At 71.6% G+C, this 115,343-nt stretch carries 94 protein-coding genes, 2 tRNA genes and 3 pseudogenes (1 of these 99 running past the window's edge); 42 read left to right on the top strand and 57 right to left on the bottom strand.

Going from position 1 to position 115,343, the window contains the following annotated elements; translation table 11 throughout:
* Positions 1–53 precede the first annotated feature (53 nt).
* Positions 54–962 carry a sulfurtransferase gene (locus R6Y94_RS32130; protein ID WP_318399751.1) on the bottom strand — a complete coding sequence of 303 codons (909 nt, stop codon included), beginning with the start codon at positions 960–962 and terminating at the stop codon, positions 54–56.
* Between the two features lie 63 nt (positions 963–1,025).
* Between R6Y94_RS32130 and R6Y94_RS32135 the strand changes: the two genes are divergently transcribed.
* Positions 1,026–1,637 (top strand): pentapeptide repeat-containing protein, encoded by a 612-nt coding sequence (locus R6Y94_RS32135; RefSeq protein WP_318399752.1) that lies wholly within the window; start codon positions 1,026–1,028, stop codon positions 1,635–1,637.
* A 118-nt stretch (positions 1,638–1,755) separates the two neighbouring features.
* Here R6Y94_RS32135 and R6Y94_RS32140 read toward each other — a convergent pair whose 3' ends face one another.
* The gene (locus R6Y94_RS32140; protein WP_318399754.1) at positions 1,756–3,039 is read right to left on the bottom strand and encodes a hypothetical protein; all 1,284 of its coding nucleotides are present in this window, start codon (positions 3,037–3,039) and stop codon (positions 1,756–1,758) included.
* Positions 3,040–3,267: 228 nt separating this feature from the next.
* Positions 3,268–4,053 carry an SGNH/GDSL hydrolase family protein gene (locus tag R6Y94_RS32145; protein WP_318399756.1) on the bottom strand — a complete coding sequence of 262 codons (786 nt, stop codon included), beginning with the start codon at positions 4,051–4,053 and terminating at the stop codon, positions 3,268–3,270.
* A 225-nt stretch (positions 4,054–4,278) separates the two neighbouring features.
* Between R6Y94_RS32145 and R6Y94_RS32150 the strand changes: the two genes are divergently transcribed.
* Positions 4,279–6,054 (top strand): proline--tRNA ligase, encoded by a 1,776-nt coding sequence (locus R6Y94_RS32150; protein ID WP_318399758.1) that lies wholly within the window; start codon positions 4,279–4,281, stop codon positions 6,052–6,054.
* Here R6Y94_RS32150 and R6Y94_RS32155 read toward each other — a convergent pair.
* Entirely contained in the window at positions 6,051–6,719 is a 669-nt protein-coding gene (locus R6Y94_RS32155; protein ID WP_318399760.1) for a LysR substrate-binding domain-containing protein, read from the bottom strand. The genes R6Y94_RS32150 and R6Y94_RS32155 overlap by 4 nt on opposite strands.
* A 212-nt stretch (positions 6,720–6,931) precedes the next feature.
* Here R6Y94_RS32155 and R6Y94_RS32160 point away from each other — a divergent pair, with 212 nt between their 5' ends.
* Positions 6,932–7,813, top strand: coding sequence for an MFS transporter (locus R6Y94_RS32160; RefSeq protein ID WP_318400013.1), 882 nt, complete (start codon positions 6,932–6,934; stop codon positions 7,811–7,813).
* 99 nt (positions 7,814–7,912) lie between these two features.
* Here R6Y94_RS32160 and R6Y94_RS32165 read toward each other — a convergent pair whose 3' ends face one another.
* Positions 7,913–8,542 carry a dTDP-4-dehydrorhamnose 3,5-epimerase gene (locus tag R6Y94_RS32165; protein WP_318399762.1) on the bottom strand — a complete coding sequence of 210 codons (630 nt, stop codon included), beginning with the start codon at positions 8,540–8,542 and terminating at the stop codon, positions 7,913–7,915.
* Positions 8,543–8,703: 161 nt separating this feature from the next.
* Between R6Y94_RS32165 and R6Y94_RS32170 the strand changes: the two genes are divergently transcribed.
* Together R6Y94_RS32170 and R6Y94_RS32175 are read left to right on the top strand one after the other, a co-directional pair.
* Complete coding sequence (locus R6Y94_RS32170; protein WP_318399764.1) at positions 8,704–9,129, top strand: CBS domain-containing protein; 426 nt, start codon at positions 8,704–8,706, stop codon at positions 9,127–9,129.
* 22 nt (positions 9,130–9,151) lie between these two features.
* Positions 9,152–9,583, top strand: a complete 432-nt coding sequence (locus R6Y94_RS32175) for a SufE family protein (protein ID WP_318399766.1) — start codon at positions 9,152–9,154, stop codon at positions 9,581–9,583.
* 90 nt (positions 9,584–9,673) lie between these two features.
* On the opposite strand, the gene R6Y94_RS32180 is transcribed toward R6Y94_RS32175, so the two are convergent.
* Positions 9,674–10,756: a helix-turn-helix transcriptional regulator gene (locus R6Y94_RS32180; RefSeq protein ID WP_318399767.1), complete on the bottom strand. Its 1,083-nt coding sequence runs from the start codon at positions 10,754–10,756 to the stop codon at positions 9,674–9,676.
* Between the two features lie 577 nt (positions 10,757–11,333).
* Between R6Y94_RS32180 and R6Y94_RS32185 the strand changes: the two genes are divergently transcribed.
* The gene (locus R6Y94_RS32185; protein ID WP_318399769.1) at positions 11,334–12,080 is read left to right on the top strand and encodes a DUF6882 domain-containing protein; all 747 of its coding nucleotides are present in this window, start codon (positions 11,334–11,336) and stop codon (positions 12,078–12,080) included.
* A 357-nt stretch (positions 12,081–12,437) separates the two neighbouring features.
* A complete protein-coding gene (locus R6Y94_RS32190) occupies positions 12,438–12,761 on the top strand; it encodes a hypothetical protein (protein ID WP_318399771.1) in 324 nt (107 codons plus the stop codon).
* Here R6Y94_RS32190 and R6Y94_RS32195 read toward each other — a convergent pair.
* The 3 genes from R6Y94_RS32195 to R6Y94_RS32205 all read right to left on the bottom strand — a co-directional run bounded on the left by R6Y94_RS32195 (position 12,690) and on the right by R6Y94_RS32205 (position 14,126).
* Positions 12,690–13,241, bottom strand: coding sequence for a YbaK/EbsC family protein (locus R6Y94_RS32195; RefSeq protein WP_318400015.1), 552 nt, complete (start codon positions 13,239–13,241; stop codon positions 12,690–12,692). The genes R6Y94_RS32190 and R6Y94_RS32195 overlap by 72 nt on opposite strands.
* Before the next feature lie 84 nt (positions 13,242–13,325).
* Positions 13,326–13,520 (bottom strand): hypothetical protein, encoded by a 195-nt coding sequence (locus R6Y94_RS32200; protein ID WP_318399774.1) that lies wholly within the window; start codon positions 13,518–13,520, stop codon positions 13,326–13,328.
* 30 nt (positions 13,521–13,550) lie between these two features.
* Positions 13,551–14,126 carry an exonuclease gene (locus R6Y94_RS32205; RefSeq protein ID WP_318399776.1) on the bottom strand — a complete coding sequence of 192 codons (576 nt, stop codon included), beginning with the start codon at positions 14,124–14,126 and terminating at the stop codon, positions 13,551–13,553.
* Between the two features lie 126 nt (positions 14,127–14,252).
* Between R6Y94_RS32205 and soxR the strand changes: the two are divergent.
* A pseudogene (gene soxR / locus R6Y94_RS32210) lies at positions 14,253–14,690 on the top strand (redox-sensitive transcriptional activator SoxR); the annotation flags it as partial.
* Between the two features lie 285 nt (positions 14,691–14,975).
* On the top strand, positions 14,976–19,448 hold the full coding sequence (locus R6Y94_RS32215; RefSeq protein WP_318399778.1) for an HAD-IC family P-type ATPase: 4,473 nt from the start codon (positions 14,976–14,978) through the stop codon (positions 19,446–19,448).
* A gap of 111 nt (positions 19,449–19,559) precedes the next feature.
* Here the strand turns inward: R6Y94_RS32215 and R6Y94_RS32220 are convergent, their stop codons facing one another.
* Both R6Y94_RS32220 and R6Y94_RS32225 read right to left on the bottom strand, forming a co-directional pair.
* Entirely contained in the window at positions 19,560–20,777 is a 1,218-nt protein-coding gene (locus tag R6Y94_RS32220) for a hypothetical protein (protein WP_318399780.1), read from the bottom strand.
* Positions 20,749–21,297, bottom strand: coding sequence for a SigE family RNA polymerase sigma factor (locus R6Y94_RS32225; RefSeq protein ID WP_318399781.1), 549 nt, complete (start codon positions 21,295–21,297; stop codon positions 20,749–20,751). The genes R6Y94_RS32220 and R6Y94_RS32225 overlap by 29 nt, the downstream gene beginning before the upstream one ends.
* Positions 21,298–21,496: 199 nt before the next feature.
* On the opposite strand from R6Y94_RS32225, the gene R6Y94_RS32230 reads away from it, so the two are divergent.
* Complete coding sequence (locus R6Y94_RS32230) at positions 21,497–23,410, top strand: PPC domain-containing protein (protein WP_318399783.1); 1,914 nt, start codon at positions 21,497–21,499, stop codon at positions 23,408–23,410.
* A 286-nt stretch (positions 23,411–23,696) separates the two neighbouring features.
* The gene (locus R6Y94_RS32235) at positions 23,697–24,674 is read left to right on the top strand and encodes an aldo/keto reductase (protein WP_318399784.1); all 978 of its coding nucleotides are present in this window, start codon (positions 23,697–23,699) and stop codon (positions 24,672–24,674) included.
* Between the two features lie 247 nt (positions 24,675–24,921).
* Here the strand turns inward: R6Y94_RS32235 and R6Y94_RS32240 are convergent, their stop codons facing one another.
* The 8 genes from R6Y94_RS32240 to gyrB form a co-directional block, all read right to left on the bottom strand.
* Positions 24,922–25,173, bottom strand: coding sequence for a hypothetical protein (locus R6Y94_RS32240; RefSeq protein WP_318399786.1), 252 nt, complete (start codon positions 25,171–25,173; stop codon positions 24,922–24,924).
* A 159-nt stretch (positions 25,174–25,332) separates the two neighbouring features.
* Positions 25,333–25,653: a hypothetical protein gene (locus tag R6Y94_RS32245; protein WP_318399788.1), complete on the bottom strand. Its 321-nt coding sequence runs from the start codon at positions 25,651–25,653 to the stop codon at positions 25,333–25,335.
* Positions 25,654–25,779: 126 nt separating this feature from the next.
* A tRNA-Ala gene (locus R6Y94_RS32250) sits at positions 25,780–25,855 on the bottom strand.
* 44 nt (positions 25,856–25,899) lie between these two features.
* The gene (locus tag R6Y94_RS32255) at positions 25,900–26,028 is read right to left on the bottom strand and encodes a DLW-39 family protein (protein ID WP_225945452.1); all 129 of its coding nucleotides are present in this window, start codon (positions 26,026–26,028) and stop codon (positions 25,900–25,902) included.
* A 42-nt stretch (positions 26,029–26,070) separates the two neighbouring features.
* A tRNA-Ile gene (locus tag R6Y94_RS32260) sits at positions 26,071–26,144 on the bottom strand.
* A 169-nt stretch (positions 26,145–26,313) separates the two neighbouring features.
* Positions 26,314–27,396 carry a DUF3566 domain-containing protein gene (locus tag R6Y94_RS32265; RefSeq protein ID WP_318399790.1) on the bottom strand — a complete coding sequence of 361 codons (1,083 nt, stop codon included), beginning with the start codon at positions 27,394–27,396 and terminating at the stop codon, positions 26,314–26,316.
* A 3-nt stretch (positions 27,397–27,399) separates the two neighbouring features.
* Positions 27,400–29,928, bottom strand: a complete 2,529-nt coding sequence (gyrA, locus tag R6Y94_RS32270; RefSeq protein ID WP_318399792.1) for a DNA gyrase subunit A — start codon at positions 29,926–29,928, stop codon at positions 27,400–27,402.
* Between the two features lie 168 nt (positions 29,929–30,096).
* Positions 30,097–32,040, bottom strand: a complete 1,944-nt coding sequence (gyrB, locus tag R6Y94_RS32275) for a DNA topoisomerase (ATP-hydrolyzing) subunit B (RefSeq protein ID WP_318399794.1) — start codon at positions 32,038–32,040, stop codon at positions 30,097–30,099.
* 590 nt (positions 32,041–32,630) lie between these two features.
* Between gyrB and R6Y94_RS32280 the strand changes: the two genes are divergently transcribed.
* Both R6Y94_RS32280 and R6Y94_RS32285 read left to right on the top strand, forming a co-directional pair.
* Positions 32,631–33,185 (top strand): hypothetical protein, encoded by a 555-nt coding sequence (locus R6Y94_RS32280; protein ID WP_318399796.1) that lies wholly within the window; start codon positions 32,631–32,633, stop codon positions 33,183–33,185.
* A 365-nt stretch (positions 33,186–33,550) separates the two neighbouring features.
* Positions 33,551–34,786, top strand: a pseudogene (locus tag R6Y94_RS32285) (MFS transporter); the annotation flags it as partial.
* 82 nt (positions 34,787–34,868) lie between these two features.
* Here R6Y94_RS32285 and R6Y94_RS32290 read toward each other — a convergent pair.
* The 5 genes from R6Y94_RS32290 to dnaA form a co-directional block, all read right to left on the bottom strand.
* Positions 34,869–35,540, bottom strand: coding sequence for a DUF721 domain-containing protein (locus R6Y94_RS32290; RefSeq protein WP_412102931.1), 672 nt, complete (start codon positions 35,538–35,540; stop codon positions 34,869–34,871).
* A 76-nt stretch (positions 35,541–35,616) separates the two neighbouring features.
* Positions 35,617–36,792, bottom strand: a complete 1,176-nt coding sequence (gene recF / locus R6Y94_RS32295; protein WP_318399798.1) for a DNA replication/repair protein RecF — start codon at positions 36,790–36,792, stop codon at positions 35,617–35,619.
* A gap of 3 nt (positions 36,793–36,795) precedes the next feature.
* The gene (gene gnd / locus R6Y94_RS32300; RefSeq protein WP_318399799.1) at positions 36,796–37,668 is read right to left on the bottom strand and encodes a phosphogluconate dehydrogenase (NAD(+)-dependent, decarboxylating); all 873 of its coding nucleotides are present in this window, start codon (positions 37,666–37,668) and stop codon (positions 36,796–36,798) included.
* 26 nt (positions 37,669–37,694) lie between these two features.
* Positions 37,695–38,828: a DNA polymerase III subunit beta gene (gene dnaN / locus R6Y94_RS32305; RefSeq protein ID WP_318399801.1), complete on the bottom strand. Its 1,134-nt coding sequence runs from the start codon at positions 38,826–38,828 to the stop codon at positions 37,695–37,697.
* Positions 38,829–39,588: 760 nt separating this feature from the next.
* Positions 39,589–41,640 (bottom strand): chromosomal replication initiator protein DnaA, encoded by a 2,052-nt coding sequence (gene dnaA, locus R6Y94_RS32310; protein WP_318399803.1) that lies wholly within the window; start codon positions 41,638–41,640, stop codon positions 39,589–39,591.
* A gap of 738 nt (positions 41,641–42,378) precedes the next feature.
* On the opposite strand from dnaA, the gene rpmH reads away from it, so the two are divergent.
* The 10 genes and pseudogenes from rpmH to R6Y94_RS32360 all read left to right on the top strand — a co-directional run.
* Positions 42,379–42,516, top strand: a complete 138-nt coding sequence (gene rpmH / locus R6Y94_RS32315) for a 50S ribosomal protein L34 (RefSeq protein ID WP_318399805.1) — start codon at positions 42,379–42,381, stop codon at positions 42,514–42,516.
* 35 nt (positions 42,517–42,551) lie between these two features.
* On the top strand, positions 42,552–42,986 hold the full coding sequence (gene rnpA / locus R6Y94_RS32320; protein ID WP_318399807.1) for a ribonuclease P protein component: 435 nt from the start codon (positions 42,552–42,554) through the stop codon (positions 42,984–42,986).
* A 26-nt stretch (positions 42,987–43,012) separates the two neighbouring features.
* Positions 43,013–43,276: a membrane protein insertion efficiency factor YidD gene (gene yidD / locus R6Y94_RS32325; protein ID WP_318400019.1), complete on the top strand. Its 264-nt coding sequence runs from the start codon at positions 43,013–43,015 to the stop codon at positions 43,274–43,276.
* Complete coding sequence (gene yidC / locus R6Y94_RS32330; protein ID WP_318399809.1) at positions 43,273–44,328, top strand: membrane protein insertase YidC; 1,056 nt, start codon at positions 43,273–43,275, stop codon at positions 44,326–44,328. Before yidD ends, yidC begins: the two co-directional genes overlap by 4 nt.
* Positions 44,329–44,546: 218 nt before the next feature.
* Positions 44,547–45,251 (top strand): protein jag, encoded by a 705-nt coding sequence (locus tag R6Y94_RS32335; protein WP_318399811.1) that lies wholly within the window; start codon positions 44,547–44,549, stop codon positions 45,249–45,251.
* A 7-nt stretch (positions 45,252–45,258) separates the two neighbouring features.
* Complete coding sequence (locus tag R6Y94_RS32340) at positions 45,259–46,176, top strand: 16S rRNA (guanine(527)-N(7))-methyltransferase RsmG (protein ID WP_318399813.1); 918 nt, start codon at positions 45,259–45,261, stop codon at positions 46,174–46,176.
* Between the two features lie 117 nt (positions 46,177–46,293).
* Positions 46,294–46,932, top strand: a complete 639-nt coding sequence (locus tag R6Y94_RS32345) for an HAD-IA family hydrolase (RefSeq protein ID WP_318400020.1) — start codon at positions 46,294–46,296, stop codon at positions 46,930–46,932.
* Positions 46,933–47,935: 1,003 nt separating this feature from the next.
* Entirely contained in the window at positions 47,936–49,021 is a 1,086-nt protein-coding gene (locus R6Y94_RS32350; protein WP_412102932.1) for an AAA family ATPase, read from the top strand.
* Positions 49,022–49,048: 27 nt separating this feature from the next.
* Positions 49,049–50,080, top strand: a complete 1,032-nt coding sequence (locus R6Y94_RS32355; RefSeq protein WP_318399817.1) for a ParB/RepB/Spo0J family partition protein — start codon at positions 49,049–49,051, stop codon at positions 50,078–50,080.
* A gap of 1,109 nt (positions 50,081–51,189) precedes the next feature.
* Positions 51,190–51,781, top strand: a pseudogene (locus tag R6Y94_RS32360) (hypothetical protein); the annotation flags it as partial.
* 335 nt (positions 51,782–52,116) lie between these two features.
* Here the strand turns inward: R6Y94_RS32360 and R6Y94_RS32365 are convergent.
* Positions 52,117–53,148, bottom strand: coding sequence for a D-alanine--D-alanine ligase (locus R6Y94_RS32365; protein ID WP_318399819.1), 1,032 nt, complete (start codon positions 53,146–53,148; stop codon positions 52,117–52,119).
* Between the two features lie 8 nt (positions 53,149–53,156).
* On the bottom strand, positions 53,157–54,470 hold the full coding sequence (locus R6Y94_RS32370; RefSeq protein ID WP_318399821.1) for a PLP-dependent aminotransferase family protein: 1,314 nt from the start codon (positions 54,468–54,470) through the stop codon (positions 53,157–53,159).
* A gap of 512 nt (positions 54,471–54,982) precedes the next feature.
* Here R6Y94_RS32370 and R6Y94_RS32375 point away from each other — a divergent pair.
* A complete protein-coding gene (locus R6Y94_RS32375) occupies positions 54,983–55,642 on the top strand; it encodes a GNAT family N-acetyltransferase (RefSeq protein WP_318399823.1) in 660 nt (219 codons plus the stop codon).
* 35 nt (positions 55,643–55,677) lie between these two features.
* On the opposite strand, the gene R6Y94_RS32380 is transcribed toward R6Y94_RS32375, so the two are convergent.
* The 7 genes from R6Y94_RS32380 to murJ form a co-directional block, all read right to left on the bottom strand.
* On the bottom strand, positions 55,678–56,847 hold the full coding sequence (locus R6Y94_RS32380; RefSeq protein WP_318399825.1) for an N-acetylmuramoyl-L-alanine amidase: 1,170 nt from the start codon (positions 56,845–56,847) through the stop codon (positions 55,678–55,680).
* Positions 56,848–57,251: 404 nt separating this feature from the next.
* Positions 57,252–57,575 (bottom strand): thioredoxin, encoded by a 324-nt coding sequence (gene trxA / locus R6Y94_RS32385; RefSeq protein ID WP_130461256.1) that lies wholly within the window; start codon positions 57,573–57,575, stop codon positions 57,252–57,254.
* A 35-nt stretch (positions 57,576–57,610) separates the two neighbouring features.
* A complete protein-coding gene (gene trxB, locus R6Y94_RS32390) occupies positions 57,611–58,567 on the bottom strand; it encodes a thioredoxin-disulfide reductase (RefSeq protein ID WP_318399826.1) in 957 nt (318 codons plus the stop codon).
* Positions 58,568–58,750: 183 nt separating this feature from the next.
* A complete protein-coding gene (locus R6Y94_RS32395; protein WP_318399827.1) occupies positions 58,751–59,977 on the bottom strand; it encodes a hypothetical protein in 1,227 nt (408 codons plus the stop codon).
* Positions 59,974–60,738, bottom strand: coding sequence for an RNA polymerase sigma factor SigM (gene sigM, locus R6Y94_RS32400; RefSeq protein WP_318400022.1), 765 nt, complete (start codon positions 60,736–60,738; stop codon positions 59,974–59,976). Before sigM ends, R6Y94_RS32395 begins: the two co-directional genes overlap by 4 nt.
* 376 nt (positions 60,739–61,114) lie before the next feature.
* A complete protein-coding gene (locus tag R6Y94_RS32405) occupies positions 61,115–62,740 on the bottom strand; it encodes a protein kinase family protein (protein ID WP_318399829.1) in 1,626 nt (541 codons plus the stop codon).
* A 582-nt stretch (positions 62,741–63,322) separates the two neighbouring features.
* The gene (gene murJ, locus R6Y94_RS32410) at positions 63,323–65,041 is read right to left on the bottom strand and encodes a murein biosynthesis integral membrane protein MurJ (RefSeq protein ID WP_318399831.1); all 1,719 of its coding nucleotides are present in this window, start codon (positions 65,039–65,041) and stop codon (positions 63,323–63,325) included.
* Positions 65,042–65,293: 252 nt separating this feature from the next.
* Between murJ and R6Y94_RS32415 the strand changes: the two genes are divergently transcribed.
* Entirely contained in the window at positions 65,294–66,772 is a 1,479-nt protein-coding gene (locus R6Y94_RS32415; RefSeq protein ID WP_318399833.1) for a CCA tRNA nucleotidyltransferase, read from the top strand.
* A gap of 62 nt (positions 66,773–66,834) precedes the next feature.
* On the opposite strand, the gene R6Y94_RS32420 is transcribed toward R6Y94_RS32415, so the two are convergent.
* Entirely contained in the window at positions 66,835–67,569 is a 735-nt protein-coding gene (locus R6Y94_RS32420; RefSeq protein ID WP_318399834.1) for an NIPSNAP family protein, read from the bottom strand.
* Positions 67,569–68,003 (bottom strand): Rrf2 family transcriptional regulator, encoded by a 435-nt coding sequence (locus R6Y94_RS32425; protein ID WP_318399836.1) that lies wholly within the window; start codon positions 68,001–68,003, stop codon positions 67,569–67,571. The genes R6Y94_RS32420 and R6Y94_RS32425 overlap by 1 nt, the downstream gene beginning before the upstream one ends.
* A gap of 138 nt (positions 68,004–68,141) precedes the next feature.
* Here R6Y94_RS32425 and R6Y94_RS32430 point away from each other — a divergent pair, with 138 nt between their 5' ends.
* The gene (locus tag R6Y94_RS32430; protein WP_318399838.1) at positions 68,142–68,774 is read left to right on the top strand and encodes a hypothetical protein; all 633 of its coding nucleotides are present in this window, start codon (positions 68,142–68,144) and stop codon (positions 68,772–68,774) included.
* Positions 68,775–68,960: 186 nt separating this feature from the next.
* Here the strand turns inward: R6Y94_RS32430 and R6Y94_RS32435 are convergent, their stop codons facing one another.
* The 14 genes from R6Y94_RS32435 to R6Y94_RS32500 all read right to left on the bottom strand — a co-directional run bounded on the left by R6Y94_RS32435 (position 68,961) and on the right by R6Y94_RS32500 (position 84,626).
* Positions 68,961–70,490: a flotillin family protein gene (locus tag R6Y94_RS32435; protein WP_318399840.1), complete on the bottom strand. Its 1,530-nt coding sequence runs from the start codon at positions 70,488–70,490 to the stop codon at positions 68,961–68,963.
* A 132-nt stretch (positions 70,491–70,622) separates the two neighbouring features.
* Complete coding sequence (locus R6Y94_RS32440; RefSeq protein WP_318399841.1) at positions 70,623–71,135, bottom strand: hypothetical protein; 513 nt, start codon at positions 71,133–71,135, stop codon at positions 70,623–70,625.
* A gap of 309 nt (positions 71,136–71,444) precedes the next feature.
* Positions 71,445–72,632 (bottom strand): hypothetical protein, encoded by a 1,188-nt coding sequence (locus R6Y94_RS32445; protein WP_318399843.1) that lies wholly within the window; start codon positions 72,630–72,632, stop codon positions 71,445–71,447.
* Positions 72,629–73,153: a SigE family RNA polymerase sigma factor gene (locus R6Y94_RS32450; RefSeq protein ID WP_318399845.1), complete on the bottom strand. Its 525-nt coding sequence runs from the start codon at positions 73,151–73,153 to the stop codon at positions 72,629–72,631. Before R6Y94_RS32450 ends, R6Y94_RS32445 begins: the two co-directional genes overlap by 4 nt.
* 180 nt (positions 73,154–73,333) lie before the next feature.
* A complete protein-coding gene (locus R6Y94_RS32455) occupies positions 73,334–75,526 on the bottom strand; it encodes an MMPL family transporter (RefSeq protein WP_318399847.1) in 2,193 nt (730 codons plus the stop codon).
* Positions 75,527–75,578: 52 nt separating this feature from the next.
* Positions 75,579–76,166, bottom strand: a complete 588-nt coding sequence (locus R6Y94_RS32460) for a helix-turn-helix domain-containing protein (protein ID WP_318399849.1) — start codon at positions 76,164–76,166, stop codon at positions 75,579–75,581.
* Positions 76,167–76,253: 87 nt separating this feature from the next.
* Complete coding sequence (locus tag R6Y94_RS32465; protein ID WP_318399850.1) at positions 76,254–77,255, bottom strand: NADPH:quinone reductase; 1,002 nt, start codon at positions 77,253–77,255, stop codon at positions 76,254–76,256.
* Entirely contained in the window at positions 77,252–78,481 is a 1,230-nt protein-coding gene (locus tag R6Y94_RS32470; protein ID WP_318399851.1) for an MFS transporter, read from the bottom strand. The genes R6Y94_RS32465 and R6Y94_RS32470 overlap by 4 nt, the downstream gene beginning before the upstream one ends.
* 31 nt (positions 78,482–78,512) lie before the next feature.
* Positions 78,513–78,992, bottom strand: coding sequence for an Rrf2 family transcriptional regulator (locus R6Y94_RS32475; protein ID WP_318399852.1), 480 nt, complete (start codon positions 78,990–78,992; stop codon positions 78,513–78,515).
* 50 nt (positions 78,993–79,042) lie between these two features.
* Positions 79,043–80,989, bottom strand: a complete 1,947-nt coding sequence (locus tag R6Y94_RS32480; RefSeq protein ID WP_318399853.1) for an anthranilate synthase family protein — start codon at positions 80,987–80,989, stop codon at positions 79,043–79,045.
* A 26-nt stretch (positions 80,990–81,015) separates the two neighbouring features.
* Complete coding sequence (locus tag R6Y94_RS32485; protein WP_318399855.1) at positions 81,016–81,669, bottom strand: isochorismatase family protein; 654 nt, start codon at positions 81,667–81,669, stop codon at positions 81,016–81,018.
* Between the two features lie 15 nt (positions 81,670–81,684).
* Positions 81,685–82,467: a 2,3-dihydro-2,3-dihydroxybenzoate dehydrogenase gene (locus tag R6Y94_RS32490; RefSeq protein ID WP_318399857.1), complete on the bottom strand. Its 783-nt coding sequence runs from the start codon at positions 82,465–82,467 to the stop codon at positions 81,685–81,687.
* A 7-nt stretch (positions 82,468–82,474) separates the two neighbouring features.
* Positions 82,475–84,043 (bottom strand): class I adenylate-forming enzyme family protein, encoded by a 1,569-nt coding sequence (locus R6Y94_RS32495; RefSeq protein WP_318399859.1) that lies wholly within the window; start codon positions 84,041–84,043, stop codon positions 82,475–82,477.
* A 16-nt stretch (positions 84,044–84,059) separates the two neighbouring features.
* Positions 84,060–84,626, bottom strand: coding sequence for an SRPBCC family protein (locus R6Y94_RS32500; RefSeq protein ID WP_318399861.1), 567 nt, complete (start codon positions 84,624–84,626; stop codon positions 84,060–84,062).
* A gap of 1,049 nt (positions 84,627–85,675) precedes the next feature.
* Here R6Y94_RS32500 and R6Y94_RS32505 point away from each other — a divergent pair.
* The 7 genes from R6Y94_RS32505 (at position 85,676) to R6Y94_RS32535 (ending at position 93,175) form a co-directional block, all read left to right on the top strand.
* Positions 85,676–86,650: a hypothetical protein gene (locus R6Y94_RS32505; RefSeq protein WP_318399863.1), complete on the top strand. Its 975-nt coding sequence runs from the start codon at positions 85,676–85,678 to the stop codon at positions 86,648–86,650.
* A complete protein-coding gene (locus tag R6Y94_RS32510; RefSeq protein ID WP_318399865.1) occupies positions 86,647–87,723 on the top strand; it encodes a cysteine synthase family protein in 1,077 nt (358 codons plus the stop codon). The genes R6Y94_RS32505 and R6Y94_RS32510 overlap by 4 nt, the downstream gene beginning before the upstream one ends.
* On the top strand, positions 87,716–89,278 hold the full coding sequence (locus R6Y94_RS32515; RefSeq protein WP_318399866.1) for a lyase family protein: 1,563 nt from the start codon (positions 87,716–87,718) through the stop codon (positions 89,276–89,278). Before R6Y94_RS32510 ends, R6Y94_RS32515 begins: the two co-directional genes overlap by 8 nt.
* Positions 89,271–90,497 (top strand): ATP-grasp domain-containing protein, encoded by a 1,227-nt coding sequence (locus tag R6Y94_RS32520; RefSeq protein ID WP_318399868.1) that lies wholly within the window; start codon positions 89,271–89,273, stop codon positions 90,495–90,497. Before R6Y94_RS32515 ends, R6Y94_RS32520 begins: the two co-directional genes overlap by 8 nt.
* Positions 90,494–91,489: an EamA family transporter gene (locus tag R6Y94_RS32525; RefSeq protein ID WP_318399870.1), complete on the top strand. Its 996-nt coding sequence runs from the start codon at positions 90,494–90,496 to the stop codon at positions 91,487–91,489. Before R6Y94_RS32520 ends, R6Y94_RS32525 begins: the two co-directional genes overlap by 4 nt.
* Positions 91,486–92,550, top strand: a complete 1,065-nt coding sequence (gene ltaE, locus R6Y94_RS32530; protein WP_318399871.1) for a low-specificity L-threonine aldolase — start codon at positions 91,486–91,488, stop codon at positions 92,548–92,550. Before R6Y94_RS32525 ends, ltaE begins: the two co-directional genes overlap by 4 nt.
* Positions 92,551–92,671: 121 nt before the next feature.
* The gene (locus tag R6Y94_RS32535; RefSeq protein ID WP_318399872.1) at positions 92,672–93,175 is read left to right on the top strand and encodes a methylated-DNA--[protein]-cysteine S-methyltransferase; all 504 of its coding nucleotides are present in this window, start codon (positions 92,672–92,674) and stop codon (positions 93,173–93,175) included.
* 108 nt (positions 93,176–93,283) lie between these two features.
* Here the strand turns inward: R6Y94_RS32535 and R6Y94_RS32540 are convergent, their stop codons facing one another.
* Both R6Y94_RS32540 and R6Y94_RS32545 read right to left on the bottom strand, forming a co-directional pair.
* Positions 93,284–93,694 (bottom strand): DUF2690 domain-containing protein, encoded by a 411-nt coding sequence (locus R6Y94_RS32540; protein ID WP_318399874.1) that lies wholly within the window; start codon positions 93,692–93,694, stop codon positions 93,284–93,286.
* 309 nt (positions 93,695–94,003) lie between these two features.
* Positions 94,004–96,208 carry an HAD-IC family P-type ATPase gene (locus R6Y94_RS32545; protein ID WP_318399876.1) on the bottom strand — a complete coding sequence of 735 codons (2,205 nt, stop codon included), beginning with the start codon at positions 96,206–96,208 and terminating at the stop codon, positions 94,004–94,006.
* Positions 96,209–96,474: 266 nt separating this feature from the next.
* On the opposite strand from R6Y94_RS32545, the gene R6Y94_RS32550 reads away from it, so the two are divergent.
* A complete protein-coding gene (locus R6Y94_RS32550; protein ID WP_318399877.1) occupies positions 96,475–97,047 on the top strand; it encodes a hypothetical protein in 573 nt (190 codons plus the stop codon).
* Positions 97,048–97,058: 11 nt separating this feature from the next.
* The gene (locus R6Y94_RS32555; protein ID WP_318399879.1) at positions 97,059–99,995 is read left to right on the top strand and encodes a hypothetical protein; all 2,937 of its coding nucleotides are present in this window, start codon (positions 97,059–97,061) and stop codon (positions 99,993–99,995) included.
* 141 nt (positions 99,996–100,136) lie between these two features.
* Here the strand turns inward: R6Y94_RS32555 and R6Y94_RS32560 are convergent, their stop codons facing one another.
* The gene (locus tag R6Y94_RS32560) at positions 100,137–101,216 is read right to left on the bottom strand and encodes an inositol-3-phosphate synthase (protein WP_318399881.1); all 1,080 of its coding nucleotides are present in this window, start codon (positions 101,214–101,216) and stop codon (positions 100,137–100,139) included.
* Between the two features lie 50 nt (positions 101,217–101,266).
* Complete coding sequence (locus R6Y94_RS32565; protein WP_318400024.1) at positions 101,267–101,884, bottom strand: PadR family transcriptional regulator; 618 nt, start codon at positions 101,882–101,884, stop codon at positions 101,267–101,269.
* Between the two features lie 199 nt (positions 101,885–102,083).
* On the opposite strand from R6Y94_RS32565, the gene R6Y94_RS32570 reads away from it, so the two are divergent.
* Together R6Y94_RS32570 and R6Y94_RS32575 are read left to right on the top strand one after the other, a co-directional pair.
* Positions 102,084–102,548, top strand: coding sequence for a DUF5318 domain-containing protein (locus R6Y94_RS32570; RefSeq protein ID WP_318399883.1), 465 nt, complete (start codon positions 102,084–102,086; stop codon positions 102,546–102,548).
* A gap of 200 nt (positions 102,549–102,748) precedes the next feature.
* Entirely contained in the window at positions 102,749–105,631 is a 2,883-nt protein-coding gene (locus R6Y94_RS32575) for a transglycosylase domain-containing protein (protein WP_318399885.1), read from the top strand.
* An 868-nt stretch (positions 105,632–106,499) separates the two neighbouring features.
* On the opposite strand, the gene R6Y94_RS32580 is transcribed toward R6Y94_RS32575, so the two are convergent.
* Positions 106,500–107,453 carry an AfsR/SARP family transcriptional regulator gene (locus tag R6Y94_RS32580; RefSeq protein WP_318399886.1) on the bottom strand — a complete coding sequence of 318 codons (954 nt, stop codon included), beginning with the start codon at positions 107,451–107,453 and terminating at the stop codon, positions 106,500–106,502.
* A 285-nt stretch (positions 107,454–107,738) separates the two neighbouring features.
* On the opposite strand from R6Y94_RS32580, the gene R6Y94_RS32585 reads away from it, so the two are divergent.
* On the top strand, positions 107,739–109,241 hold the full coding sequence (locus R6Y94_RS32585; protein WP_318399888.1) for a glycosyltransferase family 87 protein: 1,503 nt from the start codon (positions 107,739–107,741) through the stop codon (positions 109,239–109,241).
* Between the two features lie 183 nt (positions 109,242–109,424).
* Here the strand turns inward: R6Y94_RS32585 and R6Y94_RS32590 are convergent, their stop codons facing one another.
* Positions 109,425–111,551, bottom strand: a complete 2,127-nt coding sequence (locus tag R6Y94_RS32590) for a hypothetical protein (RefSeq protein ID WP_412102933.1) — start codon at positions 111,549–111,551, stop codon at positions 109,425–109,427.
* Between the two features lie 271 nt (positions 111,552–111,822).
* Entirely contained in the window at positions 111,823–112,602 is a 780-nt protein-coding gene (locus R6Y94_RS32595) for a deoxyribonuclease IV (protein WP_318399891.1), read from the bottom strand.
* 960 nt (positions 112,603–113,562) lie between these two features.
* On the opposite strand from R6Y94_RS32595, the gene rpsF reads away from it, so the two are divergent.
* From rpsF to rplI, 4 genes are all read left to right on the top strand, one after another.
* Complete coding sequence (rpsF, locus tag R6Y94_RS32600; protein WP_318399893.1) at positions 113,563–113,853, top strand: 30S ribosomal protein S6; 291 nt, start codon at positions 113,563–113,565, stop codon at positions 113,851–113,853.
* 74 nt (positions 113,854–113,927) lie between these two features.
* Complete coding sequence (locus tag R6Y94_RS32605; RefSeq protein ID WP_318399894.1) at positions 113,928–114,482, top strand: single-stranded DNA-binding protein; 555 nt, start codon at positions 113,928–113,930, stop codon at positions 114,480–114,482.
* Positions 114,483–114,526: 44 nt separating this feature from the next.
* Positions 114,527–114,766: a 30S ribosomal protein S18 gene (gene rpsR, locus R6Y94_RS32610; protein WP_007073789.1), complete on the top strand. Its 240-nt coding sequence runs from the start codon at positions 114,527–114,529 to the stop codon at positions 114,764–114,766.
* A gap of 14 nt (positions 114,767–114,780) precedes the next feature.
* The gene (rplI, locus tag R6Y94_RS32615) at positions 114,781–115,230 is read left to right on the top strand and encodes a 50S ribosomal protein L9 (protein WP_130461286.1); all 450 of its coding nucleotides are present in this window, start codon (positions 114,781–114,783) and stop codon (positions 115,228–115,230) included.
* A 104-nt stretch (positions 115,231–115,334) separates the two neighbouring features.
* Here rplI and R6Y94_RS32620 read toward each other — a convergent pair whose 3' ends face one another.
* Positions 115,335–115,343: the end of a hypothetical protein gene (locus R6Y94_RS32620; RefSeq protein WP_318399896.1), read on the bottom strand. Its footprint extends 2,400 nt past the window's final position; only the last 9 of its 2,409 coding nucleotides appear in the window; its start codon lies beyond the right edge, outside the window — the gene reads right to left on this strand; its stop codon occupies positions 115,335–115,337.

Genomic DNA, 115,343 nt, shown 5'->3' on the forward strand with positions numbered 1-115,343 from the left:
CTCGCCCTGACCGGACACCGGAACAGGGCGAGCACCGAAGGGGTTGGCGCGGTCTAGGGCTGCGGGGTCAGGCCGCCCGGCTGGTCGCCCTTGACCACGGGTGCCCGGACCAGGTTGCCCCACTCGGTCCACGAGCCGTCGTAGTTGCGCACCCGCGGGTAGCCGAGCAGGTGCCGCAGCACGAACCAGGTGTGGCTGGACCGCTCGCCGATCCGGCAGTACGCGATCACGTCGTCGTCCGGCGACAGCCCGAGCTGGTCGGCGTAGATCGCCCGCAGCTCGTCGGGCCCCTTGAAGGTGCCGTCGTCGTTCGCCGCCGACTTCCACGGCTTGCTCAGCGCGCCCGGGATGTGGCCGCCGCGCAGCGCGCCCTCCTGCGGGTACTCCGGCATGTGGGTCAGCTCCCCGGTGTACTCCTTCGGGGAGCGGACGTCGACCAGCGGCCGGGCCGCCGCGATGTGCGCCAGCACCTGGTCCCGGTACGCCCGGATCGGCGCGTCGTCCCGCTGCGGCGTCGGATAGTCGGCCGGAGGCCGCGCGGTCTTCTCCCGGGTCAGCTCCCGCCCCTCGGCGACCCACTTCTGCCGGCCGCCGTCGAGCAGCCGTACGTCGGGGTGCCCGAAGAGCGTGAAGACCCAGAGCGCGTACGCCGCCCACCAGTTGAAGTTGTCGCCGTAGAAGACGATCGTGTCGTCCCGGCCGATCCCCTTGGCCGCGCAGAGCCGGGCGAACGCCTCGGCGTCCAGGTAGTCCCGGGTCACCTGGTCGTTGAGTTCCAGGTGCCAGTCGACCTTGACCGCGCCGGGGATGTGCCCGGTCTCGTAGAGCAGCACGTCCTCGTCCGACTCGATCACCACCAGGCCCTGCTGGCCCAGGTGTTCGGCCAGCCACTCGGTGGTGACCAGGCGCTGCGGGTCGGCGTAGCCCTGAAGGCTCGGGGCGGGATCGCTCGGGATCGGCATGATCTCCACGGTACGCCGGGCGCCTGCTGGAGGAGGCCGGCTCTCCTCGGTTAGCGTCGTCACATGACGGAGCCGGCCCGGACAGGCGTACGACACGAGGGTCGGACCTTCCGACGCGACGACTGGTACGGCGACGAGTTCGTCGAACACGAGTATGTCGACTGCGAGTTCTTCGACGTCGACCTGACCGAGGCGACCCTGGATCGAATCAGCTTCACCAACTGCGTCTTCGGCAACGTACGGTTCAACGCCTCCCGGCACACCGACTCGGCGTACCTGCGCTGCACCTTCACCCGGTGCAACTTCTTCGAGGCCGAGTTCGCCGGCTGCAAGCTGGTCGGCAGCACCTTCGCCGACTCGGCGGTCCGGCCGCTCACGGTGCTCGGCGGAGACTGGTCGTTCGTCAGCCTCTCCGGTGCCGACCTGCGCGGCGTCACGATCCAGGGGGTACGGATGCGCGAGGCCGACCTGACCGGTGCGAACTGCACCGACGCGATCCTGACCAACGTCGACCTCTCCGGTACGCAACTGCGCGGCGCCCGGTTCGTCCGGGCCGACCTACGCGGCAGCGATCTCAGCACGCTCGACCCGACCACCGTCGAACGCTCCGGTGCCATCGTCGACCCCGGTCAGACGATCGTGCTCGCCCAGGCGCTCGGCTTCCAGGTCGGCTGAGGGCCGGGCCCAGCCCACGCCGGTACGGCAGACACCGGCCCGGCGCCGAAGGGTCGGTGGCGGGAACGGGACCGGCCCGCCGTCGCGGAAGTGCTACGGCGGGCCGGTGCAAGCTCGCTCAGCTCGGCGTCACGGCCACCTGGAACTGGTACGAGGTGCCCGCCGTCGAGCTGCCGTCAGGGTAGATCCCCCGCACGCTGAGCAGGGTCTGGCCCGCCTTGGTCGGCGTCCAGGTCACCGACGCCCCGCCCGTGCTGTCGGCGTCCACCACCCGCTGCGGCTGGCCGAGGAACGTGTAGCGGTACCGCACCACGCCGGGCAGCCGGGGAGTGAACGTGAAGACTCCGGGGACGCCGACCCCACCGGACGCCGCGCCGGCGGGGTAGTCCGGCGAGGAGACGAAAGGCTCGGTCCGGACCAGGAAACTCCGGGTCGCGGTGGCCTCCAGTCCGGCGGCTGTCCGGCTGGTGACCGTCAGGGTGCGCTGACCGCCCCGGTTGTCGGTGAGGCTGACGGTGGCAGTCCCGTCCGGTCCGGCGGCAACCGTCTGCTCGGGCTCCCCGTCGAGGTGGTAGCGGTACTCGACCACGTCCGGCATGCCGGGGCGGAAGGTGATCGGGGTGGCCACACCCGGCTCGGTCAGCCGGCCTTCGATGACCGGAGCGGTGTTGTTGACCCGGAAGTAGTAGCTCGTCGCCGGGGACCGGTTTCCGGCCTCGTCCATGCCGTACACCGTGATCCAGTTCGGGCCGTCGTCCACCGGGGTGATGGTGACGGTGGCCCGCCCGCCCGGCCCGTCGGCCGGTACGTACTGCGGGAGGGCGCTCTTCAGCCCGTAGCCGAACCCGACGACATCCGCGTCACCGTTGGCGTCGAAGGTGAACTCACCGGGGATGCCGATCCCGCCGTACCAGCCGTCGTCGTCCGGGTAGTCGGCCGAGGAGACCGTCGGCGGCTGGGCCGGGGCCTCGCTGTCCCGGGCGAAGTAGCAGGCCTGGCTCCACGCGCTGGTCACGCCCGCCTCGTCCCGGGCCCGGGCCGCCCAGGCGTACGTCCGGCCGTGTTGGAGCGCCGTCGCGGGCATCGTCGTCCAGGTCTGGGTTCCGCTGTAGTACCCGCCGAGTTCCGTCTCGGTGCGGCTCGCCGGGTCGTCGACCGGCCACAACGCGAACGTCGTCCAGACCACCGCCAGGTCGCCGGTGGAGTGGTCCGGGTCGGTGGAGGTCGCGAACAGGTACAGGTCGCCGGTTCCGAGCACCGGGTACGGCTCGGCCGTGGCACAGGGCAGGTCGGGATAGAGGTACAGGTTGGTCGGCACGTCCGGCGGGGTGTTGTCCTCGGCGGCGGCCAGGGCGGGTTGCCCGGTGGCCGCGAGCACACCGGCGGAGATCGCCGCGGTCACGACGGCAAGCCGCCGGACACCACGGTGTCGGTAATGGACCGTACTGGGCGCGAGACGCATGCGCCGTCCACCTCCACGAAATCGTCCCCCGTGGGTTTGGGGAGGGAGCATGATCATATCGACGGATGGCAGCCGGACGGTAACCCTTTGTCAAAGGTGGACACAGCCGGATCGGCCCTTCGGTAGCGGACAGAGCGGCCCGAGAGGGTCTTGAAGGGACGCCGGAGGTCAGTCCACGGAGGGCTGGCGCTGAGCGTACGGCTCCAGCGCCGGGCGCTTGGCGGTGATCGTGTCGCCGGACGACCGGCCGGTGAGCCGGCGCCTGATCCAGGGTGCGAAGTGCTGCCCCACCCAGCGCAGGTCCGCACCCCGGGCCGCCAGCCACGGCGTCGGGGCGGGTCGGGGCGGCACCACCAGCCAACCCTCGTCCGGTACTACGTCGAGCGCGGCCAGCACCCGGGCGGCGACCCGGCGATGGCCGGCGGCCGACAGGTGCAGCCGGTCAGGGCTCCAGAGCACCGGGTTGAGGAAGACGTCGTCGGCGAAGAGGTCCACCAGCTTCGCCCCGTACCGCTGCGCCGTCTCGCCGACGGCCCGGTTGAGCAGCGCCACCCGGGGGGCGACCAGCCGCTGGCCGGGCAGCCGGGCCATCACGTCGGCGAACCGGAACAGCAGCACGTCAGCCCCGGTCGCCCGGAACTCGGCGACCACCTGGTCGAAGCGCTCCACCAGGGCATCCGGCTCGAAGTTGCGGCGCAGTACGTCGTTACCGCCGGCCGCGAAGCTGACCAGGTCGGGACGCATCGCCAGGGCGGCCGGCACCTGCTCGGCCACGACGTTGCCGAAGAGCCGCCCCCGGATGGCCAGGTTGGCGTACCCGAAATCCGGCCCCGCCTCGGCGGCCAGCGTTGCGGCCACCAGGTCGGCCCAGCCCCGGAAACTCCCGTCCGGGTACGCGTCGTCCAGTCCCTCGGTGAAGCTGTCACCCACCGCCACGAAGTTGCGCCAGCGCACGTCGCGCCTCCCCTGCACTACTCCCCAGTCCCACCACCCGCCGGGGGCGGACTCCCACCGGCCGGGGGCCAGTCTGTCAGCCGGACCCCCGGCCGGGACACGCCCGGCGACCGAAGGTGATCGGGACCGCAGGCCCGGACCGCGTGCCACTCGTCGATGCGACACCCGGCCGACCGACCCGACAATTCGGCTGCTCCGCTCCGGTGCCGGGTCTACGCTGCCCGGATGCTGCTACGGATGTCCACGCTGTTTCTGCGTACGCTGCGCGAGGACCCGGCCGACGCGGAGGTGCCGAGCCATCGGCTGCTGGTCCGGGCCGGTTACGTCCGTCGCGCCGCCCCGGGCGGCTACACCTGGCTGCCGCTCGGCCGGCTGGTGCTGGACCGGGTCACCCAGGTGGTCCGGGAGGAGATGGTCGCGATCGGCGGCCAGGAGGTGCTCTTTCCGGCCCTGCTGCCCCGGGAGCCGTACGAGACGACCGGCCGGTGGACCGGGTACGGCGACGACATCTTCACCCTGAAGGACCGCCGGGGCGCGGAGTACCTGCTCGGCCCCACCCATGAGGAGATGGCCACCCTGCTGGTCCGGGACACTTTCACGTCCTACCGGGACTTCCCGGTGTCGATCTTTCAGGTGCAGACCAAGTACCGCGACGAGGCGCGGCCCCGGGCCGGGTTGCTGCGCGGGCGGGAGTTCCTGATGAAGGACTCGTACTCGTTCGACCTGGACCGGGCGGGGCTGGCGGCGGCGTACGACCGGCACCGGGCGGCGTACCAGCGGATCTTCGACCGGCTCGGGTTGGCGTACACGATCGTGGCGGCGACCTCCGGCGCGATGGGTGGCTCCGCCTCCGAGGAGTTCCTCGCCGCCACCCCGGTCGGCGAGGACACCTTCGTCGGCTGTACCGCCTGCGACTACGCGGCCAACACCGAGGCGGTGACCACCCCGCCGGCACCGGCCGGCGACGTGCACGCCCACCCTCCGGCGCAGGTGTACGACACCCCGGAGACGCCGACCATCGAGTCCCTGGTCGCGCTCGCCAACGCCCGGCAACTCGGCGCCCGGACCGACTGGACGGCCGCCGACACCCTGAAGAACGTCGTCGTCGAGCTGCGCCGGCCCGGCTCGGACGACCCGGAACTGCTGGTCATCGGCGTGCCGGGGGACCGCGAGGTCGATCTCAAGCGGCTCGCCGCGGTGCTGAGCCCGGCCACCGTGTCGATGTTCGACGGCTTCGCCGACCGGCCGGAGCTGGTCCGGGGCTACCTCGGCCCGCAACTGCTGGCCAAGCTCGGCATCCGCTATCTGGTCGATCCCCGGGTGGCGCCCGGCACCGCCTGGCTGACCGGCGCCAACGAGCCGGGGCGGCACGCCACCGACGTGGTCTGCGGACGGGACTTCACCCCGGACGGGACGATCGAGGCGGCCGAGGTCCGGGCCGGCGACCGGTGTCCGGCCTGCCGCCCGGGGGTGCTGACGATCCGCCGGGGTGTCGAGATCGGGCACGTCTTCCAGCTCGGCCGGTGCTACACCGACGCCTTCCGGGTCGACGTGCTGGGCCAGGACGGCAAGCCGGTCCGGTTGACCATGGGCTGCTACGGCATCGGGGTGTCCCGGGCGGTGGCGGCGATCGCCGAACAGCACCACGACGACCGGGGACTGGTCTGGCCGGCGGCGGTGGCGCCGTGCGACGTACACCTGGTGGCGGCCGGTAAGGGGCCGCAGGTGGAGGCGGCGCTGGAGTTGGCCGGGCAACTCGCCGGGCGCGGCCTGCGGGTGCTGGTCGACGACCGGACGCACGTCTCGGCCGGGGTCAAGTTCGCCGACGCCGAGCTGATCGGAATCCCGCGCGCCGTCGTGGTCGGCCGGCGCTGGGCCGACGGGTACGTCGAACTGCGCGACCGCGCCACCGGAGACCGCACCGAACTGTCGGCGGCGGAGCTGCTGGCGCGGCTGACCGAGCCGGCCCGTCCCGGATCGGACGGCCCCCCGGCGAGCTAGTGGCTGCCTCGCGCTGTCGTTGCCCAGGACGGGAGCCAGGCCGCCTCGGGGAGCGGTGCCAGGCTTGCGAAGTGGTTGATGATCGCCCGAAGTCCGGGGTGCGGACTCGTTCTGGGAAACATGAGGAAGAGCGGGTAGGCGAGCGTCGGGTTGACGATCGGGACGCGGCGTAGGTCGTGGTTCGCCGGCCAGATGTACCGGTCGCGTGCGCCGACGAGGGTGGCCAGGTCGGCGGAGTCCGCGAGGGCGTCGAGGAGTACCTCGTTGCCGAAGTTCGGACCTGCCGCGTCGATGCGGAGGGCGAAGGCCGCGCCGAGCTGATCGTAGAACTCTGCCCATTCGCTCCGGGGCACGATGCCCGGCACCCAGATCCGATGCTCGCGCAGTTGGGGTGGTGTCACTGTCCGTGCGGAGGCGAGCGGATGCCTGGGGCCGACGAGGAGTTCCAGTGGGGAGTCGAAGACGTGGGTCATTTGCACGTCGCGCGGCAGCGTGGCCGGATCGGTGACGGTGCGGAACGAGGCGTCGATCTCGCCTGCCTGGACGGCGGCGGCCGCCACGTGCGGGTCGTCGACCCTGAGGGTCACCACGTCGAGGTCGGTTTCGGGATGCGACCGCCAATAGTCGTGCAGGACGACCGCCTGCGCGCTTCGCAGCCCTAGCACGTCGATCCGTTGGGCCCGCGAGCCCGGCCTTACCGCGGTGACGGCGCGATCGGCACCCGCGACGATATTCCGGGCGTGTGGCAGGAATGCCTGGCCGTCGAGCGTCAGTTCGACCCCTCGGGCGGTACGGGTGAACAGGCGGACCTCCAGCTCGCGCTCCAGGGTGGCGACCCCAACTGCTGGTCGTCTCGGTCATCTCCGGAGCCGCGAGCATCGCCTTCACCGCCGCCTCCGGCGCGTACCTGAAATTGCTCGTCCGCAGTGATCACCTGCTGACCGCGAACGGAAGATTCGAGGGCACGAACTGGGTGGCGACCGCAGCCGGACCGCCGCTCGGTGGCGCGCTCATCGGGCTGCTCGGCCCGGTCATCACCGTCACGGCCGACGCCGTCAGCTACCTGCTGGCCGCGCTCGGGATCCTCCGCATCCGCGGCGGCGACGTCGCGGCACCCCGCAACGGGGCCACCCGGCAGCGCGGGGCCGACCTCCATGGTGGCTGGCGGTTCATCCTGCACGACCGCGCACTACGGTGCCTGTTCCTCAACTCGATCCTGGTCAGCGGCCTGATCATGGCCACCGTCCCGCTCCTGGCCGTCCTCCTGCTGGGCGAATACCACTTCCCGGCCTGGCAGTACGGCCTTGCCTTCGGCATCCCGGCACTCGGCGGCTTCGTCGGCGCCCGCCTCTCCGCGCGCCTCGTGCAGCGTTACGGCCGGTACCTGGTCATGACCGTCTCCGGCTGGCTGCGATCGCTATTCCCGTTCGGTCTCGCGTTCCTCCAGCCCGGCATCGCCGGACTCCTCACCGTGATCATCGTCGAGGGCCTGCTGATCACCTGCATGGGCATCTTCAACCCGATCTACGCCACAGAACGCCTGCAACGGACTCCCGCGGATCATGTCGCCCGGGTACTCAGCGCATGGAGTGTCAGCAGCAAACTCGGGCAGGCCACCCTCACGGTGATCTGGGGCATCCTCGCCACCCTCACCAGCCCGCTCGCCGCGATCACCATCTCCGGCGTTCTCCTGCTCGCCACCCCGCTCCTACTGCCGAAACGGAGACACCTCTCCGACCCTGAACCCGCGACGCGCTGAACATGTCGAATCTGCACACCACCACCGGCCTGATGGCGCCCATGACGGCGAACCGCCCGCTGCAGGACGTGCCGGCGGTGGAGGCAACGTCCCGGCCTTCTACACCTGGTCCGTCGGCCGGCTGGCCCGGCGGGACCGCTGTGCCTGGTAGAGCCGCTGGCACTCGGCGTACCGGGGCAGCAGGTCGGCGGCGCGCAGCTCGGCGAGGCCGGGTGCGTCGGCGTCGCGTTCGGAGAGGATCGCGTCGAGGTCGGCCGGCCAGGGCAGCGCCAATTCCGGGTCCCGGACGTGCACGATCCGCTCCCGCGCCGGGGCGTACCGGGCGGAGCAGAGGTAGCTGACGATGCTCTCCTCCTCCAGCGCCACGAAGGCGTGACCGACCCCCTCGGGCAGATAGACGGCACGGTTGTCGATGGTGTCCAGCCGGGTCACCTCGTGCCGGCCGAAGGTCGGCGAACCGACCCGCAGGTCGACCACCATGTCGAGTACCGCGCCGCGCGGGCAGTAGACGTACTTCGCCTGGCCGACCGGCACGTCGGCCCAGTGCACACCCCGGATCACGCCCCGCCGGGAGACACTCTGGTTGGCCTGCGCCACGGCCAGCTCGAAGCCGAGCGCGTCGGCGAAGACCGCCGCGTCGTACCAGACGACGAGCCGGCCCCGGTCGTCGGAGAACTGCTGCGGGAGGAACTCCCAGGCGCCGGGGATGGAGAGCTCGGTGGCCTTCACTCGCACCTCACAGAGTCGCTCGGTTCTCTCCGGCTTATCGGGACCAACCGCACCATACCGTCCGACGGCCGGAGTGGCCGATCGGAAACCCGACACGGTGTTAGCGTGCCGGGCAGGGGGTAGCAGGTGGTATCGGGAAACCGGGGGTTCGGAGGCACACCGTGACTGAGGTCAGAGTCCGCGACGTCATGACCAGGGGGATCGTCTATCTGCCCGCGGCCACCACTCTGGACGAGGCCGCCCGGGCAATGCGGGACGCCGACATCGGCGACGTGGTGGTGACGGACGGGCCGAGCCTGTTCGGCATGGTGACCGACCGCGACATCGTGGTCCGGGCCGTCGCCGAGGGCAGGGACGCCCGGCAGACCACGATCGGCTCGGTGGCCTCCCGGGACGTCGTGATGATCGAACAGAACTCCACCGCCGCCGAGGCCGCTGCCCTGATGCGGGATCGAGCGGTACGCCGGATCCTGGTCTGTGACAACGACCGGCAACTGGTCGGCATCGTCTCCCTGGGCGACCTGGCGGTCCGCCTGGCCCCGTCGCTGGCGCTGAGCGAGATCAGCGAGGCCGGTCCGCGCCCCTGAGGCACCTCGGTAGCCTGGGTCCATGCCGCAGTCGATGCCACCGAAGCTCGCCGAGATCGTGGCGGAGTTCGCCGCCGCTCCCCGGGACGTGGTCCTCGAGATGCTGCTGGAGTACTCCGACGCGGTGCCACCACTGCCGACGGAGCTGACCGGCCACGCCGGGATGGAGCAGGTCCCGGAGTGCCAGACCGCGTTCTTCCTGCGGGCCGAGGTGGCCGCCGACCGGACGGTGACAACCTGGTTCGACTGCCCGCCCGAGGCGCCCACCACCCGGGCCTTCGCGGGGATCCTCGCGGAGGGGCTGGCCGGGGCGAGCGCCGACGAGGTGCTGGCCGTGCCGGACGATCTCTACCAGCGGATGGGGCTGGCCCAGGCGATCAGCCCGCTGCGGGTACGCGGCGGCAACGCCATCCTGGCCCGGCTCAAGCGGCAGGTCCGGGAACAGCTCGACTGACCCGCGCCGGACCGAACTCCGAGGTGTGGCAACGTTTCACGTGCAACAGCATCGACAGACGTCGCTCCATAGCTGCCGAAGGGCCGTCCGTCAGAGCGCCGCTCCGGCCGCCCGTTCCACCTCGGCCAGCATCAGCCGCAACGACAGGCTGTGCCGCTCCGGCGGCAACCGGTCGAGCGCCCGCCGGGCGTGGCCGAGACCGCCGGCCGCGTCTCCGGCGGAGGCCATCATCAGCCCCCGGTGCAGCTCGATGTGGGTGGCGAACCGGGGCAGGCTGTCCGGGCGGGTGCGGTCCGCCGCGTCCTGCGCAGCCACCGCTGCGGGGTGGCCGAGCCGGGACAACAGCATCGACTCGAAGGTGTGGAACCTCCACCGCGGCACCGCGAAGTCGGAGATCTGCTCCGAGCTGCCGGCCGTGTCGAAGACCCGGCGGGCGTCGTCCAGCCTGGCCAGGCCGGTGGCGGCGTCGCCCCGACAGGCCGCGACGTGCGCCTGTGCGGTCAGCGCGTTCAACCGGCCCAGGGTCGGCCGGTCGGAGAGCGCGACGGCCTGCTCGGCGAGGCGGGCGGCGACCGGCAGGTGCGCTCCCTCGTACGCCAGCGCCAGGGCGGCCCGGCCGCGTACCCAGACCCGGGTCTCCAGGTCGCCGGAGCGGTCCGCCGCGACGGCGGCCATCTCGTACGACCGGATCGCGCCCCGGCCACCGTCGTTGCCGGGCAGGGTCTTGCCGTGCACCGTCATCAACCGGGCGGCCACTCCCCACAGGTGTGGACTGTCCAGTTCCTGTTGCAGCACCACCAGGTCGGCGGCGAGCCGGGCCTGCAACTCGGCGGCGCCGAGCGACATGTAGTCCTGCCCGTACCCCTCGGCCCGGGCGACCCACTCGTCGACGTCCCGACGTGGCCCGATGGCGGCGGCGAACCCGTGCTGGACCAGCTCGGCCACGGCGGAGGAGACGACGACGGTCGCGGCGAGCGCGAGGGCACCTCTGCGGTTCACACTGTCTCCCAACACCCGCTCGTAGGCGAGGACCAGGTCCGGGGTGGCCGGTCGCTTGCCGAGCTCGACGTTGCACAGATGACTCTTGCTGTAGTTGGTACGGGCCGCCATCTGGGTCAACGTGACCTGGGCGTCCGTACGCGCCACCCTCAGCCTTGCGCCGACGTGATCCATCCGTCTACCGCCTGTGCGCTCCGGAAAACACCTGAAAACCGCGCCTACTATCGGTAGTTCTCTGATTACGGGAATGTGGGGATGTGGATCGCTCCAGTTCGATGTGGCACCGGTCAATGTTCTACCGCTTCCGGGCTCAGAACGTAAGCCTGGGATGACCTCGGGATCGGTGCCGGGACGGGAGTTCCACGACCCGCGGGTATGACACGGCTCGACCTCATCGGCCTCCAGGTCGGCTCGTGATCGGTCCGCGCGGGACCGGGGCGCGTACCCGCTCTCTTCCCCCTGGGAAGCGGGCAGGCGCCCCACCGGGTGCGGCGGTCGTGCCGGCGACCGCCGCACCTTCCCGGCCAGCTCAGGAGGCGACTCGGCGTGCGGGTGAGCGGGCGGCGCCTGCCGCCGAATCCCTTTCAACCTCCCTGTGCGGCCCGTCGTGGCCGCAGGTGAAGCCGGGCGAACCGCCGCATCGTCCGGGTTGAAAGCTTCACTCGCCTTGATCGAACACCGGCCGCGACCGCAGCTGTCGTCTATCCGCGAACCGCCGGGTTGCATCTCGACTAATCTGCGGCGACCACGGGTGGCGCGGCGCATCTGTCCCGGGATCCGCGCCGCATGCACAAACACGCCTCACCTTGCGGTCTGGCACACTGCAGCGATGCTGACGTTTGATCGACTCTTCGCCGAGCATGTCGCAACCGGGCTCGCCCGCCAAATGGCGCTGAGCGACCTGGTCGGCGAGCGTGACTGGCACCTCGACCTGCCGAGTGGCACCGTGACCTTCGGAAACGACCTGCGATACCACATCCAGCTACTCGGCACTGAGAGCCACGAGGACGGCAGCTGGCTGTGGGCATGGGCCAACGAGGCGAGCGACCTCCCGCCGGCGCTGCTGCATTTGTGCGGCTGGCTGCGCGAGTACGGCCACCGCCAGGGAGTTGCCGAGCTCACCGAGCCCACGTTCGCGCTTCGGCGCGCAGACGGTCACCGCCTCGCCCTGCTGGCCTCCGGCCTGACCGGCCGGTGTTACTTCCGCGGCCCTTACTCCGGCGGCGCGGTCTTCTTTCACCTCGACGACGCCCCGCCGCAGATCACCGCGTCTGTCCGGCCGGAGCGCGCGCTGACCGTCCTGGGCCAGGTCATTCAGAGCTTCCCGGTGGACCACCGCATTGCCGTGGAGTCGTTCCTGCACCAGCAGTCGTGGCGCCTGGACCAGGCGTCCACGTCGGTGACCGCGCACCACTCCGACGGATCCACCCTGCGCGTCGACTTCGACGCCGTGGGTCGTGTCAGCAACATGTCCGGCACGGTCAAGGCTGTTGCGTAGTCGATTGAGGGGCGTGCGCAGTCGATTGGGAGGCGGTTGAGCTGGGAGTTTGCGTGCGGACGGCCATCAAGCCCGGACCGGCAACGGACCCGCTGTCTTCGCCACACTCCGTAACACCTCAATCGGCTACCACCGCAGCAACGGCGAAACCGACATCGCCCGAGCCACCCGACGCGCAGCCCATCGCCCACGCGACCTCATCGACGCCGTGACCAGAAGCAACCCAACAGCGCAATAGCCCTGATTCGTACCCGCACATCCAATTGTCGATGTGGTAGACATCGACAACCTGTGCTACCCCTCGGCGGGGGTGACCGGCGGCGAGCCGGTCGACGGGGGCGAAGGGAAGTGTCCCGGATGAGCGAGACGACACTGTGCCTGCCCTGCGCGCTCGCCCTGCGCCCGCCGGTGACCGCACCGCCCCACCACTGCCCGGGGCAGGTACGCCTGGTCTCCGGCACCGGCCAGGTCCGGATCGTCCTCTGCGGATGCCGCATCTGCTGGCCGGGCCGCTCGGCCGACCCGTCCGGCCCAGAGCCGACCAATCCGTCCACCCCGAAGCCGACCGAGCCGTCCGGGCCGAAGCCGACCGACGGGTCGGGACGGCCGTCAGCCGACCTCCCGGGCGAGCCCCTCGACGACCTCGGCGTTCGGCAGGAGCCCGAGGGCGGCGCCGGGTAGCGCGATCTTGCTGTGCCGGACGCCGGACCCGACGATCACGTACGGCGTACCGACCACTCGCGAGTCGACCAGGATCGGCCACTGGCCGGGCAGCCCGATCGGGGTGATGCCGCCGTACTCCATCCCGGTCAGCTCGACAGCCTCGGCCATCGGGGCGAAGCTCGCCTTGCGTACGTCGAGGTGGCGACGCACCACCCCGTTCACGTCGGCCCGGGTGGTGGCCAGTACGACGCAGGCGGCGTACCGGACCGCCCCCTCCCGCTTGCCGGCCACCACCACGCAGTTCGCCGACACGTCCAGCCCGACGCCGTACGCGGTGCAGAACGCGGCGGTGTCGGCCAGGGTGGCGTCGATCGGTGCGACCAGGATGTCGTCCACGCCGACCGGCGAGTCGGCGGGCCAGCGGTGCAGGGCCTCGGTGACCGGCGGTGCGAGCAGATCCTGGCGGGTCCGGGCCGGCTCCGTCTTCAGGGTTCCCATCACGCCCGTGATCCTCGCACCGACCGCCCCGACCAGGCACACCGCCCGCGTTCCGGTGCGTTGACCGGCGGCGGTGACGGCCGGTCAGCTACCGGCGAGGAAGGCGTTGTCCGGCACCAGGGTGCGCTCCCGGAGCCGGTCCCGTTCGGGTGCCTGGGCGGCTCGCTCCCGCTGCAGCTCGACGTCCTCGATGGCGTGTCGGACGGCGAACCGGACCACGCCGTAGAGGAAGACGAAGCCGCAGACGTACATCATCGCGGCCAGAGCCATGTAGATCATGCGTTCGAGCCTAGGCGCCGAAGCTGGAAATTATTCGCATACCCGACGGGGTCGCCCGGTCGGGTGGCGCAGTACGGCGTCGAAGACCTGGGCCAGTTCCGCCGCATCCTCGCCCGCGTGGTGGGTGTGCGGAATCCCGGTCAGCCCGAGGGCGTGCTTGATCTTTCCCTTGTGCGTACCGGCCCACTCGCCGCCGGTCCGTCCCATCCAGTAGCTGCGCAGGTCCACTCCGGAACCGGTCGCCCCGAACGGACTCCGGCCGGTGAACCGGACGAAGTACCAGTGCACGAACATCCCGTCCCAGACGGCGGGAGCGGCCAGAAAGACCGGCCGGCCCTGCTTGCGCAGCCCGTTCACCCACCTCGCCGCCGAGGCCATCGCCACCTCGGCCGGCGGCGCCTCCCGGAGCAGGCGCTCCCGGTCCAGTCCGGAGACGGCGAGCGCCTGCGGCACGAACTCGTCGGAGATCGGGCGCAGTTCGGTGTAGAAGGCCAGCTCAGGGTGCCCGGCCACCGCCATGCCCAGCGAGATCATGCTGTACGGCCCGGGGATCGGCCCGTCCGCCTCGACGTCGACCGCGACGTACAGCTCCGGAAGATCAGCCACGGGACCAGCTTGCGGTGCCGCGCCGGAGGGGTCCACCGAATTCCGCCCGGACGCCGCAGGGCGATCCGACTGCGGGACACGCCACACCTGAATATTAGTTGAGGTATTCGGGGCTACCCTCGACCCGTGACCGAACCCGCACACACCCTCACCGTCGGACAGCTCGCCGAGCGCAGCGGTGTCGCCGTCTCGGCCCTGCACTTCTACGAGGCCAAGGGACTGATCACCAGTACCCGGACCAGCGGTAACCAGCGCCGCTACGGCCGCGACATCCTGCGCCGGGTCGCCTTCATCCGGTTCGCCCAGCGGGTCGGTGTGCCGCTGGCCCAGATCCGGGAGGCCCTGGCCAGCCTGCCGCAGGAGCGCACACCCACCCGGGCGGACTGGGCCCGGCTCTCGGCGAACTGGCGCGGCCAGCTCGACGAGCGGATCGTCGCCCTGCAACGGCTCCGCGACGACCTCTCCGACTGCATCGGCTGCGGCTGCCTGTCCCTGGACCGGTGTGCCCTCTCCAACCCCGAGGACGTGATGGCCAGCACCGGCCCGGGGCCGCGCCACCTGCTCGCCGGCCTCACCGGGCCGGCACCCGCACCCGAGGGTCCGGTCGCCGCCCTGGGCGGAACCTGCGACGGACCGGACGTCTGCACCCCGGACGACTCCACCGACCCCGTGATGGCCCAGGTCTGACGGCAGGGAGATTTCATGCCGGAATAGGGTATAAGGCCGCGCCGACCGGGAACGCAGGGCCGATCTACGGCTCTGGGAGGGTGAGATGCGGTACCCGAGTGCGGCCAGCGACAGCCGCCCCGCCGCCGGGCGGAGCGGCCGGCCAGCCGGCGGCTCCGGTCGATGACGCCACTCGGGTTGAGGATTCCCGGCGTGGACCTGCGCCGCGTCCACCTGCCCACCCTGCCCGAAGCCCTCTCGCCGCGCAGCGTGCCGCAACTCGTCGCCGGAGTCGCGCACAACGCCGAGTCGATGGTGACCCGGGCGGCCCGGGCCGCCGGACTCGATCGCCGTGCGGTCTGGACCCGGCCCGGCCGGCACCACATCGAGGTGCACGGGATCGCCCAGCCCGGTGGTGAACGGCTGGGCGCGCAGATCGAACAGGCGCTGGAGGAGGTGCCCGGGGTCGAGTGGGCCCGGATCAACGCCCCCTCCGGGCGGGTGGTGGTGGCGGTCGGCACGCCCGCGCCGCGACTGCGGGAGCTGATCGCGGTGATCGCCACGGTGGAGCGTACCGACGGCCGGGAGCCCGACCCGGACTGCGCGGAACCGCATCCCCCGGAGGAGGGCCCGCGGACCCGGCGGGCGATGACCAGGATCGCCACGGACGCGTTCGGGCTCGGCCTGTCGGCAGCGGTCCGGATCATGCCGTTCACCCGGGCACCGGGTGAACTCGCCGGCCTGCTCCGCGCGGTCGACCTGCACCCGAGGCTGCACGCGCTGGCCGGCCGAGGGCTGCGCGGCGACCACCGGGCCGACTCCTGGCTGCCGCTGGCCACCGTGCTGGCCCAGGGCCTGACCGGCGGCTGGGCCGGAATCCTGCTCGACGGCGCCCAGCGAGTCCTGCAGTGGGGCGAGGCCCGGGCCCAGTTGGCCGCCTGGGAGAAGACCGAGCCGCTACTCGCCGGCACCCCGGAACGGGCCCGGGCGGCACCCCCGCCGGACGAGCGGCCACGCCCGAAGCCGGACGGCCCGGTCGAGCGGTATCTGGCCCGGGTACTCGAATCCGGCACCGTCGCCGGCGCCGCCGCGCTCTCGCTGGCCGGCCGCAAGCGGGCGGCCGCGCTGGCCCTGTCCAGCATCCCGAGCGCGGCCGTCGCCGGCCGGGAGGCGTACGCGGCCCGGCTCGGCTGGCTGCTCGCCCGCCGGGGCGTGATCGCCATGGACCGTACGGTGCTGCGCGAACTGGAACGCCTGGACGTGTTGGTGCTGGACGCCGCCGCGCTGCGTTCCGCCCGGGGTGTCCTCACCGACCTGCTACCGCTGCCCGACGTCGACGCCGAGGAGGCGGCGGGACGGGCCTTCGACCTCTTCGACCCGGAGGCCCCCGGCCGGGTACGCGACGCCGACGGCTGGAGCCTCGGCCCGCTCGACGCGCTGCGGCTGCCTGCCGGGGTCGGCGCCGAGCAGATCGCACGGCTCCGCCCGGACGGTGGCACCCTGCTCGGCCTGACCGCCGACGGCCGGCTCGCGGCAGTGGTCCGGGTGGCCGCCGAACCCGCCCCCGGAATCGACGCGCTGCCAGCCGCGGCCCGGGGGGCCGGCCTGCGCCTGCTGGTCGCCGACGACGGCGACGGCGGTGAGCACGACTTCGCGGACGGGCACCTGCCCGGCGGGCCACGACTCGCCGGGTCGATCCGGTCGTTGCAGTCCGAGGGGGCGATGGTCGCCCTGGTCTCCGGCGATCCGCGTGCGCTGGCCGCCGCCGACTGCGGACTCGGGATGTGGCACGCCGACGAGCCGCCGCCGTGGGGCGCCCACCTGCTGGTCGGCTCCGACCTCGGGGTGGCGGCGCTGGTGGTCGAGGCCGCCGGACTGGCCCGTACGGTGGCCCGGCAGAGCATCGCGCTGGCCGCCGGAGGCAGCGGGCTCGGCGCGGTGGCGGCGTTCACCGCGGCACCGGCGCAGCTACCGGCCCGGACCATGACGGCGGTCAACGCCGCCGCCGGGCTGGCGATCGGGCAGGGCGTCTGGCGGGCGGGCCGGCTGCCGCAGCGGCGTACCTCGCCCGCGGCCCCGGCGACGCCCTGGCACCTGATGCCGGTACGCAACGTGCTGGAGAGGCTCGGCACCGACCAGGCGGGCCTCTCCACCGAGGAGGTCGGGCGGCGCGGCCGGACGGCGTCGACCGGCGCGGCCGACACCCTCGACCTGCCCCGGGCGTTCGTCGAGGAGCTGGCGAACCCGCTCACCCCGGTGCTGGCCGGCGGCGCCGGGCTCTCCGCCGCGGTCGGCTCGATCGCGGACGCCGCGCTGGTCGGCGGGGTGATCGGGCTGACCGCGCTGATCGGCGCCGCACACCGGGTCTCCACCGAACGGTCGCTGGCCGAACTGCTGTCCCGGTCGGCGGTGACCGCCCGGGTCCGGCGGGACGGCACCGAGCGGGTCGTCGCCGCCGGCGAACTGGTCCCCGGCGACATCGTGGCGCTCGACCCGGGTGACGCCGTGCCGGCGGACTGCCGGGTGGTCGAGGCGGTCGGCCTGGAGACCGACGAGTCGTCGGTGACCGGGGAGTCGCTGCCGGTGGCGAAGACCAGCCAGCCGGTGGTGGCCGCCGCGGTCGCGGACCGCCGCTCGATGCTCTACGAGGGGACCACCGTCGCCGCCGGCCGGGGCCTCGCCGTGGTGGTGGCGACCGGGGCGGACACCGAGGTCGGCCGGGGGATGGCGCTGGCCGGCGAGGCCGCTCCGACCAGCGGGGTCGAGGTCCGGCTCGGCCGGCTGACCAAGATGTCGATTCCGCTCGCCGCCAGTTCGGCGGTGGCGGTCGCCGGGGCCGGGCTGCTCCGGGGTGTACCACTGGTGGAGTCGGCCGGCACCGCCGCCAACCTCGCGGTCGCCTCCGTACCGGAGGGATTGCCGTTCCTGGTGAGCGCCGCGCAGTTGGCGGCCGCACGCCGGCTGGCCGAACACGGCGCGCTGGTCCGCAACCCGCGCACCATCGAGGCGCTGGGCCGGGTCGACGTGCTCTGCTTCGACAAGACCGGCACCCTGACCGAGGGCCAGCTGATGCTGGCCGGAGTCGGCGACGGCGAGCGGTACGCCGACCTCGACGCGCTGGACAAGCCGCTGCGTGGCGTACTCGCGGCGGCGCTGCGGGCCACCCCGGCAGCAGACCGTCCGGAGGAGGTCAGCCAGCAGACCGACCGGGCGGTGCTGACCGGCGCTCGCCGGGCCGGCGTCGGCACCGGCACCCGGACGCACCCCTGGCAGCAGGAGCACGCGCTGCCGTTCGAGCCGTCCCGGGGCTACCACGCCACGGTCGGCCGGCATCGGGGGCACCACCTGCTCAGCGTCAAGGGCGCCCCGGAGACGATCCTGCCCCGGTGCACCCGGCACGACGACCGGAGCCTGGACGAGGCCGGTCGGCGGGCCCTCCAGGAGACGTTGGACCGGCACGCCGGGGCCGGGCAGCGGGTACTCGCGGTGGCCGAGCGGGAACTGCCCGGCGACACGGTCGCCGAGACCGACGTCGAGGAGCTGACCTTCGTCGGCTTCCTGGCCCTCTCCGACGGGGTACGCCAGAGCGCCGCCCCGGCGGTGCGCCGGATCCGGCAGGCCGGGGTGCACACCATCATGATCACCGGTGACCACCCGGCCACCGCCGAGGCGATCGCCGCGATCATCAGCACCGACGGCACCGACCAGCGGGTGGTCACCGCCACCGAGCTCGACCGGCTCGACGACGACGCTCTCGCCGAGCGGCTGGCCCGGACCGACGTGGTCGCCCGGTGCACGCCGACGCACAAGGTACGGATCATCCGGGCGTTGCAGAAGTGCGGCCGTACGGTGGCGATGACCGGGGACGGCGCCAACGACGCGCCCGCGATCCGGCTCGCCGACGTCGGCATCGCGCTCGGCCAGCGGGGCACCCCGGCCGCCCGGGCCGCCGCCGACCTGGTGGTCACCGACGACCGGCTCGAAACGATCATTGCCACCCTGGTCGAGGGGCGCGCGATGTGGTCCTCGGTACGGCACGCGCTGAGCATCCTGGTCGGCGGCAACCTCGGCGAGATCGCGTTCAGCGTACTCACCGCCGCGCTGACCGGCCGGTCCGCGCTGAACGGCCGGCAGATGCTGCTGGTCAACCTGCTCACCGACCTGGCACCGGCGATGGCGATCGCGGTCCGGGCACCCCGGGAGGAGAGCATGGAGGGCCTGCTCACCGAGGGGCCGGAGACCTCCCTCGGCGCCACCCTCACCCGGGAGATCGCGCTCCGGGCCGGTACCACGACCCTCGGTGCGACCACCGGCTGGACCCTGGCCCGCTATACCGGGACCCGCCGCCGGGCCGGCACGGTCGCGCTCGCCTCGCTGGTCGGTACCCAGCTCGGCCAGACCCTGCTGGACGGTGGAGCGAGCCCGAGCGTGCTGGCCTCGACCGCGGTCTCGGTGGCCGTCCTCGCCGGGGTGATCCAGACCCCGGGGCTGAGCCAGTTCTTCGGCTGCACCCCGCTCGGGCCGGTCGGCTGGGGGATCGCCGCCGGCAGCGCACTGAGCGCCACCCTCACCAACGCCGCCGTCGACCGGCTGATCACCCCACCGGCCGCCGACGGTGACCCCGGCGGTACCGGCCACCCCCGACAGAACCGGTGACACCGACGGGACCGGCAGTACGTCACCGGCCGGTGGCGCCGCCTTGATTCGCGGCGGCACCACCGGCTCCGACCGGCCCGGCTGAGCCCCGCCTTCCCCCCGAGGCCCGGGTCAGGAGCCCCGCGGCCAGACGAACTCCACCGCCGGCCCCCGCGCCGGCAGTTCGGTGACCCTGCCGACCGCGCCGGTCGCCGGATCGAGCACCTGGAGCGCGTCACCCTGTCCGTCGGCGGTACGCAGTCGCAACAGCACCCCCTCCGGCAGGTACCCGAGCGGCTCGTTCCACCAGGCACGGGCGGCCGCCGGGCTCGGACTCGGCGCGGGCGGGCCGGGGCGGTCGGCGTACGGCAGGGGGATCCGACGTACCGCCTTGCTGGTCAGGTCGACCCGGATCAGCTCGCCACCGTGGTCCAGACCCGGCATGCCCTGCTCCGGATCCGCCAGCTCGACCACGCTGAACAGCAGCGCCCGCCCGTCCGGGGAGAGCCTCGGCGTCTCCCAGCCCACACTCTCCGCCGGCCGCAGATACAGCCGCAGCTCGAACTGGAACCGAGTTGGCTCGGCAGCGCCCGCCGCGTCGACGAGCCGGAGTTCGAGGCTCGTCCGCCGGGTCGATCCCTTCGGGACTCCAAGGAGCACCGCCTCGCCGCTGGGCAGCACCGCGACCGGCTGCCACCGCTCACTGTCCACACCGGGGACCTGTCGCCGCTCCCCGGAGGTGAGGTCGAGCCGGACCGGCGCGGCATCCTCGTCGAGGTTATCGGTGAGCAGCAGCCAGCGGCTCTCCGGCGACCAGGCGACCGGGGAGGACCCTTCGGTGAGCTGATGCCGGGCGGTACCGGTCAGGTCGCGTAGGACGTACCGGCCGTCGCGCTGCTCACCGAGCCAGCGGCCGTCCGGGGAGAGGGTCGGCCGGGTGTGCGACGCCCCCTGTGCCGAGGTGACCGGCTGGGCCAGCCGGTGCTGCCGGCCGTCCTCGGTGAGCAGCACCGGTGCGGGCGCGTCCCGTCTCAGGTCGGCGTAGACGAGCACCCCGCGGCCGACCGGGCCGGTGGCCGGCAGCGGATCCGGCCCCGATGCCGGCAGGTCGAGCCGCTCCGGCAGCCAGTCGACGGTCGGCACCGCGACGACCGTCTGCCCGACGGGCGGATCCGGGCGCAACCCGACGACTGCGACCGCGCCGAAGGCGACCACGGCCGCCGCCGCGGCCACCGGAGCGAGCCGGGCGGCATGCCGGCGCCGCCGGGCGACCCGGACGGCGCGTCCGGTCACGTCGTACACCTTCGCGTGCTCGGCGACCTCACCGAGCATGTCCCTCAACCCGTTCATCTGCCACCTCCATCGGTTCACTCATCAGGTCGGCGAGTTCGGGGGCGAGCGTCCGCAGCCGGCCGAGGGCATGGCTGGTCTGGCTCTTCACGGTGCCGATCGAGCAGCCCAACACCGCCGCGGTCTCAGCGACCGAGAGGTCCTCGAAGAACCGCAGCACCAGCACCGCCCGCTGCCGCCAGGTGAGCCGGGCGAGGGCGCGTTCCAGGACGAGCCGGGAGACCACGCCGTCGGCCGCGTCCCCAGTTGGCCCGACCTCGGGTACGCCTTCGGCGGGTTGCACCACCTGCCGTCGCCACCTGCGCCAGGACAGGATCCGCTCGTTGTACATCACCCGCCGGACGTACGCCTCGGGATCGCCGGTCGCGGCGACGCGCCGCCACCGTGCGGCGACCTTGACCAGCGCGGCCTGCAACAGGTCCTCGGCGTCGTGGTGCCGCCCGGTCAGCAGGTAGGCCACTCGGGACAGTCGGACCAGTCGTGCCTCGACGAACTCCCGGAAGCCAACGTCGTCCTCCACGATCCACGATCCCTCCCGTGACAACTCGCTCTGCCGGATACATGCCGACGAACCGCGACAGGTTGGAACCAGCACCGGAGATACACGACGACGCAGTCAGATATGTCGCTGCTTCTATTAATTTCCCTTCGAGATCAGTAGCGTCACGGTAGCCATCGGTGGCGGGGGCCACCGAGAGATGGCAGACGGAGGGGGACATATGCGTCGAACGATCGCCATCCTGGCCGCCGGAACGTTGGTGGCCGCAGGGTTGACACCCACCGGTGCCCAGGCCCGGCCGGGTAGCGACGAGCACACCACAGGCGCTGCCACCAGCGCACCGACCATCGGCCTCGCCAAGGTGAAGCCGAGCGCCGCGAAGCAGCCGGCCGGGCCGAACCCGTTCCTCGCGCTGCTGCCGGATCCCGCCAAGGCGGACTACGTCGGGTGGAAGAACTGGCTGGCGAAGCAGGGCGACCAGCGGGCCGGGCTGCGGGCGCAGCAGCGGGCGGTGGCCGCCGCACCGGTGCTGGCCGACGAGGAGGAACCGGCCGGCATCCGGGGCGGCAACGACACCCCGGCCACCGCGCAGCGGATCACCGGATTCGGTACCGCCGGCAAGGACAATCCCCGGCTGCGGATCCTCGGCACCCTCTCTCCGGAGCAGGTGGACGCGACGGAGATCGCGCCGAACCCGGAGGACGACGGCGCCATTCCGCTGGCCGGCGAGACCGGGGTCGGTGCGGCCGAGCAGGCCGTCACCACCACGGCGGCGATCGGGGACGGCCCGCACGGCAGCACCGGCAGCGGCAGCGGTGACTTCGACTTCTACGAGGTGACCGGCACCGCCGGCCAAACCCTGACGGTCGACATCGACACGCCGGCCGGCGAACTCGACTCGGTCGTGCTGCTCTACGACGCCGAGGGCGAGTTGATCGCGCTCAACGACGACAGCCCGGAGGGACTGGACAGCCTGCTGGTGCACCAGTTCGCCGCCGACGGCACCTACTACGTGGCGGTGGTCGGCTTCCCGACGATTCCGGAGGACCCGTTCGACTCGGCCAGCGGTGCGGGTGCCGGCAGCGAGGGGCCGTACCAGGTGACCATCGGGACCGCCGAGCAGGACAGCGACTTCTTCGCCGTGAAGTTGCGGCCGGGTGACGTACTCGGTGCCTCGGTCGAGGGGTCGGCCGCCAAGATCACGGTCTACGACCCGGATGGCCACGAGGTGCACGGCTCCGACCAGGACGGCTCCTCCCTCTATCCGCCGAACAGCCCGCTCCCGGGCGGCGGAAACGCGGTCACCGAGCACGTGGCCGACGAGGCCGGCTGGCACTACGTCGGCGTCAACCTCGGCGACGGCATGTACGACATCACGGTCGAGGCGTACCGGCCGGGGCAGCAGCCGCGGCAGACGCTCTTCCTCGACTTCGACGGCGCGCGGATCAACACCGCCATCTTCGGCGGCCCGGGCGTACGCACCCTCAGCCCGATGCGGTCCTTCCTCGGCCGCTGGGGGCTGACCGCCGCCGACGAGGACGCGGTCATCGACGCGATCGTCGCCGAGGTCCGGGAGAACCTGCGCCACGACATGATCGAGAGTGGTCTCAACCAGCGCTTCGACATCCGGATCCTGAACAGCCGGGACCATGCGGACCCGTTCGGGCAGGCGAACGTCAGCCGGATCATCATCGGCGGCAGCATCGAGGAGTCGGGCGTACCCACCATCGGGGTCGCCCAGTTCATCGACCCGGGCAACTTCGGCACCCAGGACTCCGCCCTGGTGCTGCTGGACGTGCTCAGCGACCCGGCCGGTGACGACGCGTCGCTGAACACGTACCTCAGCGGGGCCAGTGACCGGATCGGCTTCGTCGGCCAGGCGGTGGGCAACGTGACCGCGCACGAGGCCGGGCACTTCTTCGGCGACTGGCACGTCGACCAGTTCAACGACCACGCCAACCTGATGGACCAGGGCGGCAACTTCCCGCTCATGTTCGGGGTCGGCCCGGACGGCGTCGGTGGCACCGCCGACGACCCCGACGTCGACTTCGGCGAGGACACCTTCAACCCGGGCGAGGGCTTCACCGGCACCGAGGACACCCTCAGCCGGATCGTCTTCGGCGTCACCCGGTGAGCGCCGACTAGCACCGTCGACCGTTCACGGCGGCCCCTTCCGGTTGCACCCGACCGGGAGGGGCCGCCGGCTGTCCGGGGTGGATCCGCCCGGTGCCGGCCGGCGCTCCGGAACGCTGACCGGACCGTTCCGGAGCCGGTCGTGATGGTGTCTGCTGTCATGGTCACGCACGGGTTCCCTGGTCGCCCCGCCCGCCGGTACGTTGCCTGCAGCCGGTGATCGACGGCTCGCCGGTGCGGCGTGCCGACGTCGTCGGGCACGACTACGGACGAGGCGAGGAGTACTGATGCGGTACGTACGGCTGGGCGGCTCGGGACTGGAAGTGTCGAGCGTCGTCCTCGGTTGCATGAGCTTCGGCGACCCGCAGCGCGGCACCCACTCCTGGTCGGTCGGGCTGGACGAGGCGCGGCCGTTCATCCGGCAGGCGATCGAGGCCGGGATCACCACCTTCGACACCGCCAACGTCTACTCCCTCGGCACCAGCGAGGAGATCACCGGAAAGCTGCTCGGCGAGTTCGCCCGGCGGGACGAGGTGGTCATCGCCACCAAGGTGCACGGCCGGATGGGTCCGGGGCCCAACGGCGGCGGGCTGTCCCGGGCTGCGATCCTCACCCAGGTCGACGAGAGCCTGCGCCGGCTCGGCACCGACTACATCGACCTCTACCAGATCCACCGGTACGACCCGAACGTGCCGATCGAGGAGACGATGGAGGCGCTGCACGACCTCGTACGGGCCGGCAAGGTGCGCTATCTCGGCGCCTCCTCGATGTGGACCTGGCAGTTCGCGCAGGCGCAGTACACCGCTGACCTGCACGGCTGGACCCGGTTCGTGTCCATGCAGGACCAGTACAACCTGATCATGCGGGAGGAGGAGCGGGAGATGCTTCCGTTCTGCCTCGACCAGGGCGTCGGGGTACTGCCCTGGAGCCCGTTGGCCCGGGGTCGGCTGACCCGGGACTGGCAGGTCACCACCACCCGCAGCGCGACGGACAACTTCGGCGGCACCCTCTACAAGCAGGCCGAGGAGGCCGACCGGCGGGTGGTCGGCGCGGTCGCCGAGGTGGCCGGCGCACTCGGGGTTCCCCGGGCCCAGGTGGCGCTCGCCTGGCTGCTGCACCAGCCGGCGGTGACCGCCCCGATCGTCGGTGCGACGAAGCCCGAGCACATCACCGACGCGGTCGCCGCGGTCGACCTGTCGCTCGGCGAGGACGAACTGCGCCGGCTCGGCGAGCATTACGTACCGCACGCCCCGGAAGGCTTCTGACCGGACACCGGATGGCAGGGCCGGGCGGTAACCACTGCCGAACCGGCCGTCCGGCGACCGGTACCGTGATCGAACGCTGTCTCCGGGAGTCGTGCTCAACGACCGCTACCTGATCGGGAACCAGGTCCCGACCGGCGGCATGGGAGACGTCCGGTCCGCCACCGACACCGTCGGGCCGCCGGCCTCGCCGCGCTCTCCGGGCGGGGCACCGAACGTATCGCCGCGGCGATGTAGCCGGAGGCTCTCGTCACTCGGCTCGATGCGTACGGGTCGTCTCCTGTGGCATAACCAGATTGCTGATTTCCAGTCGGCCGACCCGTACCGAGGACAGCCGTACCTCCTGGATGACGGCACGGCGGATCACCAACCGGCCGATGGCCAGCGCGCCGACGGCGACCGCGCCGAGGGCCAGCCCGCCGACCGCTGACGCGCCAAGGCTGGCAGCGCCGAGGGCGGAGCTGCTGCGGGCCGTCGCCGTCGTGCCGCCGATCCCAGCCATCCGCCAAAGCGAGACCGGCGACCCGCAGCGCCGACATGCCGTCATGAACTCATCGTGTACCAGGGCGACCGGCGCCGTTGGTTCTTTCGGCAGCCAATGCTCGGTGCCTGACCGATCCGGTCGCAGGCCGCTGCCGCCTGGGATGCGGTAAGGCCCCGCTCAGCGTGCACGGCGCAGTTCGGCGACCAGCGTGCAGTGGCCGTCGTTCGTCGCCGCATCGCGGGCCAGACGGTCCAGCACAGCATGCGCCTCAGCGACGCTGCCTTGCTCGAATCGTGCCTCGGCGAGCTGCACCATCGCGTAGCAGCCATCTTCGCCGCCATCGGCGATCAGTCCGTCCAGCAGCGCAATCGCCCGGTCGAGTTGTCCCGCCCGGCGCCATCCCTCCGCCGCCTCAAGCAGGATCTCGCCCCGATCGTCCGGATATTGATCCGCCTCGTCCTCAAGGCTCATCGCCTCGTCAACCGCACTCCTCGACACGGCGTACACCGTACCGGCTACGAGCGTCGACGAGCCGCGATTCGCCGACAGCCAGACGGCAGCGGATCGTACTGATGCGTAATAGATGATCTTGCATCAAGCGTTACGCCTGCTCAGGGCAATGTGTGGTGGAGCCGAGGGGACTCGAACCCCTAACCCCTGCCTTGCAAAGGCAGTGCTCTGCCAGTTGAGCTACGGCCCCGGGCGGGACGATGCCGTCCCGGGGATGGCAGTCCGGTCAACGCCCTACCGCAGGTCGGGTGCGGTGGTGGCCTCGTGCCAGAGGGCGCGCTCGTCGTTGGATTCCTTGACCTTCTTGTAGACGAGGGCCGCAACGCCCACCACGCCGACAACGAGCAGGATCTTCTTCAACATGGACGTATCCTCACGCTCGACGAGCCGTCGGACGGTATGAAGTGGGGCTAGATGGAATCGAACCATCGACCTCAGAGTTATCAGCTCTGCGCTCTAACCGACTGAGCTATAGCCCCCCGTTGCGACGAGCAAGGTTACCGTACCTCCGGCGCCGATCCCAACTCGGGGGCGGCGGTTCGCCGACCGAGCCGTCGTACCAGCTACGACGCAGACCGTACCGGAACGGCGGATGCCGGGGCCACCGCTTTGCGGCGCCCCGGCATCGACGAAGCTGCTGTCGACCGTTCAGTCACGCTCGGCGAGGGTCAACTCGACACCGCCGACCAGGTCGGCGCAGACGTTGTAGATGAACGCGCCGAGGGTGGCGAGTGCGGTGAACAGCACCACGTTCACCAGCCCGATCAGACCGGAGGTGAGGATCACGCCCTTGGCCGTGATCTGGAAGGTGTCGCCGGTGCCCTGCCCGCCACTCGCGCTGATCATGTCGGTCAACGTGCCGTTCACGCTGTCGAAGACGCCCATCGCGTCGAGCGCCAGGTAGAGCACGGAGGTCGCGACTATCACCACGATGAACAGCACCAGCGAGACCGCGAACGAGAACTTCATCACGGACCACGGGTCGATCCGCTTGAGGTTCAGCCGGGCCCGACGGGGACCACGCGAGGCGGCGGAGCTGACCGTACTGCGGGCGGCGCGGACCGCCTCGGTCACCCGGGCCGCACCGACCGCGCCGGCGCTACCGGGCGTACCCGGGCCCGGTGCGCCCGCGGCACCGGGAGCTCCGGTCGCGGTACGCGCCGCCGCGCCGCCGAGGCCGAACCGGCCGGTGCCCGGGGTCGTCTGGGCGCTCCCACCGGCCCGACCCGGCCGGAACGCACTCTGCGGCGCACCGCCGGAGATCGGCTGGGTCGCCTCGGCGCCGGTGGCGGCACCCGGGGAACCCGGCCGGTCGGTCCGGCCGGGAATCCGCGCGGTACGGAGCGCCTCGCCGGACTGCTCCAGCCGGCTCGTCGCGGTCGAATCGCTGTTGCCCGCCTGATCGGACCGGTTCACCCCGGAACTGCCTCGGGAAGCCGCAGCGGTCGCCGCCGGAGACGTCGCGGCAGTCGCGGCTTCCGTCGTGGCAGACGCCGGTTTTCCGCCCTCGGCCGCCCCGGCCGACGGTGTGGTCGACTCCTCGGGCAGCTCGTCGGGTGGCGGCGGCATGCCCGGCGCCCGGGTGAACTTGGGGGACGGCGTGTCGGCGCTGACCATCGCCCGGCCAACGGCCGCGCGGCCGGTCGCTGGTGCACCGCCCGCGGCGGCCTCCTCGTCGACCGGGTTGGTCGAGGTCCCCGCAGCCCCCGACTTCGCCTGTGTCTCCGTCATCAACTAGTCCTGTTCGTCAGGCTCGTCGGCATTGCGAGCAATCGCCACAATAGTCACGCCGTCTGGTAGGTCCATCAGTTTGACACCCATTGTGTTCCGATCACGCGTTCGGCGTACAGGCTTCACCGGAGTCCGGATCACGCCGCCGTTGCTGGTGATGGCAAACAGCTCGTCGTCCGGGCTGATGACGACCGCGCCGACCAGACCGCCGCGGCGCTCTGTGATCTTCGCGGTCAGCACCCCTTTACCTCCCCTACCCTGCACGGGGTATTCCTCGATCGGGGTACGTTTCGCGTAACCCCCGTTCGTCGCCACGAGGACATCCAGGTCCATGCCCTCGCGGACCACCTCCATCGCCAGCAGCACGTCGTCGTCGGTGAACCGCATCCCGATCACGCCGGAGGTGGCCCGACCCATCGGCCGGAGCGCCTCGTCGGTGGCGTTGAACCGGATCGCCTGCGCCTTCTTGGACACCAGGAGGAGGTCGTCCCCGGGTCCCGCCAGCGCCGCTCCGACCAGCTCGTCCTCGTCGCGGAGGTTGATCGCGATGATGCCGCCAGAGCGGTTGGAATCGAACTCCTCCAACCTCGTCTTCTTCACCAGACCGTTCCTGGTGGCCAGGACCAGGTACGGCGCAACCTGGTAGTCCGGGATCTCGATCACCTGGGCGATCTGCTCGTCGGGCTGGAAGGCGAGCAGATTGGCCACGTGCTGGCCTCTCGCCACCCTACTGGCCTCCGGCAACTCGTACGCTTTGGCTCGGTAGACCCTCCCCTTATTGGTGAAGAAGAGCATCCAGTCGTGCGTCGAGCAGACGAAGAAGTTGCTGACGATATCGTCCTGGCGCAGCGTCGTGCCACTGACCCCCTTGCCGCCCCGGCGCTGCGAGCGATAGAGGTCGACCTTGGTCCGCTTGGCGTATCCGGTCCGGGTGATGGTGACGACCACGTCCTCGCGGGCGATCAGGTCCTCCATCGAGACCTCGCCCTCGAAGGGCACGATCTTGGTCCGGCGGTCGTCGCCCCACTTGGCCACGATCTCGCCGAGCTCCTCGGAAATGATCTTCCGCTGCCGCTCCGGCTTGGCCAGGATGTCCTTGAGGTCGGCGATCTCCAGCTCGATCTTGGCCAGCTCGTCGATGATCTTCTGACGCTCCAGCGCAGCGAGCCGGCGAAGCTGCATGTCCAGGATCGCGGTGGCCTGCACCTCGTCGATGTCGAGGAGCTGGATCAGGCCCTGCCGGGCCTCCTCCACCGTCGGCGAGCGCCGGATCAGCGCGATGACGTCGTCGAGTGCGTCCAGCGCCTTGACCAGACCCCGCAGGATGTGCGCCCGCTCCTCGGCCTTGCGCAACCGGTACGCCGTACGCCGCCGGATCACGTCGATCTGGTGGCCCACGTAGTGCCGGATGAACTGGGCCAGGTTGAGCGTGCGCGGCACCCCGTCGACCAGGGCCAGCATGTTGGCGCCGAAGGTCTCCTGGAGCTGGGTGTGCTTGTAGAGGTTGTTCAGCACCACCTTCGCGACCGCGTCCCGCTTGAGCACCAGCACGATCCGCATACCGGTACGCCCGGAGGACTCGTCCCGGATGTCGGCGATCCCGGCGAGCTTGCCCTCCTTGATCAGCTCGGCGATCCGCTCGGCCAGGTTGTCGGGGTTGACCTGGTACGGCAGCTCAGTGACGACGAGGCTCGTCCGGCCCTTCTTGTCCTCCTCGACCTCCACCACCGCGCGCATCCGGATCGAGCCGCGCCCGGTCCGGTACGCGTCCTGAATCGGGGTGGTCCCCACGATCAGTCCGTGGGTCGGGAAGTCCGGCCCCTTGACGATCCCGATCAGCGCGTCGAGCGTGGTGGCCTCGTCGGCGTCCGGGTGCTCCAGGCACCACTGCACCGCGTCGGCGATCTCCCGCAGGTTGTGCGGCGGGATCTTGGTGGCCATGCCGACCGCGATGCCCTCGGAACCGTTCACCAACAGGTTGGGGATCCGGGACGGCAGGATGGTCGGCTCCTTGGCCCGGCCGTCGTAGTTGTCCTGGAAGTCGACGGTGTCCTCGTCGATGTCCCGGAGCATCTCCATCGCCAGCGGGTCAAGCTTGCATTCTGTATACCTCATCGCCGCAGCCGGATCGTTGCCCGGCGATCCGAAGTTGCCGTTGCCGTCGACCAGTGGGTAGCGCAGCGACCAGGTCTGGGCCATCCGGACCAGCGCGTCGTAGATCGCCGAGTCGCCGTGCGGGTGGAACTGACCCATCACGTCGCCGACCACCCGGGAGCACTTCACGTAACCGCGGTCCGGTCGGTAGCCGGAGTCGAACATGGCGTAGAGGATCTTCCGGTGTACGGGCTTCAACCCGTCCCGTACGTCCGGCAGCGCCCGCCCGACGATCACGCTCATCGCGTAGTCGAGGTAGGAGCGCTGCATCTCCACCTCGAGCCCGACCGGCTCGATCCGGTCGTGCTGAGCGACCGCGCTGGCGGCAGCCGCGTCCTGCTCCGGCTCGTTAGCGGAGGACTCGGGAGTATCCGTCACTGTCAACCCTTATCAGACTCAAAGCCGCATTCCGCTGTGGATAACGGCTGTGGAAACCGTGGAAGCTGTGGATAACTGTGTGGAACGGCGGTCCCGGTCGGCCGTTCGGCCGGGTCGGAGATCTCGACCCGGCCGGTCCGGTCGGTGTCGGGAGCCGCCGTACCGCCACTAGATGTCGAGGAACCGGACGTCCTTGGCGTTGCGCTGGATGAACGAGCGGCGTGCCTCCACGTCCTCGCCCATCAGGACGCTGAACAGTTCGTCGGCGGTCGCCGCGTCGTCCAGGGTGACCTGGCGGAGGGTACGCGTCGCCGGGTTCATCGTGGTCTCCCACAGCTCCGGGTAGTTCATCTCGCCCAGACCCTTGAACCGCTGGATGTCGTCCGGCTTGGCGTTCGGCTTCTTCTGCTGGCGCAGCGCGATCAGCCCGTCCCGCTCCCGGTCGGAGTAGGCGTACTGGGCGTCGTCGCCCTTGCGGTTCCACTTGATCTTGTAGAGCGGCGGTGCGGCCAGGTAGACGTGGCCCAGCTCGACCAGCGGCCGCATGAACCGGAACAGCAGGGTCAGCAGCAGGGTCTGGATGTGCTGGCCGTCGACGTCGGCGTCGGCCATCAGCACGATCTTGTGATAGCGGAGCTTCTCGATGTCGAAGTCGTCGTGGATGCCGGTGCCGAGCGCGGTGATCAGCGCCTGGACCTCGTTGTTCTTCAGTACCCGGTCGATCCGGGCCTTCTCCACGTTGAGGATCTTGCCCCGGATCGGCAGGATCGCCTGGGTACGCGGATCCCGGCCCTGCTTCGCCGAGCCGCCCGCCGAGTCACCCTCGACGATGAACACCTCGGACTCGCGTGGGTCGGTGGACTGGCAGTCGGCCAGCTTGCCCGGCATCGAGCCGGACTCCAGCAGCGACTTGCGCCGGGCCAGCTTGCGGGCCTGCTGCGCCGCGATCCGGGCCCGGGCCGCCTGGGTCGCCTTGGTGATGATCAGCTTGACCTCGCCCGGGTTCCGGTCGAACCAGTCGACCAGCCACTCGTTGCAGACCCGCTGCACGAAGCTCTTCACCGGGGTGTTGCCGAGCTTGGTCTTGGTCTGCCCCTCGAACTGCGGGTTGGTCAGCTTGACCGAGATGATCGCCGCGAGCCCCTCCCGGATGTCCTCGCCGGAGAGCTTCTCGTCGCTCTTGAGCAGCTTCTTCTCCGCACCGTACCGGTTGACCACGCTGGTCAGTGCGGACCGGAAGCCCTCCTCGTGGGTGCCGCCCTCGTGCGTGTTGATGGTGTTGGCGAAGGTGTAGACCGACTCGCCGTACGACTCGTTCCACTGCATGGCGATCTCGACCGCCATGCCGTCCTCCTCCGCGCCGAACTCGACCACGGTCTTGTGGATCGGGTTCTTGGAGGCGTTGAGGTGCCGGACGAAGTCGGCGATGCCGCCCTTGTAGCAGAAGGTCACCTCGCGCGGCTTGCCGTCCTCCTCCCGTACCCGCTCATCGCGGAGCTGGATGGTCAGCCCCCGGTTGAGGAAGGCCATCTCCTGGAGCCGCCGGTAGATGGTCTCGAAGGAGAAGTCGACGGTCTCGAAGACGTCCGCGTCGGGCCAGAAAGAAACCGCCGAGCCGCTGGTGTTGGTGGTTTCGCCCTTCTCCAGCGGTGACGGCTTGGAGTTGGTGTAGCTCTGCCGCCAGACGTAGCCGTCCTTGTGGATCTCGACGAACATCCGGGTGGAGAGCGCGTTGACCACCGAGACGCCGACGCCGTGCAGGCCGCCGGAGACCGCGTACGCCTTGCCGTCGAACTTGCCGCCCGCGTGCAGCACGGTCAGCGCCACCTCGACACCCGGCTTCTTCAGCTTCGGGTGCAGGTCGACCGGGAAACCCCGCCCGTTGTCGGTGACCCGGACGCCGCCGTCGGCGAGCAGCACCACCTCGATGGTGTCGCAGTAGCCGGCCATCGCCTCGTCCACGGCGTTGTCCACGACCTCCTGGACAAGGTGGTGCAGACCGCGCTCACCGGTCGATCCGATGTACATACCGGGCCGCTTACGAACGGCCTCCAGGCCCTCCAGAACGGTGATCGACTCGGCGCCGTACTCCTGCTTCTTCTGCGCTGCCACCTTGGCCACTTTCTCGCGCGGTCCGCGCCGTGCGGCGCGGAAGCGCGGGTTTGGTGGGCGGCCCACGACAGGCGCGCGGGCCGGCACCACGAGGAATTCCGGGTACGGTCGAACGCGCCGGTCGCCGCGGCTGCCCACGGATCGCGATCGGCTCGGACCCGGTGCGGTGCCGGCCGGACCACCCCGGGCCCGGTCTCCGCTCCACACCGTGTCGTCGTCTCGCCGTCAATCTTACTGTGCCCAGATGACATATTGGGTATGCGGCACCCCTGCGCGGCGCCCTGAGAACCTCGTAGGCGGCCGTACCCCCTCGCCTACGACTCCCCCCACACGCCTGAGATCGAATCGGGGGCCGTTTCCGGCATCGTTGTACCGTCGCCGGCCGACACCTCCCAGCCTGGTCGTGCCCGCCCAGCCGGGGCCATGCCGGACCGGACGTTCGGCGCACCACCGACCGGGGGTCGCGCGGAGGGCGAGCGGTGCCGTAACTTGTCGACGCCGGAAGTAAGCTCCGTGGCCAGGATGCCCGGTAAGAGCATCGGACGGTCCAAACGACCGGTTTCGTCAGGTGCATGGAGAGGTGACGCCCGATGGGGCTGGACAACGTCGCGGTGCGCTGGCCGCGGACCGGCCGCTTCTACGACCCGGTCGCCCCGGCCGAGTTCGTCGACTTCGGCGAGCTGGCCGACTCGCCCGAGGTGGCCGCCCCGACCGCGGCCCTCGCCGGATACATCGCCAAGAACGGTTCGGTCCGGGCGACCGCCTACACCGAACTGGTCGACCTGCTGCTCGGGCTGGACGGGGTGCTCTACGCCACCGAGGCCGCCGCCGAGGACGAGGACCCGGTGATCGACCCGGACGGCTGCGCCTGGATCGCCGGCGGCCTGGAGCGCTTCGTGGACGGGCACCGGGAGTACGGCGACTCGGTGACCTTCGACACGGTCAGCGGCGTACTGCGGGCCGCGCTGGCCGGCGGTCGCCTGGCCGAACAGCAACTGCGCTGGCTGGACAGCCGACTCGACGCGCTGCGTGACGAGTCCGGTGCGCCGCCGCAGTGGAGCTTCTCCCGCTCCGAGCTGGGCGTGCTGGCCGGTTTCTACCGCCGGTGCGCCGAACGCGGCTTCGCCGTCTACGCCGACTCCTGACCGACGCCTCCCGCCTCTGCCTGAACCACTTCCGCCTGAGCCGCCTCCGGCACGGGCTGCGGCTCCGGCAGGGGAGCCGCCGGACGGCGGCTGGGCTGAGGATGGCTGGGTTCGCGGAGCGGTCGGTCCGTCGTCGACTCCGGGCGTCCGACCGACCTCCCCTCCTCCGAACGGGTACACCCCTATTGGCCCGGATCGTCGGTTCTATGGCGGTACGGCGTGACGCGGCTCATCGCCCCCTGCACGGCGGGGTGGAGCAGAAGTCAGACTTGCCCGTCGCCCGGCGAGTCACGTCTTGGTGACATGGGGCCACGGCGTCAGGACGTACCGCGTTCGCCGCCGACCAACGGGGAGGGTTCGCGGCCTTGGGTACGACCTTCGGGGCGCTGCGCCATCGGAACTACCGGATCTGGGCCGGTGCCGGCTTCGTCTCGGTGATCGGCACCTGGATGCAGGTGCTCGGAGTCAACTGGTACGTCCTCCAGCAGACCGGCTCGGCCACCTCCATGGGGTTGGCCGTACTGCTCCAGGCGCTGCCCACCCTGATACTCAGCGGCTGGGGCGGCGCGCTGGCGGACCGGCTGCCCGCCAGGCCGCTGCTGGTCGCCACCCAGGTCGGGCACGCCGGACTCGCCGCCGGGCTGGCCGCGGTGGCCTGGTCGGATGCGCCGCAGATGTCGACGATCTATCTGATCTCGCTGGTCAGCGGCATGCTCTCGGCGATCGAGGGACCGGTGATGGGCCGGTACGGCTCGACCATGGTCGACCGGGAGACCCTCGGCAACGCCCTGGCGCTGGGTTCGCTGACCAACTCCGCCGGGCGGATCCTCGGAATGAGCGTCGGCGCGGTCGTGGTGGCCGCCACCGGGCCGGCGATGCTGTTCGCGATCAACTCCGTCAGCTTCGTCGCGGTGGTCGCCGGGCTGCTCGCCGTACGCCAGCGGGAGTTGCACCAGCCGGAGGCCGCCGCTGCGGAACGCGGCGGCGACCGGCACGGCGTACGCGCCGGGTTGCGCTACCTCTGCCGGCAGCCGGTCGTGCTGACCGCCCTCGCGCTCGCCTTCGTACTCGGCAGCCTGGGCCGCAACTACCAGGTCACCATGGCGGCGATGAGCGCCGGCCCGCTCGGCGGTGGCGCCGGCGGCTACGGGCTGCTCTCCACGGTCTTCGCGGTCGGCACGGTCCTCGGCGCGCTGGCCGCCGCCCGCCGACGCGACCTCAGCTACCGGCTCCTGGTCGGTGCCGGGGTGGCCGCCAGCGTGTTGCAGGCGGTCGCCGGGCTGGCCCCCGGGATCTGGACCTTCGCCGTCGCGATCCTGCCGATCGCCGCCGCTGCGGTGATCATCGACACCACCGTCGGCACCCGGGCCCAGCTCGACACCGACGGCGCCATGCGGGGCCGGGTGCTGGCCGCCATCGCGGTGACCGGCTCGGTCGCCACCGCCGTGGGCGCGCCGGTCCTCGGCTGGCTCTCCGAGCACGCCGGACCCCGGCAGACCCTCGTCCTCGCCGGCTGCGTCGGCCTGCTCGCCTCGGTCTGGGCCGGCCTGGCACTGGCCCGCCGCGACTCGGCGCCCGCCCGGCCCGCACCGCGCCGGCTCGCGCTGCCGGCCGCCCGCTCCGCCGCCGGCCGGCGGCGGCTCGCGGTCAGCCGGTTCGCCCGGCGCGTGCCGTCGGTCCGGCTCAGCCGTACGTATCCCGAGGGCCACGTCCTCGCACCCGCCGCGGACCTCGCGACCAGGACGGTGCCGTCGGGCCGTGCACGTGCAGCCGGCGAACCACGCCGTGTCCGACCACGGCGGCGATCCGCCGCAGCAGCGAGCCGGCGAGCAGCCGGAGCTGCGTCGCCCACGCCGTGGACTCCGCCTCGACCGTGAGCTCGCCGTTCTCCAGCTTCACCGGGCGGCTGTGCTGGGCCACGTCCGGCCCGACCACCCGCTCCCAGGCGCCGAAGACGGTCGCCTCGGCGGCCGGCTGCTGCCAGCCCCGAGCCTTCACCAGCCGGGCCAGCACCGTACCGAACAGCTGCGGATCGCGGGGGTCCGGCCCGGGGCCGGAGTAGCCGCGCGGCCGGCGCCGCTGCCCGCCGGGTCGCCCGGCGGTCGAGCCGGCACCGCCAGGCCCGCCTGCCGCGCCGTCGGCCGCCGACTCCGCGTCCAGGTCGGCTCCGCCAGGGGTACGCCGACGCGGGCCGGGCGCTCTCCGTTTCGCGAGCGCCGCGTCGAGAACCGCCCGGGCCAGCGCCGGACCGGCCAGTTCACCGTCTCCGGCCGGCGGTGCCGGATCGGCCTGCGCCGTATCTGACGGCGGTGCCGGATCGGCCGGGGTGGCCGGATCGGCGGTGGAGCGCGCCACCGGCCTGCTGCGGCTGGCTCGGCCGCTGCCGTCACCGGAGCCGCGCGGCTCCCGGGCCGGAGGTGGGGTCGGCGGATCAGTCGGCACGGGACACCTGCCCGTCGGAGACCTCGTAGCGGGCGCCCCGCAGGGCCTGCGGCACGTCGTCAGCGACCGCGCAGGTGACCAGGAGCTGGCTCGCCCCGGCGACCAGTTCGGCGAGGCGTTCCCGGCGGCCGCTGTCCAGCTCGGCGAAGACGTCGTCCAGCACGAGTACCGGTTCGACGCCGTCGGCGCGGAGCAGGTCGTAGGCGGCGAGCCGGAGCGCCAGCGCGTACGACCAGGATTCGCCGTGGCTCGCGTACCCCCGGGCCGGCAGGGTACCCAGGGTCAGGGTCAACTCGTCGCGGTGCGGCCCGACCAGGGTCATGCCGCGGTCGATCTCGGCCGGCCGGGACTCGGCGAGCGCGGCCGACAGCGCCTCCTCCAGCGCCGACCGGTCCGGCACCGGGTCGGGCAGCTCCACCGACGGGCGGTACGCGATCGACGCCGCGCCCCGCCCGGCAGCCACCGCGTCGTACGCCTTGGTCACGTGCGGGCCGAGCGCGGCGACCAGTTCCAGCCGCCCGGCCAGCAGCTCCGCCCCGTGCCGGGCCAGGTGGGTGTCCCAGACCGCCAGGGTCGACAGGTCACCGCCGCCCTCGGCCGGCCGCTCGGCGTCGGCGCGGGCGGCCTTGCCCCGCCCACCGGCGGTCTTCCGGGCCAGATAGGCGGTACGCAGCAGCGCGTTGCGCTGCTTCACCACCCGCTCGTAGTCGGCGCGGACGGCGGCGTACCGGGGCATCCGGGTGACCAGCAGGTCGTCGAGGTAACGCCGCCGCTCGGCCGGGTCGCCCCGGACCAGTTCCAGGTCCTCCGGGGCGAAGAGCACCAGCCGCAGCGCGCCGAGCACGTCCCGGGCCCGGCGGGCGGGCGAGCGGTTCAACCGGGCCCGGTTGGCCCGACCCGGGGCGACCTCCAGCTCGACCAGCAGCTCCCGACCGTCGTGCACGATCGCGCACCTGAGCACCGCGGCTGTGGCGCCGGCCCGAACCAGTGGGGCGTCGGTGGCGACCCGGTGGCTGGCCAGCGTCGCCACGTAGCCGAGCGCCTCGACGAAGTTGGTCTTGCCCACCCCGTTCGGGCCGACGAGCACGTTCCCACCCGGCTCCAGGTCGACCCCGACCCGCTCGTACGAGCGGAAGTCGACCAGTTCGAGCCGGCGGACGTACACCGGTCAGTGCTTGCGGACCGCGTGCCCGCCGAACTGCTGACGCAGTGCGGAGACGGCCTTCAGCGCGGGCGAGTCGTCCTGGCGGGAGGCAAACCGGGCGAAGAGCGAGGCGGTGATCACGTTCAGCGGCACGGCGAGCCGGACCGCCTCGTCCACCGTCCAGCGCCCCTCGCCGGTGTCCTCGGTGTAGTCGCTGAGCTGGGACAGCTCCGCGTCCTCGTCGAGGGCCCGGTCGAGCAGGTCGAGCAGCCACGACCGGACCACGGTGCCGTCCCGCCAGGACTTGAACACGCCCGGCACGTTGGTCACCAGTTCGGAGGCGGTGAGCAGCTCGTAGCCCTCGGCGTAGGCGTGCATCAGGCCGTACTCGATGCCGTTGTGCACCATCTTGGCGTAGTGCCCGGCGCCGACCGGCCCGGCGTGTACGAAGCCGAACTCACCCTCCGGCTTGAGCGCGTCGAAAATCGGCATCAGCCGCCCGACGTGCTGCTCGTCGCCGCCGGCCATCAGGCCGTAGCCGTTCTCCCGCCCCCAGATGCCGCCGGAGACGCCGACGTCGATATAGCCGATGCCGTGCCGGTCGAGCTTCTCCGCCCGGGGCAGGTCGTCGCTGAACCGGGAGTTTCCACCGTCGATGACGATGTCTCCGGCGGAGAGGACCTCGATCAGCCCGTCGACGGTCGGTTCGGTGTACTGCACCGGCACCATCACCCAGACCGCCCGCGGCGCGGCCAGCTTCTCGGCCAGTTCGGCCAGGCTGGCCACGTCGGACAGCGCCGGGTTCTGGTCGTAGCCGATTACCTCGTGCCCGGCGGCGCGCAGTCGCTCGCGCATGTTGCCGCCCATCCGGCCGAGGCCCACCAGGCCGAGTTGCATGAACTTTCCTTCCAGAACCGGTGCGATCAGCGGGTGACCCGGATCGGCATGATCAGATAGCGGTAGCCGGGAATGATCTCCCCGTCCTCGGTGGAGGGCGAGATCACCGCCGGCTTGAAGGCGTCGACGAAGGAGAAGACCGCCAGCGCCGAGCCAAGGTTCTGGAGTCCGTCGATCAGGTACTGCGGGTTGAAGCCGATGGTGAGGGGCTCGCCGGTGAAGGTGGCGTCCATCGCCTCGCTCGCCCGGGCCTCCTCGGTGCTGCCGGCCTCGACGACCAGGCCGTCCGAGCTGAAGTTGAGCAGTACCGGCGTGGTCCGGCCGCCGACCAGCGACACCCGCTTGACGACCTCGACGAGCGCGGCGACCGAGACCCTGGCCTCCGCGTTGGAACCGGCCGGGAAGAGCGAGCGCACCGGCGGGTAGTTGGCGCCGTCCAGCAACCGGCTGGTGGTCCGGCGGGTGCCGCCGGTGAACCCGATCAGGCCCTCGCCGGCCGCACCCTGGGAGAGCGCCATCGTGACGTCGCCGCCGAGCGGCCCGAGGGCCTTGGCGGTGTCGTGCAGGGTCCGGGCCGGCACCAGCGCGTTGATGCTGACCTCCGGGTTGTCCGGCCGCCAGTCGATCTCGCGCAGCGCGAGCCGGTAGCGGTCGGTGGCGAGCATCGCCAGGGTCGAGCCGTTCAGCTCGATGCGTACGCCGGTCATCATCGGCAGCGTCTCGTCCCGGCCGGCGGCGATCGCGACCTGGCCCACCGCGGCGGCGAAGGTGGCCGCGTCGATGGTGCCGGCGCTGCCCGGCATCTCCGGCAGGGTCGGGTAGTCCTCGACCGGCATCGTCGGCAGGGTGAACCGGGCGCTACCGCAGACCAGCTCCAGATGGGCCCCGGCGGCGGCGATGTCCACCGGCTTCGCCGGCAGTGCCTTGGTGATCTCCGCCAGCAGCCGGCCGGAGACCAGGGCGGCGCCCTCCGCCTCGCTCTGCACGTCGACGGTCACCTGGCTGGACACCTCGTAGTCGAAGCCCGAGACGTGCAGCCCACCCTCACCGACCCGGAGCAGCACGCCGGCCAGCACCGGCACCGAGGGACGGTTGGGCAGACTCTTCGCGGTCCACGCCACGGCGTCGGCGAGCGCGTCGCGCTCCACGCGGAACTTCATGCCATGCCTCCGGATCGACGTCAGCGACAACTGTCTCATGCCGGCGGTCGCCTTCCGGCCCCGCCAACCGTGCGGCCCTGCATCGCACCTTAGGGCCCGGCCACATCGGCTGTGCGCCCGACCCCGGTACTTCGGCAGATCTTGACCCATGGGTACGACGGATCAAAAGAGTCCACAGGATGCCCAACGCCGATGATTGGTTTTTGTTCTCTTGAAGAGATAACTCAATCGTCTTCATCGGTGCTGTGCAAACTGTGGAGGGGCCGCCTTTACGCAGGTCAGCGACTTCTCCACCGGTGTGCGAGGTGTGGACAACCGGGGTCGAAACCGGGCTCGCGATCCACAGCCACCTCCGTCGGCGGGGTTTTCCACGCTTGTCCACCGGCCGTCCACCGGGTTACCCACCGGCTTTTCCCCATCTGTGGGCACAGCCGGGCGGAGATCGACAGGCACCGTCCCCAGAACCTTCAACAGCCCGTACACAGCCCGCCCCGAGCGGTGGACAACTATGTGACGCTCAGTAACCGTCCACATGCGTTTCCCCAACCCTTGTCCACAGGTTGTGGGTTCTCCGTCCGACGCCGAACCGAGGTTATCCACCGGCGGTGGACAACCGGCTGTGGACAGCTTGGGTACAACGAGCGGGCCTGTGTACGACCGAGGGCCGGCCGATCGCCGTCGGAGGCCCCGGATCACGACCGAGGGCCGGGTACGGACCGGGTCGGCCCGTACCCGGCCCTCGCCGGTTCGGTCAGTCAGGTCAGGTGTTCTGCTTGATCCGGTTCGTCAGCTCGGCGATCTGGTTGTAGAGCGAGCGGCGTTCCGCCATCTGCTGCCGGATCTTCCGGTCAGCGTGCATCACGGTGGTGTGATCGCGCCCACCGAACGCCTGGCCGATCCGGGGCAGCGACAGGTCGGTCAGTTCCCGGCACAGATACATCGCCACCTGCCGGGCGTTGACCAGTACCCGGGACCGGGACTGCCCGCGCAGGTCCTCCAGGCTCACCCCGAAGTAGTCGGCGGTGGAGATCATGATCTGGTCCGCGGTGATCTCCGGCCCGGAGCCGTCCGGGATGAAGTCCCGGAGCACCTCCTCGGCCAGCGAGAGTTCGACCGGAGACCGGGTCAGCGACGCGAACGCGGTGACCCGGATCAGTGCCCCCTCGAGTTCCCGGATCGAGTTGGCGATCCGGGAGGCGATGAACTCCAGTACGTCCGGCGGGGCGAAGAGCCGCTCCTGGGCCGCCTTCTTCTGCAGGATCGCGATCCGGGTCTCGAGGTCCGGCGGCTGGATGTCGGCGAGCAGGCCCCACTCGAACCGGGTACGCAGCCGATCCTCCAGCGTCGCCAGGTCCTTCGGCTTCCGGTCCGAGGTGATCACGATCTGCTTGTTGGCGTTGTGCAGCGTGTTGAAGGTGTGGAAGAACTCCTCCTGGGTCCGCTCGCGGTTCTCCAGGAACTGGATGTCGTCGATCAGCAGGATGTCGACGTCGCGGTAGCGGCGCTGGAACGCGCTCGTCTTGTCGTCCCGGAGCGAGTTGATGAAGTCGTTGGTGAACTCCTCGGTCGAGACGTACCGGACCGAGCGGGCGTTGCCCAGCGTCGTCGCGTAGTGCCCGATGGCGTGCAGCAGGTGGGTCTTGCCCAGCCCGGAGCTGCCGTAGATGAACAGCGGGTTGTACGCCTTGGCCGGCGACTCGGCCACCGCGACCGACGCCGCGTGGGCGAACCGGTTGGACGAGCCGATGACGAAGGTCTCGAACATGTACTTCGGGTTCAGCCGGTTGCCGCCGACGTCTCCGGCCCCGCCGACCCCGCCCGGTCGGCGGTCGTCCCGGCCACCAGGCCGGTGTAAGGCGTTGCCGCCGCCCCGCCCCGGACCGTTGTCCGGGCCGCCGTCCCGGCCGGGCCCGAGCCGTCCGGCACCGTCCCGGGTGTCGTGGTAGCGGCGGTCCGCCGGCCGGTGGTCGCCGAACTGGCCCAGGTCGCCGGTGTCGGTCCCCCGCTCGTCGAAGCCCCGCCGCTCCTGGTGCGGAGCGGTCGGCCGGTACGGCTCGGGATAGGGCGCGCTGAAGAGCGGCTCCTGGCCGTCCCGGCTGGTCGGGATCAGATTGCCCCGGGCAGGGTCGGGGCGCCCGGGGGGCCGTCCCGCAGCGCCGGACGGCACCTGAGCCGAGCCGGTGAACGTCGGGGGCTTGCGCCCGCCGGTCTGGTCCGGCACCGGGTTCCGGTGTTCGGGGGCCTCCGGGCCGGGGCCGGCTGGAAACTCCCGCTCCGGTCGTACCGGGTATTCGCGTTCGGCCTCACCGGGAAAGCGGAGCGGCTCGGCCCGGTACCCGCCGGTCGGGTCGGAGTCGCCGTATCCGCCGGCCGGCTCGCGGTCGCCGTATCCCCCTCCCGATGGGTCGGCGCCGTCGTATCCGCCGGCCGGCTCCGCGCCGCCGGGATAGCCCGGCGAGCCGCCGGATCCGGGATAACCCGGGGGCGCGGCCATTCCCGCCGGTTCGGGTCCGGCCGGATAGCCGGTACCGACCGGGCGCACCTGGCCGTCCTCGGGCGGCCGTACGGTGACCGCCACCTGGACGGCCCGGCCCAGCCGGCGGGAGAGTGCCTCGGTGATCGCCGGGCGGAGTCGCGACTCGATCACGTCCCGGGTGAAGGCGTCCGGTACGGATAGCAGAGCGGTGTCCTCGATAATGGTGTGCAGACGGGTCAGCCGGAGATAGGCACGCTGCTGGGCCGAAATAATCTCGTCGGCCAGTTCCTCCGTCGTCGCCGCCCACACCGCGCCAAGGTCGATCGTGTCGGCCACCGTCGCGCCACCCCCATCGCCTCTGCGTCTCCGGCCGCCGTTGCCGTCCCAGTCGACCGTTCCAGGCTTGCTGACGTGCTCTCGAACAGGCACGACGCGGCGTTCGGCGGGTGCCGGCGCCGTCCACAGGTTATCCACAGCCTGTGTATCGACCGATTGTGTCGCCCGGCCGGGCGTCCGTGTCGTCTGCCCCCGGCCCGACCGGCGTTGACGCGGGTTCATCTGTCGAACGATCGACGAGCTTGTCCGGTTTTGCCCGTCAGCGGCATCCCCACCCCTTGACGCTGACGTGCAATCGGGCACGCTAACAGCGTTGTCCACAACCCTTCAACCGTCGGCTCCCCCCGGGACCTTGCCGACAGCAGAGAAAACCCCGTCTGGCGGGGTGGGTCGGCGGAGTCGGGCACCGGCTTCGCCGGGATACCCGGGCCGGGCCGTCTGCCGGCGATGGTCCCGACGCCCATGCCCGACGCCCGACGGTCCGGAGCCCTGCGCCGGCAGCGCGGCCGAGCCGGTTGCCGATCGAGACGTTTGACGGCCGTTGCCGGGCTGCGTAGGCTCCAACGGTTGCTCTGTCGCCCTCTGCTAGGGTGATGGGAGACTGTTGACCGCGGCCCTGCACGGGCCGTGGCTGATGCCTGGACGGCATCGACACCCGGCCGTCCCGGCGGTCGACGCCAGACAATCACACGACCCCGCTGTCGCACGACCGGGGCGTACGACGACGGAGAGCCTGACGTGAGCAAGCGCACCTTCCAGCCGAACAACCGCCGGCGCGCGAAGACCCACGGCTTCCGGCTGCGCATGCGCACCCGGGCTGGTCGCGCCATCATCTCGGCCCGCCGTGGCAAGGGTCGCACCCGCCTGTCGGCCTGACGGCTGGCAAGGCCGGTCCGGGGATGTAGGCAGTCGTGCTGGCGGCCGCACAGCGACTGCGGCGCAGCAGTGACTTCGCCGTGGCGATCCGGGGTGGGCGCCGTGCCAGTCGAGGAACGCTGGTGGTCCATCTCGATTCGGCCGGAACGACGGCGGCAACTTCTTCCCCGACGACCACGACGGCATCGGAGCCGGTTCGGAGCGCCGGTGCGGGACACGAGCCCGCACCCGCCCGGGCCGGCTTCGTCGTCTCCAAGGCGGTGGGGGGCGCGGTGGCCCGGAACAGGGTCCGGCGCCGCCTGCGACACCTGGTCCGCGACCGGCTGCCGGGCCTGCCCCCCGGCAGCACCCTGGTGGTACGCGCACTGCCCGGTGCCGCCGACGCCCCGTACGCGCGGCTCGGCACCGACCTGGACGCCGCGATCGCGGCGGCACTCGCCCCCCGGAAGTCCTCCCGGCGGTCCCGATGACGACGTCGTCCGACGGTACGTCCGGGATGACACTCGGTGCCCGAGTGCTGGCCGGAGCCATCGTCGCGTACCGTCGTTGGATAAGCCCGGCGCTGCCGGCCCGCTGTCGGTTCTACCCGTCGTGCAGCGCGTACGCCCTGGAGGCGGTCTCGCGGCACGGTGCGTTTCGGGGAGTCGTCCTGGCGGTCCGGCGGCTGTTGCGCTGCCACCCCTTCCACCCCGGTGGATATGACCCGGTACCGGAGCCGGGCGCACGCCGCCATGCCGATGTGACTGGAGCCCCGAATTGAGTCTCGACTGGATCTACTGGGCGATCTCGTGGGTCCTGCTGCGCTGGCACTCCGCCTGGGACGCCATCGGGGTGTCGGAGAACGCGGTCCTGGGCACCAACTGGTCCTGGATCCTGGCGATCATCTTCCTGGTGGTCACCCTGCGGGTGATTCTCTTCCCCCTCTTCGTCAAGCAGATCAAGTCGCAGCGGGCGATGCAGGCGCTCCAGCCCCAGCTCAAGGCGCTCCAGGAGAAGCACAAGGGTGACCGGGAGACGCTCCAGAAGGAGATGATGGAGCTCTACCGGAAGGAGAAGGCGAACCCGCTGATGGGCTGCCTTCCGATCTTCCTGCAGGCTCCGGTCTTCATCGGCCTCTTCCACGTGCTCCGCCGGCTCGACCCGGCGAAGACGCAGAAGACTCTGTACGGCTGGTCTGTCGAGCAGTTCGAGAGCGCGACCCATGCCCGGCTCTTCGACGTGCCGATCGCCGGCAAGTTCGGCTCCAGCGCGGCGGAGCTGGCCCGGTTGAACGCCAGCGGCGTCTCGGTCAAGATCCTGGCCGGCGTCCTGGTGGCCATCATGATCGCCACGACCTACCTGACCAGCCGGCAGATGATCCTCAAGACCGGCTGGGCCGAGGACCCGCAGCAGCGCATGATCCAGCGCCTGATGCTCTACGGCATCCCCGCCTCGCTGCTGGTCTCCGGCGCGATCTTCCCGATCGGTGTGGTCATCTACTGGGTCACCAACAACCTCTTCACCCTCGGCCAGCAGCAGTGGGTGCTGCGCAAGTACCCGCCGCCGCAGACCGCCCCACGGCTGCCGAAGCCGGGCGAGTCCGCCCCTCGGCGTACCACCGGAGCCGGCGGCGGCGCCGGGCGGCGGGGGACCGACTCCCGTAACCCGGTGCAGCCCGGCAAGCCGGCGAAGCCCGCCGGGCGGTTCGGGCGGTCCAAGGCCAACGGTGCGCAGCCGGAGAAGCCGGCCGTCGACACCAAGGCGCTCGCCCCCAAGCCGGGCGCCAAGCCGGTCAACCCCAAGAAGGGGCGTCCGGCGAAGCGTCAGGGTTGACGCGACCGGCCACCGGCCGTAACTGTCGGTCGGTGACCCGGTAGGACTTCGGGCCGTGCTGCCACCAGCGCTGGCGCCGGACCGGAATCCGCCGCGCCCCCGTGACGACGGGCACCGTTGCCCGTGCAGACGTGCCCGTGGCACTCGGCGATCTCCCGCCGGGCCCGGGAAACCAGCGGGACCGTACGGTCCGGCCGAGAGAGTACGGAGATGAGACGGTGACCGACACCAGTATTCCGCGCGCCGAGCAGCCCATCGGCGACACCGACCCGGTCCTGCCGGCGGGCTCGCCCGCGGACGCCGAAACCACCGAGGCCGTTGCGGTTGCCGGGGACGTCGCGGACGCCGGCCCGGGGCAGGACGACGACGTGGACGACATGGACGACGACGAGGAGGGCGACGAGGAGGGCGACGAGGTCGAGCAGGCCAGCAACGGCGGAAAGCCGGCCGGGCCGACCAGCGACGCCGACCTGTTCCGGCAGAGCGAGATCGCCGCGGACTACGTCGAAGGGCTGCTCGACATCCTCGACTACGACGGCGACATCGACGAGCTGGTCTCCGCCGGACGACCCGTGGTCGAGGTGGTCGGCGGGCGTCTGCAGGCACTGGTCGGGCAGCGCGGCGCCACCCTGGAGGCGCTCCAGGAGCTGACCCGGCTCGCCGTGTTCCGGCAGACCGGATCGCCCAGCCGGCTGCTCCTGGACGTCGGCGGCTACCGGGCAACCCGCCGCAAGGAGCTCTCCGCGGTGGCCAAGAACGCGGTCGAGAAGGTCAAGCAGCACGGCGAGGCCGTCCGGCTGGAGCCGATGTCCGCCTTCGAGCGCAAGTGCGTGCACGACGTGGTGAACGCCATCGCCGGGGTGGAGAGCGAGTCCGAGGGCGTCGAGCCGAACCGCCGGATCGTCGTACGCCCGGTCGACTGAGCGGTCGATGACGTACCGATCCGTTTCCGGCCCGGGTGGCGAACCGCCGCCCGGGCCGTCGGCTGTCCGGGCCGGAGGCGACAGCTCGCCAGTCGTACCGCTCCCGGCCGAACTTGCCGAGCCGGCCCGTACCCTCTTCGCGGAGCGGCTTCCGCTCGCGGCCGCGTACGCGGAACTACTGGCCGGCCCCGGCGTGCTGCGCGGCCTGATCGGCCCCCGGGAGACTCCCCGGATCTGGGACCGGCACCTGCTCAACTGCGCCGCGGTGGCGGAACTCCTGCCGGTCGGTGCCTCGGTCGTGGACGTCGGCTCGGGCGCCGGGCTTCCGGGAATCGTCCTCGCGATCGCCCGGCCGGACCTGGCCGTCACGCTGGTCGAGCCGCTGGCCCGGCGGGCGGTGTTCCTGGCCGAGGTGGTCACCGCACTCGACCTCGCGGACACCGTGACCGTGGTCCGGGCCCGGGCGGAGGAACTTGCCGCGAGCCGGCGTGCGAGTGCCGCTGGCCGGCGGCGGCGAGCCGGCCGAAGCGGCCGCCGCCCGCTTCCGGTCGACCCCGACGGTTCGCTTCCGGTCGGGACCGGCGGGCCGGTGGATCTGGCCAACCTCCCGGCCGAGTTGCGGGTGCCGGCCGACGTCGTGACGGCGCGGGCCGTCGCCCCGCTCGACCGGCTCGCCGGCTGGTGTCTCCCGCTCGCCGTGCCCGGCGGGCGTCTGCTGGCGCTCAAGGGAGCCAGTGCCGCCGAGGAGGTGGCCGAACACGCCGAGACGGTACGCCGGCTCGGTGGGTCGGCACCGGTCGTCCGGCAGGCCGGCCTCGGAGTTGTCGACCCGCCGACGACCGTCGTGGAGGTGGTCCGGGAGCACGCCGGTCGACCGGCTGGCCCGAGTGCACCGGGCGGTCGGCGGGGCGGTGCGGCCCGGTAGTTCCCTCGCGCCGGCGGGCGGCGGTGGCCGCTCACCTGCGGTACCCCGTTGCGCGGCTTCGGGCGTACCGGTTCGGTGCCTCGGCGGGAAGCGTGCCGGCGGTACCCTGTGCCGGTGATGCTGCCCCTGCCGTGCGGCGAGTTCCGCGCGTACCTCTTCGACTGCGACGGCACCATCGCCGACTCCATGCCACTGCACTACGTCGCCTGGCAGCAGGCGCTGGCGGAGTGGAAGTGCGACTTCCCGGAGGACCTCTTCTACGCCTGGGGCGGGCGGACGGTGGTCGACATCATCGCCACGCTCAACGAGCGGCAGGGTCTCGCCATGCCGCCGGAGGCGGTCGCCCGACGCCGGGAGGACCTCTACCGGGGACTGTTGCCGCGCCTCACCGCCGTACCCGAGGTGCGGCAGCACATCGACCGGGCCCACCGGCGACTTCCGCTCGCCGTGGTGTCCGGCAGCACCACCGAGTCGGTCACCGCCTCCCTGGAGACGCTCGGCCTGCTGGAGAAGTTCGACGTGCTGGTCTGTGCCGAGGACTACACGATGGCCAAGCCGGATCCGGAGGGCTTTCTGCTCGCGGCCCGCCTGCTGGGCGTACCTCCGGAGTCCTGTCTGGTCTTCGAGGACACCGAGTTGGGCATCCAGGCGGCGACGGCGGCGGGGATGGCGTCGGTACGCGTACCCCAGCCCTGGCAGCGTCAGACGGCCGTCGGTCGGCAGGACCGTCTCGGTGAGGCGTCGGCGGCACTCTGACGGAAACGTTTCCCGTAGCTGGCAGCGACAAGCGGCCTAGGATTGTTTTGATGGGCGCCGATGTATGCGGCATCCTTCGTCGGCCGTGTCCGGGAGCGGGGCGTCGTAGCGGTTGCGATCCCTCGTGGTGTGGCTTCGGGGAGCGGCTCGCGGTCGGTGATGCCCCTTGGGATTGGGCGGTGACTGGGCGGCGCGGGAACCCCGACGCGGCGGTGTGGCGGGCACAATTGTTGGCGGTCGAGCCGAGGTGTCGAATCCGCTGATCAGACACGGTCCCGGAGGCAGAACTCCGGAACGGTGGGGTTTTCATCCTACGGACAGCCGTGGCCCTAATTGCCCAGCGGCCGTAGGCTGACCGCGCGTCGATAGTGTAGACCGGGCAGCGGGTGGCGCCTCAGGCCTTCCCCGCTTCTTGCCGGACCGCACGCTAACGCCCAAGGCGCGGGCATGGGCGCTGACCGGGCCGACACCATCCGAAGCTGGCAGGGATGACACGGTGCATGACAACGGTAGGTATGACGATCCAGAGATGACGGACTCCGGGGGCTATCACCCCGGCGGCGCCGATGTTTCACGTGAAACCGACTATGAAGGTTGGTCTGCCAGCGGCCGGGCTCGGCCGCCGGGGCGGGGCGACGGCTCCGACGGCCAACCGACCGGGTATGACTCCGCACCGCCATCCGGTCCGAGTCGTGGTACCGCCCGGGTCGCCCCACCACCCGGCGCACCCGGGCACGGCGGGCCGGGGTACCCCCCGGTGGGTTCGCCGTTTGCGGCAGAGGCATCCGGCCCGAGGGCGGCAGCGGATCTGCCCCGCCAGCCGGTAGCCGGACCGGGGCCGGACCAGTCCGGGAACGGCCCCGAGCACCCGAGGCCGGCCGGGCGGGCGGCGACACCGACGTTCTCGGCGCCGCCGGACGTACCGCCACAGCAGGTGGCACCGGCGTTCTCGGTGCCGCCGGACGTACCGCCGCAGCAGGCGGCCCCACGCCCCGGCGCCCAGGTGCCGGTTGCGCCGCCTGTCAGCGCTGAGGCTCCGGCGGCTCCGGTCGGTTCGCCGGCACCGGCCCGCGCTGACGGGGCGGCTCGGGGCCCGCGTCCGGCCGTCGAGCCCGAGTCTCCGGCCGACACGCCGTCAGCGGTACCCGAGACCTTCCCCGAGGACGCCGCGTCCGACGCGTACGTTTCACGTGAAACCCCGTCGCGCGAACAGGACGATCCCCCGTTGGCAATGGAGGCAATGCGCGCTGTGCAAATCCTGAACCCGAGCGGCGAGGTGACGATGCCGCGTCCGGACCGGCCACGGATCATGTGTGTCGCGAATCAGAAGGGAGGCGTCGGCAAGACCACCACCACGGTCAACCTGGCGGTGGCCCTGGCGCTGCACGGCAACCGTGTCCTCGTCGTGGACCTCGACCCGCAGGGGAACGCCTCGACCGGACTGAACGTGCCGCACCACGCCGGCGTACCGGACGTCTATGACTGCCTGATCGACAACGTACCGCTGGCCGAGGTGGCCCAGCCGGTCGAGGGGATTCCCGACCTCTGGTGCGTACCGGCCACCATCGACCTGGCCGGTGCCGAGATCGAGTTGGTCTCGGTGGTAGCCCGGGAGTCCCGCCTCGCTCGGGCGATCGCCGGCCACCCGGCGCAGTTCGACTACGTCTTCATCGACTGCCCGCCCTCGCTCGGCCTGCTCACGGTCAACGCGCTCTGCGCCGCCCAAGAGGTGCTGATCCCGATCCAGTGCGAGTACTACGCACTGGAGGGCCTCAATCAGCTGATCAACAACATCAACCTGGTACGGCAGCACCTGAACCCGACCCTTGAGGTCTCGACGATCCTGCTCACCATGTACGACCGGCGGACCCGGCTCGCGGACGCGGTCGAGCAGGACGTCCGGAACCATTTCGGCGACAAGGTGCTGCAGGCGGTGATTCCGCGCAACGTGCGGGTGTCGGAGGCTCCGAGCTACGGCCAGTCGGTGATGACCTACGATCCCGGTTCGCGGGGCGCCACGAGTTACTTCGAGGCGGCCCAGGAGATCGCCATGCGCGGGGTCAAAGAGTCTGTTGGCCGCAATGCATAGCTCGGTTGATGCGTCGGGAGGCGTGGCATGAAGAACCGTCCGCGGGGCGGGCTGGGTCGTGGACTGGGCGCGCTGATTCCCACAACACCGGAACCAGCGGCCGGGGTGGCGACGGCGGAGCCTCCAGCCGGTCGACCGGAGGCCGCGCCGTCGCTGCCCGGCGAATCCACCTGGTCCGCATCGGTGCCCTCGGCTCCGGTGCAGCCGACGGGGCCGGCACTGGCGCCCGTTCCCGGGGCCCGATTCGCCGAGATCCCGCTCGATGCGATCGTGCCCAACCCGAAGCAGCCACGGCAGGTCTTCGACGAGGAGGCCCTGGAGGAGCTCAAGCTCTCGATCCAGGAGGTCGGATTCCTTCAGCCGATCGTGGTACGCCAGCTTCCCGGCGAGCGGTTCGAGCTGGTGATGGGCGAACGGCGCTGGCGTGCGGCGCAGGCGGTCGGTAGGGAGTCCATCCCCGCGATCGTCCGGGACACCCGGGACGACGCGATGCTCCGGGACGCGTTGCTGGAGAACATCCATCGGGCCAACCTCAACCCGCTGGAAGAGGCGGCCGCCTATCAGCAGCTCCTGGAAGAGTTCGGCGCGACGCACGAGGAGCTGGCGCGCCGGATCGGTCGCAGCCGTCCGCAGATCTCGAACACCATCCGGCTGCTGAACCTCCCCGCCGAAGTGCAGAAGCGGGTGGCCGCCGGAGTGCTCTCCGCCGGGCATGCCCGGGCGTTGCTCAGCCTGGAAAGTTCGGCAGCGCAGGAGGATCTCGCCCGGCGGATCGTGGCCGAAGGGCTTTCGGTGCGGGCCACGGAGGAGGTCGTGAAGCTGACCGAGACCTCCCCCAGTCGCCCCAGCCCAGCCAAGCGTCGCGCCAAGGTGCATGCCCCGGGGCTGACCGATCTCGCGGACCGGCTGTCGGATCGGTTCGACACCCGGGTCAAGGTCGACATCGGGCGTAACAAGGGGAAGATCACCATCGAGTTCGCCACCGTGGACGACCTTGAGCGGATCGTCGGCCTCATCGGAATGAGAGGCTCGGACGCCGAGCCCGACGAGTCGGTCTGACCGCAGGCCCGCACCCGCCGTTCGGGCGCGGGTGGGCGACCCGGCTCGACAGCGCGCGACTGGCCACCACCCCGGCTTGGATCGGGGTGGTGGCCATTTCCGTCACCGACCCCCGGGTCGATGACGGACGTCAAGCCGTTGCGCGGGCGTGACCGGTTCGTCTCCGGGACTTGCGGCGACGGCGAGGCTCTGAGGACTGGCGACTTGCCGTGGGGACGGTCGAGCCGCGCGTCGATGGTGCGGGCGCCGCGAGCCCCAGTCTCGGCTCCCCGTTCCCAGGCTCAGTTCTGGGCCCTCGGCCGCAAGCTCCCGGCGGGTGCCGGGTGCTGTGGACGGATGGCGTCGACCGCCAAGACGCGGGAAACGGGGTCTGCCGGTGGGAACGGATTCGGCCGCAATACGCCCAGGGGTCCGCTGTTCGCCATCTCTCCTCCAGGGTCGGTGGCGCTGCTTCTCCGCCTTGTCCGGTACGTGCGATCACGGTTCGAGTACTGCGCGCCGTAGGCGCGGACCGCCGCCAGATGTCGGCTGGGTAGGGCAGCCGACACAGCGCGGTTTCCACCCCGACCTTGAGGAGTTGTCGCTCCTGTGGAGATCTCAGCGGTCCCGGGAGGTGGTGCGTATCCCGGACCGGATCTGTTCCGGAGCGGCTTGCTTCGGCGGGTGCCAGCGCGACGCGGCGACGGGCATCTTCCCCCGCTTTTTTGCCGTCCACTCGGTGTCCGCGGACGGACACAGCGCGGACGAGGATGGGATGGGAGGCGTGTCCGGAGGTGGCGAGAGGTAATCCACAGGGGTTGTCCACAGGCACCCCACGTTTCACGTGAAACAGCGCGTGGAACGCGGTGTCGGCCTGTGGATGACGGTAGTGAAACCCGCCCGAGAGGGCCCATATTCGTGGCGGCGCGGGCCCGGAGGACGGTGCGCCGGAGTTCAGGGAGCCTGCCCTTGTGAGCCGGCTCGGTGCCGCCGTACCGGGAGCGATTGGAGTCGCCCGTGCCTCCTCCAGGAGACGGCGGAAGTGGTACGGATACCACGCCGGGACGGCGATGATCGGCGGCCGAAACAGGGTAGGGACAGCGGTCCCGAACTCGGTTAGGGTCAGCGTCGTGCCCCAGACCCCTCCCGCTGTACCAGACTTCACCAGGTGGCCTTCGTTCCCCTTCGAAGGCGAGTTCCGGGTCAAGCAACTCGACGAGCCCGTGCCGGTCGAGCCGCCGCGCAAGGGCGAGGGTTCCGGCGAATGCCACTCCTGCAACGCCCCCGACGACGCCTACATCTGGGTCAGTGAACGCTGGCGGGTACGCGCCATGGACCGGCCGACCGGGCTGCCGATGGTGCTGATCCTCGAGTCACGTTCGCATCTGGACCTGGGCGACCTGCCCAACCTGCTCGCTGCCGAACTCGGGGTGATGACGGTACGGCTCGAACGGGCCGTACGGTCCCTGGACGGGGTCGCCCGGGTGCACGTCAACCGCTGGGGTGACGGCGCCGAACACCTGCACCTGTGGTTCCTGGCGCGGCCGTACGGGCGTCTCCAATTGCGCGGGACCTTCCTGTCCCTGTGGGACCACATCCTGCCTCCGATTCCCGAAGCACAGTGGCGGGAGAATCTGGCGCTGGTGGCAGCCTGGCTCGCCGAGTTCGGCGGACGCCCGCTGGCCGAGCCGCCGCGCATCCAGTGGCAGGCGCCGTCGAGCCTGGCCCAGCAGGGCGCCACGGAGCCATCCGCCACCGCACCGGTAACCGGCTCGGCGACGTCGACCGAGCCGGCGGCGGCTTCCCCACCCCCGGCTATCCCGACGGTGACCGAGGCGGAGGCGGGGCCGGGGATGCCGGACTCGACGGACGCCACCGATCCGGGCGCCCGCCGCGAGTCACCCGGCGATCCGGCCACCCGGGCCTACTAACCAGCCGGGCGACGACGAGGCGCCGCTCCTCGACCAGCGCACGGTCCCGCCCGGTGCCGGGCACGTCGCGCGGGTCGTCGGTGCCCGGCTGGTGGGTCAGTGCCCGGAGTCGGCGAGCGTAGCGGGTCAGGAGCGGCCGAGGGTACGGCGCTGGGAGGCGCGGACGACCAGGGTACGGAGCAGCTCGCCGAAGTCGAGTCCGGCGGCGTTCACGGCGAGCGGGAGCAACGAGGTTTCGGTCATGCCCGGCGAGACGTTGACCTCCAGCACGTGCGGCCGGTCGTCCTCGTCCACGATCAGGTCCACCCGGGACAGGTCGCGGAGCCCGAGCGCGGCGTGGGCCGCGAGGGCGGTTTCCGCGACCCGGGGCGCTGCGGTGGCCGACAAGCGGGCCGGGGCGTGCCAGGTGGTGAGCCCGGCGGTGTAGCGGGCGGCGTAGTCGTAGACGCCGTTGCGGGGGACGATCTCGACGGCGGGCAGCGCACGCGGGCCGTCGCCCAGGTCGACCACCGAGACGGCCACGTCCATTCCGGGTACGTAGCGCTCGACGAGCGCCGTCGAGTCGTACGCGAAGCAGCCGACCATCGCCGCCGGCAGCGCGCCGGGATCCCGGACCACGGCGGCGCCGAGACCCGAGCCGCCCTGGGCCGGCTTGATCATGAGTGGCAGTCCGAGCCGGTCGACGATCCGGTCCAGCACCGCCACCGCGCCGAGTTCGGAGAACCGGTCGTGCGGCAGTGCCACCCAGTCCGGGGTGGGGATGCCGCCCTCCCGGAGTACCGCCTTCGCCGACGGCTTGTCCCAGGCCAGTCGGGACGACCGGGCGTCACAGCCGACGTACGGGACGTCGCAGATGTCGAGTACGCCGCGCAGCGAGCCGTCCTCTCCGGTCGACCCGTGCAGGGCGATCACCACCGCGTCCGGGGGATCCTCCCGGAGCAGTGGCAGCAGCGAGACGTCGGCGTCCCGGAGTTCCGCCTCCACGCCGACCGAGCGGAGCGCGTCGAGCACCCGCCGGCCGGACTTCAGCGACACGTCCCGCTCGTAGGAGAGCCCGCCGGCGAGTACCAGGACGCGCAGCTCGGCGGTGGCATCGCGAGGTACGAGGTCAGGCCATTCGGCGGCCTGGAGCGGATCGTCGGCAGAGTGCGTACCCATGCCGGAGATCATGCCAAGTCGGGACCTGGCACGTCCGCGCCGGCCTGCCCACGACGGCGGGGCGGGGCGCCGACGGCGCCGAAGACCTCGCGCATCGCGGCCTCCTGCTCCATCACGGTCGCCAGTCGGCGCACACCCTCGCGGATCCGTTCCGGCGGCGGGAAGGAGAAGTTGAGCCGCATGTGGCCCGCCCCCGTGCCGTCGGCGTAGAAGCCGGTGCCGGGCACGTAGGCGACCCGGGCGGCGATGGCCCGCGGCACCATCGCCTTGGCGTCCAGACCCTCCGGCAGGGTCGCCCAGACGAACAGCCCGCCACCCGGCTCGGTCCAGCTCGTGCCGGCCGGCATGTAGTCGGCCAGCGCGCCGAGCAGGGCGTCCCGGCGCTCCCGGTAGAGCTCACGGTAGATCTTGAGCTGCTGCCGCCATGGCATCGTCGACAGGTAGGTGGTGACGGCGGCCTGGGCGAAGGCGCTGGGGCAGAGGATCTGCGCCTCGCTGGCGATCACCAGCTTGTCGCGTACGGCGTGCGGGGCCAGGATCCAGCCCACCCGCAGCCCAGGCGCGAAGGTCTTGGAGAAGGTGCTCAGGTAGAACACGCCGTCCCGACGGCGCGCCCGCAGCGGCAGCGGTGCCTCGCAGTCGAAGCCGAGCTGGCCGTACGGGTCGTCCTCGACCACCAGAAGGCCGGCCCGCTCGCAGATGTCGAGCACCCGCTCCCGGCGTTCCTCGCTCAGCGTCACACCGGCCGGGTTCTGGAACGTCGGGATCGTGTAGAGGAACTTCGCCCGCCGACCCGAGCGGGCGACCTCGGCGATGGCCAGCTCCAACGCCTCCGGGACCAGTCCGTCGGCATCCATCGGGACGTGCACCACCTGGGCCTGGGCGCTCTGGAAGACACCGAGCGCGCCGACGTAGGTGGGACCCTCGGCGAGTACGACGTCGCCGGGGTCGAGGAAGAGCCGGGCGACCAGGTCCAGCGCCTGTTGCCCGCCGACCGTCACCACCACGTCCTCGGGGGAGGCGCCGCAGCCGACGTCGATGCCGGAGAGCGCCATCACCTCGCAGATCCGCTCCCGCAGCTCCAGCGTGCCCTGGCCGATGCCGTACTGCAGGGTGCTCGCGCCCTGGTCGGCGGCGAGCTTGTTGAGCATCTCGCCGACCGCGTCCAGCGGCAACGCGGCGATGTACGGTGCGCCGCCGGCCAACGAGACGACCTCCGGACGGCTGGCGACGGCGAAGAGGGCCCGGATCTCCGATGCCGTCATCCCGCGTACCCGCCGGGCATAGCGGTCCGTGTAGTCGTCCAGCGTCGTGCCGGTCATGCCGCCTCCTCGCTGTGCTCTCTCCTCGTCACGACGTCCGCGACCGGGCCGGGGGATGGCGGCGCCGCGCCCGCTCATCCCGCCTCCCTGCGCTCGCCGTGCCTCCCCATGATGGCCGCGACGGTCACCGAACGCATTCCCGAAACAGGTCGTTTGATCCCGCCCGGGCGCCCTCGCCACCTCGAACGCCGCGCCCGCTCTCCGTCCCGGTCCGCTCGAACCCCGCCGTGCGGGCGGGTCGGTGGGGGGCTGTCCGGCAACTCCGCCGGTCGGCGCTCGTCGCTCGATCGTAATCCCGATCACCCGGTAAGGCCCTCGGCCCGGCGGTCCGTCCACATGTCGGACCGGTTGACCTGCCCGGTCACCGGCTGACCCGGCGGAACGGTGCGTAGTCGACCCGTCCTCTCCCGAGCCGGAAGGTTCCGGCGTACGATCGCTCGTTGGGGGTAGGGACCGGAGATGGCGGTATTTGCGGTCTTTGGACCTCCGGGACGATTTGTGGGGATGCGCCGATGTCGCGACGTCTGGTCAGTCTGACCCTCGACACTCTCGAAGACCTGCCCCGGCCCTGCCGGCGCTGCGTCTACTGGGAACTGGACCCGGTGGCGGCCGAACGTGCCCGCGAGGCAGGCGACCCCGGCCTGGAGAAGGAAGCCTGGGTCTCGCAGACGCTGCTCGAATGGGGCTCCTGCGGAAAGCTCGTGTACGTCGACGGTATGCCCGCCGGATTCGTGATGTACGCCCCGCCGGCCTACGTTCCCCGGTCGATGGCGTTTCCCACCTCGCCGGTCTCGGCGGACGCCGCACTGCTGACCACGGCACACATCATCACCGCCTTCGCCGGTGGCGGGCTGGGCCGGATGCTCGTCCAGGGGGTCGCGCGGGACCTGACGAAGCGGGGCATCAAGGCGATCGAGGCGTTCGGCGACGCGAAGTTCGGCGACGCCGGTGAGGGCGCGGGCGGCTGTGTCGCCCCGGCCGACTACTTCCTCTCCGTCGGTTTCAAGACGGTACGTCCCCACCCACGCTTTCCCCGCCTCCGGCTGGAGTTGCGTACCGCACTGTCCTGGAAGTCCGACGTCGAGTACGCGCTGGAGAAGCTGCTCGGCTCGATGAGCCCGGAAGGGCTGCTCCGCCCGGTACGCCCCGCCACCCGCTCGGCCGCCGGCTGACGGCTGACGGCTCATCGGGCCCGCGGTAGCGGGGGTCAGTCGTGGGCGGCGGCGCCGGCCGCCACCATCGCCCGCAGCTCGCTGACGTCGATCGAGCCGGTCGGCACGTCCTCCTCGACCGGGAAGTACATCCGTTGTACCGCGGCGACGATGGCGTCCACCACCCGGTCCCGGAACCGGGGGTCGATCAGCCGGGCCCGGTCGGTGGGTGAGGTGAGGTAGCCGACGTCGACGCGTACCGCCGGCATCCGGGTCAGCCGGAGCAGCTCCCACGTCTTCGCGTGGGTCTGGCAGTTGCGCAGCCCGGTCCGGACCACGATCTCCCGCTGGACGAGCCCGGCCAGTCGTTCACCGACGCTCGAGGTGACCCCGTTGGCGGTGCCGTAGTGGTAGGTGGCGACCCCCTCCGCCTCCGGGTTGGCGTGCCCGTCGATGTGCAGCGAGATGAGCAGGTCGCCGCCGAGTTCGTTGGCCAGGTCGGCCCGGGTGAGGTCGGCCAGCGGCGCGGCCGGCGCCGGGCCCCGGGTGAGGTGCACCCGCATGCCGGCGGCGGCGAGCCGCCCCTCCAGCCGGGCGGCGAGGTCGTAGGCGAGGTCCGCCTCGGTCCACCGCATCGTGCCGTCCTGCACCACGAACCCGGGATCGAAGGGGTCGTGACCGGGGTCGACCACGATGACCTTGCCGACCAGGTTCGGACCGGACTGGCGGAACGCGTCGGATTCGCGGAGCAGGGTCGGCCGGCCGCCGACCACCTTGCGGCCGAGCCGGCGCAACGCGTTCATGGTGTGTGGGCCGCAGGCGCCGTCCGGGGGGAGCCCGACCTCGCGCTGGAACTGGGCGACCGCGCGGGCCGTCCGGGCCCCGTACACGCCGTCGGCGCGACCGACGTCGTAGCCCATCTCCAGCAGGCGCTCCTGGAGGGTACGCACGTCCTCGCCGATCAGCGGGTCAGGAATCGCCTGGTAGAGGGTACGGGCACCGAGGCGCCAGCGGGCCGCGTCGAGCGCCCGCCAGGTCTCCGGGCCGACCTGACCGTCGACGTTGAGCCCACGGTCCTGCTGGAAGGCGCGTACCGCACGCTCAGTCTCCGCCTCGAACTCGTCGGCACCGGGCGGCCCACCGGCGGGCAGCAGGCCCAGCCCGACCAGGACGGCTCGGATCTCGGTGACTGCACGTCCCCGGTCACCACGTCGGATCGGACGCACGGACGACCTCCCTCTGCGTGCCTGCGGTTGACTGCCCGGCTGTCGGGCGGTGTGCCGGATCGGCCTGCGACCGGTCCGGCGGCGGACGGTTCGTGGCTCCTCCGGGCGGCCCCGGTGAACCGGTCGACGGAGATCCGGCCGGTGGCGCCGGCCCCACCGTCGCGAGGAGGAACGCTTCCGGAGCGTACCGTGGCGCTCCGGCCCCCGCCCGGCGTTGACCGTACGGTATCCGGCCAACCTCGCCGATGAGCTGGGGATATACCCGCCCGGCCGGTGCCCGACGCGTGCTGGCCGCGATTGTGGCGGATCAGTCTCGACCGGTGGCCGGTCCCGCCGGTCGGAACGCCGACGCGCCCGCGTCCGAGGATCCGGAGACGGGCGCGTCGGCGTTCCGGCGATGTGCGCTACAGCGCCGTTTCGATGAGCTTGATCAGGTCGCTCTTGGGGCGGGCCCCGGCGATGGACTGGACGGGCTCACCACCTTTGAACATCGTCAGGGTCGGCACCGACAGCACCCGGTAGGCACGGGCCGTCTCCGGGTTGTCGTCGATGTTGAGCTTGACGATTCGGACCTTGTCCCCCAGTTCGCCGGCGATCTCTTCCAGCAGGGTGTCGACCTTGCGGCACGGCCCGCACCACTCGGCCCAGAAGTCCACCAGTACCGGCGTATCGGACTGCAGCACGTCACTGGCGAAGTTGGCGTCCGTGACGGCGCTTGTTGCTCCCACTAGTCCTCCTCGGGGGTTGCTTCGTGCGTTGGTATTCAGTCTTCGTCGAGCGTCGCGAGGAACCGCTCGGCGTCGAGGGCGGCGGCACAGCCGGTGCCGGCCGCGGTGATCGCCTGGCGGTAGGTGTGGTCGACCAGGTCACCGGCGGCGAACACGCCGGGGATGTTGGTCCGGGTGCTCGGCGCCTCGACCTTGACGTAGCCGCTGTCGTCCAGCTCCACCTGGCCCCGGAAGAGTTCGCTGCGCGGGTCGTGGCCGATCGCCACGAACACGCCGCTGACGTCGAGCGTCTTGGCCTCGCCGGTGTGCGCGTTGCGCAGGCGTACCCCGGAGACCTTGCCGTCGTCGCCGAGCACCTCCTCGACCACGCTGTTCCACTCGACGTGGATCTTGTCGTTGGCCAGTGCCCGGTCCGCCATGATCTTGCTGGCCCGGAACTCGTCGCGGCGGTGCACGATCGTCACCTTGCTGGCGAACTTGGTGAGGAAGGTCGCCTCCTCCATCGCCGAGTCGCCGCCACCGACCACCACGATCTCCTGGCCGCGGAAGAAGAAGCCGTCACAGGTGGCACAGGACGAGACACCGTGCCCCAGATATTCCTGCTCGCCCGGCACACCCAGCGGCCGCCAGGCCGAACCGGTACTCAGGATGACCGCCTTCGCCCGGTACGCCGTCTCACCGACATACGCCGTGCTCACCCTGCCTTCGCCCGGTACGCCGGTGTCGACCAGCTCGACCCGGGTCACGTCGTCGGTGACGAACTCGGCCCCGAACCGCTCGGCCTGCTTGCGCATCGAGTCCATCAGCTCCGGACCCATGATGCCGTCGGCGAAGCCGGGGAAGTTTTCCACCTCGGTGGTGGTCATCAGGGCACCGCCGGACTGCACACCCTCGATGACCAGCGGTTTGAGATTGGCGCGCGCGGCGTAGACCGCCGCGGTGTAGCCGGCCGGCCCAGAGCCGATGATGATCAGGTTGCGGACCTCGTCCACTGCCGTCTCCCGATGTGTGTCTCTGCGCCACCGACGCCAGGCGCCGACGGCGGTCCGAGCGCCGGCCACCTACGGCACCGGCACCTGCAAGCCAGAACGTCATCGTACGAACCGGGGATTCCCGAGCCGGTCATCCGGTGGGTCATGTCACTGCGTCGACGAAACAGCCGATGAGGCGTTGTTTCACCCTACCCGGCTCTGGTAGATGAGGTCGGCAGCGGGTGAACCGCAGTTCGGGCCGGTCACCCAGGCCCAGCGGGCTCCCGAGCGGTCGGTGAAGACGACGACGAGCGCGGCCCGGCCCTGGAAGGTGGCGTAGTCCACCAGGTCGACCGCGACCGGGCCCTGGGCGTGGGTCACCGCGATCGCGTCGAGGCAGGCGGCGAGTACGGACCGGTCGGCCAGGCGCTCCAGCGGGTTGCCGGCCCCCGTCGGCAGGCAGCACGGCGAGGCGCCGCTCGCCGAGAAGGGGGTGGCGTTCGGGGCGGCGTCCTCCCGTACCGGGCCGGAGCTGCGGTTCTGCGGCGCGGACCGGGTGGCCGGCGCGGTCGGGGCGGTCGGGGCGGTCGGGGCGGTCGGGGCGGCCTGCTTGGTCAGGTTGGAGACGGTGTCCGGCAGCGAGTCGGGGGTGTAGTCGGTGCCGGTGAAGAGGACCCGCTCGGCGGACGGTTCCACCACCGTCCGGGGCGGGCCGGAGCCGAGGACCTGCGGCGCGGCCGCGTCCTCGCCGGAGTTCATCGCCGTGCCGGCGGTCTGGTCACCGGCGCTGTCGCCGCCGTCCACGAGACCACTGACGGCGAACCCGGCGAAGCCGGCGACCACGGTGGCGAGCAGGATCGGACCGGCCATCCGTCGCGTCCAGCGCCGCCGCCGACCCGGTCGGCCGGGGCGCTGCCCGCCGCCGGGCTGCGCGGGTACGCCGGGCAGGTGTCGACGGGGCCGGCCGCCCGGACGCGTGGGTCCGCCCGACGGAGACCCGCCCGACGGCCCGGGCCCGGAGTCCGGGACGGCACCGGACCGGGTACCGGCGCCCGGTACCGTGGCGCCGACCGGCTCGTCCGAGACGTCGGCCGACTCCGGCAGAGCGTCGTCCGGCGCCTCGGCAGGCTGGTCTTGGCCGGCGGCGGCCGGGTCGTAGTCGTAGGTGCCGGGTGCGGCAGCGCCGGCCAGCGCCGAGCTGAGCCGGTCGACCACCAGGGGCGGCATCGGGATGTGCGCGGCGGCCAAGCCCGCCAGGTCGAGGCGTACCGCGTCGAGGCCGGCGGTGAGGTCGGCGAACGCCTCCGCCCAGGCCGGATCCTGGTCGAGCAGCCGGGCGACCTCGACCTCGTCCGGGGTGCCGTCCAGCGCGCCACCGACATAGTCGGCCAGCAGGTCGAGATCGACCTCCCGGAACTGGCCCCCGGTCACGATTCCTCCTGGTCCTGGTCGGTCCGGCCCCCACGCCGGTCCGGTGCCACCTGCCTGTCCGCCCCGAGCCGGATCGATTCTGGTCGGACGCCGCCACCGGAGCCGAGGTTCCCGCCGGTGACCGACGGCACCCTGGGACTCGGCGCGGGATCGCGGCCGGTACCCGCCGGTCGGAGGTGGCCGAGCAGGACGGCGAGTCGGGCCCGTCCCCGGGCGCACCGGCTCTTCACGGTGCCCTCGGCGACGCCGAGGATCTCGGCCACCTCGGCGACCGGATAGCCCTGTAGGTCCACCAGCACCAGCGCGGCCCGCTGCTCGACCGGAAGTTCCGCCAGCGCCTGCCGCACGACGAGCGTGGTGTCGTGGTCGGTGGCCGGCGCGGCCGGCTCGACGCCACCCTGCCATCGGGCGGTGTCGAGCGGGCGGGTGCTGTCCGGCAGCGGTACGGTCGGATGAGCCTGCCGACGGCGGATCCGGTCGAGGCAGGCGTTCACCACGATTCGGTGCAGCCAGGTGGTGACGGCGGCCTCGCCCCGGAACCGGGCCGCCGAGCGGTGCGCCGAGAGCAGGGCGTCCTGGAGGGCGTCCGCCGCCTCCTCCCGGTCGGTCACCGTACGCAGGGCCACCGCCCAGAGGCGGTCCCGGTGCCGGTGGAACAGGGTCGCGAAGGCGTCCCGGTCGCCGTCCACGTGTGCCCGGAGCAGTTCGGCGTCGCTACGCTCCGGGTCACCGGGCCATGCGCTGCCGGCGGGGCGGGTCACCCCGTCAACCGGGTTCGGCACGTCCGTGGCCGGCGACGCCCCGGCCGGACCCGGCTCGTCCGGCGACGCCCCGGCTTCGGACGGAGTGAGTCCGTCGGATGCACCGGGGCGGGTGGTCGGGTCGAGTCGGGCCGAGGAGGCCGGCGAGGTCGTACGGTCGGTCCGACCTCCGGTCTTCGTCCGGTCGGTCCGACCTCCGGTCTGCGGTCCGCGCGGGTCGGCGTTGCCCATGGGCGGGCCCGCCGGCCGGGCCGGGTCGGTCGGCGCCCAGGGGCGGGCGGAGGGCGAGCCGGCCCGGCCGGCAGCGTCGGAACCCAACCCGCCGGTCATGGCCGCACGATAACCGAGTCACGCACGCACTGGGACGACCGGCAGCTCACCGACTCTGGACCGTGATCTCCTGAACGCCGATCTTCCACCGGCCGGAGCCCGGCTCGGTCTCCGGCAGGTCGGTGATCCACAGCATCAGGTACTGGTATTTCTGACCCGGCGCGAACTGGCTGAACAGGACCTTGGTCCGGTCGCTCTTCTCGTACGCGTTGCCGATCCGGGTGCTGTACGCCTCGATGAGATCCCGGTCGCCGCCAGCGGTCGCCGGGAAGTCCCTGGTGCCCGAGCGCAGCTCGGCCGAGACACCGCTCTCGGAGAAGTCCACCTGCACGCTGGTGACCTCGCGGGGCTGACCCAGGTTGATCAGGATGCCCATCCCGGACTTCGTGTTGCCGAAATTCGAACCGCTCTTGTAGGTATCGGTCTCCCAGCCCTCGTTGGCGTCACCGTCGACCGCCTTCTCCACGTCGTCCAGCTCGGTCCTGTCGCCGTCCGGGTCGATCACCCGGACCTGGTCGCCCTTGAGGCTGACCTTGCGCGGAGTGGCGGCCGGTGGCTCCGGGTCGCCGGCCACCGCGGGTTGGGTGCTGGTCCCGGTACTCGGGGTCGGTCCGGCCTGGCCGTCGGTCGAGTCCCGATTACCGACCAGCGCGTTGATGCCGAGCGAGAGCCCGACCAGCGCGATCACCAGCAGGGCGGCGATGCCGATCAGCATCCTGCGGTTGCTGGGTGTCGGCAGGTCGGGGCCACCGTCGTCACCGGCGGTGAAGCGGAGCGGCCCGCTGTCGAGGTAGTGCTCCTCGGCGGCGGCGTCGAGCCGGCCCAACTCGGCGGCGAGAACGTCCGAGGACGGCACCGCGAGCTGCGAGTCGAGCAGATCCATGGTGAGGTCGTCGAGGTAGGCGGGGACACCGGCCCGGACCTGCCGGGGGGCCGCGATGGTGCCGCTCGCGTCCCGCACCGCGTCCGGCAGCGGGGAGCGGGACCGCCGGGTCGAGCCGGCGGTGAGGGACGCCTCGGCGTGCGGCCAGTGGCCGGTCAACGCGTAGTAGAGGATGCCACCGACCGCCCGTACGTCGGTCTCGGGGGTGTCCGCGCCGTCGGTGCGTGCGTCGGCGAGCACCACCCGGCCGTCGTCGCCGACCATCACGGTGCCGGGGTGCAGGTTGCCGTGCACCATGCCGGTGGCGTGGATGGCGGAGATCGCCCCGGAGACGGCGTGCGCGATGCTGGTGGCCCGGGCCGGGTCGAGTACGCCCTCGGCGACGAGTTCCCGCAGGGAGTGGCCGTCCACCCACTCGCGGACGACGTACGCCCGCTCGTCCTCGTCGATCGCGTCGTAGACGCCGACCAGGTTGGGGTGGATCACCCGGCTGGCCGCCACCGCGGCCTGGAGCATCTCCTTCGCCGAGTCACCGCCGGGATAGCGCAGCACCACCGCGACCGGTCGGCGCAGCACCACGTCGACACCGCGCCAGACCTGCCGGCCCGCGCTGTCGTCGTTGATGTGTTCGGCAAGCTCGTACCGTTCGGCCAGGATCTCACCGACGGCGGGGGCACCGAAGGTCATCACGGACGGAGCCGCCTCGTCCGCCTCCTGACCTTCGCCGACCTGGGTCACCCGTCCTCCCTCGGTGATCGTGTCGATCGATGGACCCGTGCTGCTAGGCATCTGGCTTCCCGCTCCGCCTTCGAAGGAAATCGGACGGCCACCGGCACTCCTAGCCTAGGCGCTCGCCGCACTCGTCGAGAGCGACCTTACCCGGGTCTGACTGATCCCCGACACGTCATCTTGCGGCCGTACGTGGACCTGCTGGGCGGATGTGTCGGGAGCGCGCTGGATCGTCCGCTGTCAGCCACCTTGATGGCCCGTGCTTTTATCAATCTATAGGTTAATTTCAACAGTTTGCTACCGGGTCGGTGTGCCGGCCCGCCGCCCCTGCCCGGCACCCTTGTCGTCCGGGGCGTCGGCGTGCACCCGGCACCTTCCCCCGTGCGCCGGAAGTATGCCGGACGCCCAAGGTCGACAGCATCCGGGTGGTTGCCCGAACGGCGGTCACGTCGGTCACACCGCGACGGTGGCCCACCGCGCCGGCACGACGGTGTCGAGAGCCGGGCCGGCGCGGTTGTCGCCGCTTCGCCGTGACACCGGTCGGCCGACGCTGACGAGCCGTTGTCCACAGCCTGTGCGTGGAGGTTCGAGCCGGACCCGCCGGGTTTTCCACAGGTACGTCCCCAGCCCGTGCGCGACCGCTCACCGGCCGAGCCGGCGGCGGACCATGCCGACCACCGTGGTTATCTCCCGGATCCGCAGCAGCAGGGCCAGTCCGAGGTACGTCGCGCCGATCGCCGCGCCGCCGATCGCCACCTCCAGGAAACCCAGCCAGCGGTTCTCGATCGCCTGACCCGGCAGCAGGGTCACCACCAGCAGGCCGACCAGGGTCGCGCCGAGGGCGGCCACGAGTACCCGGCCGAAGGTGTTGAACATCGCGCCGAGGCCGATCCGGCCGATCCGGGGGCGCAGCAACCAGGCGGAGATCACCGCCGCGGCGACGTACGAGACCGCGTTGCCGAACATCATCCCCGAGGCGAGCACCGAGGTGGAGAACGCGGCGAAGACGAGAACCTGCACCAGGATCCGGAGCAGTACGACCGGGATGTTGATCAGGGCCGGCATGCGGGTGTCGGGCAGCGCCCAGAACGCGAAGGTGAAGACCTGACTGACCGCGAACGGGATCAGCGCCAACGCGGCGACCAGCAGCACCGGCGAGATGGCACCCGCGTCGCCCCGGGCCGCGCCGTAGTCGAAGAGGCTCACCGCGATCGGCTCGGCGAGTACGGCGTAGCAGACCGCGATCGGCGCGAGTACGGCGGTGACGGTCCGGACGGTACGGGACAGGTCGCTTGCCATGTCCTCGAACCGGCCGTCGGCAGCGGCGGCGCTCATCCGGGGCATCAGAGCGGTGATGATCGAGACCGCGATGATGCCGTGCGCCATCATCAGCAGCAGGAAGACGTTGTTGTAGATGGCCGGTCCGGCCGACTCGCCCTCCACCTGGTTGAGCAGGTTGAAGAGCACGACCAGGCCGAGCGAGTTGACCGCCACGTAGCAGAACATCCAGCCGCCGAGCCGACCCAGCTCGCGCAGGCCCAGCTCCCGGAAGTCGAACCGCCACCGCCAGCGGAAGCCGACCTTGCGCAGCGCCGGCAGCAGCCCGACGGCCTGGACGACGATGCCGAGCAGGGTGCCGCCGCCGAGCAGCAGGATCCGACCCGGACCCATCTCGTCCGGATCGATGATCTGCGCGCCGTAGATGGCGATGTAGAGCGCGCAGGCGCCGATGATCACGAGATTGTTGAGGATCGGTGTCCACATCGGGGCCGCGAAGTGCCCACGGGTGTTGAGTACCGCGGCGACCAGCGCGCTCAGCCCGGAGAAGAAGATGATCGGCAGCAACAGGCGGGAGAGTGTGGTGACGAGGCCCTGGTAGTTGTCGCCACGGCCGCCGGCGACGATCTCGGTCAGCACCGGGGCGGCCACGATGGCCAGCACCGCGGCCACGCCGAGGGCGAGCACGGCCAGGGTGAGCAGGCGTTGGGCGTACGCCTGGCCGCCGTCGGCGTCGACCCGGCGCCGGCGTACCAGCACCGGCACCAGCACGCTGGTCAGGATGCCGCCGAGCAGGAACTCGTAGACCATCTGCGGGATGATCAACGCGGTCGCGTACGCGTCGTTGACGGCGAAGGCGCCCAGCGCGGCCGTCACCATCAGGGTGCGCAGGAAGCCGGTACCCCGACTTACCAGGCTGCCGATCGCCATGATCGCGCTGTTCCCGGCCGCGCTGCCGGCGGTCTCCGGCGGCGGCGCGGTGCTCTCCAGGGCCGGCGACGCGGAGATCAGCGTCGCGCCGTCCTGCGGCGGCGGGACGCCGTCGGGCATGGCGTTGGCGCTGCGGTACAGCCCGCCAGCCATCTCAGCCTCCCAAGGGGTACGGCGGGCAGGGCGCCCGCCGGCACTGTTGGAACATTAGTCAACCCGGTCACCCGGCTGCCCGGCCGCGTCGCCCACGCCTCCGGCGTCCCCGGCGGCAGCCACGGGCGGCCCGGCCGGTCCCGGGTGTGCGCCCGGCCGAACCGTCCCCGCCGGGGCCGCCGGCCGAGTCGCCGGTCAGTCGGTGTGCCCGGCGCCAGCCGGTGCCGGACGGTTCAGTAGGCTGGCGATCCCATGTCCGAAACCTCCGCCCCGCACAGCGCCCCTTCGACGCCGTCCGACAGCCGGTCGGCCCTGAGCGCTGCCCAGCGCAACGCCGTCGCGGAACTGCTCCGGGTCTCGCCGGTCGCCGACGAGTTGGGTCGCCGGTTCGCCCGGGCCGGTCACGAGCTGCACCTGGTCGGCGGCTCCGTCCGGGACGCCCTGCTCGGCCGGCTCGGTGAGGACCTCGACTTCGCCACCGACGCGCACCCGGACGAGACGCTGCGGCTGCTGAAGGGCTGGGCCGAGGCGATTTGGGAGACCGGACGCGAGTTCGGCACCATCGGCGCCCAGCGGGACGGGCTGCGGCTGGAGATCACCACCTTCCGGGCCGAGTCGTACGACCAGGTGAGCCGGAACCCGGTCGTCCGGTACGGCACCGACCTCGCCGAGGACCTGCGGCGCCGGGACTTCACGATCAACGCGATGGCGGTGAGCCTGCCGGGGCACGACTTCACCGACCCGCACGGGGGGCTGGACGACCTCGCCGACCGGGTGATCCGGACCCCCGGCACCCCCGCCGAGTCGTTCGGGGACGATCCGCTGCGGATGCTCCGCGCGGCCAGGTTCGCCGCACAACTGCGCTTCGCCGTCGCGCCCGAGGTCCGGGAGGCGATGCGGGCGATGGCAGCCGACCTCGACCGGATCACCGCCGAGCGGATCCGGGACGAGTTCACCAAGCTGCTCTGCGGGGCCGACCCGATCACCGGGCTGCGCCTGCTGGTCGACACCGGCCTCGCCGACCGGTTCCTGCCGGAGCTGTCCGGGCTGAAACTGGAGATCGACGAGCACGCCCAGCACAAGGACGTCTACGAGCACACCCTGATTGTGGTGAGCAACGCGGTGCGGCTGGAGGAGGAGGGCTGCGACTTCGTCCTCCGGATGGCCGCACTGATGCACGACGTCGGCAAGCCGGCCACCAAGGCGGTCGGGCCGGACGGCCGGGTCAGCTTCCACCACCACGAGGTGGTCGGCGCCCGGCTGACCAAGCAGCGGATGAAGGCGTTGCGCTATCCCAAGGACGTGATCGGCCAGGTGGTCGCACTGGTCGGGCTGCACCTGCGGTTCTACGGGTACGGGCGCGGCGAGTGGACCGACTCGGCGGTGCGCCGGTACGTCACCGACGCCGGTGACCTGCTGCCCCGGCTGCACAAGCTGACCCGCTCCGACTGCACCACCCGCAACCGCCGCAAGGCCGCCGCGCTGGCCGCCGACTACGACGCGCTGGAGGAGCGGATCGCGCGGCTGGCGGCGGAGGAGGACCTCGCCCGGGTACGCCCCGACCTCGACGGCAACGCCATCATGGAGCTGCTCGGCGTACCGCCGGGGCCGATCGTGGGTCGAGCCTGGCGGTACCTGAAGGAACTGCGTCTGGAGCGGGGCCCGCTGGACCGGGACGAGGCCGAGGCCGAGTTGCTGCGCTGGGCCCGGGAACAGGGCATCACCGACTGACGGGCCGGCCTGGCGGTCCGGCCGATCCCGCCGCGCGGACCGGCGTTCGGGGCGGTGCCGGGTCAGCGCAGCGCCGAGCGGGTCGTCGGAGCCAACCGTAGCTGTCGCGGCGGCGCGACGAGCGCGGCGCGCAGCTCGGGCAGCACCTCGTCCCGCCATCGGATAGACCGGCCCAGGCGCCGGAGGTGATCGTTGAGCCGGGTGGCATCGGCGAACCGGGTGAGCCAGCAGAGGACGTGCTCTCCGGTGCGGACCGGCAGGGCCGGGTAGGTGTTTTCGGCGTACTCGGTCGACAGGCAGGCGACCGGTGCGGCGCCGGTCTCCACGAGTAGCGGCCGTATCCGCCGGTGGAAGAGGTCGGTGAACGCCTGGTCGACCGGATCGGCCCGGAGGCAGAGCGTCACCATGACGAGCGACGCCGGCCGGTTACCGCGGCCGACCGGCGGGCGTACGGCCGGTGCCGGAAACCCGGACCGCTCATCGAGCGGTCGCAGCAGGAGTACGTCGTCCGAGTCGACCATCGTGGCGTTGGCCCGCTCCCGGTGCCGCTGCCAGACCGGGCCGGCGTAGAACTCGTGCAGTGCCGCGGCCCGGCGGGGCATGTCGGGGAACCCCCGGAGCCAGACGAAGCGGTCCGGCTCGGCCAGGTCCTGGAACTGCCCGATGATCGCCATCCCGGCCGCCTCCTGCGATTCGACGAACTCGCGGTCGAAGAGGTCGACCAGCACGTCACGCGCGCCACCGTGCAGGGTGTACTGCCGGAGTTCGACGACCGGATGGCGTACGCCGTCGCTCATTACTCTCCCGTCTCCAGGGTCTGGTCCAGCATGTCGGCGATCGACGTACCGGCGAGTTCCCGGCGCAGCGCCCGGTCGACGTCGCCGTAGAACCGGCCGAGGGCGGGTCGGATGCCCCTGCCGACCGGGCACTCCAGGTTCGGCTCGCTGTGGTGCAGCGCGAACAGGGGCTCCCGCTCGACCGCGGCGTACACATCGAGCAGGGTGATTTCCTGCGGCGGGCGGGCCAGACTCCAGCCCGCCCCGACGCCGTGTCGCACGGTGACCAGGCCCGCCTGCCGAAGGTCACCGAGACTCCGCCGGATGACCACCGGGTTGGTCCGCACGCTCGCGGCGACCTGGCCGGAGGTGAGCACCTGCCGGCCACGCCGCTCGGAGAGCGCCATCCAGGTCAGCGCGTGGACCGCGATAGTCAGTCGGCTGTTCGCCGCCACCGTTCCGCACCACCTTTCCGCTAGCTGTAACAGCTTCTGTTACAGCTAGCGCGGGGTCAATGCCGGAACGGACGGTTCGCCTGCCGCGTCCACTGGCGATACCGTCCTATCCGGCGTACGACAGGCGGGGAGGTGATCGTGGACGTCTCGGGTCGGCCGGGCGACCGCTCCTTCCTGGTCCCGATGGTGGCGCTGGTGTCGACGCTGGTGGCCCTCGTCGTCGCGATCGTGCTGGTGCTCGTACTCCGGGGCGGCGGGTCGCAGGACCCGACCGGCGCCGGCCCGACGCATCCCGCCACCGCCACCGGCGGCGACCCGTCGGCCGGGAGTACGCCGAGCGGCGCACCGGGCGCCGCCGGCTGCCTGGTCGGCACCTGGCGGGTCACCGAGCATCAGGAGCAGGTGGACGTGCCCGAGGTGGGCCGGCTGAGCTTCACCGGCGGCACCGGGTCGACGCTCTCGCTCAGCGCCGAGGGCGCCGGGATCGCCGACTACGGCGACGGCACGGTCTTCTCCAGCAGTCACGGCGGCCAGGAGGTCGTGCTAGAACTGCGGGGCAGGGTCAGCTACCGCTACGCGCTCGTCGGCGACCGGATCGAGCTGCGGGACGTACGATCCGCCGCCGAGGTGCGGCTGCGGGTCGGTGCCGGTACGCCCGGACGCTGGCGACCCTTCACCGCCTCGACCGCCCCGTCCAACTACACCTGTGCCGGCGACCGGCTGACCCAGCAGTCCCTGGCCTTCACCACCCTGTACGCCCGGTCGGAGTAGGGAGCCCAGAGCGGTGATCACCACGCCGGCAGTGCCGGCCGAACGCCCGCGCCCTAGCCGGACCGGACGAGCACGGACGTCCGCGCCGCAGGCCGGTGCGGGAGCCGGTGACGGGGACAGCAGGCGGCCCGGCACCGGAGCGGCAACTCCGGTACCGGGCCGCAGGGGTGGAACGTCCCCGGGTGGTCAGCCCTTCGGCTCGACCGCCTTGCCGCCGTTGGTCAGCGTGCCGTCGACGATCTGGTCGGCGTTGCCGCGGGCCGCGCCGAGCCGGGCGAGCAGCCCGGTCAGGTCGACCCCGGTCAGGTCGCTGCCGAGCTGGAGTCCCTGGGCCACGTTGGCCGCCACCGACTTGGTCAGCGAGGAGGCGCCGTCGGTGGAGATCACCGTGATCTTGTCGATCGCGCCGACCGGGGCGCTCGCCGCCTCGACCACCTGCGGCAGTACCTTGACCAGCAGGTCGAGCACGGCCGCCTCGCCGTACGACGCGAAGGCCTCGGCCTTGCGGGACATCGCCTCCGCCTCGGCCTGGCCCCGGGCGAGGATCGCCGCGGCCTCCGCCTGGCCCTCCCGCTCGACCGCGTCGGCGATGGCGGTACGCCGGCGCTGCTCGGCCTCACCCTCCTTGGCACCCTCGATCGCGTTCGCCTCGGCCAGGGCTGCCCGGCGGGCCCGCTCGCCCTCACCGGTCAGCCGGGCCTGTTCGGCGGCGGCCTGCGCGGCCGCGATGGTGGCCTGCCGCTCGGCGTCGGCGGCCAGCACCGCCGCGTTGCGGGACGCCTCGGCCTCCTGCTCCACCTTGTACCGGGCCGCATCGGCCGGCTTGCGGACCTCGGTGTCGAGCTGGCGCTGCTTCAGTTCGGCGTTGCGCTCGGCGACCTTCTGCTGCTCGGTCAGGATCGCCTGGTCCCGCTCGGCCTGGGCCAGCGGGCCGGCGGCGGCCGACTTGGCCTTGGCGGCGTCGATCTCGGCCTGGATGCCGGCCTGCTTCAGCGCCAGGTTCCGGTTCGCCTCGGCGATCGCCTCCTCGGCGAGCAGCCGCTCCTGCTCGGCGACCTGCCGGGCCCGGGCCTCGGCGATGGCCGCGTCCTTGAGCACCCGGGCCGCCTCGGGCCGGCCGAGGTCCTGGAGGTAGGAGCCCTCGGCCAGGATGTCCTGGAGCTGGAAGGTGTCGAGCACCAGACCCTGGTTGGTCATCGAGTGCTCGGCCTCTTCGGCGACCGCGCTGGCGAAGGCGGCCCGGTCCCGGATGATCTCCTCGATGGTGAGCCGGCCGACGATCGAGCGGAGCGCGCCGGCCAGCACCTCGCGGGTGAAGCTCTCGATCTCGTCCTGCTGGTGCAGGAACCGCTGCGCCGCCGCGCGGATCGCGTCCTCGGTGCCGCCGACCTTGACGATCGCCACGCCGTGCAGCTCGGCCCGGATGCCCTGCTTGCTGACCGCGCCCTTGATGCTGACGTCGATCCGCCGGCTGGACAGGTCGAGCGACTGGAGCTTCTGCACCACCGGGAGGACGAAGACCGAGGCGCCGAGTACGACCTTCTGCCCGGACATGTCGGTGGAGCGGCTGCCGTCGGCGCTCTGCGTCGTACGGCCCTTGCGGCCGGTGACGATGAAGGCCTCGTTCGGCCCGGCGACCTTGATCCGGGAGAGCACGAACATGACGAGGATGAGGACCAGGAGCACTGCTCCGCCGATGGCGATGAGGATCAGCATGACACCGTCCATTTCGGATTGGGGGTTGACGTGCGCCGTCGACTGCCGAGGTTCGTGGGGATGGACATGGTGTTCGGGGTGGGTGGTGCCGGTGTCCGAGCGGTGGCGCTCGGCGTACGGACCGGCTCCGTGTCAGTAGGTCTCGACCAGGACGCTGGTCTCGGTCAGCGCCTCGACGACGAAGATCTGCGCGCCGAGCGCTATCGGCCGCTCGGCCCTGGCGTTGAGCTTCACCGGCTGGCCACCCACCCGGACCCGCACCTCGCCGTAGCCGGCGTGGGGAATCGGGGTGACCACCACCCCGAGGGCCCCGACCAGGTCGTTGCGGGTCGGGGTGGCGTCGGTGTGCATGTTGCGGGCCGCCCGGGAGAGCCGGGCCGCGAGCCAGCCCGCCGGCACCGCCGCCAGCGCGCCCAGGCCACCGGCGGCGGCGACCTGGCCGAAGGTACCGCCGCCGATCACCTCGTTGGCGATGGCTCCGCCGAAGCCGAGTACGCCGGCGAATCCGGCGATCGTCTCCAGGCTGATCGGGCCGTCGATGTCCGGGTTGCCGAGGTGCGCCAACTCCGTACCGAGCAGGGCGAGCACCAGCACCGCGACTCCGGCGCCGCCGATGATGAGGAAGATCAGAGTCCCCGCTGCCACGACTGCAAGGTAACCGGCCCGGGCAACCTGTGAGTTGGCTGAGCACGACCCGCAGTGGGAACTCCGAACCGGACGGTGCCGTCCGGAGAACCCGGACCGGGTGCCACCCGGAAGGCGAGGTTGCAGAGCGGCCGGCCGCCGGGCCCCGGTCGGGGCGGCTCGGACGCCGGCCGGTGGGCAGCGGATCGGGGCCTGGTTCACCGCACCCACCCCGGCCGGACGTCCGTGCGACATTAGCCGCTCGCCGATCCGGATTGGGGGCGGAACCTGCTTGATCCCCGGTGTGCGTACCGGATCGTTACCCGACGATCACCCGGCCGCGAACGTGATGTCGTCGCTGCTGACCAGTTCGAGCGGAAGTTCGGCCCGCTCGTGCTCGGCACCGGTCGGATCGACGAGCACCACGGTGAGCCCCCCGGGCCGGGTCGGGTCCAGATAGAGCAGCCGGCTGGGCGTGACCCAGGTTACGTCGGCGCTCGGCAGTTGCCGTACCACCTTCCCGGTCTGCGTCGAGACGAGCTGTGCGGTCAAGGTCCCCTTGGCCGGTGGTGCCGGATTGTCATTGTCCTGGACCGTCACGGCCGACGATGTCGAGACCACCACCAGCGAGCCGTCCGGAGACCACGCCGCCGAGCTGGCGACACCGCCCCGGACCGGCAGGAAGCGGGTGGGCATGCCGTCCTCGGCCGCGAAGAGCTGCAGGCCGGGTCCCGTGGGCGGGGGCACCTTCGGGGAGCCGACGACCGCTTCGGCCTGCGACAGTGCGACCTCCCGGCCGCCGGGAGCCCAGGTGAACCGACAGAAACCGAGGCAGGACACCGGGCGCGTCTTGACCGGGTAGTACCGGAAGGCTCCGGCGTCGGGGGTGAGCAGCCCGATCGTGTAGGTCCCGGTCTTCCTGTCCTGGAGGGTGGCCAGCAGTCGCCGCCCGTCCGGTGACCACTCGACGCCCATGACCGCCCTGCCGGTCCGGAACCACTGCGGCTTGCCGGTCGCCAGGTCGTACAGTCCGACCTCGGTGGGGCGGTCGGAACTGCGTACCGCGGCGATCGGGCGGTGCGGAGCGACCCGCACCGACGTGTAGCTCGCCGGGACGCTGACGTAGCGGCGCCGGACGGAGTCGTACGCCCAGGTCGGGCCCGCCTGCCGGGTCGAGCCGGCGCTGAGCAGCAGAGCACCGCCGGGCAGTTCCACCGGCCCGTTCCGCCAGCCGCCCGACGGCGCCGGCCGGGGCGTCGGCGAACTCGCCGGCGTGGTCGCCGCCGGTGGCCCGCCGATACCCAGGGCCGGTGGCTGCGGGTCGGGCCGGAGCCAGACGTACGGTGCCGCGATGGCGCCGATCGCGACGAACGCCGCCGCGGCCGCGATCGTCTGCCGGCGTCGGCGCATCCGCCGGCCCTGGACGATGGCGGTGGCGGCGAAGTCCGGCGGCTGGTGGGGAGTGCCGGCCAACTCGCGTACGGCCTCCCGCAGCAGCCGGTCCGCGCGCTCGCTCATCGCAGTGCCTCCGCCCGTTTCGTCAGCTCCGCGAACTCCGGCACGAGTTCGCGGAGTTTGCTCAGTGCCCGGGACGCCTGGCTGGCCACGGTGCCGGGGCGGCAGCCGAGCGCGGCGGCGGTCTGCTCCACCGTCTGGTCCTCCAGATAGCGCAACACCAGTACCGCCCGCTGCCGGGGTGGCAGCATCATCAGCGCGTCCCGGAGCATCATCCGGACCGCCGTGTCGTGGTCGTGCTGGGTGTCGGCGGCAGGTGGTTCCGGCACCTCGGCGTGCGGCACCTCGGCCCGCCGTCCGCGCCGCCGCCAGGCCGAGACCTGGTCGTGGTAGAGGATCTGCCGGACGTACGGCTCCGCGTCGCCCCGGATCCGGGGCCACCGGGCGTACGCCTTCGCCAGCGCGTTCTGCAGCAGGTCCTCGGCGGCGTAGCGGTCACCGGCGAGTGCCTGGGCGACGCGGAGCAGCACGTCGCCCCGCTCGTGCACGAACGCGGTGAATTCCCGCTCGGACGCCCGACCCACGGCACACCTCCCGCTCCCTCAGACGCCGGGGACAGCGAAAAGTTTGCCTCGGTCGGAAAACGCGCCGACCAGCGGCGTCGCCGCTTGACGGATACGGCCGGCGCGACGACCGGCTCCGCAACCGATCGTGGGCTGTTACCGCCCCTCCAGGGGTAGTAACAGCCCACGGTCGGGCGGGGCTCAGACCCCGGCGGGGACCCGCTCGGGTGCGGCGTCGGCGGCCAGGTGCCGGCGCAGGCGTTCGCCCTCGATGTCGACGTTGGGCAGCAGCTTCGACAGCCAGCCCGGCAGCCACCAGGCGCTCCGGCCGAGCAGCGAGATCACCGCCGGTACGATCGTCATCCGGACCACGAACGCGTCGATCGCCACCCCGATGGCGAGGGCGAAGCCCATCGACTTGATCACCGGGTCGTCGAGCAGCACGAAGCCGGCGAAGACCGAGGTCATGATGAGCGCGGCGGCGGTGACCACCCGGGCGCCGTGCCCCATGCCGTTGATGGTGGCCTGGGTCGGGGTGTCGCCGTGCACGAAGTCCTCCCGCATCCGGGAGACCAGGAACACCTCGTAGTCCATGGCCAGGCCGAAGAGGATGCCGATCAGCAGGATCGGCAGGAAGCTGACCAGCGGGCCCGGGGTGTCCAACCCGACCAGGTCACTGAGGTGGCCCTGCTGGAAGACCAGTACGGTGAGCCCGAAGGTGGCCCCGACGGTGAGCAGGAAGCCCAGCGCCGCCTTCAGCGGTACCAGCAGCGACCGGAACACCAGCATCAGCAGCAGTACCGACAGGCCCACCACGAGCAGCAGGTACCACGGCATCGCGTCGGCGAGCTTCTCCGAGACGTCGATCCCGACCGCCGTCTGGCCGGTCAGCGCCACGTCGGTGTCGCCGAGCCGGTCGATCGGGCCGACCTTCTCCCGGATCTGGTGCACCAGGGTCTCGGTCGCCGGGTCGGTCGGGCCGGTCGTCGGGATCACCGCCAGCAGGGCGGTCAGCTTGTCCCGGCTCAGGTTGGGCGGGCTGACCGCGAGCAGGTTCTCGGTGCCCTGGAGCACGGCGGTGACCTCCTGGGCGACCGTGCCGGTGCGTTCGGGCGAGTCGCTGGAGACCACCAGGGCCAGGCGGTTGTTGAACCCGGGCCCGAAGCCCTCGGTGATCAGGTCGGCGGCCTCGCGCTGCGGCGTACCGTGCGGGGCGGTGCCGTGGTCGGGCAGCGCGACCCGCATGTCGGCGGCGGGCAGCGCGAGCGCGCCGAGCCCGAGCACGGCGACCAGGATCAGCGGCACCCGCAGCCGGATGACCAGCCGGGCCCAGCGGAAACCGAACCCCTCGGCGGCGGCCGGCACCGCGCCGGTCGCGGTGCGCCGCAGCCGGCGCGGCAGGATGCGCCGGCCGGCGAAGCCGAGCAGCGCGGGCAGCAGCGTCAACGCCACGAGTACGGCGACCGCGACGGTTCCGGCGGCGGCGAGTCCCATGATCGTCAGGAACGGGATGTTCACCACGGCCAGCCCGGCGAGCGCGATCACGACGGTGACCCCGGCGAAGAGCACCGCCGAGCCGGCCGTGCCGATCGCCCGCCCGGCCGCCTCCTCCGGCTCCAGCTCCTCCAGCAGGTTCTGCCGGTAGCGCGAGGTGATGAAGAGCGAGTAGTCGATCCCGACCGCGAGGCCGAGCATCAGGGCGAGCACCGGTGCGGTACTGGTCAGCTCGATGGTGTTGCTGAGCGCGTACAGGCCGGCCATTCCGGCGCCGACCCCGATCAGCGCGTTGAGCATCGTCATCCCGGCCGCGACCAGCGAACCCAGCGTCACGACGAGTACGACCAGTGCGATCAGCACGCCGATGCCCTCGGTGCCGCCCACCTCGGGCACGCTGGACATCACCTCGCCACCGTGTTCGACCCGCAGCCCGGCCGCCGTCGCCGCCGAGCCGCTCTGCTCGTACGCCTCGCGCTGCGCCTCGGTGACCTCGTCGGCCTGGTGGGCGAACTGCACCTGTACGAGCGCGTGCCGGCTGTCCGGGGAGAGCGCCCCGGTGGTGAACGGGTCGAGCGCGCCGACCACGCCGGGCAGGGTGCCGGCCTCGCGTACCAGCTCGGCCACTGCCGCCCGGCGGTCCGGGGTGCCGAGCTGCTGGCCTTCCGGCGCGGCGACCACGATGGTGCCGGTCGCGCCGCTCGCTTCCGGGAACTCCCGCTTCAGCGCGTCGATCGCCCGCTGTGACTCGGTGCCGGGAATGGAGAAGTTGGTCGAGGTGGGGCCCATGAACGCCACCGCTGCCCCGCCGAGCGCGGCCAGCAGGACGAGCCAGAGGACCACCACGAGCCGGCGGCGCCGGAACGATGCCCGGCCTAGTCGGTAGAGGAGGGTCGCCATGTCGTTTCCTTCGGTCGAGGAGTCGGGCTGGTGGTGGAGGGTCGGTGCGGGTTCAGTGCCGTGCTGTGAGGTCGGCGGTGGGTACGCCGGCCTCGGGACGCAGCGCGCGGCGGGCTACCCGGAGCAGCGCCGGGCGGAGGTCGGCCTCGTCGTCGTCGGTGTGCTCGATCACCACCGCCGAGATGCCGGCGAGCACTACCTCGGCGGCGATCCGGTCGGCCGGGTCGGTGCAGCGGCCGGCGACGGCGTCGACCAGGCGGGCGGTGACGGAGGCGAGATCGGTGAACGCCGGCTGTTCCAGCAGGTGCGCCGGGTCGTCGTAGATCAGCGCTACCTCGCGCCGGTAGGTGAGCACCAGGTCGACGAATCCGTCGATGGCGGCTTCCCGGGCGTCCGCCGCGGCGAGCCCGGCGAGCCGGGCGAGCCGGGCGTCGAGGGCGGCCAGGTCCCGGGCGGCGGGCGCGACCAGCGCCAGCAGGATCGCCTCCTTGCTGTCGAAGTGGTACAGCAGGGTGGCCTTCGAGCAGCCCACCTCGACCGCGATGTCGTGCAGCGAGGTGCCCTTGAAACCCATCCGGGCGAACTGCCGGGCCGCGACGACCAGGATCTCGTCCCGAGTCCTGCTGCTGCCGCGCGCCATCGGGCTCACCTCCGGACCCGAGCATGCCTGACCGATCGGTCAGAGAGTTGACCGATCGGTCAGCATGTGACCTGAAGCACTCTCAGGTCAGAGCCCGGGCGTCAGTACCAGCCGGGTGCCGCGCAGGTTGCCGGCCTCGACCCGGCGGTGCGCCTCGGCCGCCTCCGGCAGCGACAGGATCTCGGTGCCCCGCGGGCGCAGCCGTCCGGCGGCGAGCAGTTGGTTGATCGTCCGAGCCGCCGCACCGAGTTCGGCGGTCGACGCCCGCGAGATGACGAACCCGATGACCGCACCGTCCCTGGTGTAGAGGCTGCCGGCCGGGAGCACCGGTCGGGTCCGCAGTCCCGCCAACAGCACCACCCGGCCCCGGTGGGCGAGCAGTTCGACCGCGTTGCCCAGGTCGTTGCGGCCGTACGTGTCGAGGTAGAGGTCCACCCCGTCCGGACAGAGCGCGCGAATCCGCTCGGGCCACCGCTCGTCGCGGTAGTCGAGGACCTCGGTCGCGCCCAGCGACCGGCAGTACGCCTCGTCGGCAGCGGCGGCGGTGGCGATGACCCGGGCCCCGGCGGTACTGGCCAGGACCACCAGCGCACCGCCCACGTTGCCGGCCGCGCCGGCCACCACGACGGTCTCGCCGGGCCGCAGCCGACCGTGCGTGAACAGCGCGAGGTACGCGGTCGCGGTGGGGTGCACCACCGCCACCGCGAGTTCCGCAGGCACCCCGTCCGGCAGCCGGTAGAGCCGGTCGACCGGCACGACGGCCCGCTCGGCGGCGGCACCCTGCCGGCCGCCGTGACCGAGGCTGTTGCACCAGACCCGGTCGCCGGCGGCGAACCCGGGTGCGCCCGGCCCGGCGGCGACCACCGTGCCGACCAGATCACGACCGACCACGAAGGGCAGCGGCACCGGGGTCGGATAGCGGCCCGACCGGACGAAGGTGTCCACCGGGTTGACCACGGTGGCGTCGACGGCGACCAGTACGTCGGTCGGCCCGGGGCCGGCGATCGCGAGGTCGCCGTACCGGATCTCGGCGGCTGCGCCGAGCCGTTCGACGTACGCGGCCCGGGTGGTCAGCGGCGCTGCGGTCATCCGGTCGCGCTCCCGGCCCGCCGTGCCGGCGCGGTGGCCAGCAGGAAGAGCAGGGCGGCCAGCGCACCGGCCGCGCCGACGGCGAACGCGGCGGCCGCCCCGGAGGTGACGGCGAGGCCGCCGATCGTGGTGCCGAGGCCGATGCCCAGGTAGATGCCGGAGGAGTTCAGCGACACCACCAGCGGTGCCTCCTGCGGGGCTGCCTCGATCAGCCGGTGCTGCTGCGGAGGCGTCTGGCACCAGCTACTCGCCCCCCAGACCAGCACGAGGACGCCGACGACGGCCGGGTGGACGCCGACGCCACCGGCCGCCCAGCCGAGCAGGGCCAGGCAGGTCACCATGCCGAGATATCCGGTGCCGAGCACCCGGGTCGGTCCCCACCGGTCGGTGGTGTAGCCGGAAAGCAGGTTGCCGACCACCGCGCCGACCCCGTAGAGGAAGAGCATCAGGCTGACCGAGGTCGGCGGGATCCCCGCCGCGCCCAGGGCGGGGACGGCGTACGCGTACCCGGTGTAGCAGGCGGCCATCCCGAGGACCGTCAACGGCAGTACGGTCAGCACCCCGGGCCGGCGCAGCACCGCCAACCGGGTGCGCAGCGGGGTACGCGGGTTGCCGGGCAGGCTGGGCATGATCAGTCGTACCCCGACCGCCACCAGCAGGCAGAGCCCGGCGACCGTACCGAGCGCGGCGCGCCAGCCGAGCCACTGGCTGGCCACCCCGCCGAGCGGTACGCCGAGCGCGGTGGCGACGGTCAGCCCGCCGACCACCACGGCGAGGGCCCGGGCCCGCAACTCCGGGCGGACCAGCGCGGCGCTCACCGCCCCGGCGTTCGGGGTGTACGCGGCGGCGCCGGCCGCTGCGGCGACCCGGGTGGCGATCAGCATCGGCAGGCTCGTGGCCAGCGCGGAGCCGAGGTTGGCGACGCAGAGCACCAGCAGTGCCCCGACGAGCAGTGGACGGCGCGGCACCCGGGCGGTGACCGTGGCGACCAGCGGGGCGAGTACGGCGTACGAGAGCGCGAAGACCGTCACCGACTGTCCGGCGGCGGCGGTGGAGACGTGCAGGGTATCCGCCATCTCCGGCAGGAATCCGGCGACGACGAACGCGTCCGTACCGACCGCGAAGGTCCCCACCGCCAGCACCAGGGTGGGCTTCAGGCCACGGTTCTGCGCTGCCGTGCGCCGTCGCACGGCGGACCGGTCGGACGGAATCGAGAGCCGGGACATCAACCTTCTCCTGTGCGGGGCCGGGTGGTGGTCAGCCGCGGAGCAGCCGGTGGCGCTGCTGGGCCCGCTCGGCCGCCTGCGGCGGTGCGGCGGACATCAGGTCGGCGAGGGTCTGCCCGGCCAGTTCCCGTCGCCAGGCCAACTCGGCGCGGCGCATCACCGCGGTGATCGCGCAGGGCCGGCGGAACTCCGGCGCCGCCGGGTCGACGCCGGGGCCGTGTTGCCGGATCTCGGTGCACCGGAACGCGGGCTCGGGGCCCTCGATCGCGGTGACCACGTCCATCACCGTGATCTCCGCCGGTCGCCGGGCGAGCCGGAACCCGCCGCGTACCCCGGGGGTGGAGCTGAGGATGCCGGCGCGGACGAGCGCCTGGAGGCACTTGCTCAGGTAGGCGGGCGGCAACTCGAACCAGGTTGCCAGCCGTGGTGCCGACACCGGCTCGTCGTCGCCGATCCAGGCGAGCGTGAGGCAGCAGTGCAGTCCCCATTCGACCCCTTCGCTTATCCGCATAACCCAGATGTTAGACATCCGGATTCGGTATGTCTCCCGTCCCGCGCGGGTCAGCGCCGCGCGGCCGCCGGTTCGGCGAGCCGGGTACGCAGTACCGAGCCGACCAACTCGTGCAGGATGTCGACGCCGCCCTCGGTGAGGATCGACTCGGCGTGGAACTGGATCGAGCGGAACGTCGCCCCGCGCAGCGCGTACACCTCGCCGGTGGTCCGGTCCCGATCCACCTCGACCAGGCCGGCGGAGTCGGCGCAGCGCACCCGGTCCGCCTCGCTGTGCGCGGCGAAGCTGTTGTAGAACCCGACCCGGACCGGGCGGCCGGAGAGTTCGATCTCCTTCTGCACGCCCTGGTTCGGCGCGTCCAGCCGGGCCAGCCGGAAGCCGAGCAGGTCGCTGAGCACCTGGTGGCTCAGGCAGACCGCGAGGAACGGCCGCGCCTGCACCAGCAACCGCCGGGCGGTGCGCCGCAGGTGCGCGATCTTCGGATGGCCCGGCGCACGCGGATCACCCGGGCCCGGGCCGAGCACCACCAGGTCGTGGTCGTCGATCGAGTACGGCTCGTCGAACCGCCGGACGGTGACCCGCAGGCCGAGCGCCCGGAACTGGTGGCCGAGCATGAAGGTGAAGTTGTCCTCGGCGTCGACCACCAGCACCCGTTGCCCGGCCAGCCCGCCGCCCCGCCCGGCGGAGCAGCCGCGCCAGAATCCGGCGACCCGCTCGGTACGCCGGGTCAGCGCGTGCCGGACCGCCGGATGCGCCCCGAACCGGGGAGCCGGCCGGGCCTGGAAGGCGGCGAGCAGCCCGGCCGCCTTCGCCCGGGTCTCCGCCGCCTCGGCGTCGGGTTCGGAGTGCCGGACCAGGGTGGAGCCGACCGTGATCCGGAGCCGCCCGGTCCGGTCGATCTCGGCGGTGCGGATCAGGATCGCCGAGTCCAGGATGCGTGCGCCGGTGCCGTCCCGGCCGATCAGCGCGACGACGCCGCTGTAGTAGCCGCGACCGGCCGGCTCGTACTTGCTGATCACCCGGCTGGCGCTCTCCACCGGGCTCCCGGTGACGGTCGGGGCGAACATGGTCTCCCGGAGCACGTCGAGCACGTCCCGGCGGGTACGCCCCTCGATCAGGTACTCGGTGTGGGCGAGCCGGGCCATCTCCTTCAGGTACGGCCCGACGACCCGTACCCCGTCGTCGCAGATCCGGGCCATCATCTTGAGTTCCTCGTCGACGACCATGTGCAGCTCGTCGGCCTCCTTCGCCTCCGCGAGGAAGTCGAGCACCCCGGAGAGGGTGGGACCGGACGCCGGATAGCGGTACGTCCCGCTGATCGGGTTCATCGTCGCCGTGCCGTCGGCCACGCTGACGTGCCGTTCGGGGCTGGCCCCGACCAGCGTGCGGTCCCCGGTGTGCACGACGAACGTCCAGTACGCGCCGGACTCGTCGGCCAGCAGCCGCCGGAAGACGGTCAGCGCCGTCCCGGTCGTGTAGTCGGTGATGTCGGCCAGGAACGACCGCTTCAGCACGAAGTTGGCGCCCTCGCCGGTGGCGATCTCGTCGGCCAGCACCGTGCGGACCAGCTCCGCGTAGCCGTCGTCGTCCAGGTCGAAGTGGCCGCCGGAGAGCGTGACCGGCGCGTCCGGGATCCGCTGCCGCACCTCGGCGACCGGGACCACCGCGTGCCGGTCGACGGTCATCGCCAGCAGCGGCGTGCCGTCGTCGGGAGTGGCGTGGCCCCGTTCGGCGATCTGCCGGTAGGGGACCACCACCAGGGTCTCCGGCCCGGAGTCGCCGGGGACCGGGTCGGGCAGCGGCACGTCGGCGAGCCGCTCCAGCGCGCGTACCCGGCCGAGCAGCACCTCGATCCGGCCCGGTCCGGTGAGCTCCGGCCGGTGCAGCAGGGCGAACGGGCCGGGCCGGTCCGCCAGTACCGGGTCCAGCGCCGACAGGCCGGGATCGGCGGCACCGCGCGGCGGCGCGGCCCCGGCCGGTGCCGAGGAGAACGTCATCACAACGGTCCTTTCGTCGCGGGCCGTCAACCCGGCACCCGTACGGCGGAGAGCTGGGTGAGCAGTGTCCGGGCCGGTGTGACCACGGCACACCGGCCGGCCGCGTAGTCGAGCGCCATCCGGTGCTGTTCGGCACCGAAGTCGGCGACGGCGTCGGCGGCGATGAAGGGCTGGATGTCGTGCGAGAAGGCGTCGCAGGCGGTCATCAGTACCCCGACGTGGGCGTAGACGCCGCAGACCAGGAGCTGGTCCCGGCCCGCGGCCCGGAGCCGGTCGAGCAGGCCGGTGCGGTGGAACGCGCTGTAGCGGGACTTGACGAAGAACCAGTCGCCCAGTCGGGGCGCGAGCGCCGGCTCCACCTGCCGGTGTGCCGGCTCGGCGGTCATGCCCGGCCCCCAGAAGTCCTTCAGCAGGCCGCGCTGTGCGTCGCTCATCCCGCCCGGCTGTCCGGTGTAGGCCACTGGGACGCCGAGTTGCCGGCACCGGTCGAGCAGGGCGGCGACGTTGCGTACCAGGTCGACCAGGGGTGCCGCGCCGGCCGCGAACGGCCGGAGGAAGTACCGCTGCATGTCGTGGACCAGCAGCACCGCCCGGTCCGGTCTCGGGGCCCAGTCGGCGATGTTGTCGGGCAGGTCCCGGGGGACCGGCATGGCGTAGGCGATGCGGTTCGGAATCCCCACGTCGGCTAGCTCCAATCAGACGCCCAGGGTGGCGCCACCGTCGACGGTCAGGTCGTGCATGGTGATGTGGCCGGACTGGTCGGAGAGGAGGAACAGCACCGCGCTGGCCACGTCCGACGGCTGGCCGAGCTTGCCGAGCGGGATGCCGAGCCGGAAGACGTCCGGGGTTCCCTCGATCGTCTGCCGGCGCCCGTTGCCGTCCGCCCACAGCTTGCTGAGCATCGGGGTGTCGGTGGATCCGGGGGCGACCACGTTGCAGCGGATCCCGTACCGGGCCACCTCGAGGCCGAGCGTCTTGGTGAACATCGTGGCCGCAGCCTTCGAGGCGGCGTACGCGGCCATCCCGACCCGGGGCGTGCCGGCGGCGTTCGACGCCACGGTGACGATCGCCCCGCGCCGGCGCGGCACCATCCGGTTCACCACCGCCCGCGAGACGTTGAACACCCCGGTGGTGTTCACCGCGAAGGTGGTCGCCCAGGCCCCGTCGGTCAGCGTCCGGACCTCGCCGGTGTGCAGTACGCCCGCCCCGTTGACCAGGAAGTCGATCGGTCCGAGCCGGCCCTCGACGGCACCGGTCAGGCCCTCGGCCGCGATGCTGGAGGTGACGTCGCCGGGAAACGCCAGTACGGTTCCGCCGGTGCCGGCCGTCGCGGTGACCGCGCGCAGCCGCTCGGCGTCGTTGTCGACGGCGGCGACGCTGGCGCCCTGCCGGGCGAGCGCCCGGACCAGTTCCGCTCCGATCCCGCCGGCCGCCCCGGTGACCACGGCGACCCGTCCGGCCATGTCGTAGCTGACCATGGCGCCGCTACCGGTCGCCGTTCCGGCTGGCGAGGATCCGCGCCAGTTCGAGCCGCTTGATCTTCGTGGTCGCGGTGTGCGGCAGCTCGTCGAGCCGCCAGTGCACCGGCGCAGCCATCGGCGGCAGGTCGGCGGCGGCCGTCCGCCACGCCTCCAGGTCGAGCGGCCGGTCGTCGCGGGTGCAGACCACCGGTACGGCCCGCCCGTCCGGGTCCGGTACGACGACCACCTCGGTGAGGTCGGCCAGCCGGGCCAGCAGGGTGTCCTCGGCGACCAGTGTGCTGCCGAAGCCGGGGACGATGTCGACCTCGCGGTCGAGCAGGTGCAGGCAGCCCCACCGGGTCCGGTAGCCCACGTCGCCCATCCGCCACCAGTCGCCGTCGACCTGCTGCCGGTAGCGCTCCGGCTCGCCGAGGAAGGTCACCGCGCGCCCGTCGCTGCGCACCTCGATGTAGCCCGGTGACGACGGGGAGGGCGGCCTGCCGTCGCGGCTGACGACCCGGACGTCGGTCATCCCCGGGAACGGCATGCCGACACAGCGGCCGTCGGTGCCGCCGGTCCAGCGACGGGTGTACGTCCGGCCGACCACCGGCCCGGTCTCGCTCTGGCCGTAGAGCTGGGCGAACCGTGGCGAGCGTCGGCGGGAGGCGGTCAGCAGCCGGTGGATCGTACGCGGATGGATGGCGTCGAACGTGCTGCTGAAGTACCGCACGTTGGCCAGCGGCTCGCGGGGGTCGTCGGCCAGCTCCTCCCAGAGCATGAAGGAGTTCGGGTGCGCCTCGATGACGCCGGGTCGCAGCCGGGCGAAGAGTTCCGCGACGTGGGCCGGGTCCTCGTCGGCGAGGATCAGCAGCGGCGCGCCGCGCAGCAGGGTGATCGCCATCGCGCTGACCATCCGGGAGTGCACGAACGAGACGTGCACCGCCACGGTCTCCCGCCGCCGCACCAGCGCCGCCGCCGTCGCCTGCGGGCGGTACCGGGCCAGCAGCGTCCGGCCGGTGTGCACCGCCATCTTGGGGATCCCGGTCGTCCCGGAGGTGTGCGTCACCAGCGCCGGGTGGTCCGGCGGCATGGTGACCGCCGGCACCCGGGGCGTACCGGCCAGCGCGCGCAGCCCGACGGCGTCCGGGTGCTCGCCGGCGGCCAGCAGGACCCGCTCGGCCAACTCGTGCACCGTCGGCGGCAGTTCGGCGTCCAGCTTGGCGCGGTCGGTCAGCAGGTACGCCGGCCGGGCCCGGCGGAGCAGTTCCGCGGCCGTACCGCCGTCCAGTTTGGGGGAGAGCAGCACCGGTACGGCGCCGATCCGGGCCGCGGCGAAGGCAAGGAGCGGGATGTCGAAGCCGTCGGACTTGTAGACCACCACCCGTTCACCCGGGCGGACCTTCGCCGCCCAGAGCCGGGACGCGAGGTCGTCCACCAGGTCGGCGAGTTCGGCGACGGTGCACCGCCGGCCCAGTTCGGGCGCGACGTCCAGGTCGTGGTCGAGGACGACGACGTTGGCCGGGTGTCGGGCGGCGGCCCGGTCGAGGAGGGTACCCAGCCCGATGCCGGAGTTGCCGATCCGTTGCAGCAGCATGTCGATCCTTCCTGGGTCAGCGTGGGGTGCCGGACTCCGGTCCGGTCCCGCTCGTCTCGATCACGGTCTTGATCCGGGCCAGCGTCGTCGCCAGGTCGTCGGCCAACTTGCCGCTCCAGTCGGCGAAGAACCGCCGGCGGTCGGCCGGGGTGAGTCCGGCGGTGATCGACCGGATGCCCTCGGTCGGCGCGCCCATCCGGAACCGGTGGACGAGCCGGCAACCGCCGTCGCCGGCACCGGTGAACTCGTACGTCCAGACGCTGTCCTGCCGGCGCCCGGAACTGTCCCGCATCGCCCAGCTGAAGATCCGGCCCGGCTCGGCGGCGACCACCTCGCAGGTGGTGCTCCAGGTCCCGCGTACCACCGGTGCCCAGGCGACGACGTCCATCTCGCGCCGGTTGTCTCCCTGGAAGATCGCGCCGACGGTGCCGGGAATGCCGGTGATCCATTTCCCTCCGGTGCATTCCGGGCTCCATTCGCCACTTCGGGAAAGGTCTGTGACGATCGCGTACACCACGTCCGGTGGCGCCGATATCCCGGTTTCCGCACGTACCTGGAACAGGGGTTCATAATCCGTTTTCATCGTGTTCACCTGAGCCATCCTGACCGAGTGGAGTACGGCACGACGTCTCGTAGCCAGACCTACGACCGTCGACATGAAACGGTCCGCCACGCCACTGTGGCTGGTGTGCCAGTGCGGCTCGTCACCCGTGATCTTCCAGGGCAAAGTGCAGGTCGCAGCCGCTGTGCACGGCTGGTTCGCGGATGCCCGGGACTCGGTGGGGCGGCCGTTCGGCGCTCGTCGGGAAATTGTCGTCGACGGTGCCTCCGACGCAATTCGTCGGGTGATCGAGAGAACTGTCAGTACGCCATCGCCTGTCGCCTCCCCGTATGCGACGTTGGCCGGATACAACGGTCCGCATTCCGTGAACAATCGACGGATGCGATTACCTCGGCCGGACGGTAGACCCCGGATAGGACGGTATGCAACCCGTCTCTCCCGGCGGGCGGCAACCGCTCGGAGTCCATCGGTACCCAGCGTAATCAAATGATCACGATTGGCTGATCCGGCCTCTCTGTGCTCTCGGGGTGTGCCCCCTCGTGGTCGAGATCGACGCATACGGAACGTGAGGTCGTCTCTCCCGATCCATCTCCCGAATACTGGGACGGCCGCCTCGGGTACGCCTCGGATGCCGTGTGCCCGGCGGCTGCCCGGACCGGTCGACCGACCCATGAGCCGCATGTCGAACCGCATCCCACTCCGGTCGGCAGTCGGGGCGTCCGGGATGCCGGCGTCCGGGGTGGACGGTCCGGCCGGCGCGGACGCCAGTCCCGCTCCGGCCCGCTCCGCCCACCCGCTGACCGTGCGTGACATCGAGGCGCGCCGACGTCAAATCCGGATAAGACTTGTCGCGGTTCGGTCGGCTCCCCTAGACTCGCCAACCGAACGGGAATGTTCCGGCACCGACGCACGGGGGCTGCGGTGTTCGACAACGGGTTTCGACGACGGCAACCCGTGCCACCGCTATCCACGACCCACGATCCGATCTGGCGCGCGACCTGCGCCGACTTCCCCCCCCGTGCGCCCGGACTGCCGGCCGACGACGTGTCCGTAACCTGGCTGGGGGTTTGATGTCGCTCCTCGACGAACGGATCATCGACTGGCGGGGGACCTCCGCGGTCGACAACCTCGACACGACACCGCGCACCGGCCTCGGGATGTGCCGGGGGCACCACGGCGAGCTGCTCCAGGGCGCGTTCTGGATCGACGGCTCGCTGGTGCGGGCCCTGGTCACCCTTCCGCTGCCGGATGTCGCCGCGGTGGCCAGCGCCGAGCTGTCGCCGGACCAGGCCGGGATCGTGGTCCAGCCCGAGTGGAAGACCAAGGCGGGCCGGGCGGCCCGGCTCACCCTGGACCTGCTCGGTGTCGAACACGGCTGCCAGGTCTCGCTCAGCTCGGACATCCCGGTCGGGCTCGGGCTCGGCTCGTCCACCGCCGACGTGGTGGCCACCATCCGGGCGGTCTCGGACGCCGCCGGCCACCGGCTCCCGGGCCGGACGGTGGCCCGGCTGGCGATCGCCGCGGAGTACGCCGCGGACTCGGTGATGTTCTCCGGCTCGGTGCCGCTCTTCGCCCACCGCGAGGGCCGGGTCCTCGACGTGCTCGGCCCGGAGCTGCCGCCACTGCTGGTCGTCGGCTGCGTACTCGCACCGACCGGAGTGGACACCCTGGAACTGCCGCCGGCCGAGTACACCCCGGCGGAGATCTCCCAACTCGGCGCGCTGCTCGGGGCGACCCGGCACGCCGTCCGGCATGGCGACCCGGTACTGCTCGGCCGGGTGGCCACCCGCAGCGCCGAGATCAACCAGCGGTTCGTCCCGCTGCCGCTGATGCCGGAGCTGCGCCGGCTCGCGGAGGCGGTGGGCGCGGTGGGCGTACAGGTCGCGCACAGTGGCACCGTCGCCGGTGTCCTCTTCGACGGCCGGGACCCGCGCGCCGCGCGGGCGGCCAGTGAACGGTGCCGGGCCGGACTCGCCAGCCTCGGCATAGCCGAGACCTACCGGTACGCGCCGTACGAGTCGCACTGGCGGGCGGTGCACCGATGACCGGCCGGGCCGCCGACAAGTACCCGGACGTCTTCTCCGGGACCTACTCCGACGCCATCGCCATGCCGAAGCTGGTCCGGCTGGGGCCGAACCTGGTGGGTGCGGCGTTCACCCTGATGAAGCTGGTACCCGCGCGGTACATCCTGCGGCGGGCCGCCCGGGACGGCCGGATCCGCCCGGGCGGGCGGATCGTGGAGACCACCTCGGGCACCTTCGGGCTGGCCCTGGCGATCGAGGCGGCGCTGCACGGCTGGCGGCTGACCCTGGTCAGCGACCCGGTCATCGACGATCGGCTGGCCGCCCGGCTGCGGGACCTCGGCGCGGAGGTCGAGATCGTCAGCGAGCCGGCGCCGGGCGGCGGCTACCAGCAGCCCCGGCTGGACCGGGTGACCCGGCTGCTGCGCGACGACCCGGAGGCGTTCTGCCCGGAGCAGTACCGCAACCCGGACAACCCGCTGTCGTACTCGGCCGTGGCGGACCTGCTGCTCGAACGGCTCGGCCGGATCGACGTACTGGTCGGCACGGTCGGCTCCGGCGGCAGCATGTGCGGTACGGCGCGGTTCCTCCGCGAGGTCTGCCCCGAGTTGCGGGCGGTCGGCGTCGACACCCACCGCAGCGTCATCTTCGGCCAGCCGGACGGGCCGCGTCCGCTGCGCGGGCTCGGCAACAGCCTGATGCCGGCCAACGTCGACCACACGGTCTTCGACGACGTGCACTGGCTCTCGCACGGCCACGCCGTGCGCGCCACCCGGGACCTGCACCGCCGGCACGCCGTCTACATGGGTCCGACCAGCGGCGCCGCCTACGCCGTCGCCTCCTGGTACGCCCGGCACGACCCGGGGCGGCTGCACGTGGTGCTGCTGCCCGACGAGGGACACCGTTACCAGGACACGGTCTACTCCGACGAGTGGCTGCACCGGAACACCGAGCCCGAGGTCCCGGCCGAGCCCCGGCTCGTCGACGACCCGCGCGACGGGCTGGACGGATGGAGCTACCTGCACTGGGACCGGCGCCCGGCGGCGTACGCCGCCGGGCCGGTGGAGGCGGGGGCCGGCGGGGTGCGCCGTGGCTGACGCGACGGGCCCGGGCACCGGGCGACTCAGCCGGGCGGCCCTGCCGGGTGCGCGCCGGATCGTCTTCGGCGAGACGGCCGACGCGACGATCGACGACGAGTTGTACCTGATGACGGCAGTGGACCGGGCCCACCTGGTGATGCTCCGGGCCCGAGGGCTGATCGGGGCCGCCGACGCGGCCACGCTGATCGCGGCAATCGACGACCTGGACCGGGACGGCTACCGGGCACTGCGCGGCCGGCACGCGCCACGCGGGCTGTACCTGCTCTACGAGTCCCACCTCGCCGAGGTCACCGGTGCCGAGGTCGCCGGGCGGTTGCACAGCGGCCGGTCCCGCAACGACCTCAAGGCGACGATCTGCGCGCTGCGCCTCCGGGAGTGGCACGCGGCGGTACTGCGCGAGACGCTGCGTACCGAGGCTGTGGCGCTGAATGCCGCCCGCCGGCACCGGGCGGCCGTACTCGCCGGGTTCACCCATTTCCAGCCCTCGGTACCGATCACCTACGGCTACTACCTGGCCGGGGTGGCGGCGGCGCTGGGCCGCGAGGCGGACCGGCTGCTGGCCGAGATCCCACACCTGTCCCGCTGCCCACTCGGCGCCGGCGCGATGGCCGGCACCGACCTGCCGATCGACCCGGAGCTGACCGCCCGGCTGCTCGGGTTCGCCGCGCCGCACCCGGTGGCGCTGGACGCGGTGGCGAGCCGGGACTCCGTCTCGGCGGTGCTCGCGATCGCCGCCTCGGTCGCGGTGACCGCTTCCCGGGTGGCGCTCGACCTGCAACTCTGGACCAGCGCCGAGCCGGGCCTGCTCCGGCTGCCGGACGACCTCGTCGGATCCAGCTCGGCGATGCCGCAGAAGCGCAACGCCTACCTGCTCGAACACGTACGCGGTCGGGCGGCCCGGGTGCTCGGCGCCCACACGGCGGTGCTCGCCGCCACCCGGTCCGCGCCGTTCAGCAACTCCATCGAGGTCGGCACGGAGGCGATGGCCGAGGCGTGGCCGGCGTACGGGCACACCGTCGACGTGCTTCGGCTGCTCCGGATGCACCTCTCCGGCGCCCAACCCCGGGCCGACCGGATGGCCGGGCACGCCGCCGGGCACTGGACCACCGCCACCGCGGTGGCGAACCGGTTGGTGGTCGAGGGCCATCCGTTCCGGCGGGCGCACGAGGTGGTCGGCCGGCTGATCACCGGGATCGAGTCCGGCCGCCCGGTCCGGCCCGGTACGCCGATCGAGCGGCGGGCGGCGGAGCTGCTCGACACGCTCGACGTCGGCGAGGCCGTCCGGGCCGCCCGGTTCGGCGGCGGGCCCGGGCCGGAGTCCTTCACCGCCCTGTGGCCGCGGCTGCACGCCGGGCTGCGGGGTCGGGCGGCCGCCGCGGCCGGGCACCTCGACGTCGCGGTGCACTGGCGGCAGCGCCTGCTGGACCAGGTCGACGCCGCCGAGGGCAGCGACGTCCAGGGCAACGACGACCGGGTCGACAGCGACCAGTTCGACGCGGCCGCCGTCGAGCAGCCGGTCGGCCCGCTGGTCGAGGGGGGCGTCGGTGTCTGACCGGTACGCCGTGTTCGTGGAGAGCAACACCACCGGCACCGGGGGGCTGTTCGCCGAGGCGGCCACCGCGCTCGGATACCGGACCGCGCTGCTGGCCCGGGAGACCGGCCGCTACCGACCCTGGCTGGACCGGTACGACGAGGTGGCGACCCTGGACACCGGCAGTCCGGCCGAGGTCGCCGGGTGGTGCCGGAGCGTCGGCCCGGATCGGGTCGCCGGGATCACCAGCAGCAGCGAGTACTCCGTGGTCGTCGCCGCCCGTACCGCCGAGGAACTGGATCTGCCGCACCCGTCGGCCGAGGCCGTGCTCCGGTGCCGGAACAAGGAACTCTCCCGCCGGGTGCTGTCGGCCGCCGGTGTCGCGGTGCCGGGCTGGCGACTCTGTTCGACCGTTCAGCAGGCCCGGGCGGCCGCGGAGCGCCGGGGTGGCCCGGTGGTGGTCAAGCCGGTCGACGGTTCCGGCTCGGTCGGCGTACGGCTCTGCGCGGATCCGGCCGAGTGTGCCGGCGCGGCCGCGGAGTTGCTGGCCGGCGGGGTGAACGAGCGCGGAATGCCCCGGATCGCGGGCGTGCTGGTCGAGGACTTCGTCGACGGTCCAGAGGTGTCGGTCGAGGTCTGGAACGGCCGGGCGCTGGTGGTGGTCCGCAAGCACCTCGGCTCCCCGCCCTGGTTCGTCGAGGTGGGCCACGACGTCGAGGCGAACCTGCCGGACCACCTGGACGCGGCGGTACGCGGCACCGCCGAACGGGCCGTCGCCGCCCTCGGCATCGGCTGGGGCCCGGTCCACGTCGAGCTGCGGCTGGCCGCCGACGGCCCGTACGTGATCGAGGTGAACCCGCGACTGGCCGGCGGCAACATTCCCCGGCTGGTCCAGCTCGCCACCGGCATCGACCTGATCCGCCAGCATCTCGCCCAGGTACTCGGCGAGACCGTCGCGCCGCCGGTGCCCGCGCACCGGCGGGCGGCCTCGATCCGGTTCCTGCTGTTCGACCGCGCCGGTCGGTTCCGCCGGGTACCGGCCGCGCCGACGGGGTCGGATCCGCGCACGGTCGAGGTGGTGGCCCGACCCCGGGCCGGGGACCACTACCGGCCGCGCGGCGACTTCACCGACCGGGTCGGGCACGTGTTGTCCTGCGCCGAGAGTCCTGCCGTGGCGGTCCGGGTCGCCGACGCCGAACTCCGGCGGCTGACCGCGCAGTTCGAATGGGAGACCAGATGACCGCGACATCCACACCCGTCCGGCCCGTCGTGCCACGCGCGGCCGTACCCGGGTTGGCCCTGGCCCTGTCCGCCGCGTTCAGTTTCGGGACCTCGGGACCGGCCGCGAAGGCGGTGATCGACGCGGGTCTCACCCCGCTGGACACCGTCTGGCTGCGGCTGGCCGGTGCGGCGGTACTGCTGGTCCCGCTCGCCCTGGCGATCCGTGGCCCGGCGCTGCGTACCCTGGTCCGCCGGCACCGGGCGCTGCTGGTCGGGTACGGCCTGCTCTCCATCGCCGGGGTCCAGGTCTGCTACTTCTTCGCGGTGTCCCGGCTGCCGGTCGGGATCGCCCTGCTGCTGGAATACCTCGCCCCGGCGCTGGTGATCGGCTGGCTGGTGCTGGTCCGGCGTACCCGGCTGCCCCGGGAGGCGTTCGCCGGTGCCCTGCTCGCGGTCTGTGGCATCGCCGTGGTCGTGCAGGTCTGGAGCGGGCTGCAACTGGACCTGCTGGGGCTGCTCGCCGGCCTCGGGTCGGCCGCCTGCCAGGCGTCCTTCTTCGTGCTGTCGGACCGGCTGGCCGGCGAGGGCGACGCGCTGGCGCTGGCCGCCGGCGGGATGGCGGTCGGCGCGGTGGTGCTGGGCCTGGTCGCCCAGCCCTGGCAACTGCCGTGGTCGACACTGCTCGGCGAGGCCAGCGTCGCCGGTACGGTCCTCCCGGTCCTCGTCCTGGTCGGCTGGATCGTCGTGGTCAGCACGGTGCTCGCCTACACGACCGGGATCGGCGCGGTGCGCCTGCTCTCCGCCCCGGTGGCCGGTGTCATCGCCACCGTCGAGGTGGTGATAGCCGCCCTGGTCGCCTGGCTGGTTCTCGGCGAGCGGCTCAGCCCGGTCCAGTTGCTCGGCGGCGTGATCGTGCTCTGCGGCGCCCTGCTCGCCCAGCGTGCCGCGAGCCAGCCCGTCCCACCGCCCTCGCCGGTCCCCGGCCCCGCCGTTCAGGAGGCGCACCGATGACGTCCACGATCGTCCGTACCACGGTGGAACTGCGCAGCGACACCTTCACCCGTCCCACCCCGGAGATGATGGCGGCGATCGCCCGGGCCCCGCTCGGCGACGACGTCTACGGCGAGGACCCGACCGCGAACGAGCTGGAGGAGCGGGCGGCCGAACTGCTCGGCAAGCCGGCGGCCTGCCTGCTGCCAAGCGGCACCATGGCCAACCTCGCCGCGATCACCGCACACTGTCCGCGCGGCAGCAAGGTGCTGGTCGGCGACCAGTCGGACATCTACGTGTACGAGGCGGGCGGCGCCTCGGTGTGCAGCGGGGTGGTACTGGAACCGGTCCGGACCGAGCCGGACGGCCGGCTGCCGGTGCACCGGCTCGCCGCCGCGCTGCCGGAGGACCCGGACGACCCGCAGTTCGCCCCGCCCGGGCTGATCAGCGTGGAGAACAGCCACAACCGGTGCGGCGGCGTACCGCTGTCCGGGGCGTACCTGGCCGAGGTGGCCGAGTTCGGCCGGCGTCAGGGGATGGCCGTACACCTCGACGGGGCCCGGCTGTTCAACGCCGCGGTGGCGCTGGGCGTACCGGTCACCGAGCTGACCCGGCACGCCGACTCGGTCCAGGTCTGCCTCTCCAAGGGGTTGTCCGCGCCGGTCGGTTCGGTGGTGGCCGGTGACCGGGAGTTCGTCGACCGGGTGCGGCGGATCCGCAAGATGCTGGGCGGCGGGATGCGCCAGGCCGGAGTGATCGCCGCGGCCGGCATCGTTGCCCTCGACACGATGGTCGGCCGGCTTGCCGAGGACCATGCGAACGCCCGCCGGCTCGCCGACGGGTTGGCCGGGATCGCCGGGATCGAGATCGACCCGGCCCGGGTGCGGACCAACATCGTGATGTTCCGGGTCGTCGACGACCGGTTCAGTCACGAGTCGTTCATCGCCCGGCTCGCCGACGCCGGGGTCCGGCTGGCCGAGCTGGGCCGGGGACAGCTCCGGGCCGTGACGCACCGGCACGTCACCGCCGAGGACGTGGACCGGGTACTCACGGAGGTCGCCGCACTGCTCGACCCGGCCTGAGCAGGCTCGGACGGCGCCGGACGCCCGAACTTCTTCAACCTGAACAGCGCGCCCGCGCCCCGACTTCGACCTGCGGCCACCGCGGAGCGCAACGGGAGGTGGGAAGAGGTTCAATGGTGGGATGCGCTGGACCGTGCTCGACTCCCCGATCGGGGAGCTTTCCGTCGGGGTCGACGACGTCGGCGTCTGTGGCGTGCACTTCGGGCCGGTGGAGGGGGCGCTGCCCGCCGCCGCCCTGCCTGAGGCACCCGACCCGGACACCGTCGGGCTACCGGCGGCGGTGGCGCAGTTGCGGGCGTACTTCGCCGGTCAGTTGACGGAGTTCGCCGTGCCGCTCTCGGTACGCCGGGGCTCGGAATTCGAGCGGGCGGTCTGGACCGAGATGTCGAAGATCCCGTACGGCGAGACGCGCACCTACGGCGAGGTGGCGGCGGCGGTCGGTGACCCCGGGGCGGCCCGGGCGGTCGGGGTGGCCTGCAACCGCAACCCGATCCCGGTGATCGTGCCCTGTCACCGGATCGTCGGAGCCGGCGGCAAGCTGGTCGGCTTCGGCGGTGGCCTGCCCCGGAAGCGCCAGTTGCTGGAACTAGAGGCAGGGATCGCCTTCCAGCGCGCCTGGGCGTGATCCCCGCGCTGAATGCCCGACACCACCACCGGGCCGTCCGGCCCTGGTTGGTTCCGGTGATGCCGCTGCGCCACCGAAACCAACCGGCACGGCCGACCCGGCTTCAATTCAGTACCTGCTGGTGTACCAGGTGGTCGAGCCCGCGACCGCCTCCGCCTGAGCGAGCAGCCCGGCGTCGTTCACCATCACGGTGTAATAGGCGCCGGCGAAACCGCTGTACGTGGCGCGGAGGTTGCCGTTGAGGTAATAGCTCCTGATAGTCGGGTAGTAGAAGTCCGAGCCCACCCGGGTCCAAGCCGTCCGGCACCGGTCGCTGTACCGCAGTTCGAGGATAATGCCGTCGGACCTCCACGCGACGGTTCTGGCATCGTCCGCGCAGACGCGGTAACAACCGGCGCAGTCACTGGTGTAGACACGGAACGTCGCCGGGTTCTGTCCGTCGCAGGTCGAGCCGCAACCGTCGGCCAGCAACTTGGCCTCGGGGATGAACGTCGCCTCGGCCGGGTCGAGGTCGGCCACGCTGAATTCGCTCGGCGAGGGTGGTGGTGCGGCGGTTGCCGGCTGGGGGAGGATCAGACCGGTGGCGAGGCAGACAGCCAACAGGCCACAGATCCGGGCGAATTTTCTTGCGAGCAAGGCGATACCTCCAAGCTTGCTTCAGGACATCGGATGCCGCGAGGCTGCCAAACGCCGTCATCGCCGCGTCATCGTCGAACCACCGGTCGCCCTCGCTGCCGGCTGCGCCGAACTGGAGCGGTCATCCCTCCACCAGGCGGAAGTCAAGTGACGTTGGAGTCTCAGGTGCCACCGCTGCATCCGTCGGCCGACTCAGCGTGCCGGGCGGGTCAGCCGTACGCGGCGGAGGAGTTGGGCGTTCAGCGCCACGACGATGGTGGAGCCGGACATCAGTACGGCGCCGACCGCCGGGCTCAGTGCGATCCCGGCCCAGGCGAGCACCCCGGCGGCGAGCGGCAGCGCCACCACGTTGTAGCCGGCGGCCCAGGCCAGGTTCTGGATCATCTTCCGGTACGAGGCCCGGGACAGCCGGATGACACCGGTGACCCCGCGCGGGTCGGACGAGGCGAGCACCACTCCGGCCGACTCGATCGCCACGTCGGTGCCGGCGCCGATCGCGATGCCGACGCTGGCCCGGGCCAGTGCCGGGGCGTCGTTGACCCCGTCGCCGACCATCGCCACCGTCGAACCCGCGCGCTGGAGGTCGGTCACCTTGTCGTCCTTGTCCGCCGGGAGCACCTCGGCGAAGACCTCGTCCACCCCCGGTCGGAAGCCGAGCTTCCCGGCAACCGTCTCGGCGACCGGCCGGGCGTCACCTGTGATCATGGCGATCCGGCGTACCCCCTCGGCCCGCAGCTCGGTGAGCGCCTCGGCGGCCTCCGGGCGTACCTCGTCCTCCAGCGCCAGCGCACCGAGTACCCGGGGCCCGGCGCCGTCGAGGCGTACCAGATAGAGCACGGCGGCCCCGCGCGCCGACCATTCGGCGGTGACCCGGTCCAGGTCGGCGCCGGGCCGGGCGGCCAGCTCGCGTAGCAGCGCCGGCCCACCGACCGCGAGGTCCCGCCCGTCGACGTCGGCCCGCACGCCGCGGCCGGTCAGCGAGCGGAAGCCGGTGGCGGTCGGCGCGCCGCCACGGGCGGCGGCAGCCGCGACGATGGCCCGGGCGAGCGGGTGTTCGCTCTCCGCCTCGACCGCGCCGGCCAGCCGGAGCACCTCGTCCTCGCCGCCGCTCGTCCCGGACACCTCGTCCTCGGCACCGCCCGTCCCGCCACCGGCCGGGCCGGGGCGATCCGGAGACCGCTGGTCGGCGTCGAGGTCGGGGTCGGCGGCGACGGCGGTGACGGTGTGCGCGCCCCGGGTGAGCGTGCCGGTCTTGTCGAACAGCACGGTGTCCACCGTGCGCATCCGCTCCAGCGCCAACCGGTCCTTGACCAGGATGCCGGCCTTGGCGGCCACGGCGGTGGAGAGCGCGATCACCAGCGGGATCGCCAGGCCGAGCGCGTGCGGGCAGGCGATCACCAGCACCGTCACGGTACGCACCACGGCCTCGTCGACGTCGCCGAGCGCGGACCAGACCACGAAGGTGACCGCGGCCGTGGCGGTGGCGATGTAGAACAGCCAGGCGGCGAAGCGGTCGGCGAGCACCTGGGCGTGACCGCTGGACTGCTGCGCCTGGGCCACCAGCCGCTGGATCCCGGCCAACGCCGTGTCGTCGCCGACCGCGTCGATCCGGACCCGGATCGACGAGTCGGTCGCCACGGTGCCGGCCACCACGCGGTCGCCGACGGTACGGGAGACCGGGCGGGACTCGCCCGTGATCATCGACTCGTCCAGCTCGGCGGTGCCGTCCAGCACCCGGCCGTCGGCTGGTACCCGGGCGCCGGGGCGGACCAGCACCACATCGCCGACGCCCAGCCCGGTCAGGGGCACTCGTCGTACGCCGCCGTCGGCGTCGACCCGCTCGGCCTCGTCCGGCAACAGCGCGGCCAGTGCCGCGAGCGCGCCCCGGGCCTGGCCGATCGCCTTCATCTCCTGCCAGTGCCCGAGCAGCATGACGGTGACCAGGGCGGCCAGTTCCCACCAGAAGTCGAGATCGAACGCGCCCAGGCTGGTGGCGAGCGAGGCGACGTACGCGACGGTGATCGCCATCGAGATCAGCAGCATCATCCCCGGCGCACGGTCGTGCAGCTCGTGGAGCCCGCCGACCAGGAACGGCCAGCCGCCGTAGAGGAAGACCACCGAGCCGAGTATCGGCCCGACCAGCGACATGCCGGGGAAGTCCAGCGAGTAGCCGAACCAGGCCATCACCATGTGGCTGGTCAGCACGATCGGCACGGTCAGCGCGAGACTCAGCCAGAACTTTCGGCGGAACGCCTCCGGATCGTGCCCGGCATGCTGGTCGCGCCCTCGGTGGCCGCCGTGTCCGGGCCCGCCGTGACCGCTGTCGGGCCCGCCGTGATCGCGGTGGCTGTCCGCGCCGTGATCACGGTGGCTGTCGTGGTTGGTGTCGCCATGCACGCCGATCACTCCTTCTCTGCAGGACTATACCCCGATGGGGTATGGAGGGTGTCGACGCCTCAACCGGCGTCGCCAGGGTGGCGGTCCGGTGTGGCGCCGGTGGAGGCGTAGTGGCGGTCCTTCCCACGCTTGTGCGAGCAGTAGCAACGCCAGAGCGGAGGGTGTGCATGCCAAGAAGATCGGCAGGAACGAGATGGCGGACCTGGACCCGGAGATCCGGTCTGGGTGCGGTCGCCCTCCTCCTTGTCCTCAGCAGCAGTACGACCGTGCTGGCGGCCCCGGCCGCGACGCCGGCCGCCCCGAAGGAGACGGCGGCGGTCCTCTGCACGTTCGCGCAATGCGACGGCAACTGGCCCAATGCCATGGGATGTATCTCCGCCAACACCCAGCAGCAGGTTCTGCTGCCGCACCGCATCGACATTGATGAAGACCCGCAGGACGATCCGACGCCACAGGAGCCCATCGAGATCAGCTCCAACACGATGCTCTTCTTCTCTCCGGAATGCGCCGCCAGTTGGGTCGAGGTCAACATCGTCCGGTGGGAGCAGGATTCTGGCCGTGCGCCCTTCCCCCAGTTCTGGGGCCAGGCGACGTACGGATCCGAAGCCCGCAAGGCCGTCGGAGCCAACCCTGACGCACCATCTCAACAGGTCGAATGGGTCCAGATCGGCTCCAACTCCTACCGGTCGCCGATGTGGGGCTGGAACCACTCGGTCCAGATGTGCATGTGGTGGTTGGACCCGGATCTCTACGACCCCGACCCCCACGAAATGACGGGTCCGCGTAGCTACGAATACGACTACGAGGACTACAGGAACCATTGCACCCAATGGCTGTGACGGGGGACGACATGACAACCATCAGAAGGTCCACCGCCTACGGAGCGGCCGTCGTACTGCTCGCCTCGCTGAGCCTCGGGCCGCCGACGGTCGCGACCGCCAAGCCCGACAGTGAGCCGGCCGGGGCCGCCAGTGCGGTGAACACCCGGGCCGCGGTGGCCGATCCCGACGCTGTGTTGGGCGACGGATGGCGCCAGTCGTCGGACATGCTGGTAACGGGGGTCGGCGACACCGATGGATTTCACCTGTACGTCGCCCGGGAGAAGGATGCCTTCGCCTGGTCCACCCTGGTGACGCTGAACGCCGGGCTGACCGAGGCCGGAGCCTGGACCGGCAACGTCTGCGTCACCGGCAGCGGCCGGTACGCCGCGGTCGTGTACGCGCCGGCCACATTCACCAACAAGCCGAAGCTGATGACGGCGGGTGCCTTCGCGGCCGTCGTCGACCTGAAGACCGGTGACGTGACCCAACTCGCCGAGCGGGTGCAGTTGGCCTACTTCAACCCGTCCTGCGGACCCACCGACCGGATGTTGCTGACCCGGGCGGTAGGTGTCGAGAACCGGCAGACAGACCTGCTCGGCGTCGATCCCGTCGCTGCCAAGGTCACGTCAACCCGACGCATCCCGACGCACGTGGCCAACCCGGTCCCCGCTCCCGACGGCGACTACGCCATCGTCCGGGGAGCGCTGAACCGGATCGACGAGACCGGGAGGTTGACGAGGATCGCCGAACCGGGCGGTGCCCCGTTCGCCGCACAGGCCACCAGGAGCGGTGCCATCGACGTACTGACCGTGCAGACCGCCGGGGACGGCTCGGAGCGTGCGGTGGCGCTGCGTTACGTCGAGGGCAGGGAGACGAGACTCGGTGAGGGGCCACGGAGCCGGCTCCAACTGTTCGGGCTGACCGGCGGGCGCAACGTGCTGGTCGGCGACGTGAGCGGGGTGTCGAAGTCCGCACACCCGGACCTCTCCATCGTCGCCACCGCGCGGAAGGTGCGGGCGGTCTCCGAACAGGGGCACCTGCTTGCCCTGGAGATGTCGACCAAACGAGATCAGGTGACACCGGATCTGGTGACCGGCCAGGCCGGCGCTGTCCGCGGTGCCAACACGGTGCAGGTCACGACACAGGCGACAGCCACCGGCCGGATCAGTGTCGGCACCGTGGTCAGTCAGAACAAGCCTGCCGGACCGAATGCCCGCACCGCCCCGGTGAAGCCCGGGACCGGGTCGCAACCGGGCGCAGCCCCAGAGCGGGGCCGCGACGGTGGATCGGGCACGATGGACCACCACTGGCCCATCGGGCAGCCGAGTTGCGCGATCCCCCGCAACGACATCAGCCGGCAGGTGCTGCAACCCAGCGCCAATCAGGTGGAATGGGCGGTCGACCTGGCGGTCAAGGGTGCGTTGAACGTCCAGCGGCCGGCCGACTACCTCAAGACGAACATGCCCGCCTACCGGCCGCAGACGATGTTCGGTCTGCCCAGCGGGCCGAAGGTGCCGGCCCAGATCATGCTGGCCATCCTGGCTCAGGAGACGAACCTCTACCAGGCCTCGTGGCACGCCGTGGCGGGTGACGCCGGCAACCCTCTGGTGTCGGACTTCTACGGACAGCGCGCCTTCGGCGGCAGTATCGAGTACATCGACTTCAGCGAGTCCGACTGCGGTTACGGCATCTCCCAGGTCACCGACGGGATGCGCCGTGGCCAGACCAAGTGGTCGTTGCAGGAGCAGGTCGCGATCGCCACGGACTACGCGGCGAACATCGCGGCCGGGCTGCAGATCCTGGTGGAGAAGTACAACCAGCTGCGGGGCACGAACACCTGGGTCAACAACGACGATCCGCAGTACCTGGAGAATTGGTACCTGGCAGTCTGGGGTTACAACTCCGGCGTCTACACGGCGGGGAACGGCCGTGTCGGCGTGGGCTTCTTCAACAACCCCGCGAACCCCGACTACCCCGCCAATCGAGAGCCCTTCCTGCGGGCGTCGCTGGACGACGCGAGCCATCCCTCCGACTGGACCTACCCGGAGAAGATCATGGGTTGGGCCGAGACACCGCAGTGGCAGTGGATCGACCCCCGCACCAAGTACGCCAAGCCACTCTTCGGTAGCGACTCGGGGCTACGACTCGGCCTGCCCAGCCGGTACCAGTTCTGTAGCGCGTCGAACGCGTGCAACCCGAACCAGCCGAGCGACCCCTGCCCGGCCTGGAACGAGACCTGCCGATTCAACGGCCACACGAGCTGGCTGGAGAGCAACGCGAACGCGGAGTTCGCCCGGGAGTGGCTGGAATACCATGCCGGCGATCCGGAGCCAGCGGTGATCATCCAGTACCCCCGGCGCTGTACCCCGTTCGCGTCCAGCCCAACGCTGATCGTCGACGACCTTGGCGACTCGTCGCGGAACCTGCTCGGTTGCGCCGGCCAGCAGTGGGGCGGCAAGTTCACCCTGCGACCGGGTTTCCGCAGCGGTACGGTCAACACCGAGTACGGGCAGGTCGACCTCCATCAGCTCGGGGCCGGCTACCTGGGGCATGCGTGGTTCAGTCATGCGTACGACGGCGAGGACGCGCAAGGCCAGCCGACCGACTGGGCGCGGACCCACCAGGTGGTCGGGACGTGGACGCCGTACCTGCTGACCACGGGGACGTACGACGTTGTGGCCCACCTGCCCTCGCACGGCGCGAACATCCCGAACGCAACCTACGTGATCAAGCCCGTGCCGGGTGAGCCGGAGAACATCCAGACATGCGTGATCGATCAAGACGCGGTCACGCGTGGCGTCGACCGCTGGGTGCACCTCGGCCAGTACACGTTCGCTCCCGGCGGGAGGGTCCAGCTCAGCAACATGATCGAGAACACCTACGGAACTGTCGACGTGGCCTGGGACGCCATGGCCTTCATCCCCGCCTCGGCCGGTCACGGCCGACCCTGTATGACCGTCTGGTGAGGCACCGGTAGCCACCCTCTGGGTCGGCGCGAGGCCCTCGGTAGGCCGCGCACCGACCCAGAGGGTCCGGGCCGGAGGCGCCGGACGAAGCAGAACGGGTCCGGACTCGCAGGTCCGGACCCGTTCGTCGGGAGTACCCGATCAGCGTTCGATGGTGCCGGCGATGAAGTTCTCGACGGCCTGGTGGGCGTCGTGGTCGGCGTACTGCTCCGGCGGCGACTTCATGAAGTAGCTCGACGCCGAGAGGATCGGACCGCCGATGCCCCGGTCGAGGGCGATCTTCGCGGCCCGGACCGCGTCGATGATGACACCGGCCGAGTTGGGCGAGTCCCAGACCTCAAGCTTGAGCTCCGCGTTCAGCGGGACGTCACCGAACGAGCGCCCCTCCAGCCGGATGTACGCCCACTTGCGGTCGTCCAGCCACGGCACGTGGTCCGACGGCCCGATGTGCACGTCGCCCTTGCTGATCTCGTGCGGGATCTGGGAGGTCACCGACTGGGTCTTGGAGATCTTCTTCGAGACCAGGCGGCTGCGCTCCAGCATGTTCATGAAGTCCATGTTGCCGCCGAAGTTGAGCTGGTACGTGCGGAGCAGCTCGACACCCCGGTCCTCGAAGAGCTTGGCCAGCGCCCGGTGCACGATGGTCGCGCCGACCTGGCTCTTGATGTCGTCGCCGACGATCGGCAGCCCGGCGTCGACGAACTTCTGCGCCCAGGCGGGGTCGGAAGCGATGAAGACCGGCAGCGCGTTCACGAAGGCACAGCCGGCCTCGATCGCGGCCGTGGCGTAGAACTTCGCGGCCTCCTCGGAGCCCACCGGCAGGTAGCAGACCACCACGTCGACCCGGGCCTCGCGCAGCGCCGCGACGACGTCGGCCGGCTCGCGGTCGGACTCCTCGACGATCTCCCGGTAGTACTGGCCCAGCCCGTCCAGGGTCGGGCCGCGCTGCACGAGCACGCCGGTCGGCGGTACGTCGCAGAGCTTGATGGTGTTGTTCTCGCTGGCGACAATCGCCTCCGCGAGGTCCATGCCCACCTTCTTGGCGTCGACGTCGAACGCCGCGACGAACTCCACGTCCGAGACGTGGTAGTCGCCGAAGGTGACGTGCATGAGACCCGGGACGCGGTCGTTGGGGTCGGCATTGCGGTAGTACTCGACGCCCTGGACCAGGGACGAGGCGCAGTTACCCACACCGACGATGGCGACGCGGACGGAGCCCATCGCGTTTGCCTCCTTTGTGTTCATCACGGCCGCTCCGACTCATTCCTGGACTACCCAGGCGGAGGCGGGATGTTCTCTCTTGACGGACCCGGGTCGGTGCCCGGGGTGGACCCATCCGGGGTCCGGCCGGAGCGCTCGTTGGCGATGAGCTCCTCCAACCAGCGGACCTCGCGCTCACAGGCGTCGAGGCCGTGTCGCTGAAGTTCGAGCGTGTACGCGTCGAGCCGTTCGGCCGCTCGGCCCAACACGTCGCGCAGGCCCTCGCGACGCTCCTCCACCTTGCGGCGCCGGCCCTCCAGGATCCGGAGGCGGGTCGCTCGGTCGGTACGGGCGAAGAACGCGAAGTGCACCCCGAACCCGGTGTCCTCGTAACTCTCTGGACCGGTCTGGGCGATCAGTTCGGCGAACCGTTCCTTGCCCTCCGCGGTGATTTTGTAGACGACCCGCCCTCGACGGCTGGTCAGCGCCGGGATCTCCTCCGCGGTGGCCGGTGTCTCGGCCGCCTCGGTGATCCAGCCGGCCGCCTGCAACCGACGCAGGGTCGGGTAGAGCGAGCCGTAGCTGATCGCCGCCCGGATCGCCCCGAGCTTGGCGGTGAGTTCCTTGCGGAGCTCGTAGCCGTGCATCGGGGACTCCTGCAGGAGACCGAGGATGGCGAGCTCGAACACGAGCACCCCTCTCCGTGTCTCCGTCGGACCCCAGTGGCTGCCCGCCGTTGGGAGCCCGTTCACCGGCCCGATGTATCGGCCCGATACATCGCACCGTAGACCCTCTGGAGCAACGAGGCAAACCCTCGTACGGCACGGGTTCGATCACAGTAAGTGACGGTGGTCGCCTCGTCCGGCCGGACCCAGTACTCTTCTGCCCATGCGTTCGCAGCGCCAGGTCGTCGACTACTCGCTACAGAAGCGAGCGGTGCTGCGTGAGGTGCATTCGGGTCGGGTGGGGACGTACGAGGTCTGCGACGCCTCGCCGTACCTCAAGAACGCTGCCCGGTTCCACGGCGAGCCGACCGAGACGCTCTGTCCGGTCTGCCGGCGAGAAAATCTGACCCACGTCCACTACATTTACGGCGATGAGCTCAAGCAGTCGGCCGGTCAGGCCCGCACCCGAGCGGAGCTTTCGGTGCTGGCGATGACCCTGCGTGAGTTCCAGGTGTACGTGGTGGAGGTGTGCCGCGGCTGCGACTGGAACCATCTCGTCGAGCAGTTCCTGCTCGGCCGGGACGGTGTCTCCGGTGACGACAGCGTGGGCGCCGGGCCGGCCGCCGGTGCGGCGGTGGCCGCGTCGACGGGCACCTCGGTCAGACGAAGGCGCGAGGCGCGCCGGTGACTGCGACTCGTTCCTCGGCCAGCGGGATCTTCCCCCGCCGACGGGACGAGTTCTATCTCGCAAACCGGATAAGTCCGGTTTTTTCCGATGTCGCACCATCCGTAGATCGGCGCGTCCGATCCCGGGTGGAGCGTGTCCCAACTCACGGCAACCCGGTGGTGGCGCGCATGGCCATCACCGCGACCGGCAGGGTGTGACGAATGAACTCGTACGGCGATCCTAGTTCCGCGCGCGGTCGGGCCCAGTTCCCCGGCGCGAACGGCGACCACGGACCAGCGGACGGTCCATACCCGCGCACCCGGGACGACTCCGCCGACCGTCGTTCGGCGGCGGCAGGCGAGCGCGGTTCCTGGCCAGCCAACGGCGGCCGGGCGGACGGCGCATCGGCCCGGGCCAGCGTCGGCGGCGGTTCCTCCTCGGGACGGGCGACACCACCGGGGCGCGCCTCGGTCGGCGGTGGCTGGGCCGCACCGGTCTCCCCGGCTTCGGGTTCGGCGTCGGTCGGTTCGGCGTCGGCGGGGCGGGCACGCGTCGGCGGCAGCGCGTCGGTTCCCGACGCGCCTGGTTCGGGTGGCAGTTACGGTGCCGGCAGGGCATCTGCGGGCCGCGCGAGCGTCGGCACCGCCTCGGTCAGTGGCGCGGGCGCCGGTGGCGCCGGCGGACGGGCCCGAGTGGGCCGAGCTGTCGTCCCGGTCTCACCGGCCGGTCCAGGCGGGCCAGACGAGCCTGGCGGCCCTGGCGGACGTCGCGGTCGCCGTGGTGAGCCTGACGAGGCAGCGCAGAAGCGCGCCAAGCGGCGCAAGCGGATGAACCTCGTGATCGCGGCGTTCGCGGTCTTCATCATGCTGGCGGGCGGCGGGGTCGTGGGGATCACCTACTACTCGACGAACGTGGTCATGCCGGACCAGATTCCGTTGCCCGTCGGCACCACGATCCTCGACAGCAAGGGTAAGACGATGGTCACCCTGGGCCAGCAGGCTCGGACCATCGTGCCGCTGGCGAAGATCCCGGAGCACGTGCAGTGGGCGGTGGCCGCAGCCGAGGACCGGAACTTCTACGACCACGACGGCGTGGACTACATCGGCATCGCCCGGGCGGCCTGGAACAACTTCACCGGCGGTACGAAGCAGGGTGCCTCAACCATCACCCAGCAGTACGCCCGGAACGCCTACCAGAACCTGGCCGACGACAGCTACCAGCGGAAGCTCAAGGAGGCGATCCTCGCCTCCCGGCTGAACGACGAGTTCAGCAAAGGCGAGATCATGCAGCACTACCTCAACACCATCTACTTCGGCCGGGGCGCGTACGGCATCGAGATGGCAGCGGTGACGTTCTTCGGCAAGTCCGCCGAAAAGCTCGACGTCGGCGAGGCGGCAGTGCTGGCCGGAATGATCAAACAGCCGGACAACGACCCGCAGACCGGCGTCAAGGGCTTCGACCCGGCGCAGAACCGTGAGGCGGCCGAAGACCGCTGGAACTACGTGCTCAACGGCATGGTGGAGAAGAAGTGGCTGGACCCGGCTGACCGGCCCGCCAAGTACCCGGCAGTGGCGAAGCCCAGGGACGCCAGCGCCTCGGTGGGCGTGAAAACTCCCAAGGGCAACGTCGTCAACTACGTCCGGGCCGAGATGGAGGCGATGGGATTGTGCCACGACGGCGCCGTCCCCGCCGGCAGTTCGAAGCCGAACTGCCAGACCACGCTCGCCACCGACGGTTACAAGATCACGACAACCATCGACCGGAGGTTGCAGGACGCGGCGGAGGCGGCGGCCCAACAGGAGAAGAAGAGTTCTCCGCTGAACGACCAGCCGGCGAACCTACAGGCCGCACTGGTCTCGATCGACCCGAAGACCGGCCGGGTCCTGGCTTACTACGGCGGCAACAGTGGCGTCGGCATCGACTACGCCGGGAAGAACACCATCGGGGGCAAGCTGGTCGGCGGGCATCCACCGGGCTCGTCGTTCAAGGTCTATACCCTGGCGGCCGCGATCGAGGCGGGCATCTCGATTGAGTCACACTGGGACTCCACCCCGTTCAAACCGGAGGGTTTCAAGGACGAGGTCGTGAACGCCGGCCGGAACCCCGACTGCAAGAAGTACTGCGAACTGGCCCACTCGACCGTCCAGTCCTACAACGTGCCCTTCTACCACGTCAGTGAGAAGATCGGTCCGGACAAGATCGTTGGCATGGCTCGGCAGGCCGGGGTCACCACCATGTGGACCACCGGGGGCAAGGGGCCGGAACCGGTCGACCTGACCAAGAAGAAGCCTGAAGAGGTGGCTCCGTCGCCGTTCTTCCACGTCGTCGCGTACGGGCAGTACCCGATTACCGTGCTCGACCATGCGAACGGGCTCGCCACCCTGGCTAACCGGGGCAAGTACAACAAGGCCCACTTCATTACGAAGATCGAGCAGCAGGACAAGCAGACCGGCGTGTGGAAGAAGGTTGGCGGCGAGCAGATCAAGCCGGCGCAGCGGATCCGGGCGGACGTCGCCGACGAGGTCACCTCGGTGCTCAAGAAGATTCCGGGCGCCAACAACCACAGCCTGGCAGGAGGCCGACCGGCAGCTGGCAAGACCGGCACCTGGCAGTACGGCGACACGAAGCAGAACGCGGACGCCTGGATGGTCGGCTACACGCCGGAGATAGCCACGGCGGTCTGGATCGGCAGCGACAACCCGAAGAAGCCCAAGATCCTCAGGACCGGTGGCGGCGATGTCGGTGGCGGCAATCTGCCCGCCGACATCTGGAAGCAGTACATGGACAAGGCGCTCGACGGCGTTAAGAAGTCCGAGATGCCGGACTCCAAGGGCCTGGGCGACCCCGAGGCCGGTAACGGGGAAAAGCCGGCGGATCCGCCGCCGAACTGCCCGATCCCGGTCAACGGGCTCTGTCCCCCGCCGAACGACGGTGGTCCTGGCACCGGCGGTCCTATCATCGGCGGTGACCCGGACGGTCCCGGCGGCGGTGGTCCTGGTGGTGGCGGCCCTGGCGGCGGCGAGGGTCCCGACGGTCCGCGCGGCGGCGGTGGCGGTGGGGGCACGGCCGCGATTCTGCCCACGACGACAACCGGGCGAGACTGAGCAGCAGATCCCGTGATCGAGATGGTGGCCCCGACCAGGTTCCTGGTCGGGGCCGCTGCTGTCACGGCAGGTCGGAAGCGGAGCTTCGAGCAAGGGCCTGGGCCTCAGACCCGGGTGCTCGGGCCGCCACCGGTCGGTCATCGCCACCCATCCGCCGGGCCGGGCGGGGCGAGGCGGACCGCGAACGCCGTGGAGTGCCGGTCTTCCCGGCACCGCAGCCGGGGTCGTAGTAGGCGAGGTGGTCCGGTTCGGCCAGCTTCGTGACACTGCCGGAGGAGAGGTCGACGATCGCCGCGAAGGCGCTCCGGTCCAGGCCAGTTCGTCGTTGGCGAACTGGCGGGGGGCATACGACACGATTGCGTACCGCCCGGAACCGGTAAGGCAGAACTGCCCGATCCACTGGTCGGTCACGATGCCGGGCTCGGCCAGGCCCGCGGCCGTGCGCCACCGGTAGGCCGCCGACCGGTCGGCGACCAGCAGGTGCAAGCCGGTGGCATCGCTGGAGGTGGTCACCGTCCGATCGGTGGAGCGGCGCCAGTCCCGGCCGAGCCTCCGGTCTGGGTCCGGGACGCTGTCCGGCGAACCGGGAGCGGTCGTGGCGCTCGGCGGCTGCTCCTGGGCGGAGGTGTGGGTGCCGCTGCTGACGGGGTCGGCGCTACGGCGAGTGTCCCCGCCAGAAGCACGCCGACGCCCGCCGCTCTCAGCTTCCTCATGGGGCCGTCTCCGGTGGCCGAGAAGTGGACAGGAGCAGGATGTCCCGTATCGCCATCACCGCCACCCGAGGAAATCACCGTCGCGCCCCCGGTCCGCCACCGGACCGTTTCCCGGGCAGTGTTGCCGCGCTCCGTCGGGCCGCCGGAGGTCCTGACTAACGGTCGCCGGGATGCTCCGTACCGCCGGCGAGATCGACCCGCCCGTCGCCCACCAACCGGTGCACTGCCGTGGACAGGTCTTCCAGGGCGGTGGTTATGGTGCTGATCAGCGCCGCGTCGAGTCGGCTCACGCCGCCGGACGCACCGTACGGGACGCCGTCCCTGCCAGCACCGGTCGCCTTCGCCGGGGTAGGGACTGCGTGGTACGGAATGTCGGTCAAGCCCAGCAGCTTCCGTTCCATGCTGCGCACCGATGGGCCGGCGTTGATGCCCAACTCCACGTCGAGCCGGGTCTTCAGCGGTCGGATGACGTTCAGCGCGTCGGCGGTTCGGGACGCCTCGTGTAGTGCCTCCGCGAGTCGGCAGTGTAACCCTTCATGGTATGGGTACAGCTGTACCCAAACCGACAGATCCGCGATGATGTCGGTCTGGTTCCCCCGGGCGAATTCAAGTTCGACCAGTGCCTCCATTGCCCGGATCCGCAGTTCCTCCAACCGGGTTGCATCCGCAACAAGCGCGTCCGACCCGATGTCCTCAAGAGCTTGGCCGTGCCACAGGGCGAGCGCCGAGCGGAGTAACTCGCCCGCCTCCGTCAGTTCACTTCGGGCGACGTGGTTCTCGGCTTTACGGTGCAATCTACAGAATGTGAGGCCGTCGACGAGGTCGTCAGCTATCTCGAGGACGTAGCTCTCGCCTCGTCGGTCGAGGACTGCCTGGTGGCCAGCCTTGCGCAGCACCGTTCTGAGCGAGCCGACACAGTTCTGCACCTGCTGACGTGCTGTGGTCGGAGGCCGAACTCCCCATAACACATCAATGAGTCGGCCGGTGGAAACAGGTGTATTGGCGTCGACCAGAAGGGCCGCCAACATCTTCCGATGACGATGGCTGCTGATGGCTTGGTAGGTATTTCCCGATCGAATCCTCAGAGGGCCGAGCATGCGAAAGTCCACAGAGCCTCCCCCGTTCTCTCCGTCGAGAGTCTTTCACGAATATAGTCGATACTCAATTCTGTTAAGCTGATTGACAGATCGTCCGAGATGTGGTTGGAGATGCTGGGTCGCCCTCCCCGCGGGCCTTGTCAGCTCCCGCATGAACCCTCGCGTCCCCTCGCGGCCCGTCCCGGCCGCCGGTGCGGCGGTCGAGGCGGCAGGAGAAGGATCGGTGAGCGACAACGCGGGTCATCGGCCCGTTCCGGTGCTCGTGACGTCGCTGCGGATACGGCAGGATGCGTAGTCATGAGCGCACAGTCGCCGGCTGGCATCGACGAACCTGAGAAGGCTGACCACCCGTCCCATTCGGACGGCTTCGTCCGAGGGCTCGCCGAGGCGATCGGCGGCCCGCTCGGCGCACACGCCAGCGGGGTCGAACGCCGGGGCACCCAGGCCAGCGGCCGGTTCTGGACAGCCGCCCGGATCGTGCTGGCGCTGACCTGCCTCACCCTGGCGCTGCACTGGGTGCAGAAGTCGCCCTGCCAGGACGGTGCCTGGCAGAACAACGTCCAGTACACCCGGTTCTGCTACACGGACGTGCTCGCGCTCTACTACGCCGAGGGGCTCAACGAGGGCAAGGTCCCCTACCGGGACCACCCGGTGGAATACCCGGTGGTCACCGGATACTTCATGGGCGCGCTCGGCCTGCCGGTGCACAACATCGGAGTGGACCGGCCCGAGATCAACCAGGCGCAGTGGTTCTACAACCTCAACGCGCTGGTCCTCGGGGCGCTCGCGGTGGCCACCGTGGCGATGATCCTGTCGTTGCGCCGCCGCCGGCCGTGGGACGCCGCCATGTTCGCGCTCTCCCCCGCGCTGCTGGTCACCGCCACCGTCAACTGGGACCTGCTCGCCATCGGGCTGGCCGCGATCGGCATGTACGCCTGGGCGAAACGACAACCCCTGGCCGCCGGCATCCTGCTCGGGCTGGCCACCTCCGCGAAACTGTGGCCGCTCTTCGTGCTCTGGCCGCTCTTCCTGCTCGGGCTGCGTACCGCCCGGGTGAAGGAGATGCTGGTGACGATCAGTTCGGCCGTCGTCACGATCGTGGCGGTGAACCTGCCCGTCGCGATCCTCTATCCCGACAACTGGCGACGCTTCTTCGACCTGAACAGCGAGCGGGCGGTCGACTGGGGCACACTCTGGTACATCGGCCGCTACCTGGACAGCAAGTGGAACAGCGGCGGCCCCGGCGACGAGGGGCCGTTCCAGTGGCTCAGCAACAACATCCCGACCCTGAACACGGTGTCGTACGCCCTGATCACGCTGGCGTTCCTCGCCATCGGCGCGCTGGCGCTGTTCGCCAAGCGCCGCCCCCGGCTGGCCGCGCTGGTCTTCCTGATGGTGGCGGCGTTCCTGATCTTCAGCAAGGTGTGGTCGCAGCAGTTCAACCTCTGGCTGCTGCCCCTGCTGGTGCTGGCCCGGCCGCGCTGGGGCGCCTTCCTCGCCTGGCAGTTCGCCGAGGTCGGCTACTTCGTCGCGTTCTACGGCGAGCTGCTCGGGGCCGGCGGCAAGCAGGTCTTCCCGGAGGGTGTCTTCGTGTTCGCCGCCACGCTGCGGCTGACCACCGTCGTGGTGCTCTGCGTGCTGGTTGTCCGGGACATCCTGCGGCCCGAGGGCGACCCGGTCCGGAGCACCTACCTCGACGACCCCGACGGCGGGAGCTACGACGGCGCCCCGGACGCCTCCTGGCTCGCCCGACTCCGTGGTCGGCCGGCCCCGGCCGAACCGGCGCCGGCCACGACCTGACCCGCAGCGGCCGAGCTACCCCGGCACGATCCGGCCGGTCGAGCCGCACGGTCAAGCGGTGCCGGCCACGACCTGCCCCGCACCGATCGCGCCGCGCCGGCCACGACCCCGGCTCGCACGGTCGCGGCGGCATCGACGCGATCACGGACCGGGCCCGGACCGTGGAGGAGGGAGCGGCCGGGATCAGAGCCGGTAGACGACCGTCTCCCCGACGTCCTCCCGGCTGATTCCCAGGGTGTCGACCGGCAGGTCGACGGTGGCCTGCAACGGGGTACCGGCCACCCGGTCCCGGAGCACGATCACCGTACGTACGCCCATGTTGCGCAGGAAGTCGATGCTCGCCTGGTCGGGGAAGTTCGCCGTGGCCTGGCGTACCTCGGCGAGCCGGTTCGGCGTGAACCCGCTGCCGCCGTTGACGGTGTCCTGGAACCGGCTGGTCGACCAGAGCATCACGTGCTGGTCGGTCTTCTGGTCCGAGGGGAGCACCAGGATCGGGCCGTTGGCGACCCGCATCGACGCGGGCTGCACCGGTACCACCGGATGCGGCGTGGTGTTGAGCCCCTCGGCCAGCACCAGCACGATCGGCAGCAGCGTGACCAGCCGGAGGAACGGCCCCGGCCGGGGTGGCACCCGCTCGGCGGCCGAGATCTGCCGGGCCCGCTCCGCGAAGGCGCCGACCGAGCCGGCGGCGAGGACGCCGAGCAGCAGGGTGACCCAGATCATCAGTCGGCCCGGCGTACGCAGACCGTCCCAGCCGGGCAGGTGCTCGAAGAGTGGCAGGTAGGTCCAGGTGCCGCCGAAGAACCGGCTGCCCATCGCGAGCACCCCGGTGACGAGCACGGCCGCCAGCAGCAGCAGGCGCTGGCGTACCGTCCAGACCGAGAAGAGGAGGCCGGCGAGGGCGAGCGCGAAGAGGACGTACCCCGGCAGCAGGGTGGTCTCCGGCAGCCCGGGAAGCCCGGCCCGGACCGGCTCGTGCAGGTCGCCCCAGATCAGCGACTCCGGCGGAGCGGTGAGGAAACCACCTGGCGGCGGGGAGTAGTTGCGCAGCTCCTCGGCGGTCCGCCGGGCGTGGGGATGCAGTTCGGCGACCTTGAAGTACGGGATCGCCAGCAGGGCACCGGTCGCCGCGAAGATCGCGCCGCCCCAGAAGTCGGCCAGCAGCAGCCGGAACCCGAACCACTGCCCTGGCCGGCGCAGGATCCGCCGGACCAGCCAGCTCAGCAGCACCACGACCGCGATCAGACCCATCACGTACGCGAAGACGAGGCCGATGCCGAAACCGAGGCTGAGCTGCCAGGCGGCGACCAGCCAGCCGGCGAACGCCCAACCGGAACGTCGACGTTCGGGTCGGTAGCCGTGCCGCAGCGACCAGCCGTGTCCCCGGGCCAGCATGGCCAGGGCGAGCGGGATACCTCCGTTGGAGAGCACGTGCAGGTGACCGGCCTGGCCGAGCAGCCAGGGCGCGTACGCGAAGCCGATCCCCGCCACCGCGGCGCCGATCCGTCCCGCCCCGAGCTGCCGCACCAGCGCGTACGCCCCGAGCACGGCGAGCGCGTGGGCCAGGACGAAGAGGATGTTGTAGCGGAGGATCGCCGCCTCCGGGCCCTGACCGATCATGCCCGCCGGGGCGTACCCGAGCAGGGTGTCGGAGAAGGCGAAGGTCCAGGTCTCCGGGAAGAACGCGTTGCTCTGCCACAACTGGGCCGGCTTGGTCAGCAGGATGTGCCCGGACCAGGCGACCTGCCAGGCCTGTAGCGCCGGATCCCAGTAGTCCTGCGGCAGCGTGTGCCGGGGGTAGCGCAGCGTCGGCCAGGTCATCAGGACGGCCAGGGCCAGCGCGCCGAGCCCGGCCAGGGTCCACTCGTGTACCAGCCGACGGCCGACACCTCGACCGATCCGCCGGATCCGTCCGGGTACCACCTCGGGAGCCGGCGCGAACGCGGCGAACGGGTCTGCGGGCTTCGCCGGCTGGTCGTCACCGGCCGCCTTGTCCTTGCTGTCCTTGTCCTTGCTGTCCTTGTCCTTGCTGTCCTTGTCCTTGCTGTCCTTGTCCTTGCTGTCCTTGTCCTTGCTGTCCTTGTCCTTGCTGTCCTTGTCCTTGCTGTCCTTGTCCTTGCTGTCCTTCGACGTCCTGTCGTCGCCGCCGGCCGCCTTGCCCTCGGCGTCGTCGGCCTTGCCGGCCTCGGTGTCGTCGGCTTTCCCGGCTTCGCCTCCGCCGCCGCCCGACTGCGCCGGCTTCCCGGGCGGGGTGTCGAGCTTCCCGCCCGGCACCGGGGAGATCTGCGCCGTCGTCGACGTCACCGCCATCGTCGGAGCGCCGGCTGCCGACGCCGTACCGTCGGAGGCGGTGGGGTGCGAGTCGCTCTCCGAGGCCGGTACCGCCGACCGCAGGGTGGTGCCCGTCCCGGCTTCGGTCGATGTCGTCCGCACCCCGGCGGCGCCGGAGTCCGAGCTGGTGGGCGTACCCGCTGCGGCCGTCGTGGCCGGGGTGGGGTCCGGGTTGGTGCCGGCCGGCGCGGCGCCGGGACGGGTTGTCTCGTTGGCGTTGGACTGGTCCGTCGACATCGGGTCCTCGCCCCTACCGGCCTACGCGGTCGCGGAGATAGGCGATGTCGGTGGCCTGACCGTCGACGCCGCCGGGCGTCTCGACGATGGCCGGCGCGCCGGCCGCCCGGACCACCGCCACCACCAGTTCCGGGTCGATGGTGCCGCTGGCGAGGTTCTCGTGGCGGTCCCGGCCGGAGTCGAAGGCATCCTTGGAGCCGTTGGCGTGGATCAGGTCGATCCGGCCGGTGATCGCCAGGACCCGGTCGACGACGTCGAGCAGGTCCTCGCCGCCCGCGTGCGCGTGGCAGGTGTCCAGGCAGAAGCCGACGTCGTAATCGCCCACGGCGTCCCAGAGCCGGGCCAGGTTGTCGAACCGGCGGGCGCAGGCGTTGTCGCCGCCGGCCGTGTTCTCGATCAGCACCGGGACGTCGTGCCCGCCGGACTCGGCGGCCTGGGCGAAGGCCTTGCGCCAGTTGTCGAAGCCCTTGGCGATGTCGTCGCCCGCGTTGACGTGCCCGCCGTGCACGATCAGGCCCTTGGCGCCGACTGCGGCGGCGGCGGTGGCGTGCCCGAGCAGCAGCTTCCGGCTCGGGATGCGGATCCGGTTGTTGGTGGTGGCGAGGTTGATGACGTACGGCGCGTGGATGTAGACGTCCACCTCGGAATCGCGCAGCCGGGCCGCGTCGGCCCGTGGCTGCGGTGTCTTCCAGTCCTTCTGTGGATCGGCGAGGAAGAACTGGACCGCGTCCGCCTTCCGGAGGGCCGCCTCGTCCAACGGATCCGTGGCATCGACATGGGCTCCGATACGCATGAAGGCGAGCCTACGTCGCGCCGGTCGGTCGGGCGGGGACGGGCGCACCTGTCCGGCCCGGCAGCCCGGGCGTGGTAGTCCCGGGGCGGTCCGCGTCACCGGCCGGAGGATGGATCGTTTCTCCAGGTGAGATCCGTTCGCCCGGCGTACGGGCCGGGTCGATTCACGAGTTGTGCCGGAAAGAGGGAAGACATGGTCCTGCCGCTCCGCCGCCGAGCCGCAGCAGCGGTCCCCGCGTTCGCCGCGGGCGCACCACGGCTGCTGTCCGGCTTCGCGGCCGGGGCGTCGGAGCCACTGTCCGGGGCCGGGGTCACGCCGGTCCGTGTCTTCCCCGCCGGGTCGGTCGGCCGGTCCGAGGTGGGGTCGGTGCCGCATGGTCCCGATGTGGCCGGCCCCGGGAGCGCCGGGGCGCCGCAGGACGCGGCGCCGGGCAGCTACCCTCCGCCGTCCGACCGACTCGGCGGGGCTGCCACCGTCCTGGTGCGCCCGGGTGACCGTCCGGCCCGCCGGACTGGCCCGGCTGCTGGCGTCGGTGGCCACGGTCGGCGTGCTCGGGGTCTCGGCAGGAGTAATTCGGGCAATTTTCGCTCAACGCACAACACAGACTGTTATCGCGTAAGATGACAATACAATAGGCTCCGCGGGGCGCCTTCCATCCAACTCATCGGTGTGGTCGTTCCTCCCCAGGTCCCACCCAAAGAATGCGGACGGGATGCGCCCCGCGGCTCTGCGTCGAAGAGCCTCCTCCGGTCAACGCGACCGGAGGAGGCTCTTGGCACCGGTCCGTGTGCAGGGCGGCCGGCGGCCACGGGGTCCGCCGACGCCCGACGCCGGTGGACCGGGTATTCTGCTCAGGTTGCCCGCGCGCGACGGGATCCCTCCCGATACCGCCCGGCAACGACGCATGACCTCCTGTCACGGAAGGACCGTGGCCGCTAGCCCAGAGGAGGTGAGCACGTCTTGCGTCATTACGAGATCATGGTCATCCTCGACCCAAGCCTCGAGGAGCGCACCGTCGCCCCGTCGCTCGACACGTACCTCAACGTGATCCGGACCGCGGGTGGCTCGGTGGAGAAGCTCGACGTGTGGGGTCGTCGGCGCCTCGCGTTCGAGATCGACAAGAAGGCCGAGGGAATCTACGCCGTCATCGACCTGCAGGCGACGCCTGCGTCGGTGGCCGAGCTGGACCGGCAGCTCCGACTCAACGAGTCCGTGCTGCGCACCAAGGTCATCCGGCCGGAGACGCGCTGACGCGTTTCCGGCACGCCCGGATCAGCCTCATCCGTCCTGTCGTACTGCTCTGGCAGCCTTTCAGGGATTGATGAGTGCGCGAGGAGATGGTCATGGCAGGAGATACCACCATCACGGTCATCGGCAACCTGACCGACGACCCCGAGTTGCGTTTCACCCCGTCCGGCGCCGCGGTCGCCAAGTTCCGGGTCGCCTCGACGCCCCGGTTCATGGACCGGACGACGAACGAGTGGAAGGACGGCGAGCCGCTCTTCCTCTCGTGCACCGTCTGGCGGCAGGCGGCCGAGCACGTCGCCGAGTCGTTGCAGCGCGGTGCTCGCGTGATCGTGTCGGGCCGGCTCCGGCAGCGGTCCTACGAGACCCGCGAGGGCGAGAAGCGCACCGTCATCGAGCTGGAGGTCGACGAGATCGGCCCGTCGCTGCGGTACGCCACGGCGAAGGTGCAGAAGATGTCGCGCTCCGGCGGCGGCGGCGGGTTCGGCGCCTCCGGCGGTGGTGGCGGTGGCGGTGGCGGTGGCCAGGGTGGCGGCGGAGGCAACTTCGACGACCCGTGGGCCACGGCGGCTCCGGCCTCCTCGCGTTCGTCCGGTTCGGGCGGCGGCAACTTCGACGACGAGCCCCCGTTCTGACCCGGGTGGCTACCATCCGGGATCGCAAACCAGGAGCAAGAGCAATGGCAAAGGCTGCGGCACTGCGCAAGCCGAAGAAGAAGGTGAACCCGCTCGACAAGGACGGGATCACCTACATCGACTACAAGGACACCGCGCTGCTGCGCAAGTTCATCTCCGACCGCGGCAAGATCCGCGCTCGGCGGGTGACCGGGGTCACCTCCCAGCAGCAGCGGCAGATCGCTCGTGCGGTCAAGAACGCTCGCGAGATGGCGCTTCTGCCGTACACGGCCACGGCCCGCTGAGAGGAGGCACCGACATGAAGATCATCCTGACCCAGGAGGTGTCGGGCCTCGGCGGCCCCGGCGACATCGTCGAGGTCAAGGACGGCTACGGCCGCAACTACCTGCTGCCGCAGGGCTTCGCTATCGCCTGGACCAAGGGCGCGGAGAAGCAGGTCACGGTCATCCAGCGGGCCCGCGCCGCCCGGGAGATCCGGGATCTCGGTCACGCCAACGAGGTGAAGGCCCAGCTTGAGGGCCTCAAGGTCAACCTGACCGCGCGCGCCGGCAACGGCGGGCGACTCTTCGGCTCGGTGACCCCCGGCGACGTGGTGGACGCGGTGAAGGCGGCCGGTGGTCCGTCCCTCGACCGGCGTCGGCTGGAGCTGCCCGGTGCCATCAAGTCGGTCGGCAGCCACCAGGTGCGGGTCAAGCTGCACCCGGAGGTCACCGCGCGGTTCGACCTGAAGGTCGTACCGGGCAAGTAGCCGGCCAGGCGACAGACAGAGTTCCGGGGTGCCGTCCGATCGGACGGCACCCCGGAGCCGTCTTTCGAGCCAGAGTCGTGTTTCCGGCGGGGCGGGACCAGACCTCAGCCGAC

It is taken from the genome of Plantactinospora sp. KLBMP9567 (genome assembly GCF_033446045.1).
Lineage (GTDB): Bacteria > Actinomycetota > Actinomycetes > Mycobacteriales > Micromonosporaceae > Plantactinospora.

What these genes read in the sequence shown, in the direction of transcription:
- R6Y94_RS32130 (WP_318399751.1), bottom strand. Translation starts at nt 962, where the DNA reads ATGCCGATCCCGAGCGATCCCGCCCCGAGCCTTCAGGGCTACGCCGAC.
- R6Y94_RS32135 (WP_318399752.1), top strand. Translation starts at nt 1,026, where the DNA reads ATGACGGAGCCGGCCCGGACAGGCGTACGACACGAGGGTCGGACCTTC.
- R6Y94_RS32150 (WP_318399758.1), top strand. Translation starts at nt 4,279, where the DNA reads ATGCTGCTACGGATGTCCACGCTGTTTCTGCGTACGCTGCGCGAGGAC.
- R6Y94_RS32175 (WP_318399766.1), top strand. Translation starts at nt 9,152, where the DNA reads ATGCCGCAGTCGATGCCACCGAAGCTCGCCGAGATCGTGGCGGAGTTC.
- R6Y94_RS32180 (WP_318399767.1), bottom strand. Translation starts at nt 10,756, where the DNA reads ATGGATCACGTCGGCGCAAGGCTGAGGGTGGCGCGTACGGACGCCCAG.
- R6Y94_RS32190 (WP_318399771.1), top strand. Translation starts at nt 12,438, where the DNA reads ATGAGCGAGACGACACTGTGCCTGCCCTGCGCGCTCGCCCTGCGCCCG.
- R6Y94_RS32195 (WP_318400015.1), bottom strand. Translation starts at nt 13,241, where the DNA reads ATGGGAACCCTGAAGACGGAGCCGGCCCGGACCCGCCAGGATCTGCTC.
- R6Y94_RS32200 (WP_318399774.1), bottom strand. Translation starts at nt 13,520, where the DNA reads ATGATCTACATGGCTCTGGCCGCGATGATGTACGTCTGCGGCTTCGTC.
- R6Y94_RS32215 (WP_318399778.1), top strand. Translation starts at nt 14,976, where the DNA reads ATGACGCCACTCGGGTTGAGGATTCCCGGCGTGGACCTGCGCCGCGTC.
- R6Y94_RS32220 (WP_318399780.1), bottom strand. Translation starts at nt 20,777, where the DNA reads ATGAACGGGTTGAGGGACATGCTCGGTGAGGTCGCCGAGCACGCGAAG.
- R6Y94_RS32230 (WP_318399783.1), top strand. Translation starts at nt 21,497, where the DNA reads ATGCGTCGAACGATCGCCATCCTGGCCGCCGGAACGTTGGTGGCCGCA.
- R6Y94_RS32235 (WP_318399784.1), top strand. Translation starts at nt 23,697, where the DNA reads ATGCGGTACGTACGGCTGGGCGGCTCGGGACTGGAAGTGTCGAGCGTC.
- R6Y94_RS32240 (WP_318399786.1), bottom strand. Translation starts at nt 25,173, where the DNA reads ATGGCTGGGATCGGCGGCACGACGGCGACGGCCCGCAGCAGCTCCGCC.
- R6Y94_RS32255 (WP_225945452.1), bottom strand. Translation starts at nt 26,028, where the DNA reads ATGTTGAAGAAGATCCTGCTCGTTGTCGGCGTGGTGGGCGTTGCGGCC.
- R6Y94_RS32265 (WP_318399790.1), bottom strand. Translation starts at nt 27,396, where the DNA reads ATGACGGAGACACAGGCGAAGTCGGGGGCTGCGGGGACCTCGACCAAC.
- R6Y94_RS32280 (WP_318399796.1), top strand. Translation starts at nt 32,631, where the DNA reads ATGGGGCTGGACAACGTCGCGGTGCGCTGGCCGCGGACCGGCCGCTTC.
- gnd (WP_318399799.1), bottom strand. Translation starts at nt 37,668, where the DNA reads ATGCAACTCGGCCTGGTGGGCCTCGGCCGGATGGGCGGCAACATGCGC.
- dnaN (WP_318399801.1), bottom strand. Translation starts at nt 38,828, where the DNA reads ATGAAGTTCCGCGTGGAGCGCGACGCGCTCGCCGACGCCGTGGCGTGG.
- yidD (WP_318400019.1), top strand. Translation starts at nt 43,013, where the DNA reads ATGACACTCGGTGCCCGAGTGCTGGCCGGAGCCATCGTCGCGTACCGT.
- R6Y94_RS32340 (WP_318399813.1), top strand. Translation starts at nt 45,259, where the DNA reads ATGACGTACCGATCCGTTTCCGGCCCGGGTGGCGAACCGCCGCCCGGG.
- R6Y94_RS32345 (WP_318400020.1), top strand. Translation starts at nt 46,294, where the DNA reads ATGCTGCCCCTGCCGTGCGGCGAGTTCCGCGCGTACCTCTTCGACTGC.
- R6Y94_RS32355 (WP_318399817.1), top strand. Translation starts at nt 49,049, where the DNA reads ATGAAGAACCGTCCGCGGGGCGGGCTGGGTCGTGGACTGGGCGCGCTG.
- R6Y94_RS32365 (WP_318399819.1), bottom strand. Translation starts at nt 53,148, where the DNA reads ATGGGTACGCACTCTGCCGACGATCCGCTCCAGGCCGCCGAATGGCCT.
- R6Y94_RS32370 (WP_318399821.1), bottom strand. Translation starts at nt 54,470, where the DNA reads ATGACCGGCACGACGCTGGACGACTACACGGACCGCTATGCCCGGCGG.
- R6Y94_RS32375 (WP_318399823.1), top strand. Translation starts at nt 54,983, where the DNA reads ATGTCGCGACGTCTGGTCAGTCTGACCCTCGACACTCTCGAAGACCTG.
- R6Y94_RS32405 (WP_318399829.1), bottom strand. Translation starts at nt 62,740, where the DNA reads ATGCCTAGCAGCACGGGTCCATCGATCGACACGATCACCGAGGGAGGA.
- murJ (WP_318399831.1), bottom strand. Translation starts at nt 65,041, where the DNA reads ATGGCTGGCGGGCTGTACCGCAGCGCCAACGCCATGCCCGACGGCGTC.
- R6Y94_RS32415 (WP_318399833.1), top strand. Translation starts at nt 65,294, where the DNA reads ATGTCCGAAACCTCCGCCCCGCACAGCGCCCCTTCGACGCCGTCCGAC.
- R6Y94_RS32420 (WP_318399834.1), bottom strand. Translation starts at nt 67,569, where the DNA reads ATGAGCGACGGCGTACGCCATCCGGTCGTCGAACTCCGGCAGTACACC.
- R6Y94_RS32435 (WP_318399840.1), bottom strand. Translation starts at nt 70,490, where the DNA reads ATGCTGATCCTCATCGCCATCGGCGGAGCAGTGCTCCTGGTCCTCATC.
- R6Y94_RS32445 (WP_318399843.1), bottom strand. Translation starts at nt 72,632, where the DNA reads ATGAGCGAGCGCGCGGACCGGCTGCTGCGGGAGGCCGTACGCGAGTTG.
- R6Y94_RS32455 (WP_318399847.1), bottom strand. Translation starts at nt 75,526, where the DNA reads ATGGCGACCCTCCTCTACCGACTAGGCCGGGCATCGTTCCGGCGCCGC.
- R6Y94_RS32460 (WP_318399849.1), bottom strand. Translation starts at nt 76,166, where the DNA reads ATGGCGCGCGGCAGCAGCAGGACTCGGGACGAGATCCTGGTCGTCGCG.
- R6Y94_RS32465 (WP_318399850.1), bottom strand. Translation starts at nt 77,255, where the DNA reads ATGACCGCAGCGCCGCTGACCACCCGGGCCGCGTACGTCGAACGGCTC.
- R6Y94_RS32470 (WP_318399851.1), bottom strand. Translation starts at nt 78,481, where the DNA reads ATGTCCCGGCTCTCGATTCCGTCCGACCGGTCCGCCGTGCGACGGCGC.
- R6Y94_RS32475 (WP_318399852.1), bottom strand. Translation starts at nt 78,992, where the DNA reads ATGCGGATAAGCGAAGGGGTCGAATGGGGACTGCACTGCTGCCTCACG.
- R6Y94_RS32480 (WP_318399853.1), bottom strand. Translation starts at nt 80,989, where the DNA reads ATGACGTTCTCCTCGGCACCGGCCGGGGCCGCGCCGCCGCGCGGTGCC.
- R6Y94_RS32490 (WP_318399857.1), bottom strand. Translation starts at nt 82,467, where the DNA reads ATGGTCAGCTACGACATGGCCGGACGGGTCGCCGTGGTCACCGGGGCG.
- R6Y94_RS32495 (WP_318399859.1), bottom strand. Translation starts at nt 84,043, where the DNA reads ATGCTGCTGCAACGGATCGGCAACTCCGGCATCGGGCTGGGTACCCTC.
- R6Y94_RS32500 (WP_318399861.1), bottom strand. Translation starts at nt 84,626, where the DNA reads ATGAAAACGGATTATGAACCCCTGTTCCAGGTACGTGCGGAAACCGGG.
- R6Y94_RS32505 (WP_318399863.1), top strand. Translation starts at nt 85,676, where the DNA reads ATGTCGCTCCTCGACGAACGGATCATCGACTGGCGGGGGACCTCCGCG.
- R6Y94_RS32510 (WP_318399865.1), top strand. Translation starts at nt 86,647, where the DNA reads ATGACCGGCCGGGCCGCCGACAAGTACCCGGACGTCTTCTCCGGGACC.
- R6Y94_RS32525 (WP_318399870.1), top strand. Translation starts at nt 90,494, where the DNA reads ATGACCGCGACATCCACACCCGTCCGGCCCGTCGTGCCACGCGCGGCC.
- ltaE (WP_318399871.1), top strand. Translation starts at nt 91,486, where the DNA reads ATGACGTCCACGATCGTCCGTACCACGGTGGAACTGCGCAGCGACACC.
- R6Y94_RS32535 (WP_318399872.1), top strand. Translation starts at nt 92,672, where the DNA reads ATGCGCTGGACCGTGCTCGACTCCCCGATCGGGGAGCTTTCCGTCGGG.
- R6Y94_RS32555 (WP_318399879.1), top strand. Translation starts at nt 97,059, where the DNA reads ATGACAACCATCAGAAGGTCCACCGCCTACGGAGCGGCCGTCGTACTG.
- R6Y94_RS32560 (WP_318399881.1), bottom strand. Translation starts at nt 101,216, where the DNA reads ATGGGCTCCGTCCGCGTCGCCATCGTCGGTGTGGGTAACTGCGCCTCG.
- R6Y94_RS32570 (WP_318399883.1), top strand. Translation starts at nt 102,084, where the DNA reads ATGCGTTCGCAGCGCCAGGTCGTCGACTACTCGCTACAGAAGCGAGCG.
- R6Y94_RS32575 (WP_318399885.1), top strand. Translation starts at nt 102,749, where the DNA reads ATGAACTCGTACGGCGATCCTAGTTCCGCGCGCGGTCGGGCCCAGTTC.
- R6Y94_RS32585 (WP_318399888.1), top strand. Translation starts at nt 107,739, where the DNA reads ATGAGCGCACAGTCGCCGGCTGGCATCGACGAACCTGAGAAGGCTGAC.
- R6Y94_RS32590 (WP_412102933.1), bottom strand. Translation starts at nt 111,551, where the DNA reads ATGGCGGTGACGTCGACGACGGCGCAGATCTCCCCGGTGCCGGGCGGG.
- R6Y94_RS32595 (WP_318399891.1), bottom strand. Translation starts at nt 112,602, where the DNA reads ATGCGTATCGGAGCCCATGTCGATGCCACGGATCCGTTGGACGAGGCG.
- rpsR (WP_007073789.1), top strand. Translation starts at nt 114,527, where the DNA reads ATGGCAAAGGCTGCGGCACTGCGCAAGCCGAAGAAGAAGGTGAACCCG.
- rplI (WP_130461286.1), top strand. Translation starts at nt 114,781, where the DNA reads ATGAAGATCATCCTGACCCAGGAGGTGTCGGGCCTCGGCGGCCCCGGC.